At 59.1% G+C, this 113,667-nt stretch carries 106 protein-coding genes and 5 pseudogenes (1 of these 111 only partly in view); 49 read left to right on the top strand and 62 right to left on the bottom strand.

Going from position 1 to position 113,667, the window contains the following annotated elements; genetic code table 11:
• Positions 1-102: 102 nt before the first annotated feature.
• The 5 genes and pseudogenes from AC07RO_RS03215 to AC07RO_RS03195 all read right to left on the bottom strand — a co-directional run.
• Positions 103-339: pseudogene (locus AC07RO_RS03215) on the bottom strand (methyl-accepting chemotaxis protein); the annotation flags it as partial.
• A 48-nt stretch (positions 340-387) separates the two neighbouring features.
• Positions 388-1,107: pseudogene (locus AC07RO_RS03210) on the bottom strand (PAS domain-containing protein); the annotation flags it as partial.
• 568 nt (positions 1,108-1,675) lie between these two features.
• Positions 1,676-2,116 carry a DUF421 domain-containing protein gene (locus tag AC07RO_RS03205; protein ID WP_346630636.1) on the bottom strand — a complete coding sequence of 147 codons (441 nt, stop codon included), beginning with the start codon at positions 2,114-2,116 and terminating at the stop codon, positions 1,676-1,678.
• A gap of 7 nt (positions 2,117-2,123) precedes the next feature.
• Entirely contained in the window at positions 2,124-2,636 is a 513-nt protein-coding gene (locus AC07RO_RS03200) for a hypothetical protein (protein ID WP_495085260.1), read from the bottom strand.
• A gap of 292 nt (positions 2,637-2,928) precedes the next feature.
• Positions 2,929-3,888 (bottom strand): hypothetical protein, encoded by a 960-nt coding sequence (locus tag AC07RO_RS03195; protein WP_495085259.1) that lies wholly within the window; start codon positions 3,886-3,888, stop codon positions 2,929-2,931.
• A gap of 340 nt (positions 3,889-4,228) precedes the next feature.
• Between AC07RO_RS03195 and AC07RO_RS03190 the strand changes: the two genes are divergently transcribed.
• Both AC07RO_RS03190 and AC07RO_RS03185 read left to right on the top strand, forming a co-directional pair.
• A complete protein-coding gene (locus tag AC07RO_RS03190; RefSeq protein WP_423572906.1) occupies positions 4,229-4,645 on the top strand; it encodes a DUF4279 domain-containing protein in 417 nt (138 codons plus the stop codon).
• Positions 4,646-4,887: 242 nt separating this feature from the next.
• Complete coding sequence (locus tag AC07RO_RS03185) at positions 4,888-5,139, top strand: hypothetical protein (protein ID WP_423572908.1); 252 nt, start codon at positions 4,888-4,890, stop codon at positions 5,137-5,139.
• Positions 5,140-5,368: 229 nt separating this feature from the next.
• Here the strand turns inward: AC07RO_RS03185 and AC07RO_RS03180 are convergent, their stop codons facing one another.
• Both AC07RO_RS03180 and AC07RO_RS03175 read right to left on the bottom strand, forming a co-directional pair.
• Entirely contained in the window at positions 5,369-6,367 is a 999-nt protein-coding gene (locus tag AC07RO_RS03180; protein ID WP_495085258.1) for an NAD(P)H-quinone oxidoreductase, read from the bottom strand.
• Positions 6,368-6,463: 96 nt separating this feature from the next.
• Positions 6,464-7,639: a saccharopine dehydrogenase family protein gene (locus AC07RO_RS03175; RefSeq protein ID WP_495085257.1), complete on the bottom strand. Its 1,176-nt coding sequence runs from the start codon at positions 7,637-7,639 to the stop codon at positions 6,464-6,466.
• Between the two features lie 110 nt (positions 7,640-7,749).
• Here AC07RO_RS03175 and AC07RO_RS03170 point away from each other — a divergent pair, with 110 nt between their 5' ends.
• Positions 7,750-8,649: a LysR family transcriptional regulator gene (locus tag AC07RO_RS03170; protein WP_495085337.1), complete on the top strand. Its 900-nt coding sequence runs from the start codon at positions 7,750-7,752 to the stop codon at positions 8,647-8,649.
• Positions 8,650-8,827: 178 nt separating this feature from the next.
• Here AC07RO_RS03170 and AC07RO_RS03165 read toward each other — a convergent pair whose 3' ends face one another.
• The 6 genes from AC07RO_RS03165 to AC07RO_RS03140 form a co-directional block, all read right to left on the bottom strand.
• Positions 8,828-9,202, bottom strand: coding sequence for a hypothetical protein (locus tag AC07RO_RS03165; RefSeq protein ID WP_282371307.1), 375 nt, complete (start codon positions 9,200-9,202; stop codon positions 8,828-8,830).
• Between the two features lie 24 nt (positions 9,203-9,226).
• Positions 9,227-9,460, bottom strand: coding sequence for a hypothetical protein (locus AC07RO_RS03160; protein ID WP_197983860.1), 234 nt, complete (start codon positions 9,458-9,460; stop codon positions 9,227-9,229).
• Between the two features lie 56 nt (positions 9,461-9,516).
• Entirely contained in the window at positions 9,517-9,930 is a 414-nt protein-coding gene (locus tag AC07RO_RS03155; protein WP_133776318.1) for a nuclear transport factor 2 family protein, read from the bottom strand.
• An 82-nt stretch (positions 9,931-10,012) separates the two neighbouring features.
• Entirely contained in the window at positions 10,013-10,612 is a 600-nt protein-coding gene (locus AC07RO_RS03150; protein WP_192172891.1) for an NADPH-dependent F420 reductase, read from the bottom strand.
• A 93-nt stretch (positions 10,613-10,705) separates the two neighbouring features.
• Positions 10,706-11,473: an SDR family NAD(P)-dependent oxidoreductase gene (locus tag AC07RO_RS03145; protein ID WP_192172892.1), complete on the bottom strand. Its 768-nt coding sequence runs from the start codon at positions 11,471-11,473 to the stop codon at positions 10,706-10,708.
• An 82-nt stretch (positions 11,474-11,555) separates the two neighbouring features.
• Positions 11,556-12,290, bottom strand: a complete 735-nt coding sequence (locus tag AC07RO_RS03140) for an SDR family NAD(P)-dependent oxidoreductase (protein ID WP_192172893.1) — start codon at positions 12,288-12,290, stop codon at positions 11,556-11,558.
• A gap of 140 nt (positions 12,291-12,430) precedes the next feature.
• Here AC07RO_RS03140 and AC07RO_RS03135 point away from each other — a divergent pair, with 140 nt between their 5' ends.
• Entirely contained in the window at positions 12,431-13,417 is a 987-nt protein-coding gene (locus tag AC07RO_RS03135) for a LysR family transcriptional regulator (RefSeq protein ID WP_495085256.1), read from the top strand.
• A gap of 524 nt (positions 13,418-13,941) precedes the next feature.
• On the opposite strand, the gene AC07RO_RS03130 is transcribed toward AC07RO_RS03135, so the two are convergent.
• From AC07RO_RS03130 to AC07RO_RS03120, 3 genes are all read right to left on the bottom strand, one after another.
• Positions 13,942-14,961: a zinc-binding alcohol dehydrogenase family protein gene (locus tag AC07RO_RS03130; protein WP_065991706.1), complete on the bottom strand. Its 1,020-nt coding sequence runs from the start codon at positions 14,959-14,961 to the stop codon at positions 13,942-13,944.
• 10 nt (positions 14,962-14,971) lie between these two features.
• Complete coding sequence (locus AC07RO_RS03125) at positions 14,972-15,265, bottom strand: putative quinol monooxygenase (RefSeq protein WP_065991705.1); 294 nt, start codon at positions 15,263-15,265, stop codon at positions 14,972-14,974.
• Positions 15,266-15,494: 229 nt separating this feature from the next.
• Complete coding sequence (locus AC07RO_RS03120; RefSeq protein WP_495085255.1) at positions 15,495-16,493, bottom strand: zinc-dependent alcohol dehydrogenase family protein; 999 nt, start codon at positions 16,491-16,493, stop codon at positions 15,495-15,497.
• Positions 16,494-16,595: 102 nt separating this feature from the next.
• Here AC07RO_RS03120 and AC07RO_RS03115 point away from each other — a divergent pair, with 102 nt between their 5' ends.
• Positions 16,596-17,483 (top strand): LysR family transcriptional regulator, encoded by an 888-nt coding sequence (locus AC07RO_RS03115; RefSeq protein ID WP_495085254.1) that lies wholly within the window; start codon positions 16,596-16,598, stop codon positions 17,481-17,483.
• Between the two features lie 774 nt (positions 17,484-18,257).
• On the opposite strand, the gene gloA is transcribed toward AC07RO_RS03115, so the two are convergent.
• Entirely contained in the window at positions 18,258-18,653 is a 396-nt protein-coding gene (gene gloA, locus AC07RO_RS03110; RefSeq protein ID WP_282371301.1) for a lactoylglutathione lyase, read from the bottom strand.
• A 202-nt stretch (positions 18,654-18,855) separates the two neighbouring features.
• On the opposite strand from gloA, the gene AC07RO_RS03105 reads away from it, so the two are divergent.
• Complete coding sequence (locus AC07RO_RS03105) at positions 18,856-19,716, top strand: LysR family transcriptional regulator (protein WP_192172900.1); 861 nt, start codon at positions 18,856-18,858, stop codon at positions 19,714-19,716.
• Positions 19,717-19,812: 96 nt separating this feature from the next.
• On the opposite strand, the gene AC07RO_RS03100 is transcribed toward AC07RO_RS03105, so the two are convergent.
• Positions 19,813-20,304: a phosphate-starvation-inducible PsiE family protein gene (locus AC07RO_RS03100; RefSeq protein WP_495085253.1), complete on the bottom strand. Its 492-nt coding sequence runs from the start codon at positions 20,302-20,304 to the stop codon at positions 19,813-19,815.
• A 208-nt stretch (positions 20,305-20,512) separates the two neighbouring features.
• Positions 20,513-20,668, bottom strand: coding sequence for a hypothetical protein (locus AC07RO_RS03095; protein WP_192172902.1), 156 nt, complete (start codon positions 20,666-20,668; stop codon positions 20,513-20,515).
• Between the two features lie 283 nt (positions 20,669-20,951).
• On the opposite strand from AC07RO_RS03095, the gene AC07RO_RS03090 reads away from it, so the two are divergent.
• Positions 20,952-21,935: an LLM class oxidoreductase gene (locus tag AC07RO_RS03090; RefSeq protein ID WP_192172903.1), complete on the top strand. Its 984-nt coding sequence runs from the start codon at positions 20,952-20,954 to the stop codon at positions 21,933-21,935.
• Between the two features lie 625 nt (positions 21,936-22,560).
• On the opposite strand, the gene AC07RO_RS03085 is transcribed toward AC07RO_RS03090, so the two are convergent.
• The 5 genes from AC07RO_RS03085 to AC07RO_RS03065 all read right to left on the bottom strand — a co-directional run bounded on the left by AC07RO_RS03085 (position 22,561) and on the right by AC07RO_RS03065 (position 29,835).
• On the bottom strand, positions 22,561-25,320 hold the full coding sequence (locus AC07RO_RS03085) for an ATP-dependent Clp protease ATP-binding subunit (protein ID WP_495085336.1): 2,760 nt from the start codon (positions 25,318-25,320) through the stop codon (positions 22,561-22,563).
• Positions 25,321-25,598: 278 nt separating this feature from the next.
• Complete coding sequence (locus AC07RO_RS03080) at positions 25,599-26,138, bottom strand: DsbA family protein (RefSeq protein WP_495085252.1); 540 nt, start codon at positions 26,136-26,138, stop codon at positions 25,599-25,601.
• 8 nt (positions 26,139-26,146) lie between these two features.
• A complete protein-coding gene (locus AC07RO_RS03075) occupies positions 26,147-26,692 on the bottom strand; it encodes a redoxin domain-containing protein (RefSeq protein ID WP_192172905.1) in 546 nt (181 codons plus the stop codon).
• A gap of 365 nt (positions 26,693-27,057) precedes the next feature.
• On the bottom strand, positions 27,058-27,360 hold the full coding sequence (locus AC07RO_RS03070) for a putative quinol monooxygenase (protein ID WP_062383845.1): 303 nt from the start codon (positions 27,358-27,360) through the stop codon (positions 27,058-27,060).
• A 264-nt stretch (positions 27,361-27,624) separates the two neighbouring features.
• The gene (locus AC07RO_RS03065) at positions 27,625-29,835 is read right to left on the bottom strand and encodes an EAL domain-containing protein (protein WP_495085251.1); all 2,211 of its coding nucleotides are present in this window, start codon (positions 29,833-29,835) and stop codon (positions 27,625-27,627) included.
• 821 nt (positions 29,836-30,656) lie between these two features.
• Here AC07RO_RS03065 and AC07RO_RS03060 point away from each other — a divergent pair.
• Entirely contained in the window at positions 30,657-31,757 is a 1,101-nt protein-coding gene (locus AC07RO_RS03060) for a low temperature requirement protein A (protein WP_065991695.1), read from the top strand.
• Between the two features lie 453 nt (positions 31,758-32,210).
• Here the strand turns inward: AC07RO_RS03060 and AC07RO_RS03055 are convergent.
• From AC07RO_RS03055 to AC07RO_RS03040, 4 genes and pseudogenes are all read right to left on the bottom strand, one after another.
• A pseudogene (locus tag AC07RO_RS03055) lies at positions 32,211-33,350 on the bottom strand (glutathione-independent formaldehyde dehydrogenase).
• Between the two features lie 224 nt (positions 33,351-33,574).
• Positions 33,575-34,413 (bottom strand): annotated as a pseudogene (locus tag AC07RO_RS03050) (alcohol dehydrogenase catalytic domain-containing protein); the annotation flags it as partial.
• 647 nt (positions 34,414-35,060) lie between these two features.
• Positions 35,061-35,831 carry an alpha/beta hydrolase family protein gene (locus AC07RO_RS03045; protein WP_192172908.1) on the bottom strand — a complete coding sequence of 257 codons (771 nt, stop codon included), beginning with the start codon at positions 35,829-35,831 and terminating at the stop codon, positions 35,061-35,063.
• The gene (locus AC07RO_RS03040) at positions 35,815-36,924 is read right to left on the bottom strand and encodes a DUF3182 family protein (RefSeq protein ID WP_192172909.1); all 1,110 of its coding nucleotides are present in this window, start codon (positions 36,922-36,924) and stop codon (positions 35,815-35,817) included. The genes AC07RO_RS03045 and AC07RO_RS03040 overlap by 17 nt, the downstream gene beginning before the upstream one ends.
• Before the next feature lie 331 nt (positions 36,925-37,255).
• On the opposite strand from AC07RO_RS03040, the gene AC07RO_RS03035 reads away from it, so the two are divergent.
• Both AC07RO_RS03035 and AC07RO_RS03030 read left to right on the top strand, forming a co-directional pair.
• The gene (locus tag AC07RO_RS03035; protein ID WP_346630646.1) at positions 37,256-38,176 is read left to right on the top strand and encodes a hypothetical protein; all 921 of its coding nucleotides are present in this window, start codon (positions 37,256-37,258) and stop codon (positions 38,174-38,176) included.
• Positions 38,177-38,350: 174 nt separating this feature from the next.
• Complete coding sequence (locus AC07RO_RS03030; RefSeq protein ID WP_192172911.1) at positions 38,351-38,953, top strand: hypothetical protein; 603 nt, start codon at positions 38,351-38,353, stop codon at positions 38,951-38,953.
• Between the two features lie 636 nt (positions 38,954-39,589).
• On the opposite strand, the gene AC07RO_RS03025 is transcribed toward AC07RO_RS03030, so the two are convergent.
• On the bottom strand, positions 39,590-40,480 hold the full coding sequence (locus AC07RO_RS03025) for a TIR domain-containing protein (RefSeq protein ID WP_495085250.1): 891 nt from the start codon (positions 40,478-40,480) through the stop codon (positions 39,590-39,592).
• Between the two features lie 359 nt (positions 40,481-40,839).
• On the opposite strand from AC07RO_RS03025, the gene AC07RO_RS03020 reads away from it, so the two are divergent.
• Positions 40,840-41,352, top strand: coding sequence for a GNAT family N-acetyltransferase (locus AC07RO_RS03020; protein ID WP_192172913.1), 513 nt, complete (start codon positions 40,840-40,842; stop codon positions 41,350-41,352).
• Positions 41,353-41,402: 50 nt separating this feature from the next.
• On the opposite strand, the gene AC07RO_RS03015 is transcribed toward AC07RO_RS03020, so the two are convergent.
• A complete protein-coding gene (locus AC07RO_RS03015) occupies positions 41,403-41,870 on the bottom strand; it encodes a TlpA family protein disulfide reductase (protein WP_122622240.1) in 468 nt (155 codons plus the stop codon).
• A gap of 135 nt (positions 41,871-42,005) precedes the next feature.
• On the opposite strand from AC07RO_RS03015, the gene arsC reads away from it, so the two are divergent.
• The 16 genes from arsC (at position 42,006) to AC07RO_RS02935 (ending at position 57,233) form a co-directional block, all read left to right on the top strand.
• On the top strand, positions 42,006-42,359 hold the full coding sequence (gene arsC, locus AC07RO_RS03010) for an arsenate reductase (glutaredoxin) (RefSeq protein WP_192172914.1): 354 nt from the start codon (positions 42,006-42,008) through the stop codon (positions 42,357-42,359).
• Positions 42,356-42,961: an NAD(P)H:quinone oxidoreductase gene (gene wrbA, locus AC07RO_RS03005; protein WP_495085249.1), complete on the top strand. Its 606-nt coding sequence runs from the start codon at positions 42,356-42,358 to the stop codon at positions 42,959-42,961. Before arsC ends, wrbA begins: the two co-directional genes overlap by 4 nt.
• A gap of 144 nt (positions 42,962-43,105) precedes the next feature.
• A complete protein-coding gene (locus AC07RO_RS03000) occupies positions 43,106-43,777 on the top strand; it encodes a DNA-3-methyladenine glycosylase I (protein WP_495085248.1) in 672 nt (223 codons plus the stop codon).
• A 90-nt stretch (positions 43,778-43,867) separates the two neighbouring features.
• The gene (locus tag AC07RO_RS02995; RefSeq protein WP_463582903.1) at positions 43,868-44,551 is read left to right on the top strand and encodes a GntR family transcriptional regulator; all 684 of its coding nucleotides are present in this window, start codon (positions 43,868-43,870) and stop codon (positions 44,549-44,551) included.
• Between the two features lie 296 nt (positions 44,552-44,847).
• The gene (locus tag AC07RO_RS02990; protein WP_495085247.1) at positions 44,848-45,798 is read left to right on the top strand and encodes a 4-hydroxyproline epimerase; all 951 of its coding nucleotides are present in this window, start codon (positions 44,848-44,850) and stop codon (positions 45,796-45,798) included.
• Entirely contained in the window at positions 45,795-46,931 is a 1,137-nt protein-coding gene (locus AC07RO_RS02985) for an NAD(P)/FAD-dependent oxidoreductase (protein WP_495085246.1), read from the top strand. Before AC07RO_RS02990 ends, AC07RO_RS02985 begins: the two co-directional genes overlap by 4 nt.
• A complete protein-coding gene (locus tag AC07RO_RS02980; RefSeq protein WP_346630656.1) occupies positions 46,924-47,160 on the top strand; it encodes a (2Fe-2S)-binding protein in 237 nt (78 codons plus the stop codon). The genes AC07RO_RS02985 and AC07RO_RS02980 overlap by 8 nt, the downstream gene beginning before the upstream one ends.
• Entirely contained in the window at positions 47,157-48,437 is a 1,281-nt protein-coding gene (locus tag AC07RO_RS02975; protein WP_495085245.1) for an FAD-dependent oxidoreductase, read from the top strand. The genes AC07RO_RS02980 and AC07RO_RS02975 overlap by 4 nt, the downstream gene beginning before the upstream one ends.
• Positions 48,438-48,719: 282 nt before the next feature.
• Complete coding sequence (locus tag AC07RO_RS02970; RefSeq protein WP_495085335.1) at positions 48,720-49,469, top strand: PAS domain-containing protein; 750 nt, start codon at positions 48,720-48,722, stop codon at positions 49,467-49,469.
• A 379-nt stretch (positions 49,470-49,848) separates the two neighbouring features.
• Positions 49,849-50,661, top strand: a complete 813-nt coding sequence (locus AC07RO_RS02965; protein ID WP_192172921.1) for an ABC transporter substrate-binding protein — start codon at positions 49,849-49,851, stop codon at positions 50,659-50,661.
• Positions 50,662-50,890: 229 nt separating this feature from the next.
• Complete coding sequence (gene lhpI, locus AC07RO_RS02960) at positions 50,891-52,663, top strand: cis-3-hydroxy-L-proline dehydratase (RefSeq protein WP_495085244.1); 1,773 nt, start codon at positions 50,891-50,893, stop codon at positions 52,661-52,663.
• Positions 52,656-53,321, top strand: a complete 666-nt coding sequence (locus AC07RO_RS02955) for an amino acid ABC transporter permease (protein WP_065992814.1) — start codon at positions 52,656-52,658, stop codon at positions 53,319-53,321. The genes lhpI and AC07RO_RS02955 overlap by 8 nt, the downstream gene beginning before the upstream one ends.
• A gap of 10 nt (positions 53,322-53,331) precedes the next feature.
• Positions 53,332-53,982: an amino acid ABC transporter permease gene (locus tag AC07RO_RS02950; RefSeq protein WP_108120509.1), complete on the top strand. Its 651-nt coding sequence runs from the start codon at positions 53,332-53,334 to the stop codon at positions 53,980-53,982.
• Positions 53,975-54,697, top strand: a complete 723-nt coding sequence (locus tag AC07RO_RS02945; protein WP_495085243.1) for an amino acid ABC transporter ATP-binding protein — start codon at positions 53,975-53,977, stop codon at positions 54,695-54,697. The genes AC07RO_RS02950 and AC07RO_RS02945 overlap by 8 nt, the downstream gene beginning before the upstream one ends.
• 225 nt (positions 54,698-54,922) lie before the next feature.
• Positions 54,923-55,960, top strand: a complete 1,038-nt coding sequence (locus AC07RO_RS02940) for a trans-3-hydroxy-L-proline dehydratase (RefSeq protein WP_495085242.1) — start codon at positions 54,923-54,925, stop codon at positions 55,958-55,960.
• Positions 55,961-56,315: 355 nt separating this feature from the next.
• Positions 56,316-57,233: a dihydrodipicolinate synthase family protein gene (locus AC07RO_RS02935; protein ID WP_423575060.1), complete on the top strand. Its 918-nt coding sequence runs from the start codon at positions 56,316-56,318 to the stop codon at positions 57,231-57,233.
• 148 nt (positions 57,234-57,381) lie between these two features.
• On the opposite strand, the gene ttcA is transcribed toward AC07RO_RS02935, so the two are convergent.
• Positions 57,382-58,206: a tRNA 2-thiocytidine(32) synthetase TtcA gene (gene ttcA, locus AC07RO_RS02930; RefSeq protein WP_495085241.1), complete on the bottom strand. Its 825-nt coding sequence runs from the start codon at positions 58,204-58,206 to the stop codon at positions 57,382-57,384.
• A 316-nt stretch (positions 58,207-58,522) separates the two neighbouring features.
• Here ttcA and AC07RO_RS02925 point away from each other — a divergent pair, with 316 nt between their 5' ends.
• The gene (locus tag AC07RO_RS02925; RefSeq protein ID WP_282366716.1) at positions 58,523-59,125 is read left to right on the top strand and encodes a Yip1 family protein; all 603 of its coding nucleotides are present in this window, start codon (positions 58,523-58,525) and stop codon (positions 59,123-59,125) included.
• 83 nt (positions 59,126-59,208) lie between these two features.
• The gene (locus AC07RO_RS02920; RefSeq protein WP_495085240.1) at positions 59,209-59,703 is read left to right on the top strand and encodes a SprT family zinc-dependent metalloprotease; all 495 of its coding nucleotides are present in this window, start codon (positions 59,209-59,211) and stop codon (positions 59,701-59,703) included.
• A gap of 329 nt (positions 59,704-60,032) precedes the next feature.
• On the opposite strand, the gene AC07RO_RS02915 is transcribed toward AC07RO_RS02920, so the two are convergent.
• From AC07RO_RS02915 to AC07RO_RS02895, 5 genes are all read right to left on the bottom strand, one after another.
• A complete protein-coding gene (locus AC07RO_RS02915; RefSeq protein WP_495085239.1) occupies positions 60,033-61,214 on the bottom strand; it encodes a CaiB/BaiF CoA transferase family protein in 1,182 nt (393 codons plus the stop codon).
• A 121-nt stretch (positions 61,215-61,335) separates the two neighbouring features.
• Positions 61,336-62,673 (bottom strand): dicarboxylate/amino acid:cation symporter, encoded by a 1,338-nt coding sequence (locus tag AC07RO_RS02910; RefSeq protein WP_192172930.1) that lies wholly within the window; start codon positions 62,671-62,673, stop codon positions 61,336-61,338.
• Between the two features lie 301 nt (positions 62,674-62,974).
• Positions 62,975-64,318 (bottom strand): ATP-binding protein, encoded by a 1,344-nt coding sequence (locus AC07RO_RS02905; protein WP_423574663.1) that lies wholly within the window; start codon positions 64,316-64,318, stop codon positions 62,975-62,977.
• A complete protein-coding gene (locus AC07RO_RS02900) occupies positions 64,315-64,992 on the bottom strand; it encodes a response regulator transcription factor (RefSeq protein ID WP_133777011.1) in 678 nt (225 codons plus the stop codon). The genes AC07RO_RS02905 and AC07RO_RS02900 overlap by 4 nt, the downstream gene beginning before the upstream one ends.
• 139 nt (positions 64,993-65,131) lie before the next feature.
• Positions 65,132-65,560 (bottom strand): hypothetical protein, encoded by a 429-nt coding sequence (locus AC07RO_RS02895; RefSeq protein WP_495085238.1) that lies wholly within the window; start codon positions 65,558-65,560, stop codon positions 65,132-65,134.
• 1,160 nt (positions 65,561-66,720) lie between these two features.
• Here AC07RO_RS02895 and AC07RO_RS02890 point away from each other — a divergent pair.
• On the top strand, positions 66,721-67,446 hold the full coding sequence (locus AC07RO_RS02890) for a 4'-phosphopantetheinyl transferase family protein (RefSeq protein WP_495085237.1): 726 nt from the start codon (positions 66,721-66,723) through the stop codon (positions 67,444-67,446).
• Here the strand turns inward: AC07RO_RS02890 and fhuF are convergent.
• From fhuF to AC07RO_RS02875, 3 genes are read right to left on the bottom strand one after another with little or no spacing between them, the layout of a single operon-like run.
• Positions 67,397-68,170 (bottom strand): siderophore-iron reductase FhuF, encoded by a 774-nt coding sequence (gene fhuF / locus AC07RO_RS02885; protein ID WP_495085236.1) that lies wholly within the window; start codon positions 68,168-68,170, stop codon positions 67,397-67,399. The genes AC07RO_RS02890 and fhuF overlap by 50 nt on opposite strands.
• Entirely contained in the window at positions 68,128-69,768 is a 1,641-nt protein-coding gene (locus tag AC07RO_RS02880; RefSeq protein ID WP_495085235.1) for an ATP-binding protein, read from the bottom strand. Before AC07RO_RS02880 ends, fhuF begins: the two co-directional genes overlap by 43 nt.
• A 3-nt stretch (positions 69,769-69,771) precedes the next feature.
• Positions 69,772-70,509, bottom strand: a complete 738-nt coding sequence (locus AC07RO_RS02875) for a response regulator (RefSeq protein WP_495085234.1) — start codon at positions 70,507-70,509, stop codon at positions 69,772-69,774.
• A 630-nt stretch (positions 70,510-71,139) separates the two neighbouring features.
• Here AC07RO_RS02875 and AC07RO_RS02870 point away from each other — a divergent pair.
• From AC07RO_RS02870 to AC07RO_RS02845, 6 genes are all read left to right on the top strand, one after another.
• Positions 71,140-74,055: a ribonucleoside-diphosphate reductase subunit alpha gene (locus tag AC07RO_RS02870; protein ID WP_192172936.1), complete on the top strand. Its 2,916-nt coding sequence runs from the start codon at positions 71,140-71,142 to the stop codon at positions 74,053-74,055.
• A 113-nt stretch (positions 74,056-74,168) separates the two neighbouring features.
• Positions 74,169-74,339, top strand: coding sequence for a YhfG family protein (locus AC07RO_RS02865; protein WP_282366739.1), 171 nt, complete (start codon positions 74,169-74,171; stop codon positions 74,337-74,339).
• Positions 74,339-74,947, top strand: a complete 609-nt coding sequence (locus AC07RO_RS02860) for a putative adenosine monophosphate-protein transferase Fic (protein WP_495085233.1) — start codon at positions 74,339-74,341, stop codon at positions 74,945-74,947. Before AC07RO_RS02865 ends, AC07RO_RS02860 begins: the two co-directional genes overlap by 1 nt.
• A gap of 641 nt (positions 74,948-75,588) precedes the next feature.
• The gene (locus tag AC07RO_RS02855) at positions 75,589-76,836 is read left to right on the top strand and encodes a ribonucleotide-diphosphate reductase subunit beta (RefSeq protein ID WP_133777019.1); all 1,248 of its coding nucleotides are present in this window, start codon (positions 75,589-75,591) and stop codon (positions 76,834-76,836) included.
• Between the two features lie 269 nt (positions 76,837-77,105).
• Positions 77,106-77,639: an REP-associated tyrosine transposase gene (locus AC07RO_RS02850; protein ID WP_495085232.1), complete on the top strand. Its 534-nt coding sequence runs from the start codon at positions 77,106-77,108 to the stop codon at positions 77,637-77,639.
• A 157-nt stretch (positions 77,640-77,796) separates the two neighbouring features.
• On the top strand, positions 77,797-78,693 hold the full coding sequence (locus AC07RO_RS02845; protein WP_495085231.1) for an HNH endonuclease: 897 nt from the start codon (positions 77,797-77,799) through the stop codon (positions 78,691-78,693).
• Positions 78,694-78,758: 65 nt separating this feature from the next.
• Here the strand turns inward: AC07RO_RS02845 and AC07RO_RS02840 are convergent, their stop codons facing one another.
• Positions 78,759-79,049 (bottom strand): hypothetical protein, encoded by a 291-nt coding sequence (locus AC07RO_RS02840; RefSeq protein ID WP_192171491.1) that lies wholly within the window; start codon positions 79,047-79,049, stop codon positions 78,759-78,761.
• A 363-nt stretch (positions 79,050-79,412) separates the two neighbouring features.
• Here AC07RO_RS02840 and AC07RO_RS02835 point away from each other — a divergent pair, with 363 nt between their 5' ends.
• Positions 79,413-80,387, top strand: a complete 975-nt coding sequence (locus tag AC07RO_RS02835; protein ID WP_495085230.1) for a restriction endonuclease — start codon at positions 79,413-79,415, stop codon at positions 80,385-80,387.
• Positions 80,388-80,776: 389 nt separating this feature from the next.
• Here AC07RO_RS02835 and AC07RO_RS02830 read toward each other — a convergent pair whose 3' ends face one another.
• Both AC07RO_RS02830 and AC07RO_RS02825 read right to left on the bottom strand, forming a co-directional pair.
• Complete coding sequence (locus tag AC07RO_RS02830; protein ID WP_495085229.1) at positions 80,777-82,030, bottom strand: glycine hydroxymethyltransferase; 1,254 nt, start codon at positions 82,028-82,030, stop codon at positions 80,777-80,779.
• Between the two features lie 25 nt (positions 82,031-82,055).
• Positions 82,056-82,781: a GntR family transcriptional regulator gene (locus AC07RO_RS02825; RefSeq protein ID WP_495085228.1), complete on the bottom strand. Its 726-nt coding sequence runs from the start codon at positions 82,779-82,781 to the stop codon at positions 82,056-82,058.
• A gap of 164 nt (positions 82,782-82,945) precedes the next feature.
• Here AC07RO_RS02825 and AC07RO_RS02820 point away from each other — a divergent pair, with 164 nt between their 5' ends.
• The 3 genes from AC07RO_RS02820 (at position 82,946) to AC07RO_RS02810 (ending at position 86,414) form a co-directional block, all read left to right on the top strand.
• The gene (locus AC07RO_RS02820) at positions 82,946-84,157 is read left to right on the top strand and encodes a pyridoxal-phosphate-dependent aminotransferase family protein (protein ID WP_495085227.1); all 1,212 of its coding nucleotides are present in this window, start codon (positions 82,946-82,948) and stop codon (positions 84,155-84,157) included.
• Positions 84,158-84,258: 101 nt separating this feature from the next.
• Entirely contained in the window at positions 84,259-85,557 is a 1,299-nt protein-coding gene (locus AC07RO_RS02815) for an MFS transporter (RefSeq protein WP_495085226.1), read from the top strand.
• Positions 85,558-85,649: 92 nt separating this feature from the next.
• Positions 85,650-86,414 (top strand): 2-keto-4-pentenoate hydratase, encoded by a 765-nt coding sequence (locus tag AC07RO_RS02810; RefSeq protein ID WP_495085225.1) that lies wholly within the window; start codon positions 85,650-85,652, stop codon positions 86,412-86,414.
• Between the two features lie 63 nt (positions 86,415-86,477).
• Here AC07RO_RS02810 and AC07RO_RS02805 read toward each other — a convergent pair whose 3' ends face one another.
• Positions 86,478-88,154 (bottom strand): NAD-dependent malic enzyme, encoded by a 1,677-nt coding sequence (locus AC07RO_RS02805; RefSeq protein ID WP_495085224.1) that lies wholly within the window; start codon positions 88,152-88,154, stop codon positions 86,478-86,480.
• Between the two features lie 670 nt (positions 88,155-88,824).
• Between AC07RO_RS02805 and AC07RO_RS02800 the strand changes: the two genes are divergently transcribed.
• Positions 88,825-89,409, top strand: coding sequence for a DcrB/PsbP domain-containing protein (locus tag AC07RO_RS02800; RefSeq protein WP_282366751.1), 585 nt, complete (start codon positions 88,825-88,827; stop codon positions 89,407-89,409).
• A 78-nt stretch (positions 89,410-89,487) separates the two neighbouring features.
• Here AC07RO_RS02800 and AC07RO_RS02795 read toward each other — a convergent pair whose 3' ends face one another.
• Entirely contained in the window at positions 89,488-90,657 is a 1,170-nt protein-coding gene (locus AC07RO_RS02795; protein ID WP_495085223.1) for an RsiV family protein, read from the bottom strand.
• A gap of 105 nt (positions 90,658-90,762) precedes the next feature.
• Positions 90,763-91,398, bottom strand: a complete 636-nt coding sequence (locus tag AC07RO_RS02790) for a LysE family translocator (RefSeq protein ID WP_423574681.1) — start codon at positions 91,396-91,398, stop codon at positions 90,763-90,765.
• Positions 91,399-91,703: 305 nt separating this feature from the next.
• Between AC07RO_RS02790 and AC07RO_RS02785 the strand changes: the two genes are divergently transcribed.
• A complete protein-coding gene (locus tag AC07RO_RS02785; protein ID WP_495085222.1) occupies positions 91,704-92,783 on the top strand; it encodes a diguanylate cyclase in 1,080 nt (359 codons plus the stop codon).
• A 32-nt stretch (positions 92,784-92,815) separates the two neighbouring features.
• On the opposite strand, the gene AC07RO_RS02780 is transcribed toward AC07RO_RS02785, so the two are convergent.
• The 6 genes from AC07RO_RS02780 to AC07RO_RS02755 form a co-directional block, all read right to left on the bottom strand.
• On the bottom strand, positions 92,816-93,535 hold the full coding sequence (locus AC07RO_RS02780; RefSeq protein WP_495085221.1) for a hypothetical protein: 720 nt from the start codon (positions 93,533-93,535) through the stop codon (positions 92,816-92,818).
• A gap of 187 nt (positions 93,536-93,722) precedes the next feature.
• Positions 93,723-93,995, bottom strand: a complete 273-nt coding sequence (locus AC07RO_RS02775) for a LuxR C-terminal-related transcriptional regulator (RefSeq protein WP_346627547.1) — start codon at positions 93,993-93,995, stop codon at positions 93,723-93,725.
• Between the two features lie 392 nt (positions 93,996-94,387).
• Positions 94,388-95,707: an MFS transporter gene (locus AC07RO_RS02770; RefSeq protein ID WP_495085220.1), complete on the bottom strand. Its 1,320-nt coding sequence runs from the start codon at positions 95,705-95,707 to the stop codon at positions 94,388-94,390.
• Positions 95,708-95,822: 115 nt separating this feature from the next.
• A complete protein-coding gene (locus AC07RO_RS02765) occupies positions 95,823-97,994 on the bottom strand; it encodes a TonB-dependent siderophore receptor (RefSeq protein WP_495085219.1) in 2,172 nt (723 codons plus the stop codon).
• A 535-nt stretch (positions 97,995-98,529) separates the two neighbouring features.
• Complete coding sequence (locus AC07RO_RS02760; protein ID WP_495085218.1) at positions 98,530-99,696, bottom strand: PQQ-dependent sugar dehydrogenase; 1,167 nt, start codon at positions 99,694-99,696, stop codon at positions 98,530-98,532.
• Positions 99,697-99,736: 40 nt separating this feature from the next.
• On the bottom strand, positions 99,737-100,078 hold the full coding sequence (locus AC07RO_RS02755; RefSeq protein ID WP_192171882.1) for a hypothetical protein: 342 nt from the start codon (positions 100,076-100,078) through the stop codon (positions 99,737-99,739).
• 260 nt (positions 100,079-100,338) lie between these two features.
• On the opposite strand from AC07RO_RS02755, the gene AC07RO_RS02750 reads away from it, so the two are divergent.
• Together AC07RO_RS02750 and AC07RO_RS02745 are read left to right on the top strand one after the other, a co-directional pair.
• Positions 100,339-101,175: an AraC family ligand binding domain-containing protein gene (locus AC07RO_RS02750; protein ID WP_495085217.1), complete on the top strand. Its 837-nt coding sequence runs from the start codon at positions 100,339-100,341 to the stop codon at positions 101,173-101,175.
• 54 nt (positions 101,176-101,229) lie between these two features.
• On the top strand, positions 101,230-101,832 hold the full coding sequence (locus tag AC07RO_RS02745) for a LysE family translocator (RefSeq protein ID WP_495085216.1): 603 nt from the start codon (positions 101,230-101,232) through the stop codon (positions 101,830-101,832).
• A 480-nt stretch (positions 101,833-102,312) separates the two neighbouring features.
• On the opposite strand, the gene AC07RO_RS02740 is transcribed toward AC07RO_RS02745, so the two are convergent.
• Together AC07RO_RS02740 and AC07RO_RS02735 are read right to left on the bottom strand one after the other, a co-directional pair.
• Positions 102,313-102,750, bottom strand: a complete 438-nt coding sequence (locus AC07RO_RS02740; protein WP_192171511.1) for a nucleoside deaminase — start codon at positions 102,748-102,750, stop codon at positions 102,313-102,315.
• A gap of 61 nt (positions 102,751-102,811) precedes the next feature.
• A complete protein-coding gene (locus AC07RO_RS02735; RefSeq protein WP_495085215.1) occupies positions 102,812-103,270 on the bottom strand; it encodes a hypothetical protein in 459 nt (152 codons plus the stop codon).
• Between AC07RO_RS02735 and AC07RO_RS02730 the strand changes: the two genes are divergently transcribed.
• Positions 103,263-103,514, top strand: coding sequence for a hypothetical protein (locus AC07RO_RS02730; RefSeq protein WP_495085214.1), 252 nt, complete (start codon positions 103,263-103,265; stop codon positions 103,512-103,514). The two genes, AC07RO_RS02735 and AC07RO_RS02730, sit on opposite strands and share 8 nt — an antisense overlap.
• A 79-nt stretch (positions 103,515-103,593) precedes the next feature.
• Here AC07RO_RS02730 and AC07RO_RS02725 read toward each other — a convergent pair whose 3' ends face one another.
• The 5 genes and pseudogenes from AC07RO_RS02725 to AC07RO_RS02705 form a co-directional block, all read right to left on the bottom strand.
• Positions 103,594-104,145, bottom strand: a complete 552-nt coding sequence (locus AC07RO_RS02725) for a GNAT family N-acetyltransferase (RefSeq protein ID WP_495085213.1) — start codon at positions 104,143-104,145, stop codon at positions 103,594-103,596.
• 80 nt (positions 104,146-104,225) lie between these two features.
• Entirely contained in the window at positions 104,226-105,239 is a 1,014-nt protein-coding gene (locus AC07RO_RS02720) for an ABC transporter substrate-binding protein (RefSeq protein WP_346627539.1), read from the bottom strand.
• 73 nt (positions 105,240-105,312) lie between these two features.
• Positions 105,313-105,822, bottom strand: a complete 510-nt coding sequence (locus AC07RO_RS02715) for a sigma-70 family RNA polymerase sigma factor (protein WP_495085212.1) — start codon at positions 105,820-105,822, stop codon at positions 105,313-105,315.
• Positions 105,823-105,939: 117 nt separating this feature from the next.
• Positions 105,940-106,719, bottom strand: a complete 780-nt coding sequence (locus AC07RO_RS02710; RefSeq protein WP_495085211.1) for a phosphate/phosphite/phosphonate ABC transporter substrate-binding protein — start codon at positions 106,717-106,719, stop codon at positions 105,940-105,942.
• Between the two features lie 15 nt (positions 106,720-106,734).
• Positions 106,735-107,675 (bottom strand): annotated as a pseudogene (locus AC07RO_RS02705) (fatty acid desaturase).
• A 123-nt stretch (positions 107,676-107,798) separates the two neighbouring features.
• Between AC07RO_RS02705 and AC07RO_RS02700 the strand changes: the two are divergent.
• Positions 107,799-108,215, top strand: coding sequence for a GNAT family N-acetyltransferase (locus AC07RO_RS02700; RefSeq protein ID WP_495085210.1), 417 nt, complete (start codon positions 107,799-107,801; stop codon positions 108,213-108,215).
• A 111-nt stretch (positions 108,216-108,326) separates the two neighbouring features.
• Positions 108,327-109,157 (top strand): class I SAM-dependent methyltransferase, encoded by an 831-nt coding sequence (locus tag AC07RO_RS02695; RefSeq protein WP_495085209.1) that lies wholly within the window; start codon positions 108,327-108,329, stop codon positions 109,155-109,157.
• 230 nt (positions 109,158-109,387) lie between these two features.
• On the opposite strand, the gene def is transcribed toward AC07RO_RS02695, so the two are convergent.
• The 3 genes from def to AC07RO_RS02680 form a co-directional block, all read right to left on the bottom strand.
• A complete protein-coding gene (gene def / locus AC07RO_RS02690; RefSeq protein WP_346630685.1) occupies positions 109,388-109,927 on the bottom strand; it encodes a peptide deformylase in 540 nt (179 codons plus the stop codon).
• 60 nt (positions 109,928-109,987) lie between these two features.
• Positions 109,988-110,986, bottom strand: a complete 999-nt coding sequence (locus tag AC07RO_RS02685) for a YihY/virulence factor BrkB family protein (RefSeq protein ID WP_192171521.1) — start codon at positions 110,984-110,986, stop codon at positions 109,988-109,990.
• Between the two features lie 267 nt (positions 110,987-111,253).
• A complete protein-coding gene (locus AC07RO_RS02680; protein ID WP_192171522.1) occupies positions 111,254-111,445 on the bottom strand; it encodes a CsbD family protein in 192 nt (63 codons plus the stop codon).
• Between the two features lie 475 nt (positions 111,446-111,920).
• On the opposite strand from AC07RO_RS02680, the gene AC07RO_RS02675 reads away from it, so the two are divergent.
• Entirely contained in the window at positions 111,921-112,301 is a 381-nt protein-coding gene (locus tag AC07RO_RS02675) for a hypothetical protein (RefSeq protein WP_065992698.1), read from the top strand.
• 62 nt (positions 112,302-112,363) lie between these two features.
• On the opposite strand, the gene AC07RO_RS02670 is transcribed toward AC07RO_RS02675, so the two are convergent.
• Positions 112,364-113,200, bottom strand: coding sequence for a CvfB family protein (locus tag AC07RO_RS02670; protein ID WP_192171524.1), 837 nt, complete (start codon positions 113,198-113,200; stop codon positions 112,364-112,366).
• A 383-nt stretch (positions 113,201-113,583) separates the two neighbouring features.
• Here AC07RO_RS02670 and AC07RO_RS02665 point away from each other — a divergent pair, with 383 nt between their 5' ends.
• A protein-coding gene (locus tag AC07RO_RS02665; RefSeq protein ID WP_037012170.1) for a PFL_1563 family small protein crosses the window boundary here: on the top strand, positions 113,584-113,667 show its 5' end (the start). The gene runs 96 nt beyond the window's last position; only the first 84 of its 180 coding nucleotides appear in the window; the start codon lies at positions 113,584-113,586; its stop codon lies off the right edge, out of view.

Genomic DNA, 113,667 nt, shown 5'->3' with positions numbered 1-113,667 from the left:
CCCATGGCGGTTACGTTGGAGAGTCTTTTCCGAACCACTTCTTTTCAGACCTCAACCCGGTTCAAGGAACCAGGGGTTCGAAGAAAGTAAGGTCTAGCGGGCAATCATGCCGGCTGCCTGTTCAGTCGCTTCAGTGGTACGCGTCGCCAACTTGCGAACCTCGTCGGCAACCACTGCGAAGCCACGACCCGCCTCACCCGCACGTGCAGCCTCAATGGCCGCATTCAGGGCCAAAAGATTGGTCTGGCTCGCGATGCTCTGGATCGTCCCCACGATCTGGGACAATTGCGCGATATTGTGCTCAAGCGTCTGCTGATGCTTGACCTCTGTTTCCCTCAGCACGTCCTGCTCGTGTTGCAAGTTGACGTCCACAAGCGCACCGACTACTCGCAGCGGCAGGCCGGCGGGGTCACGCCTGGTCTGGCCTCGCGCACGGAACCACCGATATTCGCCGCTTTTCATCCTCAGCCGGTACTCGATATCAAAGGGTGTCTTGCCTGATCTATCATTCAGATGAGCCCCGAAAGCGCTGAGGCTTCTGTCCTTATCATCCGGGTGTAACCTGGATGCCCAGCTGTCCAACACATCTGGAAACTCCTCAACCGTTTCGAAACCCAGCAGCCGACGAAACTGAGGTGACCACCAGAACGGGTTTTTGGGGTTTACAGGGTCTCCGGCAATGACCTCCATATCCCAAAGCCCATCCGAGAGCATTTCCCGAGCCAGCTCGAATCTGGTGATGATGACGTCGTGCTCCTGATCCCGCTCCAGCTGGTCATGGATATCCCGGAGCGAGCCAGCGACCCGGATGGGCGTGCCTCGCTCGTCGCGGAGTGTCTCACCCTGTGCGTGGAACCAGCGATATGAACCGTCTTTCATGGCGAGCCGGTTATTGACTTTGTATGGGGTCATTCCGGACTTGTCGTTGAGATGGCGAGCGAAGGCGTCGAGTGTTGCCTGCTTGTCCTGCGGATGGAGCCGATCGGCCCAACTGGCGAGAACATTTGGAAAGTCTCTTTCGTCCTTGAAGCCCAGCAGGCTGCGGAATTGCTGCGACCACCAAAAGCGATTTCCGGGGTTGACCGGGTCGCCTGCCACGACCTCCATGTCCCAAAGACCTTCACTGGACGCGCGATTGACCAAATCGAATCTGATCTCGTGAGCTGACGCGGAGGCTGCTGATTCGCGAAGCAACTCGCGGGCATCCTCAAGCTCCTTTTCGAGTTGGGCTATGCGGGATTGGTATTGATCATTGGAGGACTGGATCAGGCGCCAGGCATCCAGCACTGCTGGACCTTCTTTGCACTGGGCGACCTCAGGATGTTCGCCGCTCATGATCGACGTCAGCAATTGCTTCAGGGCGCGACGATCGCGGCGAAGAAGGAAAAAATTGGGCATGGTGTACAGGCTCGAAATGCGTGACGGGCCTCCTCCATGGCACCTTGCCATTCTTATCGTCTTGAGCGACAGAAACTTTATCTGTCTGGCTGAATAAAGGGCCGTCAACCCGCTGAAATTCCTCAGTAATAGTGGATCTGCTTGCGAGGTGTGTGTCTAAAGCCAAGCGGAGGGAACCATGGTCAGATCTGTTTTCCTGGCTTTGGCATACCCCGCCTGACCAAGCCGTTCGCGATGCTGGATAGCGCTTCTTATCAGGCCGTAACGGGGCAGAGAGTCAGGCAGGAATGATCGAGATCTTGCCGTTCCGCTCCAGGATCGCGTACTTGATCTGCTCCACCCGCTCGAAACCCTGCTCTATTCGTGCGGCCTCCAGAATGTCGTCTTCCTGAATGCGGGCCTCGTGCATGCGATGTCGCAGGAAAGCGCCGTTTTCAACGATGATCGTCGGCCCCCCATCGATCAGCTTGGCCAAGCGTTTGGAGCGCCGCTTGACGAGGGAAAGCCCGATGTCGATCACCATCAACGTCACGATGACAAGAATCGCATTGGTCACAGAGAAGTCATCGCCCAGCAGCGCTTGCTGGGTGGCTTCGCCAATGACCATCAGCAGCACGAAATCAAACGACGTCAGCTCCCCCAATGATCGTCGGCCAGAAATCTTGAAGAGCACCATCAGTGCCAGATAAATCGCGCCCGCGCGTAGTACGGCATCCATTGAGCACCTAAGGGTAAATGAACTGAGTGACTGGAATGTGGCCGCCGCCCACGACACTGATCTGACTTTTGAAAAGCCCGATGCCGTCGCTGCGCCATGAGATAAAGAGCGTGACGTGCCCGCTCTTGTCGGCGGGGAAAGTAAGACTCAAACCCTCGGGACTGCCCACCGAGCTGACCGGCTGCGGCTGGATAGACTCGATGCTGAAGCCATCCAGCATAGGCTTGCTGATCGACAGTGTGACCTCTTTGCCCGGCTGCCCCGTGGCCTGAACGATCATTGGATTGGTCCCGCCCGCTCGGTGGAAACGCTCGTACTGCACCGTCAGATCACCCTGCTCACTCACCGATTCGAGCGTGCTGAGCGGGCCTCTGGAAAACAAGCCTAGCAATGTCAGGATGACCACCGCCGTCAGCACATACCAGCCAACCCTCTGGAACTTCCAGACTTTGCGCTGCAGCGCAATGTCCTCGGCCACGGGGTGTTCACGGTCCTGCATTTCCTGCTCTAAGAGGCTCATACGCATCACTCGTCGGGACTAGCGATGTGACTGCTTTGATCTGCGGGAAGTTCTGGTGGGGTAAGCGGGTGCTGCTGATTTCGTGGGGGCGTTTGAGACGCTGAGCTCGTCTTTGGATTTAGCGCTTCGATCAGGTTAGGGCTAGGGGCTGCTTGGGTCGGAAGCCGCCGGTGACAACCGGCCGCTATCGGCCAGAAGCGGCCGCTGCGTAAAGCCACTTTTCGACTTACGGTTAGATGCATTGTATCGACTCGTGGTACGTGGTGATGACTTTCTGAGATAAGAATACATATCACCCCGTACGAACTTTTAGGGGTACCGCACTGAGCACTTTCAGACGGCCTTCTCCGTCGTTGAAAAGTCTATCTTGTTCGAATATGTGCCCAGAAGCCACTTCGGTTGGGAGGTAGAAAACGATTCCGTCCCGATATCCAGAACTGGCGATCACGCTTTCAAGCTGAACTAGCATCGATTCGTATGTAAAAATATTTACTCTGTTCTTGATCTCCACAACCACTGACTGACCAGCGCTCTTGACTAGAACGTCTGCAACAATTTTCCGTTTTTCCCCGCCAATTTGAGCTTCAGACAACACTTCTGCACCAGGAAAGATAGCGGACAAAAAACCCGCTACCGAACCCAGCCACTGAGGGAACGAGTTACTTTCCAACTCTTCCGCGGAACGGAGAGTAAAATACGATTTAAGGGCTTCAGTAACGCGTCCCAAAAGATCCCCCTCCGCGAGCTTGAACTTGCTTTTTATCGTCATCACCAATAATTTTGTGGCTTCCTCCTCTCGGTCGCGTGCAAGCTGTAAGGCCATCTCGTCAACAAGAAGGCAGGAAAACGCTGTTACCGACACGATAGCGAGGAACGCTTCGCTCTCGCTGAAATCCAATTTGTGATCATGAGTAGATGGGTTTCTCCACTCCTGCCTGTAGTTCGTAAACTGATCAAGAACTCTCTTCTTGAAGACATTGGATTTGCCAAAGAACTGCTCGACATCAAACATTCTCGCCTTGTCAAGGCTCTTCTTGGCTAGAACCCCGTAAGCCTCTTTTAGGCCGCCTTCGAACGCTTGATTAGTTCTATACACTGCATCAGTGAATGCCGAATCATCTGAGTCCCTTTGCCCCCTCCTCAAATGTTTATATGCAACTTCTACGTGCGCAAGCATCGCCATCAGTCCAAGCGTATGATCACCTGCACCAGCTTGATTGATCTTTCTTCGAAGTGTCGCAATAATATCCATAACTGAAAAAGCTCTAATAATCAGTGAACGAAAAAAGGCGTAATGTCATCGGCCATTTGTGTCGCGTAATTTCACTTTACGGAACCTTTTGAGCCAATTGCGGCAACAGATAGAAACGCTGCATTAGCAGAGGAAGAAAAGCGACGTGAGCTTGCCTGAGACTACAAAATCAATAGCAGTGTGTCTATGACTGAAAATAGCTTAACACCCCCGTTCGTGGGATCTCCTAGCCCAGTCTTGCCATCTAAGTGAAGCTGCTTTGGGTCGAAAGCAGCCGGTCGCGCCTGACCGCTTTCGACCAACAGCAGCCGGTCATCTCTGACATGGAAACCTAGTGAATATGGCAACATTAGACCAGTGCAAGGCAGCTCTTCGTATATTTGGTGACGAACTGATACCCGAGGAGCTGAGCCGCTTGTTCGACCACTTTTATACACAAGGGTGGGTCAAGGGCTACGAATATTCAACCTCATCTGGCAAGGTCGTTGTGAAGAAAAGCGGGGCGTGGATACTTGACGCAGAGCCAAGCGACAGCGCCGATTTTGATGGCCAAATTTCTCAGCTTCTGGGCTTTATCGACGTGAGCCTAGATGACTGGGCTTTGCTTGCAAAACGATTCGAGATGGACATTTTCTGCGGTTGGTTCATGCGTGAATCAAACGAAGGCATTTCTGTTTCGTCGCAAACAATGCGGCTGCTCAGCGAGCGTAGTATTGCTCTATCCATAGACATCTATGCTTCGCCAGACGACGAGTGACGTCCGCACTCGGCCGATTTCTGCCGGTAGCAAACAGGAGCTTTGGGTCGATAGCAGCCCTCCCCGGCGATCCCCCATTCCGTTGCTGCTCATCTGATGTCGAAAGGGATCTTTTCGGACATTCCACGCAAGGCAGATGAGCAGGAGGGGGTATCGGTCAGAAGCCATCATTGCGACGATGCAAGAAAACTTGGTACAGGCCTTATAGCTGACCGGATACGTTCAAGCACGAGGATTGAGATATGGAATATCGGATTCAGATTGCTTCGGACGTGATCCGTGATGGCTTGGGACTAGAGCTTATTAACGCCACCAATAAAGTATGCGCGGAGGTCTTCAGGTGTGATTCTGATAACACATTAACAATTTCGCTATTCGCTGAGGATCTGCCATTCGTGCAGGTTGAAAATTTAGTGCTGATCGCCCGAAAAGAATTGGTTCGCTACGAGGACGGCACACCCTTGCCCTCGGCTATGCCTCTCCAAAGCTCATAGACAGAGCCTTCAGACAGTCCCTCCTCGACGAATACTCTCGACCATTGCTGGCCTTCAGGTGCCCATACCTGCCGTTCGCGACAGACCGCTTTCGACCCAAAGCAGCCTCTCAGCACGCGGGCAAACCCCAACAGAAGCAGCCGCTCGCCACCCACACAACCACGGCCCCCTCAAACAAAAATGAAAAGCGCCCGGCGGGCAGTCAATGGCACGCACCGGGCGATTCAATTCACACCACCTTCAGCACGATTTTGCCGATATGGTCGCCCTGCTCCATTCGCTGATGCGCTTGTGCTGCGTCGGCGAGAGGGAAAACACGGTCAATGATCGGCAGGCATTCGCCTTGACTGAGCAGCGGCCAGACATTGGCGAGTACGGCGCGAGCAATCTCGGCTTTTTCATCCGCGCTGCGCGAACGCATCATCGACCCTGTCACCGAGCCTTGCTTTTCCATCAACGCCAGCAGATTGAAGTCCTTGACGGAGTTGCCGCCCAGAAAGCCGATAACGACCAGTCGACCGCGTCGTGCGAGTGACGCTACGTTGGTCTCGAAATAGCTCCCGCCCATGATGTCGAGAATGACGTCCACGCCCTTCTCGTGGGTTTGCCGGGCGATCTCCTGAGCGAAGTCCACCTCGCGGTAATTGATCGCTTCGCCACCCAGTTCGCGGATTCGGTCGCACTTTTCCTGGCTGCCAGCCGTTGCGAAAGCCTTGATCCCCAGGGCCTTGCACAGCATCAGCGCGGTCGTGCCGATGCCGCTGGTGCCGCCATGGATCAATACGGTGCAGCCCTCTTGGGCACGGCCCAGCTCGAAAAGATTGGCCCACACGGTGAAGAATGTTTCCGGAATGGCAGCAGCCTGAATCATGTCCACGCCGTCGGGGACCGGTAATGATTGGGTGGCCGCCACAACGCAGTATTCGGCGTAACCGCCGCCATTGGTCAGCGCACATACCTTGTCGCCCAGCTTGAAGTCGGCCACTTTTGCGCCAACCCCAACGACCTCACCGGCCACTTCCAACCCCGGCACAGGGGTCATGCCGGGTTTCATCGGGTATTTGCCAGAACGCTGTATGACATCGGGACGATTGATGCCGGCGGCGTGAACCCGGATCAGCAGCTCGTGATCACCGGGCGTTGGGACATCAGCCTGCATTAGCTTTAAAACTTCGGGGCCACCGGGTTCGGTGATCTCGATGTAGTTCATACGGTTTGGCAGATTCATGGGACACCTTTTGTTGAGAGGGCTAATTGTTGAGAGGGCTGAAGACTCTGAAAGCTGAACGTCAAAGACATTCAGCTTTTTTAGCGGCCCATAGAATCAACCCTCGACTGTGAACCTCAGTCCGGCTTTTTCAGTCAGGCGTTTGAGCAACGCCTCATTCAACGCCGCCGCGGGCGTCCAGCAACCGCCCGGGGTCTCCTCACGTGTCACATCGAACGCCAGCGCCATCGCTGACTCGGCCAACATTTTGGAGGTCGACAGGTAGCCCGGATCCTCGTCGCAACTCACGGATGCCTTGAGCACCTGACCGTCTGCCAGTTCTGCGATGAACAACACATCATAAAAGCCTGCATCAAGCTCCTTCTGTGTCGGCCCTTGCCCCGGTTGCGGATGACCGCCCTCATTGAAAGAGAAGCCTGCCAGACCAAGCTCATCGTCTTCGCTCGGTTGCGAACTGAGCATGAGCATTTCGTCGTATTGAAACGACGTGCCCCACAGGTGCCCCTCCAGCAAGTTGGTGCGATGCACCGCCTTGGAATTGATGCCAGACATTATGAAAGGGCCGACCCAGCTCTGAGCCAGTTCATCCCGGTAGGGGGTCTGATCATCAGGTTGCTCGACGCCTCTGAATCCCGGTGTGTAGGCAAACGGATCGGCCACCAGTGCGCCAAGCGCAGGATTCTGCGCTGCCGCTGCAACCACAGCATCGACACTCAGGAACGTGCCACCGGACAGCACGCCTTGCATGCTGCGCACGCGGCCCCTGATCCGAGGCGCGTAGCGAGCGAACGTCTTCATGACCTGCTGCTGGGTGAACCATACGCCGAGGTCGAACGGCACCGAATCGAAACCACAGGAGAACACCAGTCGCGCGCCCGATGCCTGGGCTTGGGCCTGATGGCTGCCGATCATTTGGGCAATCCAGGGAATCTCCCCCGAGAGGTCGACGTAGTCCGTCCCCGACTCGGCGCAGGCTGCCACCAGGTCCGAACCATAGACCGAAAACGGCCCTGCGGTGGTAATCACGACCCTGGTTGCGGCAACCATGTCGCGTACGGACGCCCGGTCCTGGGCATCGGCCACGATCAGCGGCAGCGCTGCAGCATTTGCCCAACTGTCCCGAATGGCTTCCAGCTTGCTCAAGCTGCGACCGGCAATGGCCCATTTAACAGGGCCGTCGACGCCGTATTGAGTGAAGAAGTATTCAGCAACCAGCCGACCGGTGTACCCGGTGGCGCCAAAAATGATCACATCGAATGTTTGTTTATCCATGGGAAAGATGATTCCTGAAAGCGCCGCGAAGCAAAGGCGACACTCTAGCCATCCTGCCTACAAATGATTAGATGGTATGGTTGGAATAGACCTATAACCGCAGAGCATCAATCGTGCGCGACAATGTCACCGACCTCCTGGCCCTCCTGCGGGTCGCCCGTGAAGGCAGTTTTACCAAAGCGGCGGCGCAGCTTGGCGTTTCCCAGCCTGCGCTGAGCCGCACCATCACCAAACTGGAATCGCGCCTGGGTGTGCAATTGCTGACCCGCAGTACCCGCAGCGTCGCACCGACCGAAGCCGGAGCGCGCCTGATCGACAGCATCGGGCCGCATTTTGACGGGATCGAGTCAGGCCTCAACGAGCTGAGCGAACTGAGCGGCATGCCGGCGGGTAGCCTGCGCATCACCTCCATGGAGCACGCAACCCATCTCGTCCTTGCCCCGGCTGCGCTGCAATTGATGACCGACTATCCGGGCATCAAGGTCGAAATCAACGACAGCTACGCATTGGTCGACATCGTTGCAGAGCGCTTCGATGCCGGTATCCGCCTGGGGGCGCAGCTGGCTCAGGACATGATCAGCATGCCCATCGGCCGGGATTTTCGCCTGGCATTGGTGGCCGCCCCCGCCTATCTCGAACACCGCGCTGAACCACTGACGCCACAGGATCTGACCGAGCACGCCTGTATCAACCTGCGCCAGCCCACCTCGGGAGGATTGTGGGCTTGGCCTTTCGCAAAAAACGGGAGAGAAATCAAAGTACGCGCCGACGGGCATCTGGTGAGTAACAACATCTGGCTCATGCGTGATTTTGTCAGGGCGGGCGCCGGACTGAGCTACTTCCCGGAGCATCTGGTCGAGCAGGATCTGGCACAAGGTCGCCTGGTGCGGCTGATGGAGGACTGGACTGGCACCGTCACCGGGTATCACCTCTACTACCCAAGCCGGCGCCAACACAAACCGGCTTTTCGTCTGCTTCTCGATGCATTGCGTGATCAGTCAGGGCGCTGACTGTCTTCTTTTGGCCGCTAGCTGACCTCAACGAGCGGCCGATCTAGGTCGGAAGCGGTCAGCCACGACCGGCTGCTTTCGACCCAAAGCCGCCCCTCGTGAATGGCAGCATTCGGCCAACAAGAGACGTTCGTCGTGGCCGGAGTGTGCCCCGACAAGCGGCCGTCGCTGGCAGCCGTCACGGCCTCACAAACCGGTAGACGAAGCGATCGGTCTCGCCCTTGATCGCGGGATCGAACACCTTGACTGATCGCGGATCATCCTTGTTCGCGAGCATGTTGCTTTCCGCGTCCAGCAGGAAGCCGGCCGCCTCCACCTCCTTCCGAACGGAGGCGGGGTCGATCCGGTGCAGCGACTGGGCAACACTGGTGCCCGCTGTGCCAGCGGCGGCGTGGTCGACGATGACGTAGTACCCACCCGGCTTGACCCTATCGCACATGGCGCGATTGAAGTCGGCCGCCGTCGCGTCCTTGGACTGCACCAGCGCGGTGTGGAGATCGTGGTAGAACAGGTGCATCCACAGGACATCCGCGGGCTGCGTGACTTCCGGCATGGCCACGAGGTTCGCCGAAACCGCCTAGACGTTTGCCCGGCCCGGCTCCTTCGCCAACGTACGCATGTTGCCGACAGGATCGTTCTTGAAGTGGGCGACTTCGGCAGGCACGAAGCTATAGACCCGTCCGTTGGGTCCCACGGCGTCAGAGAATAGACGCGTCCAGTCGCCGTCGCCCGGGTAAACGTCGATGACGGTGGCGCCTGGATCAACGCGTGCGAAGCGGATCAACTCGGATAGCTTGGATGTGTCGTACATGGGGACCTCCTACAAAGTTTGGTATTCGAATGGCGAGGGGCCCCAAACGGTTTTTGCTACGTGAGCCCGGATGCGTCGATCTGCGAGGCTCGTGCCAGTGCCTGCGTGTCAATGTACTCGCGGATCTTCGTCAGTCTGCCGTCGCGGACCGTGATGGCGAAGATCCAGTCATCTTCGAACGTCTTATTGGTGGCTTTGATCTTCCCCTTGGCGAAACCGACGACCAGCACCCGGTCTCCCTGCGCGATGAACTCCCGGGGCTCGGTGGACGTCTCCATCGACCTGGATGCGGTCTCGAGCAAATCCGCAAGCCCCGCATGGCCGTGGCGCGTACCGGCCAGAGGCCAGTCTTCGCCCGGGATGATCCACTCGATGTCTTCGGCGACCAGCGCCAGCAGACCGTCCTTGTCGCCGCGGCCAATGGCCGCAAAGAAGTCCTTCACGGTCTGGACGTTTTTCTCGGTATTCATGGGGATTTCTCCGCGTCGATCGAGTCGACTTGCGCTCGACCCGAGCGCGTTCGTTGTGTTGTTATCGTTGGGTACGTCCTGCTCAACCGGCGAAAGTGACGAGGTCCTTGAAGATCAGTCGACCCCAGCTATTTCCGCGTGCGTGGACCAGCAGCCCGCCCTCGGAAAGCCTGCCAAGTTGGACCGGCGAGAAACCGAGATTTTCTGCAAGCGCGCCGATCTCGGCCGCGGCCTCGTCATCGTCGCTGGCCAGGAACACGACCCGCCTGCCGCCATGCACGGCCGGATCCTGGGCGAGGACGGATGCACCCAGATGGTTGAAGCCTTTGACCAGCCTGACACCCGTGAAGGACCGCGCAACGACCATGGAAGAAGGCTGTCCTCCCAGTTCCTCTGTGGGCACTTGGGTGTTGGTTACATCGACGATGGTCTTGCCTTTCCAGGTCGACAGCGCGTTGGCGACATCCTGGTGCGAGTCGAAACGGACGGCCAAAAAGATGATGTCCGCCTTGACCGCTTCCGCCAGTGTTTTGGGAAGGATGGTGGGACCGATGGCAGCGGCGACGGAGGCAAAGCTTTCCGGGTCGCGCGCGGTGGCCACGGATACGTCGATGCCCTTGCGGGCAAACGCCTTGGCCAGTGCCTGGCCGATAGGGCCGAAGCCGATAATTGAATAGGTCATAGGAGTTTTCTCTGAGTTGGGTTGGATCCTGCTTGGATAAGCGCGGCCCCACGGCTTGCCGCTAGGGTGGCCAGCCAAGGGGCCGCGCTGGGGTCAGACCTGCGCCAGGCCGCCATCGACGGGAAGATCGATACCCGTGACGAACGAACTTTCCTCGGAAGCGAGGAATACGACGGCAGCCGCGATTTCCTCCGGCTTGCCCCAGCGACCCATGGGAATCTGCAAGGCGTACTGGGCGGCCGCTTCCTTGGCCTGGTCGGCGGTAAGGCCCGCCGTCTTTTGCAAAGCGCCCGTCTCGGTGGGCCCGGGACTGATGCAATTCACGCGGATCTGGCGATCTTTCAGCTCCATCGTCCAGGCACGCACGAAGTTGCGCACAGCCGCTTTGCTTGCACCGTAAGCGCTGAATCCAGCCGTTCCCAAGACGTTGGTGACCGAAGAGGTCACTATGATCGAGCCGCCGTCTCTGAACAGCGGAAGGGCCTTCTGCACCGTGAAGAAGGTGCCCTTGACGTTCACGTCGAAGGTCTGGTCGAAATGAGCCTCGGTAGCGGCCTCCAGCAGCGCGACCGTACCCGCGCCCGCATTGGCAAAGAGCACATCAATGTGACCATGCTTCTCTTTCACGACAGCAAAGAGCCGGTCCAGATCTTCCAGGCGGGACACGTCGCCCACGACCGTCGTAACGTTTCCCTTCAAGGTGGCTGCCGCCTCCTTCAGTTCGTCCTCCCTTCGCCCAGTGATAACGACGTGCGCACCTTCTTCAAGGAAGCGCTTGGCCGTGGCCAGGCCAATCCCGCTGCTTCCACCGGTCACGACCGCAATTTTTCCCGCCAATTTTTGTGCACTATGGTTGTTCATATATTTTGCCTTTCTAATGTTCGTTATTGAGCAGACCCTGCGGTGCTCCGAACCATCGAACGGAGCGCCGACGCGTCGTGGGTCAGAGTTGCGCCAGGCCGCCGTCGACAGCGAGTTCGCTCGCGGTCATGAAGCTGCTGTCCGAGGAGGCGAGAAACACCGCTGCCGCCGCGATTTCCGAGGGCTCGGCCATGCGCAGCAGGGGCGTCATCGCGCCATAGGACTTCTGGCCTTCCTCGCCGAGCGCCGCCTTCGCGAGTTCGGTTGCCGTAGCGCCAGGCGACAGCACGTTGACCCGGATGCCGGTGCCCTTCAGATCCTCTGCCCAGGTCCTAGCGAAGTTGCGCACGGCCGCCTTGCTCGCGCTGTAGGCGGTAAATTCGGGAGCACCCGTGGTGCCGGCGCTCGATCCGGTCAGGATGATCGAACCGCCCTCGCCCATCAGCGGCAGCGCCTTCTGGACCGTGAAGATGGTGCCCTTCACGTTGGTTTCGAAGGTTTCGTCGATATGGGCGGCGGTGATCTCGCCCAGCTTGAGTGGGCTGCCGGTGCCGGCATTGGCGAAGAGGATGTCGAGGGTTCCGCGCTCGGCCTTCACTGCCACATAGAGTCGGTCTAGGTCGGCCTCATCGGAGACCGAGCCCGTTATGGCGCGGGCCTTTGGACCAAGCTCGGCCACGGCAGCGTCGAGCGCTTCCTGCCGACGGCCGTAGATGAAGACGAAGGCGCCTTCCTGGATGAAGCGCTTTGCCGCCGCGAGACCGATGCCGGTCGCGCCACCGGTGATTACCGCGGTCTTGCCAGTTAGTCTGTTCATGTTCGTATCCTTGGCTCAAGCGGTGGAGGCAGTGACCTCCGTTTGCTGTTGAGACCAATGTAGTGCAGCCGCTGCCAGTGTATTAGTCGGCCTTTTTGTGAATAATTGTTCCATCAATGGAATAATCGCTAGGATGCTCCATGAATCGAGATCTCAATGACACTTTGGTGTTCGTCAAGGTTGTGGAGTTGGGCAGCTTCACGGCTGCCGCGAACACGCTGCACATGCCCAAGGCGACCGTGAGTCGTAAGGTGCGGGAGCTGGAAGAGCGACTGGGTGCGCAGCTATTGCATCGCACAACCCGCAAGCTCGGCTTGACCGAGGCGGGCAACATCTATTTCGCGCATTGCCAGCGCATTGCGCGCGACCTGGACGAGGCGGAGAGCGCCGTCAGTGAGTTGCAGAGCGGGCCGCGAGGCTGGCTGCGCGTGACTGCATCTCATCCGGTGGGCAACACTTGGGTCGCGCCCTTACTCAGCGAATTCCACGCACGCCATCCGGACGTTCGCGTGGAACTGCTGCTGAGCAACGACCAGGTCGACATCATCGCCGGCGAAATCGACGTGGCGATGCGCGTTGGCACGCTGGCGGATTCCAACTTGGCGGCGCGCAAGCTCGCCGTGTTCCGTACCGCGATCTACGCCACCCCCGGTTACATCGAGCATTTCGGCGAGCCGCTGCATCCCGACGACTTGATTTACCACCGGGCAACCGCGCAGACCAATCACCGAAGCGCCCACGGCTTCGCCTGGACCCTCGATGATGGAAACGGAAAGCTGCGCGAGTTCCCGGTCGACCCCGTCGTGATCGCCAGCGATCCGAGCGCCCTTCGCACTGTGATGATGGATGGAGAAGGCCTGATGCTGACCAGTGACGTCTTTGTGCGGGCGTTCGTCGAGCAGGGTCTGGTGCAGCGCGTGCTCACCGGCTGGCGTGGCACGGACCTCGACCTGCATGCACTGTTCCCGCGCGGTCAGGTGCAGTCACCGAAAGTGCGTGCCTTCGTCGACTTTCTAGTCGAGCGGCTGAATATCGAGGAGGGCTACCTGGAGGTGTTAAACGGCAATACTGCGCATGGTCCGCCCTGCGGCTGCGATGGAAGCCCCAGCGACGGCAGCGGCAGATAGGCACCGGATGCAATCTCAGTCAGCGCCCGAGTCAGGGCCGGCAGCCGCACGCGGTCAGGGCGAGAGATCGCGCACGACCGTCTAGCTGTATGAGCCCAGCACGTTGTTCAGTCGTATCCGCGAGATAGCTAAGAGGTCGTGGAAGCTGGCGTGAGGCCGATTCCAGTTACCCTGCGCGAGGAACGCATTCGACGTCGCGTATGGGTTGCCTGCCGTGGGAGACCAGCGAATCTGATTCCTCAGCAAACGACACTGCTGGACAACGCCGCGACGAGGGTCGACGAATTGGTCATCGGAGTCTGCGACGCGGTGGGATCGAGAGGCCGCTATGGGTCGAAAGCTGTCTGTGAGGAGGGCCCCATGGCTCCGCTGTGTTTGGTCTTTATCGCGTTGCTTGAGGCCGATCGCGGCCCGGCAGTCTCGGGCTTCGATGCTTTCCGTGCGTGTCCAAGCGCCTGAAGCAACACGGTTTGCGCAATGGGTACCTGGAGCTGGAAATTACCCAGTCGTTTCTGTAGTACCTCTTAGAAGCCCTTCAGAACGATCTTGCCTTTCGCCTTGCCGCTTTCCAGTAGAGCATGGGCACGACGAAGATTTTCTGTGCTGAGGCGTCCGTAGTTATCGCCGAGAGTGGTGCGCAAGAGACCCGAATCAACGTGCCGCGCAATTTCGTTGAGGATGTTGTGCTGCTCCTGCATGTCCTCGGTTTCGTAAAGCGAGCGGGTATACATCAGCTCCCAGTGCAACGACAGGCTCTTACGCTTCAGCGGTACAGCGTCAAGCGTGGCCGGATCATCGATCAGGCCCAGCTTGCCCTGAGGCTTCAGTGATTCGATGATTTGCTCGTAGTGCCGATCAGTCTGGGTCAAGCTTGCGACATAGCTGACTTGTCCAATGCCAATGCGCTTGAGCTCTTCGCTGAGTGGCTTGGTATGGTCGATGACGTGATGCGCACCCAGCTCGGCGACCCAAGCCTGGGTTTCCGGGCGCGAAGCCGTGCCGATGATTGTTAGTCCGGTCAGTTGACGCGCCAACTGAGTCAGGATCGAACCCACCCCGCCCGCAGCGCCGACGATGAGCAGCGTTTCGCCCCGGTCGGTGGTATCACTTGCAACACCGAGGCGATCGAAGAGTAACTCCCAGGCGGTCAGGGAAGTCAGTGGCAATGCCGCAGCCTGGCTGAAATCCAGCGACTGGGGCATTGAACCGACGATACGCTCGTCCACCAGTTGCAGCTCACTGTTGCTGCCCGGGCGGATCAACGATCCGGCGTACCAGACCCTGTCACCAGGCTTGAACAGCGTCACGTCGCTGCCGACCGACTTGACCACACCGGTAGCGTCCCATCCGAGGATACGGGGCTGGCTTTCGTCTTCGTGCGGTACGTAGCCCTGTCGCACCTTGGTATCGACAGGATTGACCGATACGGCCTTTACCTCTACGAGCAGGTCGCGCGGCTTCGGCACTGGCTCGGGTATATCGATCTCCACCAAAGCGTTGGGATGTTCGATAGGCAGGCATTTGAAGTGTGCAATGGCTTTCATTCGAAGAACCTCAGGAGATGCGATACATTTTCGTGATGGTGAGTTTTTCAGCAGCACGCTCGATGAAAGGGAGCGCGGCCTGAAAATGCGGTGTCGCTTCGTGAGCAGTCAGCGCCGCTTCAGTGCGCCACTGTTCGATCATGTGGAAAGTGCGAGCCTGCTCGGCATCACGATGGAAATCGTACTGGATGCAATCCGCTTCGGCTCGGCTCGGGCCTTGCAGGCGCTGCAGCGTCTCCTCGAGTTCGGCTTCAAACCCGGCCTTGGCGGTCAAAGTGGCAATCAGTGTCAAAGGGGTGGTCATCAAACCTCCTGCTTGTGGGCGTTATAAAGAGAGAGCGCATTGGCTGGCACGGGTGTATCGAAGATATCCATGCCGTCGGCCGTGCGACCAACAATTTGAATCCGCGGTGCTGCGAGATGGCGGCCTGGTCGAGATCCAGGTTATCGGCACGACACACATGAACTCGTCGCAGGGGAAGACTGAGTCACTGTCTTCTAGGCCCGGTGCACACGATCCTGTGTCGGCGTGACTAAGCCTTTCGCTCAATGACGACTTTGCCAATGGCACGACCTGACTCTAGGCGATCATGTGCCGCACTGACGCCCGCAGCAGTGAAATCATGGCGCTCATCGATCAGTGGCTTGACCAAGCCGCGATCAACCAGGGCAGCCAGTCTTTGCAGGATCTCGCCATGGTGCTTGCGGTCTTGGTTATGAATGATCGAAACAGCCATAAATACCAGGTCGAGTCTCAATGCCTTGAAGTGCATTTCGGTCAGATCGTAGGTGTCGTAACCGATGATCGAGACGACGTGGCCCTTGAGCTTCGCGGCTTTCAGCGAGTTCTGTAAGACCTCGCCGCCCAAGGTATCGAAGACCGTATCGAATCCCTTTCCTCCAGTGATTCGCTGACTGTATTCCTCAGGCGTCTCGCCGTTATAAAAAATAATTTCATCGGCGCCCAACCGACGGGCAATTTCCGCTTTTTCCGGTGTGGAAACCGTCGTCGATACCTTGGCTCCCAGAACCTTGGCCAATTGAATCCCTATGTGCCCTACACCGCCGGTGCCACCATGTACAAGGACATTGTCATTGGGTTTGATCGAAGCACGGTCGATCAGCGCCTCCCATGCAGTAATCGCCACGAGCGGCAAGCTTGCTGCTTCGCCAAAAGAGAGTGACGTGGGTTTTAGCGCCAGCATATTGGCATCGACCTCCATCTGATCTGCCAGCGCACCGGGAATCCCCACGATGCCGCCGAAACAGCCATAGACTTCATCGCCTGGGTTGAAGCGACTCACGCCAGTACCGACGGAGCTGACCACCCCTGAAACATCAATGTGAAGAGTGGCCGGGAAAGTCAGACCAGCCGTACCTTCGCTGCCACGGCGAATTTTCGTGTCCACTGGATTCACGCTTGTCGCCCGCACATCGACAATCACATGACCTGCTCGCGCGCGGGGATTGTCCGTCTGAATTTCGACAAAAAGGTCTGAGCTACCATGCTGATTTATCACAATGGCTTTCAAGGGTTTAACTCCGAGGAACTATAGGCCACCAAATTATCATCAATAAAATTGGATAAGTACGTTAGAGTTGTTGAATCTTTCGGTCCTGTTGGTTGGTAATAAGTGCTGGATTCCATCGATGAATTGCGTTTGTTTGTTGCCGTTTTTGAAGAGGGATCCATCCGTGCGGCTTCCGAACGGCTGGGGATGACAGCTGCGGGTGGAAGTAAGCGTCTTCTGGCCCTTGAAGACAGCGTGGGCCGGAGACTTTTTAACCGAACCACCCGTAAACTCAGCCCCACTTCTGACGGTGAGAAGCTTTATCAGCATGCCCTGAGCATCCTCGAAAGCGTCGAGAAGGCCGAGGGAGGATTTTTCCAGAGGACCGAGATTACCGGTCATCTGCGCATAACCGCTTCCGCGACATTTGCCCAAGGTTATTTATCGAGCGTCGTAAGCAGTTATCTCAAACGCTACCCTGGCGTCATCGTCGATCTTCATCCAACGGATCAACTGGTTGATCTGGCCGCCCATGGTACCGATCTTGCGATTCGGCACGGCGTGATGGCCGATTCGTCCCTGATCGCGCAAAGAGTTGCTGCCTCTCGACGTCTGATATGCGCCGCCCCCCAGTATTGGGAAAAACAGGGCATGCCTATCTCTCCAAAAGAACTGGCCATGCTGGACGGGCTGATCGTTGGTAAGGATTCTAGCTGGGCCATGTCCCGGGGAGGCATCAAAAAAACCTGCAAAATACGCAAACGGTTTTCATCCAGTCTTGGGGAAGTGGTTCGCCAGATGGTGATAGATGGACATGGAATAGCGCTGCTCATGGACTGGCATGTACGAGATGATCTTGATTCAGGCGCTCTGGTGGAGGCATTGTCCGACTGGGCCATTGAGCCGCCGGTGGGAATTTATGCGGTCTACCCTTCAAGAGAAAACATTGCTCCGACTGTCCTGAGCTTTGTTGCTCATCTCAAAGAGTGGGTCGCGGCCCACCCCGTTTGAAGAAAGCGACAGTGCCGCCACGATAAATCCTGCCGGATGGAGTAAGAAGACCAGATGGACCCTCGCCCTCACTGTTCTGATTACGCTCGTCGGTATATGCCTAGCACTCATCGCTAGCAAAAAAACACCCAACCTCAATGGCACCTCTTTCGCACAGGGCCATTGTCGCTCATTACACTGCAACGCCATTGTTTGACATGCGCAAACGTGGTTCCTCCCGTTGGACACACTGCTCTCGCCACGTCCTTGATCGGCGTATGGATCATCGAGATAGCGATGAATACACCCAGCCGAAATCGCGCAACCAAAGCTATCAAGAACATGCAATTGTCAGTGGCGCGCAGAGAAAACAACTTCGTTGTCATCGGCCCGTACAAAAACGGGAGGGACGCAGTGCGCGTCGTAAGAGACCTGAATGACAGTTATAGCATTAGAGGTTGGATTATGAAGGGTAATTGATTTCTGACACTGACAAATTTGGGGATCAGAGATACGCGCGTGCATCAGAACATACAGGAGTTTCCGAACGACCCAGTGCATCCTGATTATTTGAGCCCATACGCCGCCATTTTAATGCGGCGTTTTCGGCGAAGTTGATATTTTTATCGGCAGTCAGGGTGCTGTTTTAAAGCGGTAGGATTCGTTACCGGCTTGAAGATGTGGCAGTGGAGGATCAGTTTATTCAATGATGCACCTAAAACTTCAAGCCTCATGCAAATGAGGTGTTGAGTGGATATATGGTAATGATCCTTATCGCGCGATCGCGGCGCTCGCTCAGTCGAATTGCGTACCTTTTTGAATCAGCTCAACCTTATATCCATTGGGGTCCTCAATGAACGCGATGACCGTACGCCCATGTTTCATAACACCTGCTGGTCGCGGAACGCGATATCCCATGATCGCAGCACGGCTGCATAATGCGTCTGCATCTTCAACCTCGATAGCGACATGCCCGTAAGCATCACCAAGCTCATAGCTGTTTTGTCCCCAATTATGCGTCAGCTCCAGGGCGACCGCCTCGGTCTCCGGACCATAACCAAGGAAAGCCAGTGTGAACTCGCCCTCTGGGTAGTCTTTGCGTCTTAAGAGGCTCATGCCAAGCAGCCTCGTGTAGAAGTGAATGGATTTGTCCAGGTTCACTACACGCAACATGGTATGCAGTATGCGCATCTACTTCTCCGCGGCAGCGTCGGCCATTGCATAGCCAACATCTCTAAAAATACTTTCATCGTAAGCCCGATTTCAGCTCTGGTGCTCAGCCAATAGCCAGTCTGTTTAAGGCTGGATGCATTTGACGGGACAATGTTAAGCTGCAAAGTCAATCACTAAAAGTGATCAGAAGTGAGCCAGGCCATCACAAAAGGAGATTCTCTTGAAACTTTCGCAGCTGGGCTTTTTTTGCGCTGTCGTCGACCACGGCACGATAGCCGCAGCAGCCGCATCGCTGCATTGTGTACCGTCGAACATCACGGCCAGACTGCGAGAGCTCGAAATTCAACTCGGCGTCGTTTTGTTCAATCGCGAAAATAACCGATTGCTGGTCACTCCCGAGGGCAGGTTGGTATACCGAAAAGCCAAACAGCTCATTGACCTGGCAGCTGAAACGCGCTCGTTGTTCTCAAACGATTCCATGCAGGGAGTGCTTCGCGTCGGAGCGCTAGATGTAGCGCTGGCCAATCATCTACCGGAGCGCCTCGTACGTTATCGCCTTGAGGCGCCGGGGGTAGAACTTCACATTCGCCCGGAGCACTCGCTATTCCTTGAGCGACTTTTGATGGATGGCGAGCTTGATTTGATTCTTACTGACGGCCCGATCCAGCATCCTTTGCTGGATAGCCGACTAGCGTTTCGTGAGCGCTTGATCAGAGTAGTGCCCAAAGCTCTTTCCTCGCCCACTCCCCAAGATTTGTCGGGGCTCGAACTATATGTATTCGGTCGCACGTGTCACTACAGACAACAGGTCGATAACTGGTTGGAAAGCAGCGGTATCCAGCCTCGGGCTATTCTGGAAATCGAATCGTATCCGAGTATCTTCGCCTGTATCGCGCAAGGGATAGGTTTCGCCTGCATACCAGAGAGTTACGTGGATCGTTTTGCCAGTCAGGCGCACACGTTTCAGGCTGACCAGGTGCCCAGTCTGGATTCAAGCGATATCTATTTCGTCTGGAGAAAGAACCAGCAATCACCCCTGATCAGAAACTTCATCGAGGTCATCGACAGTCTGGGTGTTTAATTGCAACCACGTCTAAACGATTCGAACTCGTCAAACCCCGACGGCGTCTCTTGGTGGGACGTGGTCGTAATCCCCAACGAAATAGGGCTGGGCCTTTTATTCCTCAGGCAATCTGCCGCGTTTTGTGAACAACCAATAGATGATCCCCAAGACCAGCGTTGCAAACCCCAATGCAGCGATAGTGGCGGCGGGCGTTGAAGCGGAATCAAGAATCACGAATTTGCGACTCAGGGCCAGGAGCGAGATAAGAATCACTGTTCGCAGCTGCACGATGCTCCCGTGCCTGAACGCCGGACGAATGATGGAGTGCTTGAACTCCAAGGCGATCAATACAGTGAAGATCGAACCGAACAGTAACTGGAAATCGCCGTGATCCAAGGGATCAATCGCGCCGCCTACCACCAGCGGCAGCACTCGTCTATAGAGCTGGAACAAAGCAATGACGATGACGCACGAGATCATCACGCCAAGCGCCAGCACGATGATCTGCTCGAATCGCTCATAGGCGTTCATCAGTGACCACTGGACACGAAGGCTTTTCAACGTCGATCTCGGAGGCAGTGGGGCTGAGGGGTCCGGATTCTTCATTAGGTTTTTGCTCCAGCACGTGTGGTTTCAGCTGTCGGCATGGCTCGCCTGTAGCCGCTGATCCAGCGCGCCAGATAGTTGAGTGAAGCAGAGTTTCGGGGTACGGCCGAATCATTCCCAGTGCTCTCGATGCGCTACCCGCATCGGAGTCTGCCCGACCGCCTCGGCAACAGTGAACCCAGGCTGTTGACGTGAGCTGGTCTGGGTTCTAGTTGCTGATAATGGAGATCTTGTCGTTGCGCTCGATGATTGCGAGCGTGATCTGTTCAACCCGCTCAATCCCCTGCGCCAGTATCGCCGCCAGCGATCGCGGCTGGTTCATCGACGCGTAGCAATCATCGTCACAACCCGCATGGCGATTCATTGCAAACCCGCCTACGCTTGTTGGATGACCCCACGCCTTTACTCAGTTGAGGCAAAGGCTGGGGCAATCAGATTCCCTTCTGACTGTCCGCTTGCCGCGATCTGGACCTGCCCGCGTGTATCACCAGCCACTGGCTCCTTAATACGTCCCGCCCGACCAACATTTACCGCACAACGGGTAAACGTTTTACGCACTCCCCCACCTGTCGTTCTCAAGCGACCGATGCCGCAGCACCTCTGGAAATGAGGCCGCTGTTCACGTTCTCCCATTGAGGAAAATCAGTATGTATCGGCCGAGCACCATTACTTATCAGCAGCATCGAGGGTTCAGCCGGACCTTCACTCAGGGTCATTTGAGCCTTGGATTGTTTTTCCCTTTGGAGGCTTTCGATGGGGACATGCCCAGCATGCTCAACCAGGTCGCTTTGGCCAAACGAGCGGAGGCGTTGGGTTTCTGCGCGCTCTGGTTTCGTGATGTGCCTCTTCGGGATCCCGGTTTCGGCGATGTTGGCCAACTGTTCGACCCTTGGGTTTATCTGGGCTACATGGCCGCGCATACGTCTGAGATTGCGCTTGGCACTGCGTCCATTGCCATACCGTTGCGCCATCCGCTGCATACCGCCAAGGCATCTGCCAGCGTCGATCAACTGAGCGCAGGTCGCTTGATTCTGGGGGTGGCTTCCGGCGATCGTCCGGTGGAGTTTTTAGCTTTCGGCGTCGATCCCGAAAGGCGTGGAGAGCTCTTTCGGGAGCACTACGAGGTTATTAGGAAAGCCCACAGCACCAGCTTCGAACCCATCCGCTGGAGCGGTGGTGAGATGCAGGGCGCTGACTTGATTCCCAAACCCACAACCCAATCCATTCCAATGCTGGTGACTGGAAACAGTCGCCAGTCGCTGGACTGGATCGCGCGCGAAAGCCTCGGATGGATCAACTATCCACGCATACCGAACATGCAGCGGCTGATCGTTGAAGACTGGCGACGTGAGGTCATGAAGCAATGTGGCGCCGTCTATAAGCCCTTCGCTCAGTCGCTTTATATCGACCTCGACGAGACTCCATCCACGCCGCCCACCCGCATTCATTTAGGGTTCAAACTGGGACGCTACCATCTGCGGTTTTTGCTGGAGTCGCTTGAGGAGATCGGGGTGGACCACGTTATCCTGAATCTCAAATACGGAAAGCGCCCTGCTGAGGATGTCATTGAGGAGCTGGGTACTCACATTGTTCCGGAATTCGCAGTACAGCCGCGTCCTGAAGTGGACTGATACACGCAACCATCGCCACGCCCGGCCGATGTGATCTACGGCTGGGTGACCATGAGTTGCTTTCACCCGAAAGCGAAGCCTGCCAGGCTGGCGCTGTTCCAGCGCCATGGATAGCACCACGGTAGCCGTCATGTTGGCGTTGACTTCGGTACTGATGACTCTGAGTTTGAGCGCTTCGCAATGGCACAAACGCAAATTCGCCGCCCTGTGCCATCAATGGAGGGATGCAGTGCGTCGCTGTGGCTGCTTTTATCGAAGCGCGACGCCATATACACAACGCCTTGACCGCCATCAGCGACAGCACGCCGGAGGTGATGAGCGTCCAGTTTCTGGCCATCACTTGCAGATCCAGCGTCATGTCGACGCCGAGAAAGAACAGCGCCAGCAGCAGGCCACGAAACGATTCTATGGCGGCCTCCAAATGGGGGCGGACACGTCAGGACCGGTAATGCAGAGAGGAAGATAAGTGGTCAGTCCCGAAAAAAGCTTCAGCATCAGGCACCTCCTGAGCCTGCATCAAGAACGCATCTTCGTCTGCCGGGCTCGTCCAGGCATCCGAGGATCCAGTGCTTCATTGCACGACGTCATCAACAGTCCTGCTACCCAATGACGGGAGCACGTTGAGCTAAGTCCCTGTCCCCGCGATAGACACGCGATCATCAGGCTGGTCGGGCGGACTCATGTTTGCCGAGGCGTTTGGCGCATCCAGCTTATTGAAGAGCACTTCGTTACGCGCTTTGTCGTAACCCAGCTCAACGCTGTCGCCGGCCTGTAGCTTGCCAGCGAGCATTTCCTTCGCAAGCCACGTTTCGACGGTCTGGCGAATCTGACGTTTCAACTCGCGCGCGCCAAACTCGGGCTGATAACCAACATCCGCCAGATGATCAATGAGGGTGTCAGCCACTTTCACCGTGATGTTCTGGGCAGCCGCAGTTCGAATGACCCGATCAAGCTGAATGCCTACAATCGATCTGATGTTGTCACGGGTAAGGGCATGGAACACGATGATGTCATCAATACGGTTCAGGAATTCGGGACGAAAATGCCCTTTCAAGACTCCCATTAATTCATCACGTAACGCTTTATCCGTAAGGCGTTCATCTTCCGGGCGCTCAAGATTCTCCATGATAACGGGTGAGCCCAGATTGCTGGTGGCGATGATGATCGTATTGCTGAAGTCGACAATACGTCCCTTGCCGTCCGTGAGACGACCATCGTCGAACACCTGCAGCAATACGTTGCTCACATCGGGATGCGCCTTCTCGATCTCGTCGAGCAGAATCACACTGTAGGGCTTGCGGCGGACACGCTCTGTCAACTGACCACCTTCTTCGTATCCCACATAACCGGGTGGCGCACCGATCAACCGGGCAACCGCATGACGCTCCATGTACTCCGACATATCGATGCGAATGATCGATTGATCGTCGCCAAACACCGTCTCTGCCAACGCTTTGGCCAATTCGGTTTTGCCCACGCCGGTTGGACCAAGAAAGAGAAACGTGGCAATAGGTCTGTTGGCCTGTCCAAGGCCGGCGCGGGACAAACGAACCGCATCGCTGACCGCAAGCACGGCGTCTTCCTGCCCGACCAGCCGATCACGCAAAGTGTCTTCCATGTTCAGCAGCTTCTGACGCTCTTCCTGGGTGAGTTCGGTTACCGGAATACCGGTCAGACGGGAGAGTACTTCGGCAATCGACTCAAGGGTCACCTCGAGGGTTTCGGAACCCGTCTTGCGCTCCCAGGCTTCTGTCTCCTCTCCCAACTGGGCTTGTTTTTGACCGATGCGCTCTTGGAAGCCTTTGGATTCATCAAAGCGTTTTCGCGACGATGAATAGTCCTGTTCGCGTTTGAGCTGGGTGATTTCTGCTTCCAGCTCCTGAATGCCAGCGGGCCTTGACGAGGCGCTGATGCGCACGCGGGCCGCAGCCTGGTCGATCAGGTCAATGGCCTTGTCCGGCAGAAAGCGCGAGGTAATGTAACGATCCGACAGCTCCGCCGCTGCCACGAATGCTTCGTCGGCGAACGTCACCTGATGGTGCGCCTCAAGCTTATCGCGCAGCCCACGCAGGATAATGATGGTCTGTTCTACAGTGGGCTCGGATATCAGGACGGGCTGAAAACGTCTTTCGAGCGCCGCATCCTTTTCGATGTGCTTTTGGTACTCATTGAGCGTCGTCGCACCGATCAGACTGAGCTCCCCGCGTGCCAGTGCGGGTTTCAATACGTTGGCAATGTCCAAGCCGCCCTCTTCACCTCCCTGCCCCGCGCCAACGATCGTATGCAGCTCATCGATGAACAGAATCAGCTCCGAGCTCTTTGCAGCCACTTCATCGAGCAGTCGCTTGGCGCGCTCCTCAAATTCACCACGGTATTTGGAGCCCGCGACCATTGAGTTCAGATTGACTTCAACTAGCCGTCTGCCACGCAGAATTTCCGGGACATCGCCCTTTACTATGCGCTGTGCAAGCCCCTCAACGATGGCTGTCTTGCCAACCCCGGGTTCGCCGATCAGGACCGGATTGTTCTTCCTCCGGCGGGCCAGCACCTCAATGGTGTTTTCGATTTCCAGCGCGCGGCCCAATACGGGATCCAGCTTGCCCTCACGAGCCAATGACGTCAGGTCGCGACCGAACTTGTCGAGTGTCGGTGTTCCCGTGGGGGTCTCGACTCTCCCGTCCTCAGCCCCCTTACCCACCACTTTGACCACCTTCTGCCGCAAAGCTTCAGGGGTCACGCCGTATTTTTTGAGCAGCGTTCCGGCAATGCTTTCGGGCACCGAGGAAAGCCCGATCAACAGATGCTCGGGGCCAACATACGAGTGCCCTAAATGACGAGATGCCTGGAACGCAAAATTGAACACTTTCTTCAGTCGAGGCGAGATGCTCATCTGATCCACCGGAGCCTGCGCCTCCGCTGCGCCCCTTTGAGCGTGTTGATCGATGTAGCCTTTGATGTCGTCCGCAGAAAGCTTCAATTCTTTGAGCAACGCTGTGCCTACGTCGGTATCGGCAAGCACATACAACAGATGCTCAGTATCGAGCTCGCTGCGGTTGAACTCATGGGCTTTATCTCCAGCGCGTTGCAGGATTTCCAGCGTCTGGGAGCTGAATGCATCAGTTGCATCGACAGATTCGCGAGGCACATGCGCAGAGAGCCTTAAGTCATCCCCCCCCTGTTCCGCCGCTCCGCCAATGCTGTCGAAAAAGCGGGACACGCCACCGCCCAGCAAAGAGTCGAAGGGGTTCAACATGCTTTGATGGCGTAAAAGTTGACGGTAATCGTGGTCGCAAACTGACATGGTTCTGGCCTGACCATTTTGCGACACGGTCACTCGCGCGACAGCGGGTCTGGCGTTACATATTTCACAGAGAGTAGCCATGATGAGTTGTCTCCAAAAATGGATAACACGAACTCATACAGATGGATCTACGTGCCCTCAACGATGCTCAGGAAACAGGGGCATGAGACCAGCAATACGCTGAGCTTGGTCGCCAAGACGATGAGGTGGGAGGGAATGGCAGCCTTGGGAAACGATGCCACCCGTTCAACATAGTCGCGATCTCATGAAAGCGCGCCACGGCTACTTGATTACCGACGAACGACGACCAGACATTTCGTGTAAATAAACAGCCTGTCGTTAGCTATCAACCCAGGCGCTAGCTAGCGATTGAGTCCACGCATCGAGGAAAGCTCAATCGCCTGACTCATCTCGGTGACCTCGGGAGGCCCGTCATAGCGAAGCCCTTCGATGTAGAACGCGGGCGTGCCGTTTACCCCGCTACGTACGCCGCCATTGAAATCGGATTGTATTTTGGGCAGATAGATATCGGTTTGCATGGCAACAACGAGTTCATCGCTGGAAAGGCCGTGTCTCAGTGCGATGGCGCCATACAGCGGCACGCCCAATCGATCCTGATTTTCATACAACTCGTCGTGGGCCTCCCAGAAGAATCCTCGACTCCCGGCATATTCAGCGGTGACAGCTGCACCCAGCGCATGCGGGTGAGCAGTGGTTAGTGGAAAGTTGCGGAAAACAAGCAACAGATCCTCGCCAAAATGCTGCTGCAGCTTCTTGACGACCCAGTACGCCAAACCGCAATAGGGGCATTCGTAGTCGCCATATTCCACCAGTGTGACCTTGGCATGCGCCCTTCCCTGGCGATGGTCGTTTGCAGTTACCGGGACTTTGAGAGTGGCCATGTGATCACCTACTGGTTTTTGGAGGGCGTGCTGTGTGGGGAATCCGCCAGAGCATCCAGCGCATCCAGAATGCCGTCCGCTCCAGGATTGATTGCCATCGGTGAAACGTAACTCCAGGCGACCACCCCCTCCTTGTCAATCACGAACAACGCCCGCTTACAAACTCCAAGGTGGGATTCGTACGCGCCATACTGTCGCGCCACCGCTCCTTTGGGCTCGAAATCGGCAAGCAGGCTGAAGTGAAAACCACGGTCTTTGACGAAGGCCTGATGACACCAAGCGCTGTCCACGGAAATACCCAGCAGCGTCGCGCCGTACTCTCTGAATGTGGGGAGCACCTGGTTGTACAAGGTCAGTTGGTCGCCACACACCGAGCTCCAGTCAGCGGGATAGAACGCCAATATTACGGGACTTCCCTTTAGCTCGTGCAGGGACAGCCGCTGATCGGGGGTCGCGTACAGGGAGAAATCGGGGGCGACAGTGCCGGCTGGAAGTGGTTCTTGAACCGGGCCGTCGGTCGTTTCTTTTGCATCATCCAATGCTGAAGTGTTCATTGCTTGAGCCCTGATAGATGGGGGTGGGTTCTGCTCAGCCGGATACAACTCGCCCGGCGGGATAACTCCATCCACCGTCAAGGGATTCAGAGTGGCGAAGAGGCCTCGATACAAGCCTGAGTGTCTTCGGCTGCGAGGGTTATGGTCCGCATCAACGAGCACGAGGCGATCCGCCGTGCTTTCCCGGAATGGGGTTGAGGCCAGGTTGGCAGCACAACGGCTGATTTGATCTGACGCACCAATGACTATAGTCGCTGTTGGCACCTCCCCCGCGAAAAGAGACCCGCGGTAACGTCCAGACTCAGCCGCGTCCCTGACGCGGCAAACGGCGGCAGGGACGGGTTGGAATGCCTCGTCGGGCTTGCCTAGCCGGGCAGCTTTGCCGCAAGGACGTCAACCTTCTCGATTGACGGCGGTTCGGCAAACAGCTCGGCAGCCTTTGCCATAAGCGCGGCGGCGACCTTGCCCGAAAGATGAGCCTGTCGGCCTGCTTCATCCGGGAAGGCGTCAAAGATGCCAAAGGTGGAAGGTCCCAAGCGGATGGCGAACCAGGCCGTGGTGGCTGGCTCCTCCGCCACGATTGCAAGACCACTCACTAAAAAGCTCTCAACCTCTTTCTCTTTCCCGGGTTTTGCTTCGAGACGAACGAACAACGCTACGTTGACCATGACGTGTGTCCTCTTGTTATGACCAGGTCATCATGCGCCATGCTTTCCAGTAAGCCCAACGGGATATTTGCCGACTTGGCAGCAAGCTCCAGCGTCGTGGGGATGGGAGATAGCGTCGAGTCATTCCGCCGGCAGAGCAAACGGCCAGAAGCAGACGCCGGACTGCCTCGCACCCGTCATTAGCTGCACCCAGCCCATTTACTCGACAGCGGCGCCCTTTCCCTCAGCATCCGATGTTCAAGACGCTGACAACCGAACGGCCGGTCAGCGATGAAACTCTGGATGGCTCAGGAACGCTTCGAGGGCGGCAAACGGCATCGGTCTGGCGAAGTGATAACCCTGAAAAATATCGCAGCGACTGCCTTTCAGGAATTCCATTTGGGACGCCGTTTCAACGCCTTCGGCGACTACAATGAGGCTGAGGTGGTGGGCCATGGAAATAATGCCCTGGGTGATCGCCGCATCGTGATGATCGGTAGCGATTTCCCGGATGAACGAACGGTCGATCTTGATTTTGTCGATCGGCAAACGCTTGAGGTAGCTGAGGCTGGAAAAACCGGTGCCGAAGTCATCGAGTGCAATCCGCACCCCCAATGCCTTGAGCCGGTGCAACGTCTCGATCGCCTGTTCAGCGTTGTGCAACAGCAGCGACTCGGTGATCTCCAGCTCCAGTTGTTCACCTCGCAGACCATGTTTGTCCAGCGTGGCCTGGACATACTGCACGAAATGGCCACGCTGAAAATGCATCGGTGAGATATTGACGGCCATCGAGATGCCCGTGATGCCCTGCTCGTCCAGCAGGCGCAACTGAGCGCAGGCCGTATCGAGCACCCAAAGGCTAAGCGCGATGATCTGACCGCTGTCCTCGGCCACCGGTACAAATACCGCTGGGGGGATAAATCCCTTTTCCGGATGCTCCCAGCGCAGCAACGCTTCGATCCCGACCACACGCCCGGTGCGTGCGTCGATCTGCGGTTGATAATGCAGCTGTAACGACTGAGTCTCGATAGCCTTTTGCAGGTCATTGCGCAGCGTGGCGTGCTCGCAAACTCGCTGATTCAGGTCGCTGGTGTACCACTGAAAGTTGTTACGCCCTTGTTGTTTGGCTTTGTACATAGCCATGTCAGCCTGCTGGATCAACTGCATCGGCTGCTCAAGGTGACCATCGCTCAGAGTGATGCCGACACTTGCGCTTACTTGCAGGTCGATGCCCTGGATGCAGTAGGGTCTGGCAATGCTGGCCATCAATCGCTCGGCCACCGGCACGACGTCTTCATCACGCAGCAGGTCCGGCAACAGAACGATGAATTCGTCACCGCCCATGCGCACGATCGTATCCCCGGGCCTAACCTGCTCGGCCATGCGTCGCGCTACCTCGACCAGCACCTGATCGCCAAAGTAGTGGCCGATCGAATCATTGATGGATTTGAAACCATCCAAATCTATGCACATCACCGCCAACAGCCGCTTACGCCGACGACTGAGGTGACAATCCAGAATAAGCTGGTCTTCAAGCGACACACGGTTAAGCAAGCCGGTCAGTTGGTCATGGCTGGCGTTGAAACTCAACTGGCGCTCGAAATGCTTCTGATCGCTGATGTCACGGGCAATGCCAAACACACCAACGATCTCGCCGTTGACCATGATGGGCAGGTTCGAAATGTCCATGGTCAACAGTTTTTCATTCTCGTCTCGAAGCCGTGCCTCGAAGCGTTGAGGGGCTCCGGCGCGCGCTGCGGAAAAATGCCGACTGACCCGCATCAGGTCTTCCTCAGGCACCAGACGGGAAAAGTGATGGCCAATGAACTGGGTTGCAGTCTGCGGCTTAAGCTTCAGGCCTGCGGGATTCACACTCTGGATGTTGCCGAGCAGATCGAGCGCGAACACCGGGTTGGGGTTATAGGTGAACAGTGAACGAAAGCGTTGCTCGCTCTCCTCCAGACGCTGACCGTCACGCTCATGGCGGATTGCGATGACTGCCAGTTGGGCCGCGCACGCAAGTTGTTGAATCTGTACTTCGTCTGGCGTATGGGTGCGATTCTGATACAGGGCAAATGTGCCCAGAACGCTGCCTTCATGGGAGAGCAAAGGAACCGACCAGCACGAATGCAAGTTATGCCCAAGCGCCAGGCTGCGGAAACGCTCCCAATTCGGATCTTGAGCGATGTCTTCAGTGACCACCATTTCGCGCCGGAAAGCTGCCGTGCCGCAGGTGCCTTCCGTTGGACCGATCGCCATTCCATGAATCGCCTCACTGTATTTGGCCGGCAGGCCGGGCGCTGCGCCGCTGAGCAAGTGCTTACCCTCGGCGTCAGTGAGGAGAATGGAACAGAACGTATCGGGGCTTAGGGCGTTTTGCATCTGGCAAATAGCGGAAAGTATTTCGTCCAGATGCTGGTCGCTTGCGATCATGCCGAGAATGTCACGTTGCGACTCGGGGAACGTATTGCTGTGAAAATCGGGACGAGTATTCATGGTGGTTCCTGAAGACTCTCGAGGTCGTCCGCTCTACAAAGAGCCAGAAATAATGGGCGGCCGATCAGTGTCCACTAGTGCGTCGGTCGCGCACTGTAGGCAGCGGCGCCCCGCTGAAGAAAGGCTCAGAGGTGACATAAAAAGCAGTGTCAGATTGACGCCGTTTGGCGGTGAACGGACCACGACCATTCGGCCGATGTGATCGCCCTCTGCCCGAACGATCATCATGAAGCGCACTATCGAATGAACAAGGCAGAGGTGCGCGAATTTCCTCACCTTGGCCCAGGGTTTTTACCTGATCGTCACACGTTCGAGACGTGGCTCTGGTCAATTTCTGGGTGCCGTAACGGGCAGCGATTGTCCTTCAGAATGCAGAAGTACCCTCGACTTAGGTAGCTAAACAGCTGCAAAAACCATCGACTGAAAAAAGTCGCCTAAAACTGCAGCGAGAAAAGTGCGCGAACTGCTGGTGGTATCGGATGCCGAAAATTCGTTCTACGGCTACGGTAGGTGCCAAACACGACTATAGTCACTGGTGAGTCAAGGGGCATCCAACCGTTCTGCTACACACTTGGCCCTCAATCCAATACCGCGAAGACACGGAGGATTACCTCATGCTTCTTCCCGCGAAACTTGAACGTCTGGCTGCCTAAAACACTCAGGCTCAGGCTGAGATTAGGGCCCGTTTCTTTTGTGAATCCACTGATAGTGGATTGAGTGATCCCGCCGGGCACGTTGTATCCCGCTAAGCATGCCCTAATCACCCATCTATCAAGGTTCAGGCAATGGACTCTTCTAGATGCACGCGGAGCCAGCAGCGAATGAAATCTTTAAAGTATTATGAACAAAATCGACACGCCACCTGGTTAGAGTTGTTTTTTGACCTGATTTTTGTCGTGACTATTGGCAAGGTGACTCATACGCTCGGGCATCTACATCAAGGCCACTTTGAACCTGAGCAGATATGGAGTTTCTTACTGCTTTTCGTTCCATTATGGTGGATCTGGTCAAGCCACACTATTTACTCCAACAGGTTTGACACGGACAGTAATCTTCACCGTCTGTCAACATTATTTATAATGCTGTTGCTCATTGTGCTGTCCGCACGGATTGGGGAAGAACTGGAAGTATACTACCCGCTTGTTATCGTCTGCTATGTGGGTATACGTGCCATCATCAGCATCATGTACATCTCGACCATCAATACGGTCGACGGCCGTAGCGAATACGCCTCCAGGCTTGGCTTCGCCCTTTTGGTAAGCTCAGCGATCAGTCTTTCATCCCTTATTTTTGACCCTCCGATTCGATACATTGTAGCTTACATTGGAATTTTTCTTGATATTCTGCTTCCTGTTTTCCCCTGGAGCAAACTAAAACCCCTGCCAGCGCATACAGACCATTTGGTTGAACGACTAGGCTTGCTTACCCTTATCTTATTGGGCGAGTCAGTGATCAGCCTTGCTGGAGGTTTATCTGACATTCAATGGAATCCTTATAATGTAATGGCGGCAATTACCGGATTTGTCATGACATGTAGTATATGGTGGATCTATTTTGATAGCTTTTACCTGCTGAGCAGAAATGAAAGCAGCATGAGTGGGCATTCCTTGATCTACTCGCACCTTTTCCTGTTTTTAGGGCTGGCCCTACTCGCTAACTTGATCAGACATGCGATCTTGAACGACATTGCGATACACGATTTTCAAATTATGTCAGTCATCGGCATGGTCTTATTTTTCGTAGGCAAGCAATATGGCTACTTCATAGCCGTGCCTAAGATCAGGAAATACATACTTCAAAACACGTTGATCGTATTTTCTTTAGGTGGCTCATTTATATGGCTGCCTCGTGTCGAATACATATTGATCGGTCTAACGTTAACCATGATCAGTTATGTTTTGCTGAATTTCAGGTATCGTTGAGTGATTCTTGTTGACCAGAGATTTGGGAGAGTTCCGCGACACCCCGCAGAGGGGATTGAACTTCCAAGCGGCTAAACTGATGTCTTTGGCGCGTTGTTCAATCCCTACTCCTGAACCCAGTTCACCCGCTGGCGATCGATTCCGTTGCCAGAAAGCGTTCTACCACACAGACCGAGCCTATTCGAACGAATCTAATCGGTTGCATCAGGGGACCACTGCCTGCCGAAAAGCTAGCGGCGATGAGCCCCGCCACCGTACCACCGAGATGCGCCATGAGGACAATCTGCACCGGCTTATCGAATAAATTTATCCAATGAGCGGTACCCGCAAAGGATCGTGAGTGGCAGCTGTATAGATTTCTGGGCCCGCAAGCAATAGGCGGCAATGCGGTGCGCATCATCTGACATCTCCACAATGCCGCTAAATTGTCGGCTCAAGCCATGAGGATGGCCATCACGCTGCCGGCTTCAGAATGACCTTAGTCCAACCCTCATCCCGCGCATCAAAATGCTTGTACGCATCAGGCCCTTCAGCCAGCTTCAGGCTGTGGGAAATGATTTGCGAAGGTTTGGCGCGGTCATGGTGAATAAGCTCCGCGAGCCGACGATTATAGGCCTTCACATTGGCTTGCCCGGTGCGAATCTGCTGACCCTTGAACCAGAACGCACCGAAGTCGAACGCCATCTTCCCTTCTTTGGCGAGTTCATTCTGTGCACCTGGATCCTGAGGCACGAACACCCCGACGACGCCAATACCACCAGTGGCCTTGGTCGAAGCCACCAAGTTGTTCATGGTCAGATGATTGGCTTCATGACCGTGTTTGTCACAGCATTGATACCCAACACATTCACAGCCCCGATCAGTACCTTTGCCGTGAGTCAGGTTGAGAATCTGGTCGACCGCTTCCCTTTCCAGCGAGTTGATCGGCGTGGCACCAATCTGCGCCGCCAGCTTCAATCGATCCGGATGATTATCGACTACGAACACCTGCGAAGCGCCTTTGATCATCGCGGCATGTGCAGCCATGAGTCCCACCGGCCCCGCGCCGTAAATAGCAATGCTTTCGCCCGGCATCAGGCCGGCCAGCTCCGTTGCATGCCAACCGGTAGGAAAAATGTCCGACAGCATCACGTAGTCGTTTTCTTTTTCCTGCGCATCTTCTGGCAGAACCAGACAGTTGAAGTCGGCATAGGGCACCCGGAGCAGCTCAGCCTGGCCGCCCTGATAAGAGCCCATGTCGGCAAAACCATAAGCAGCACCGGCAGTGCCGGGATTGGCCGTGAGGCAAAAACCGGTCAGTCCTTTTTCGCAGTTCTCGCAGAATCCGCAGCCGATGTTAAAAGGCAGGCAGACACGATCACCCACCTTGACGCGATCTACGCCGACACCGACCTCAATGACTTCTCCGAGATTCTAGTGACCAAAGACTCGACCGGTTTCCATGGAGGTGCGGCCCTCGTACATATGCAAGTCGGAGCCGCAGATATTGGTGGTGGTAACGCGCACTACTGCGTCGGTAGGCTTTTCGATCTTGGCGTCGGGGACGTTTTGCACGCTGACGTCGCGTGGCCCGTTGTACACGATGGCTTTCATTATATTCTCCCGTTCAAACTGAATTGGATTCGTCTGCTACGAGATATCTGGCTGGTCGGTACCTGCGTTCGATCAAAGATTCGGGTGACTACCGGACCGGCGGCGATCCGGACCACCGGCGATCACAAGCACTGCATCTACAGCTCCACGTTAAGTCAGAGCCTTCCATTTATACGATATATATAATGTGCAGTGCACCCACCCTGCGAAACGTTTTGCGATAGCCGCACGCGATCGTAGACGGAGTCAAACGAACGGGTAGCGTGGGACTCCATGCCTACCGCATCAATGCATTTCTCCAGCCCTTTACCGCCCGTAAGCTCGGCTAAGCGGTCTAGCACACTTTCTTCATCAAAATTTATTGCGATGGCGCCACCGGCCGTGGCCATTGCAAGGCGCTCGGGCACATTGTCGATGCACACCACCTGCTTAGCTCCGAGGATCACCGCGCTGCGCACCGTGAACTGGCCTACAGGGCCTGCACCCCAGATAGCCACGGTGTCGGTTGGTTGAATATCGCATTGCACGGCGGCCTGCCAGCCGGTGGGGAAAATATCTCCGAGGAAAAGTACTTGTTCATCGGTAAGGCCGTCCGGGATTAGAACCGGCGTGAAGTCCGCATAAGGCACGCGCACGTATTCGGCTTGGCCACCAGGATAGCCGCCGGTCAGATGGGTATATCCGAACAACCAGCAGTGGTGTGGCCGAAGGCCTTAGCGGCGAGGTCCTTATTTCGGTTGCTGCGCTCGCATACAGAAAAATTACCCCGGCGGCATTGATCGCATTCACCGCAGCAAATCGTAAAGGGCACGACCACGCGATCGCCAATCTTTAGCTTCTTGTTGGCAGACCCCACCTCGACCACTTCGCCCATGAACTCGTGGCCCATGATATCTCCATGCTTCATGCCGGGCATGAAACCGCCATAAAGATGCAGGTCCGAGCCGCAAATGGCGCATGACGTGACTTTGATAATTGCGTCACGTGGGTCCTCTATCGCAGGGTCAGGTAAATGGTCATCACATCGGATGTCTTTCTTTCCATGCCAGCGTAACGCTTTCATAGTAGCCCTCCTATGGGGCCGTGCAGCAATTAAGAGATAACCTCATTGCACGAGCCGTCCCCGCATAAAAATAGTCGTAACAGTTGCAAGTTCCAGTTGTATACGTGGTGATCTCCCAAAAACGTGACAAACGGCTGCGTGATTACTTTAGTTATTTCTCATCGTAATTAATAAGCGGAGTGCTTAGCTTCTTAATGGAATATGTGCAGCACATGCTGGCACATTATGCCGAGCCAATAACGGCTACGACACAATCTACTTTGCCCAAGTGGTTATCCAGGGCACGCATCCGCACCTAAACATAAGTACCCGTTATGCGTAACGCATCAACGGCTTAGTCCCTCGTTAGCCTTGGCCAGGGCGGCCGCTGAGATATTTGGGGCGGGCTTGGGCTTTTTGCGGCCAGCACATAGCAGGCCACCGGGCCATCATCGGCGGCATTAGGCATCACCTGGGACACCACCGCAACAATCTTCCAGCCCTTTGCCCAGGGTTCACGTCCTTGACCAAAAACACTTCCATGGGTGAAAGGGCCGTGATTGACTTCTTGCATACCTTTGGCGAGAGCCAATGCCACCCACGTTCTACACATCACGTTTAGAGTGTGCTGCCCGGCAAACGTATCGGCCGTCCATGGCCAATACCGCCTAAGAATACCGAGGCGAGTGATGGGGGTAATTAATCAGTCGGTCACCCACTACCATTTCTCCAACCCACGCGGTGAGGATCGAGCTATAGGCTTTTTGAGCGGCATCGGTGCTCAGCGCGTGGTCGGCGCCGTCGATGATGCGATGAGTTAACGAATGCGCGTTAACGAAGGCTGAGCGAAAGTTCATCAGGGTGGCGTGCGGCACGTAGTCATCTTGGTCGGATTCAACCAGCAACACATCTCCCGCAAACTCTGAACATGCGGCCAGCGCGCGGTTATCCGTGGGCGTCAGACTGGTGCGACGGTAGCGTGCCAAGCCCTCGCGATCGAGGGCATGCTTGGGCACGTTCCACTCGGCGTCCCAATACAGAGCAGGCACTCGCAACGCCAACCAGCGGATAGCACGCAGTCGCGTTAGCAGCGTGGCCAGATAACCTCCATAGCTGCTGCCAATCACGGCAATGGCGGCAGTGTCCACCAAAGGATGGCTGGCAAGGCGATCATAGGCCGCAAGCAGGTCGTTGAGGTTCTGCTCTCGCGTGACGCTCTGGCGCTGATTGAAGGTTTTTTCGTGGCCTCGCAAGTCGAATGTCAGGCACACGCAACCCAAACCGGTGATATTTCTAGCCCTCGCCAGGTCGCGTTCCTGACTGCCGCCCCAGCCATGTACAAAAAGGATGCCCGGCACGTGCGCGCTGGGGGTCAGAACGGTACCGGAAATGCTGACATCATCGACCTGAATGTCGATCGGTTCACTTTGAATACCCATTGTCATGGATCCGTGCGTATTTGCTGATCTGTCCAACTTCACGATCATCGCTCTGATAAAACAGCACCGCGTCGTCGGGAATCGGCAGGTTATCGAAAACTTCGTGGGTACTGGCGTACACCTGATGCAACGATGGGTCTTCCGCAAATGCCTGCAATGCCAGGACCTCGGCGCTGCTGGCGCCACCCACCCGCCAGGACTGCTCAAGCACACCCGTGCGCCATTGGCCCTGAACATCACGTCCGTGCACCACGTCATAATTGCGTCGGGATGCGATAAAACCAATGAATGCCTGGAAGGCGGCGGCCTCGTAGCGTTGTGCCAGATCAATCGCAGTACGGACCACTGGGTCGATGTCGATGGCGAGGAGATGCCTATAACCGCCGCGCACCACTGTCAGCTGCGAACCGCCATAGACCTCTTCGCCAGCGTGGTCGTGGGTCAGTTGCTGAGTCCCGAAGTAGCTGGCCGTAAGCCCTGCAATCGTTACCTGACCCACGCTATAAGTCGTGACCGAGCTCAGATTCTGTTCCAGCACGAGGCCCCACACGGCGAGCTCTCTGCTGTCGAGATTGTCCAATGCTTCTGCTAGTTGCGTTGGCGAACTCACCACGCGCTGGCCGCGGCCTGCCGTGGCGCGTACGGGTTTTATCCGAAGCGGACCGTCTTCCAGCAGCCGTCTGCCGGCGCGTAAGGCATCGTCAACGCTGAAGACAGTAAAACCCCTGAGCAGCGCATCGCGTGCCAGCCGAGCGAAATCGGCTGCCCAGCCTGGCGGGGCCGTTGCGCCATCAAGCAGCTGGTGGGAGATGGCTTTAGTGGCCATGTAGGGCTGACTCACCAGACCGCCAAAAAAGTCGTCGGGTGTGTAAATACCCAGCTCGCGCTGGCGGTCATCGCCGATAAGGGTGCGGGCAGGAAGGTAATAAAGCGCGAGGGGGTCAATCATGGCCGCTTCGTCGATTTCCAAGAAGCGAATCCCCATCAGCTGGGCAATCCGTTCCCCAAGCTTTCGATGAACTTGGCGCTCATGCTCAGGGGGAGCCTGTTCATCCTCAAGCAGGACTACGGCCGCTTTGCTGCATCGTGTCATCAGGATTCTCCGGTCGCTGGTCAGGCAAGCTGCCTGAGCAATGGCGGTTTGAGGTCACGTTGCACGTTGGAATGACCACCAAAGCAGTGGTTCAGTGCTGCTGATCAACGGCCGATACGTGAAGGTCACCAACGGTTACTTGGGCAGGTGCGCCTTCCTCGAACAAAAAGCTGATCCCTATGGCGGGCGACCAGCCGATTGTCTACCGACGATACGCCCACCGAAGGGCTGCTTTCGACCCTAAGCGGTCACTCAGGCGGTCAGCCCTCGGCCGATTTTGGTGCTACGGAGCCTGGTGGCTGGTGCCGAGGGCTATTAAAGCTGCGCAGAAATGGCGATGATGCCTGCTTCCGGTAAAACAGAGAACTTTGGTATGACGGACCGCTTTCTCCTTTATATAGATGTTTTGGGGTTTACCGATATGGTGCGCAAGGAACCAAGGAAGGTAGCGCGTATTTATTCGATTCTAGATAGTCTCAATGTACACACACATAACAGCTTCAAGACCATAGTCTTCTCAGACACAGTTCTGGTCTACAATATTAAGCCAGCCTCCAACGACGCCGACAGAGAGTATCTCGTCTGGTATCTCACCGAGTTCGCCGAGGACTTACATCACCGACTTACCGGTCAAAATATCTACTTCCGTGCGGCCCTTGTGGCCGGCGATTTCTCCCACTACGATCTGAAACACGTTGAGTGTTTTTATGGTACTGCCTTGATATCAGCATATCTCGCTGAAAAGGATATCCCATCACTTGGCTTGTTCATGGACCAGGAGTGCGCAAGGCACAATCGGTTTTTCCGGTTGGCGCCTTTCAACGCAGATTTCTCTTTTGTCTATCTCAACCGTTCATTAGAGAAACTGAATGAACATGCTGGCGGCCGCTTCCCTGTCGAAAATTACCAGATGCATATGGGGGATATTGCGCCCCATGTCACATGGGAGGTTCGTTTTCTCCAAGATATATACATCCAGATGCGCAATCATCCAGCGCCGCATGTCCGCACTAAGTTCTTATCTGCATGGGACTTCTACAAACAGCGCTATCCTGAAATGCTGGGATTGCTAGAGGAGAACGATTTCTCCGCGCGCTCATTAGGTAGTGCGCCTGACTGGGATGTTTTGGATAAACACATGAATCGGGATATCAGTTACTTCAAACGAATCGGTAGCGGCACGGAGCTGTCCAAAGCTATCACTAGTCCTAGCAAGTACAAAACTAAGTTTTTGAAAAGCTTTAAAGGATAATAACTTGGTGAGCTGAAGTTCTACCGATAAAAAACAGAATTGTGTATTGTCCTTAGCAATGTTCGCCACCGACTGTAAGCAACTACAAATGGATTTTCAAAGATTCAGCAGCGATCCTAGGATCGATTCTTCGGTAGATTGATGCTAAATTTCTAATATGATCTTGGGTGATGAATGGAAGGTGAGGAATTTAGTATCTGGAAGCCATACGAGGCGTTCTATATTCAGTCGATGCTCTTCAATACCACGTCTGCCTTCCAGTCGTGCAGTATCGCAGAAAAGATCATCGAAAAAATCTTGATTGAGGAGATTGACCCGCAAGAGAAGACGAACTTATTGCTGGACTGCTTGCAGAACCTCATCAATCAATCTGGAGCGATATCGCGATACTTTTCCCCTTCGCGTGATGGTGTCAAGGGAGCGGAAGGAAAGACCATTCACAGAGATCGCGGGCAGTATCTGTCAAAGATCTTTGGTGTGAAAGGCGATAGCCCCCTAATGAATAGGGCGTTAAGAAATTCGATTGAGCACTTTGACGAGCGGCTTGATCTTTATCTTCAAGAGGGGATAGTTGGATTCATCTTCCCTAGCCTCATTCTTGCTGAGCCTGAAGACTCAGGCGTGCCCCATCATATATTCAGGGCTTACTACTTGAAGGAAGGAATTTTTCAAGTGCTGGGTGAACGATACGAGATCCAGCCAATAGTTGATGAGTTAGCTAGAATTCATGATCTCTTAGTAAGATTCGATGGCAGTGGCGGAGTATTTCGCTCATAAAAGCCGGCTGTTCCGCACCTTTTTATTTTTCTGATGCAATAATAAATCATCCACCTGACGACTTCTGTAGGCCCTGACAAATGTCCACTTTTGGCCGTTAGCTGCCCTAACAGTAATCGTCCGGCCAAGTCACCTACCGAACCCCAGTATTAAGGGCGATGGTGTCCGCGTTTTTTTTAAGCGGACACCATTGCCCTTATCGCTAGGATTTTCATGCGCCAACGAAGCTATAACCCAAGGGCCGCAACCAATGCGCTAGAGCATGATGCCGATATCGCCAAGGTGACTGGGGCCACGCACAGACGTAGCAGGGTTATGAGCAGCGATCTGTCCCACCCCCCAGCCGGTCGAACAAATGCCGCATCGGGGCTAGGCGTTGTTTCACCGAAGGCGGAGCTAGCGCTTGCGTCTGCAGCTTGATCCAAGTCGCCACATGCAGCGGCGTCACAGCGCGCAGATCTAAACCCCCGCGCTTATGCACCAGCTTCGGAATTCGTTGGTTGCCCGCACATAGGCCCGCCGCGTATTGGGATTGCGGATGTTGGCCGTGAAAAACTCGACAAACCGGGTTTCTGCTGACTTACCTACTACTGCAATCAACGCGGGTAAATCAGCCTGGAACAGCAACGACCTTGTTCACTGCCAAAATCTGTTGGCATCAAAGTCCAGTTTCGCGGCCTTGAGCTCACCCACTAGTTTGGCTTTCCATCCATCCGCAGGGTCCATGTCGGAATAAATGACCCCATACAGGTCTGAAGGTATTTCCACATGACCTTTGCGCAACAGGCACACACGGCCTCGGCCGAGCTTTGCAGCAAAGTAGCCCAGCTCAAAGATGACGTTCTGCCGCGCTCGTGCGTCCGGGGTCTCAGCCTTCACTGACGCACCTAGATCGTCTGGCGTTAACAACACCACCGCAAAACCAATATCGTCAGCGATTCCCTCAAACTTCTCGATAATGGTGCGGCCCTGATCAGGTTGCTCCTTAAGAATAATGGCTTCCAATCCTAGCTTTTCGAGGAACCGCGCAAGGCCCTGGAGTGCAGCCTCATCATGGCCATGCACGACGAAAACGCGATTAGAGGGTAGTACCGCCGCTTTCTCGGCTGAGGAGCCGATTTCAATCGACTGCCCACGCTCAGCAAGATCTTCTTTCAATGCTCGCTGAGCTTGTTTGAGTAGCGCTACCGCCTCGGAAATGTTGCGACGCACGGGGGTTACATAATCCACTGGCGGAGCGTGCCCTCCTCCTATCGCCCAGACCATCGGGAAATGGCCCAGCACCGTAGCGCCCGAATACAGCTTGTAAGCCGACGTATCCTCACCAAAATAGCGAACCAAAGTGCTCTGGATACTGACCTCCAACGCCTTCAATTCAGGGCAGCTGCCGTTTCCCAAGGTTTGAATATCAAAAGCCTCTAGCTCGCTGATGCATTCATCCAGCCGAGTGATGCCCCGCTCTATGCCCTGCGGAGGGAGTTGTAATTTTGGGGCGCTTGTATTGGCTGGGGGCTTGGCTCGAGCCATTTCGGCAGATCCTTTTATATTTGATAAAGGACATTATCAGATATAGGAAAAGGCCACAGCTGGCATATCGCGGTCCTCGGCCTAGCTGAAGCAAAGCATTCGCCACACGGGCGCTTTCGAGCGATCAGAAACGTTGGGGAATATTTTTCATCGGTTACCACCGGCCGCTTTGGGTCGATGGCGGACGCTGGTGACAACCCACTATTGGCCGCCAGCGCACACCAACGCTCTAGCCTGGTTGGACTCAGTGCGGTTTCGTCTTCATCATGAAATCACAAGGTTCGCAGGACGCAGCCTCTTTGGAATGGGCGTTAGTGAGCCAGAGAAGCGGTCAGGAAAGTAGGAAACGAGGAGCTGTTATGGAAACATCAGACGTCAAGCTCGCCCGGGTAACGCGCACCGATCTCGACGAGCTCCTACACGCAAATCAAGAAAGCCGGGACTACCACGGCCGCTGGGTACAGCCGTTCACAACCGCCACAGGTTTCGAGGAGTGGTACTCCGCTCAAATCACAGGCGCGAGTGTTGGCCTACTGGCTCGCGATACAGAATCGGGTCAGATCGTTGGAGTGACCAACCTAAGCCAGATTTTCTATAAAGGATTTCAGAACGCGTATCTCAGCTATTGGGGCATGGTCTCGTTTGCCGGGACGGGAAGGATGTCACAGGCGGTGGAACTGACGACGAGGTATGCCTTTGAGGAGCTGGGTCTTCACCGTCTCGAGGCCAATATTCAACCTGAAAATGTGCGTTCAATCGCGCTGGTCAAGCGTCTCGGATTTCGGAAAGAGGGGTTCTCCCCGAAATACCTGCAGATCGCCGGGGTCTGGTGCGATCACGAGCGCTGGGCACTTCTGGCCGATGAGCGTTAATCAGCGAGCAGCGCCGTTTAACATCTAAGCTGACTGCCCAATGATCTGCTTCAGCCCTTCCCTTTCAACTCCGCCAACTTCTGCATCACGCCCGCAGCCGTCTGTTCGCCCATCAACTGCTCACGCACTTTGCCCTTGTCGTCAATGATGTAGGTCACCGGCAGGGCTTCGCTTTTCGGCAGGTCATATTGTTCGGCCGGGTCTTGGGCCAGCACGGTGAAGGTGATGCCCAGCGCTTTGCTGGCGCTCTTCAGGTCTTCGCCCTGGAGGTTGTCGAAATTGACGCCGAACACGCTGACGTTCTGCCCTTTCACCTGCTCGGACAGCGTGTTGAGTTCGGGGATTTCGGTCCGGCAAGGGCCGCACCATTCGGCCCAGTAATTGACCACCAGCCAGTGCTTGTCGACGCGGCTGCTGGCGACTTTCTCGCCATTCTGGTCGGTGCCGAGGTCCACGCCGCACCCGCTGAGCAACAGACTTCCAATCAGTGCTGCCGCCGCTGCCAATCGCCTTGCCATGATGCTGTTTCCTTCTAGGTGCTCTTTCTTTCCAGATGCACGCTGCGCCGATTGCGCATCGCTCGCCGCGTGTTACCGGTCGTTACCGTGACGCAGGTAGAATAGCCGCCACCTCAGGCAAGATGCGACCCGCAAATGACAGATCTCACGCTTTATCACAACCCGCGTTGCACCAAATCCCGCGGCACGCTGGCATTGCTTGAAGCCCGCGGCCTGACGCCGACCATCATTCATTACCTCGAGACCCCGCCCGACGCCGCGCAACTGCGCGACCTGCTGGGCAAGCTCGGCATCGGTGCTCGCGGGCTGCTGCGCACCGGTGAAGACGAGTACAAAACCCTGAACCTGGCTGACACCAGCCTGAGCGACGAGCAACTGATCGCCGCCATGGCGGCCCATCCCAAGTTGATCGAACGCCCCATTCTCGTCGTCGGCGACAAGGCCGTGATTGGCCGTCCGCCGGAAAACATTCTGGAGATCCTGCCGTGAGCGCGCCCTACATTCTGGTTCTGTTTTACAGCCGTAACGGCGCAACCGCGGAGATGGCGCGGCAGATCGCCCGTGGTGTCGAGATGACCGGCGTGGAAGCGCGTCTGCGCACGGTGCCGGCAGTGTCCACTGACTGCGAAGCGGTGGCGCCGAGCATTCCGGAGGCCGGCGCCTTGTACGCCACCCTCGACGACCTGAAAAACTGCGCAGGCCTGGCCCTCGGCAGCCCGACCCGCTTCGGCAACATGGCCGCGCCGCTCAAATACTTCCTCGACGGCACCAGCAACCTGTGGCTGACCGGCGCACTGGTGGGCAAACCGGCCAGCGTATTCACCTCCACCGCCAGCCTGCACGGCGGCCAGGAAACCACGTTGCTGTCGATGCTGTTGCCCCTGCTGCACCACGGCATGTTGATCAGCGGCCTGCCCTACAGCGAAGCGGCGCTGATCGAAACCCGTGGCGGCGGCACGCCTTATGGCGCCAGTCATCACGCCGGCGCCGACGGCAAGCGCGCGCTGGATGAGCACGAAACCACGCTGTGCCGTTCGCTGGGTCAGCGGCTGGCGAAAACCGCGCTGTTGCTCGATCCGCCCAAGGGCTAAAAACCAAGGCGTTGCTCGCGCACGATTGCTGGAACCCCTTGCTCAAACCGGGTCAAACACAGAGCCCCTGCCGGGGTTCTGCGTCGGCGCTCGGAAATGCGCTACGTCAGCGATCGCGCACATGAATTTTGTTTTGGAGAGGGCATGCAAGATTACAAATGGCTCCATGAATACTGTCTCAACCGCTTTGGTTCCGTCGCCGCCCTCGAGGCGCATCTGCCGCCCCCCGCCACGCCGAAAAAACTCAAGGCCCTCAGCGACGACCGTTACCTGTCGACCATGGCGCTGCGCGTGTTTCGTGCCGGCCTCAAGCACAGCCTGGTGGACGCCAAATGGCCGGCCTTCGAGCAAGCCTTCTTCGGCTTCGATCCGGAGAAAGTCACGCTGATGGGCGGCGATCACCTGGAACGCCTGATGCAGGACGCGCGGATCATCCGTCACCTGGGCAAGCTCAAGAGCGTGCCGCGCAACGCCCAGTTGATCCTCGACATCGCCCACGAACACGGCAGCTTCGGCAATTTCATCGCTGAATGGCCGGTGACCGATATCGTCGGGCTGTGGCGTTACCTGTTCAAGCACGGCAATCAGATGGGCGGGCTGTCATCGCCGCGCTTCCTGCGCATGGTCGGCAAGGACACCTTCATCCCCAGCCATGACGTGGTCGCTGCGCTCAACGCGCAGAAGATCGTCGACCGCGTGCCCAGCAGCCAGCGTGATCAGGCGGCGGTGCAAGCGGCGTTCAATCAGTGGCATGCCGAGAGTGGACGGCCGATGTGTCAGCTGTCGATGATGCTGTCTTACACCGCCAACCATTGATCGTTTCTCCGGCGGAGTGAAAAGACACAGCGCGTAACAAATCGGACGTCGTATACAATATTCGCCGTCCCCTACTGCTGAGTCATTCGCGTGCCCTTCCTTCTTCCTGACGCCCCCAACCTCGGTGTCGCGCCCTCCGCGTCCGAGGTGATTGCCAAGTACCTGCGCGAGTCAATCATCTCCGGCCAGTTCGCCGAGGACGAGCCGATTCGTCAGGACGACATCGCCCGCGTGTTCAACGTCAGCAAGATCCCCGTGCGTGAAGCGCTCAAACGTCTGGAAGCTGAAGGGCTGGTGCAGTTCCAGCGCAACAAGGGTGCCGTGGTCACGCGGATTTCCGAGCCGGAGCTGGCGCAGATTTTTGAAGTACGGGTGCTGCTGGAAGTGCAAGCCATCCGCCTCGCCGTGCCGCGAATGACCACCGCTCAGCTGGATCGGGCCCGGGCCATCTGTGACGAATTCATGCGCGATGACGACATCGGACGCTGGGCCGAGCTGAACTGGGCGTTCCACACCTGCCTGTATGAGGCGGCGCAACGGCCGTTTTTGCTGAACATGATTCGCTCGATCCACGACAAGGTTGAACGCTACCTCCGCGTGCAAATGAGTTTCGACGAAGGCAAAGCGCGCGCCGACCTGGAACACCGCGAGATCCTCAAGGCCTGTGCCGATCGTGACGTGGACAAAGCCGCCGAACTGATCGAGCACCACATCATCGGCGTCTGCCGAACCCTCTACGCCCACCTCCCCCACGCGGTGCTCAGCGAGATCTGATCGACTGGCGGCTGTGCCGATTTCGTCATTGCGGCGGGTGAAATCGGTCAAGACCTTGGCCGTCGTTCCCGGCACTCTTGCCTCAATAGTGAAGTTGCTCCGCGCCGCGATCTGTAGGACCGGCTTTAGCCGGGAAGAGGCCAGTGTGAACACCATAAATCTCCGATGTGGCGACCGACGCCTTCCCGGCTGAAGCCGGTCCTACAAGGGATCCTCGAAGCCAGTTCCATTGGGTGCACGCGGTCCCAGCAGGGATCGTCGTAGCCAGTTCCAGACTCAGTCCGACAGGGGAATACATGAAACGCATCCAGATCCTCGATTCTCACACCGGCGGCGAGCCGACGCGTTTGGTGCTCGACGGGTTCCCCGATCTTGGGCGGGGCAGCATGGCCGAGCGGCGGCAGCTTCTCGCGGATGAGTTCGATGACTGGAGGGCCGCCACCGTGCTCGAACCCCGCGGCAGCGATGTGCTGGTCGGGGCGCTGCTGTGTGAGCCGGTGGATCCCGAATCCTGCGCCGGGGTGATCTTTTTCAACAACAGCGGCTACCTGGGCATGTGCGGCCACGGCACCATCGGGCTGGTGGTGTCGCTGGCACATCTGGGCAAGATCGGCCCCGGCGTGCACCGCATCGAAACCCCGGTCGGCACGGTTCAGGCCACGCTGCACGACGACCGCTCCGTCAGCGTCGACAACGTGCCCTCCTACCGCTACCGCAAGGATTTCGTCGTCGAGGTGCCCGAACTGGGCAGCGTGACCGGTGACATCGCCTGGGGCGGCAACTGGTTTTTCCTGATCGCCGGCCACGGCCTGAGCGTCGCCGCCGACAACCTCGACGCCCTCACCGATTACACCTGGAAGGTCCGGCAGGCGCTGGAAAGCCAGGGCATTCGCGGCGAAGACGGCGGCGTCATCGACCACATCGAGCTGTTCGCCGATGACGACCACGCCGACAGCCGCAACTTCGTGCTCTGTCCCGGCAAAGCCTACGACCGCTCGCCCTGCGGCACCGGCACCAGCGCCAAACTGGCGTGCCTGGCGGCAGACGGCACACTTCAGCCCGGCACCCTTTGGCAGCAGGCCAGCGTGATCGGCAGTCAGTTCGAAGGCCATTTCGTCTGGGAGCACGGCGAGCGGCAGGCGGGCGACCGCATCGTGCCGACCATTCGTGGCCGCGCCTACATCAGCGCCGAGGCCACCTTGCTGCTGGACGACGAAGACCCGTTCGCCTGGGGCATTCGCTCGTGACCGATGCGCCCACGCTGCAGGGCCATGTTGCTGATGTGATCGTCATTGGCGGCGGCATCGTCGGCGCGGCGTGTGCGGATGAGCTGGCGTCTCAGGGTTTGCACGTGCTGGTGCTGGATTGTCAGCGCCCCGCCGCGACCGCTGCGGGGATGGGTCACTTGGTTGTTCTCGATCACAGTGCTGCCGAGCTGGCGCTGGGGGAATATTCCGTCAGGGCCTGGCGCGAACTGGCGCCGCAGATGCCGGACGACTGCGCGATGCGCACCAACGGCACCCTGTGGCTGGCCTGCAATGAAGAGGAAATGGAAGAAGCCGAGCGCAAGCATGCAGCGTTGAGCGAATACGGACTGGCGTGCAAGTTGCTGTCCGGCGCCGAACTGGCAGAAGCCGAGCCGTCGTTGCGATCCGGCCTGCTCGGCGCCTTGAAGGTCAGCGGCGACGGCATTCTGTACGCGCCTAATGCCGCGCGCTGGCTGTTGCAGCGCCAGTCTTCCCGAGTGGTTCAGCGTCAGGCCGAAGTCGTGGAAGTCCAGGGCAACCGTGTCCGGCTGGCGAATGGTGAATGGCTGCAAGCCCCCGCCGTTGTGCTTGCCAGCGGCATCTACGCCCGCGAGCTGTGCCCTGACCTGCCGCTGCAGGCGAAGAAAGGCCACCTGTTGATCACCGACCGTTACCCCGCGCAGATCACCCACACGCTGGTCGAGCTGGGCTACGTCACCAGCGCCCACAAGGGCAACGGCCCCTCGGTGGCGTTCAATGTGCAGCAGCGCCCGACCGGCCAATTGTTCATCGGCTCATCGCGGCAGTTCGACAACCATAATCCAGAGGTCGACGCGGCCATGCTCGGGCAGATGCTGCGCCGGGCGATGGATTTCCTCCCAGGCCTCGGCGACATGAACGGCCTTCGCAGCTGGACCGGCTTTCGTTCCGCCAGCCCCGACGGTCAGCCGCTGATCGGCCAGCACCCGCATCAACCCGGCCTGTGGCTGGCGGTCGGGCACGAAGGCCTCGGCGTCACCACGGCAACCGGCACCGCCCGCCTGCTCGCCGCGCAAATGCTGCGCACACCGCCGCCCCTCGCCGTTGAACCGTATTTGCCCCATCGTTTTATCGGAGCCCGCGCCCATGCCTGAGTTGAGCATCGACGGTCAGCCCTTTCGCTTCGTCCAAGGCACCACGGTGGCCGCCGCGCTGATGTCCAGCGGTGATCGTTGCAGCCGCACGTCGGTCAGCGGCCAGCGTCGCGCGCCCTTGTGTGGCATGGGGATTTGCCAGGAATGCCGGGTGAGCATCGACGGCCTGCGCCGATTGGCCTGCCAGACGATCTGCGGCGACGGCATGCGCGTCGAGACTCAGCCATGACCGTGGCCGTGAACGCGACAACGACCGAGCATGTCGATCTGCTGATCATCGGCGCAGGTCCGGCCGGCATGGCGGCGGCTCTGGCTGCGGCGCCTTACGGGCTGAGCATCGCCCTGCTCGACGACAACCCGCTGCCGGGCGGGCAAATCTGGCGCGACGGCCCGAACGCTGAGGTGCCGAAACAGGCTCACGATATGCGCGGGCAGTTGCAGGGTTTCAGCAACGTTCGCCTGCACAGCGGCTGCAAAGTGGTTGCGCTGGCGGGGCCGAAACGCTTGCTGCTGGAAGACGCCGAGCGCGGCTGGGTGTTGAGTTACGACAAACTGATTCTGTGCACCGGCGCACGGGAGCTGCTGCTGCCCTTCCCCGGCTGGACGCTGCCGGGCGTCACCGGCGCCGGCGGCTTGCAGGCGCTGATCAAAGGCGGCCTGCAGGTGAAAGACGAACGCATTGTGATTGCCGGGACTGGCCCGCTGTTGCTGGCATCGTCGGCAACCGCGCAAAAGCACGGCGCCGAGGTCGTGCGCGTTGCCGAGCAGGCGCCTTTGAGCGCCGTCGCCGGTTTCGGCGCCGGGCTGTGGCGCTGGCCGAACAAGGCGATTCAGGCGATTACGCTGGCCAGTGCCGCCTACCGAACGTCGGCCCATGTGCTGGCGGCGCTGGGCACGGATCGGCTGGAAGGCGTGCGCGTTCAGGTGGGTGCCAAAGTCGAAGAGCTGGCCTGCGAGCGTCTGGCCTGTGGCTTCGGTCTGGTGCCCAACGTCGAGATCGGCCGGGCGCTCGGCTGTACTGTTCAGAATCAGGCCATCGTGGTGGATGAGTGGCAGGCGACGCGTCTGCCCGATCACTTCGCAGCGGGGGAATGCACCGGTTTCGGTGGCAGTGAACTGGCATTGGTCGAAGGGCGGATTGCCGGGCTGGTGGCGGTCGGTGAACGGGGAAAGGCGCGAGGCTTGTGGGCTGAGCGGCAGCGCTGGCAGGGCTTTGCGGATCGGTTGAACACAGCGTTCCGCCTCAATCCTGCGCTGAAACACCTGGCGATGCCGGAAACGCTGGTCTGCCGCTGCGAAGACGTGCGTTACGCGGACCTGGCGGATCATGGCAGTTGGACCGGGGCCAAACTCGCCACCCGTTGCGGGATGGGCGCGTGTCAGGGGCGGATCTGTGGGACGGCGGCGCAGACGTTGTTCGGCTGGGAACCTCCGTTGTTGCGCCCGCCGTTCAGCCCGGCGCGGATCTCGACGCTGGCGTGTCTGGACGAGGGTGCCCCTGTTTAAAGCGCCTGATTTATTAAATTGCGTGAGTGAACGGGGTGGCGCTCCGCATTGCTCACAAAGACGGTGTTTCGAACGCGGAATATCCAGCGGATGTCTCGGCCCTTCGCGAGCAAGCTCGCTCCCACAGTTTCTTCGTCTGCAGGGATCTCGGCACTCAGAGGGCTGTTCCAAGAGGACTGATTTATTGATACGGCGGCTCCAGTCGCCCACCGACTAGCCGACGCACCCAACATCCCGCATCATCGATCCATCCTCCGCCCGGCCGTCCTGCCCGTGAACACGATTGACCTCATCCCCGCCGCGCCCTTGCACGATCTCGAACAACTGCTCGCCAGCCTGGCGTTGGTCGCGCCGTTGTTCGATGCGATTCCGGGTGTCGTGTTCTTCGTCAAGGACGCCCAGGCGCGCTATGCGCTGGTCAACCAGACGCTGGTGCAGCGCTGCGGTTTCAAGAATAAAAGCCAGATCGTCGGGCTGACCGCCGAAGAGGTATTCCCCGCCCGCTTCGGCCCGCTGTACACCGCCCAGGACCGCCGCGTGCTGGCCGATGGCAGGCAACTGAGCGATCAACTGGAGCTGCACTTGTATTACGGCAATCAGCCGATCTGGTGCCTGACCCACAAGATCGCACTGCGGGATCGTCAGGGCGCGATCATCGGGCTGGCGGGTATCTCCCGGGATCTTCAAATTCTGCAGACGACCCATCCGGCGTACCAGAAGCTGGTCGAGGTCGACGCGTACATTCGCGAGCACTTCGCGCGGCCCATCACCCTTGAGCAACTGACGGCCATTGCCGGGCTGTCCATTGCCCAGCTGGAGCGGCACTGCAAACGCATCTTCCAGCTGACGCCCCGGCAGATGATCCACAAGGCGCGGCTGGGTGAGGCGTCGCGGTTGTTGCAGGAAGACCTGTCGATCACCGAGATCGCCCTGCGCTGCGGGTATACGGATCACAGTGCGTTTAGTCGCCAGTTCAAGGCGATGACCGGGGCGTCGCCGAGTGAGTATCGGGGTTCGCAACGGCGCATATGAATCCACCGCCATCCTCCCTGGATGATCGCGGTGCTTCTGTAGGACTGGCTTTAGCCGGGAAGAGGCCGGGGTGTGCACCGTTGATTTTGCAGTGTTCCGAATGACGCGTTCCCGGCTAAAGCCGGTCCTACGGTGATTGCAGTGCGGCGCAATCTGCATCTTTGCCGCACGGCAACGTGCATCAATGAAGCACGCCGCGCTTTCCTGCTCCTTTATGTAACACCGCCCCGCGCTCTTGAAACACCCCTCTAAATCCCAGCCCGCTGATCCAGAGCCCTGCACGGCGTACTGGCAAAACAGGCACGCTGCGTGCATATCAAATATCGTATACGAAATTACTTATCCGGCCGTTTCCCCTTTTGCACGCACCGAGGCTTCTATGAAAAACCAAGCTGTCGCCGTCGCCCTCCTCGCCGTCATGAGCTCTTCTTTTATCAACACCGCGCTGGCCGACAAGCTCGATGACATCATCGACTCCGGCAAACTGCGCTGCGCCGTGACCCTGGACTTCCCGCCGATGGGGTCCCGTGATGACAAGAACAACCCGGTCGGGTTTGACGTCGATTACTGCAACGACCTTGCGAAGGTGCTGGGCGTGACTGCCGAGGTGGTGGAAACGCCGTTTCCGGACCGCATTCCTGCACTGGTTTCAGGGCGAGCTGACGTGATCGTGGCGTCGACTTCGGACACCCTGGAACGGGCGAAAACGGTGGCGATGACCATCCCGTATTTCGCCTTCCAGATGGTGGTGCTGACCCGCGACGACGCCGGCATCAACAGCTACGACGACCTCAAGGGCAAGGATGTCGGCAACACCAGCGGCACGTTCGAAGCGATCGCGCTGGAGAAGGATCAGAAGAAATGGGGCAGCGGCAGTTTCCGCGCGTACCAGACCCAGAACGACACCATCCTCGCCGTCGCCCAGGGCCACATCAAAGCGTCCGTGGTCACCAACACCGTCGCCGCCGCCTCGATCAAATCCGGCAAATACAAAGGCCTGAAGATTGCCGGTAACGCGCCCTACACCATCGACTACGTTTCTCTTGCGGCCAAGCGTAACGAGTACGGGCTGATTCATTACCTGAACCTGTTCGTGAACCAGCAAGTGCGCTCGGGACGCTATGCCGAGCTGTATGAAAAGTGGGTGGGCGGCAAGCCGGTCGACCTGACCGTGCCGGGCGTCTATTACTGAGATTGCTTGATCGTTAATACGCCTCACGATGATCGTTCCCTAGCTCCGCGCGGGAATGCAGCCCCAGACGCTGATCGTTCCCACGCTCTGCGTGGGAATGCATCCCCTGACGCTCTGCGTCAGAAAAGCGCAACGCGGAGCGTCGCAAGCGGCATTACCACGCGGAGCATGGGAACGATCACCGGAAACGATCGAATCCCGGAACTGGTTCATTACTCAGGAGCCCACGATGTCTGAAGTCTCGTTGAACGGGCGCTGTCTCGTCTCCGGCAGCGCTCAGGGCGAATTGTTGTATGCCGACGTGGGCCTGAGTTTCTGGGGCGGGGTCGAGCCGTTTACCGGTGAAGTGATCGACCGCCATCATCCCCTCAGCGGCCGGTTCATCAACGGTCGCGTGCTGGCCATTCCCAGCGGGCGCGGTTCGTGTACCGGCAGCAGCGTGTTGCTGGAACTGATCCTCAACGGCCACGCCCCCGCCGCACTGGTCTTCGAGCGTGTCGAAGACATCCTCACCCTCGGCGTGTTGATCGCCGAGCAGATGTTTGGCCATTCGATTCCGGTGATCAGCCTCGGCGAAGCGGGTTTTGCGGCACTGCGGGACGTCGCTTTCGTGCGGGTCGAGGATGACCGCGTGAGCGGCTTTTCCAGCCCACCCCCGCCACTTTTTCGCGATCACACACCTCAGGCGGACCGCCGCGCCATCAGCACCATCGCCCTGACCGAAACCGACCAGGGCTTTCTCGACGGCGCTTACGGCAAAGCCGCGCAGGTGGCGATGGGCATCATCCTGCGCATAGCCGAGCTGCAAGGCGCGACCGAACTGCTGGACATCACCCAGGCGCACATCGACGGCTGTATCTACACCGGCCCGGCCAGCCTGCGTTTCGCCCGGCAACTGGTGGCCTGGGGCGGCAAAGTCCGCGTGCCCACCACCCTCAATTCCATCTCCGTGGACAAGCGCCGCTGGCGCGAATTGGGCGTCGACCCGGCCCTCGGCGAGCCGGCCAGTCAGCTGGGCGATGCCTATCTGGAGATGGGCGCGCGGGTGAGTTTTACCTGCGCGCCGTACCTGCTGGACAGCGCCCCGGAGCTGGGCGAGCAGATCGTCTGGGCCGAGTCCAACGCCGTGGTCTACGCCAACAGCGTGATCGGCGCGCGCACCCTGAAATACCCGGATTACCTCGACATCTGTATCGCCCTCACCGGCCGCGCGCCGAAGATCGGCTGCCACCTGACCCAACAACGGTTGGCGACCCTGCGCATCGACGTCCCTGCACTGGACGGCCTCGACGACAGTTTCTACCCGCTGCTCGGCTATCACGTCGGGCTGCTGTGCGGCGCCACGATCCCGGTAGTCTGCGGCCTCGAACACAAGGCGCCCACGCTGGATGACCTCAAGGCCTTCGGCGCGGCGTTCGCCACCACGTCCGCTGCGCCGATGTTTCATATCGCCGGCGTGACACCCGAAGCCACCACCGCCGAACTGGCGCTGGACGGGCATGCGCCGGAGAAAACCCTGAGCGTCAGCCCGGCAGACCTGCTGCACAGCTGGCGCGAGTTGAACAGCGCGCCAACGCCGGAAGTGGACGCCGTGACGCTGGGCAATCCGCATTTTTCCCTGAGCGAATGCGCGACGCTGGCGTACCTGTGTGGCACGCAGCGCAAGCATGAGAATGTGGCGATCGTGATTACCTGCGGCCGCGCCACCCTGGAACGCGCGCAGCAGGCCGGCTATGTCGAGACGCTCGAAAACTTCGGCGTGCAGTTCGTCACCGACACCTGCTGGTGCATGCTCGGCGAGCCGGTGATACCGCCGACCGCGCGCAACCTGATGACCAACTCCGGCAAATACGCGCACTACGCTCCGGGGCTGGTGGGGCGTCGCGTGCATTTCGCCAGCCTGGCCGAGTGCGTCGACAGCGCGATCACCGGTGTCGCCAGCGGGCGCCTGCCAGCCTGGTTGATGGCGGCGCACCAGGCGGAGGTCAGCGCAGATGTTTGATTACAACTTCCACTGGCGCGCGGCGTTCAAGGCCCTGCCCGACATGCTCAACGGCGCGTGGGTCACCTTCGAGACCGCTGCGCTGTCGATGATCCTCGGCGTCACCATCGCGCTGTTTCTGGTGTTCATGCGCCAAGGCAAAAACCGCCTGTTCCGGGGCTTCGCCGCCACCTGGATTTCCATCGCGCGCAACACGCCGTCGCTGTTCCAGGTGTACATCCTGTATTTCGGCCTGGGCTCGTTCGGCCTGCACATCAGTTCGTGGGCCGCGTTGCTCGCCGGCATCACCATCAACAACGCGGGCTATCTGGCGGAGAACTTCCGTGGCGGTCTGAAGGCCGTGCCCGACACGCAATTGCGCGCCGCCCGTTCGCTGGGCATGAGCGCGCCCCAGGCCTACCGGCTGATCGTCATTCCGCAGTTGCTGCGCATCGTTTTCTATCCGCTGACCAACCAGATGGTGTGGGCCGTGCTGATGACCTCGATGGGGGTGATCGTCGGCCTGAACAACGACCTCACCGGCGTGACCCAGGACTACAACGTCAAGACCTTCCGCACTTTCGAATTCTTCGCCATTGCGGCGGTGCTCTATTACCTGATCGCCAAGCTGATCGTGGCCGTTGCCCGGCTGCTGTCCTGGCGGCTGTTCCGGTACTGAGGAGATGGGCATGTTCGAGAGCACGTTCACCTGGAACGACCTGCAATTCATGCTTCAGGGCGCCTGGGTCACGATTTTGCTGACCGTGGTGTCGATGTTCATCGGCACGCTGGCGGGGGTGGTCTGCGGCATGGCCCGCGCCCTCCTGCCGCGCAGCACGATTCCGCTGGCATGGGTGCTGGACGTGTTCCGCAGCGTGCCGTTGCTGATTCAGTTCGTGCTGTTCAACGCGCTGAAAAGCATCGTCGGCCTGAACTGGAGCGCCTTCGCCGTGGCCTGCGTGGTGCTGGGGCTGTATGTCACCGCTTATTGCACAGAGATCGTGCGCAGCGGCGTGCTGTCGGTGCCGCTTACGTTGCGCCGCGCCAGCCGCTCCCTGGGCCTGACGTACTGGCAGGACCTGCGCCAGATCGTCATGCCGATGGCCACCCGCGTGGCGTTTCCCGGCTGGATCAACCTGCTGCTCGGGGTGATGAAAGACACCGCGCTGGTGATGTGGATCGGCATCGTCGAACTGCTGCGCGCCTCGCAAACCATCGTCACGCGCATTCAGGAGCCGCTGCTGGTGCTGTGCATCGCCGGCCTGATTTATTACGTCATGAGTCTGGTGGTCGCCCGGTTGGGCGCCCGGCTGGAAACGAGGTGGCAGGAAAATGATTGAGATCGACAACGTGCACAAGTCATTCGGCGAGCTTGAGGTCATCAAGGGCGTGAGCCTGCAGGTGAACAAGGGTGAAGTGGTGTCGATCATCGGCGGTTCGGGCTCGGGCAAGTCGACGCTGCTGATGTGCATCAACGGGCTGGAATCGATCAAGAGCGGCAGCATTCGTGTCGACGGCACCGAGGTGCATGCCCGGGGCACGGACATCAACAAGCTGCGGCAGAAAATCGGCATCGTCTTTCAGCAGTGGAACGCGTTTCCCCATTTGACAGTGCTGGAAAACGTGATGCTGGCGCCGCGCACCGTGCTGGGCAAAAGCAAGGCCGAAGCCGAAGCGCTGGCGGTCAAGCAACTGACCCATGTGGGCCTGGGCGACAAGCTCAAGGTGTTTCCCGGCAAATTGTCGGGCGGTCAGCAACAGCGCATGGCGATTGCCCGGGCGCTGGCGATGTCGCCGGATTACATGCTGTTTGACGAGGCGACGTCGGCCCTCGATCCGCAACTGGTCGGCGAGGTGCTGGACACCATGCGCCTGCTGGCCGAGGACGGCATGACGATGATTCTGGTGACCCACGAAATCCGTTTTGCCCGGGATGTGTCCGACCGCGTGGCGTTTTTCCGAAACGGGCTGGTGCATGAGATCGGCACGCCGGATCAGGTGATCGGTAACCCGCAACGGCCGGAGACGGCGGATTTTTTGCGATCAATCAATTAGGGGGTTGGCTTGAACAGGGCGTCCATGGAAACCACCACCTGTAGGCGTCAGCTTGCTCGCGATGACTGCATTGCAGGCGCCAGAGAGGTTGCGACTGTACCGGCCCCTTCGTGAGCAAGCTCACTCCCACACGTCATCCAGCGTGAGTGAGATCGAAGGCTCGCCTCATTTTCTGATGAGCCCAAGCAAATCGATACGTATTTTTTTACAGGAGGGCCTTAGGTCATGCGCTCAACGAAAGTGATTCATGTGGTCAGTTGTCACGCCGAAGGTGAGGTGGGCGATGTGATTGTCGGCGGGGTTGCGCCGCCGCCGGGCGACACGATCTGGGAGCAGTCGCGCTGGATCGAGAAGGACAACGTGCTGCGCAATTTCATGCTCAACGAGCCCCGCGGCGGGGTGTTCCGTCACGTCAATCTGCTGGTGCCGCCCAAGCACCCGAAAGCGCAGATGGGCTGGATCATCATGGAACCGGCCGACGTGCCGCCGATGTCTGGCTCCAATTCCCTGTGCGTGGCGACGGTGCTGCTGGACAGCGGGATTCTGCCGATGACCGAGCCGGAAACCCGCCTGATCCTGGAGGCGCCGGGCGGTTTGATCGAAGCGATTGCCCAGTGCCGCGACGGCAAGGTGACGAGCGTCGAAGTGCACAACCACCCGTCGTTCGCCGATCAGCTGGACGTGTGGATCGAGGTGCCAGGATTGGGTTCGATTCAGGTGGATACCGCGTATGGCGGCGACAGTTTTGCCATCGTCGATTCGGTGAAGCTGGGCTTTGCGTTGACCGCTGATGAGGCGAAGGATCTGGTGGACACCGGCCTGAAAATCACCAAGGCCGCCAACGAGCAGCTGGGTTTCAGCCATCCGTTGAACAAGGACTGGAATCACATTTCGTTTTGCCAGATCGCAGCGCCGGTGAGTTTTGAAGGCGGCGTGGCCCATGCGGCCAACGCGGTGGTGATCCGTCCCGGCAAAATAGACCGCTCGCCGTGCGGCACCGGGTGTTCCGCGCGGCTGGCGGTGTTGCATGCGAAGGGTCAGCTGAAGGTGGGCGACCGGTTTATCGGGCGTTCGATCATTGGCTCGGAGTTTCACTGCAGGATTCAGAGCGAGACCGAGGTGGCCGGGCGCAAGGCGATCATCCCGAGCCTGTCCGGGCGGGCGTGGATCACCGGCACGCACCAACACATGCTCGACCCGAGCGATCCGTGGCCAGAGGGGTACAAGTTGAGTGATACCTGGCCAGTGGGTTTGAAGTTGTAACTGCTGCGGCTGCTTTCAATAAATGCGAAACCGATTTTTCTGAATGAATGCAAAACCGATTTTTTCTGGATGAATGCACAACCGATTTGGATGGACGCATGCAAAACCTGTGGGAGCGAGCTTGCTCGCGAATGCAGGGTGTCAGTCACCACATCCATCGCAGACACAACGCCTTCGTGAGCAAGCTCACTCCCACAAGGACTGTGTTTTCTGCGGGACAGCGCGGTGTCTGCACCAACAATGTCCCACATGAATCAGGAACTATCTGAAACACCGTTGGAACACCAAACGACCGGGCGTCATACGCCCAAACCAAACCGTATACGAAATACCTTTATTCAATCAGGAGTCAATCATGAGCCAGTCCGTGTCCTGGAGCGGGGTCTTCCCTGCCGTTACCACCCAATTCAACGACGATTTCTCCCTCAATCTGGAGGCCACCCATAAGGTCATTTCCAATTTGGTGCGCGATGGCGTATCGGGGCTGGTGATCTGCGGAACCGTGGGGGAAAACACCTCGTTGAGCGTCGCCGAAAAGATCAGCCTGGTGGAAGCCGCCAAAGACGCCTCGGCCGGGCGCGTGCCGGTGATTTCGGGCATCGCCGAGTTCACCAGCGCCAACGCCAGCGCCGTCGCCAAAGAAGTGCAAAAAGCCGGTGCCGACGGGATCATGCTGATGCCGGCGCTGGTGTACTCGGCCAAGCCTTTCGAAACCGCCACGCACTTCCGCACCGTGGCCGCCGCCACCGACCTGCCGATGATGGTTTACAACAACCCGCCGATCTACAAGAACGACGTGACCCCGGACATCCTCATCTCTCTGGCGGACTGCGACACCATCGTGTGTTTCAAGGATTCGTCGGGCAACACCAACCGCTTTATCGACGTGCGCAACGAAGTCGGCGATCGCTTCGTGCTGTTTGCCGGCCTGGATGATGTGTTGGTGGAGAGCGTTGCGGTGGGTGCAGTGGGCTGGGTGTCGGGGATGTCCAACGCCTTCCCGAAAGAGGGCGAAACGTTGTTCCGTCTGGCCAAGGCCGGGCGTTTTGCCGAGGCGATGGCGCTGTATGAGTGGTTCATGCCGCTGCTGCACCTGGATGCGCGTCCGGACCTGGTGCAGTGCATCAAGCTGTGCGAAGCGATCATGGAGCGCGGCAGCGCCCTCACCCGCCCACCGCGTCTGGCGCTGCCGGACAGTGATCGGGAATATGTGGAGAAACTGATGAAGACAGCGTTGGCGAACAGGCCGGTGTTGCCGGATGTGGGGCTTTGATGCGCTTGGTTTTGGGGTGAACCGATCCGCGTGTTTTGGCGTAGATCTGTGGTGTTCAAACCGGCCTCTTCCCGGCTGAAGCCGGTCCTACTGACGGAACTCGCGACCGTAGTAGGACCGGCTTCAGCCGGGAACCGGGATGTCGGCGTTACACATTCACCACATTCACAAACCGCGAGGCGGCGGTTTCGTCGATGCGCAGGTTGGTGAAGTCGAACAGGTTGCGGTCCGCCAGTTGCGAGGGCTGGACGTTCTGCAGGCTGCGGAAAATCATGTCGGAGCGGCCCGGGGTCTTGCGGTCCCAGTCCTGCAGCATCTCCTTGACCACCTGACGCTGCAGGTTTTCCTGGGAGCCGCACAGGTTGCACGGGATGATCGGGAATTGCTTGAAGTCCGAATACGCCTGAATGTCCTTCTCGGCGCAGTAGGCCAGCGGACGAATCACCACGTTGCGGCCATCGTCGGCGCGCAGCTTGGGCGGCATGGCCTTGATGCTGCCCTGGAAAAACATGTTCAGGAAAAACGTCTCGACGATGTCGTCACGGTGGTGACCGAGGGCCATCTTGGTCGCGCCGATTTCATCCGCAAACGTATACAGCGTGCCGCGACGCAGGCGCGAACACAGCGAGCACGTGGTCCGGCCCTCGGGCACCAGCTCCTTGACCACCGAATAGGTGTCTTTCTCGACGATGTGGTACTCGACGCCCAATTGCTCCAGGTACGCCGGCAGGATGTGCTCGGGGAAACCCGGCTGTTTCTGGTCCATGTTCACCGCGACGATGTCGAACTTGATCGGCGCGACTTTCTGCAAATGCAGCAGCACATCCAGCAGCGTGTAACTGTCCTTGCCGCCGGACAGGCAGACCATCACCTTGTCGCCCTCTTCAATCATGTTGTAGTCGGCCACCGCTTCGCCCGCGAGCCGACGCAGACGCTTCTGCAGTTTGTTCTGATTGACTGAAAGGGTGCCCATGGCGCTGGTATCCGCTCGCTGTGGTGGGAAGAGACGTGGGGAAAGGGTCGGCATTTTACGCAAAAAGACCGGCTCGGGTAATGGCTGTCGCGGGTGGAACGACCGTCGATTTGTAGGGCCCTTGATCGCCAACCGCTATTAACAGCGCCTTTGAACGCCTCAATCGCTCTAACGCCTCCGGTTTATGGGTGCTCAGCTTTCTATACTGACCTGAGAGGTCCCAGCCATTTCCCTTGCTCGACTGTGACCTTGTCCTGACGGCATCTGCAGTCGGGCTTCGTGGGAAGCGGCGGCACACATCACGGGAGTAACGGACATGATCCATCACGTCTTGGGGCTGTTCACCCACCCCGATCAGGAATGGCAACAGATACGCGGCGAAGGTGAAGAAAGCATCGGCCATATGTACTTCACCCACACGCTGATCCTGGCGGCGATCCCGGCGGTGTCGGCGTACATCGGCACGACCCAGGTGGGGTGGCAGATCGGCGACCGCGCGCCGGTCATGCTGACCAGCGATAGCGCGGTGTGGATGGCGCTGATGTCGTACATCGCCATGCTCGCCGGCGTCGGCGTCATGGGCGGCTTCATCCACTGGATGGCGCGCACCTATGACGCGACACCCAGCCTGGCGCGCTGCGTGGCCTTCGCGACCTACACGGCGACGCCGCTGTTCCTCGGCGGGCTGGCCGCGCTGTACCCGCACATGTGGCTGGGGATGATGGTCGGGCTGGCGGCGGTCTGCTACACGGTGTACCTGCTGTACGTCGGTTTGCCGGTGTTCATGGGCGTGCACCCGGACGAAGGCTTCATGTTCTCAAGCTCGGTGCTGGCGGTCGGGCTGGTGGTGTTGGTGGCGATCATGGCGTTTACCGTGGTGCTCTGGGGCGTGGGGATCGGTCCGGAATTCACCAGTTAGTACCCGGTGACCATTCGGCGCTTTGGGTTTTGGCGGCACAGAAGCTTTGCGGCATACTCGCCTCCTCTGGAGACCGATGAAGCATGCTCGAACCACTCAACACCCGCGTCGAATCCTGCTACCAGCAAGCCGAAGATTTCTTCAAACGCCCTTTCAAGCGCCCGGTCGTGAGCGTCAAACTGCGCGGCCAGAAGGCCGGTGTGGCACATCTGCACGAGAACATGCTGCGCTTCAATCCGCAGCTGTACCTGGAAAACAGCGAAGACTTCCTGCGCCAGACCGTCCCTCACGAGGTCGCGCACCTCGTTGCCCATCAACTGTTCGGCGACACCATTCAGCCCCATGGCGAGGAATGGCAGCTGATCATGCGCGGCGTCTACGAGCTGCCGCCCAACCGCTGCCACACCTACGAAATCCAGCGCCGCAGCGTGACCCGCTACATCTACCGATGCCCGTGCCCGGAAAGCGATTTCCCCTTCACCGCCCAGCGCCACAAGCTGGTGCGCAAAGGCCGGCGCTACCTGTGCAAACGCTGCCGGGAGATTCTGGTGTTCAGCGGCGAGATGCGGGTGGAGTGACTCCCCGCTTTCTCAAGTGGCTCCAAGTAAGTCATCGCGAGCAAGCTCGCTCCCACAGGATTGGAGTGGACTCGGGACCTTGTTAACGCCACTGAGGTTGCGCACGAGTGACCGGGGTGAACTCGGGACCTTGGTGACGCCGCTGGACTTGTGGGAGTGAGCTTGCTCACGAAGGGGCCAGGGCAGTCAGCAATTTTCTCAAGTGGCTGCAAGTAAGTCTTCGCGAGCAAGCTCGCTCCCACAGGATTGGAGTGTACTCAGGACCTTGTTAAAGCCGCTGAGGTTGCGCACGAGTGACCGGAGCATTCGATTGACCCTGCCTTCAGATTTCACCCAAACACACCCGCCTCACCCATCGACTGAATATCCTGCTCACTGAACCCTGCTTCGGCCAGCACCTGCGCAGAGTGCGCGCCGACGGCCACGCCGATGTGCCGGGGCACGGGCAGTCCTTCTGAGAACTTCAATGGGCAGGCCATCTGCACCTGAGCGCTGCCATCGCCACGGGGCACCTGCGCCAGCATCTGGCGCGCCTGAATGTGCGGGTGCTGCGTGGCTTCGGAGAAACTCAGCACCGGCTCGACACAGGCATCGATGCCGGCGAGCAGTTCTTGCAGCTCATCGGAACTGCGGCGCTCGAACTCGATTTCCAGCTCACGCTTGAGCACGGCCTGTTCGTCGGGCAAAAACGAGAGCCCAAGCCTCGCCAGTTCCGGTCGTCCCAGCGCGGCACACATCCCGTGGAGAAAACCGGGCTCCAGGCCCCCCACCGAAAACCACCTGCCGTCGCGGCTGCGGTAGTAATCGTAGAAGCTGCCGCCGTTGAGCATCTGCGTCTCCCGATCGGGCTCAACGCCGGCCGCCAGATACCCCGCGCCGGCCAGGGCATTCAGGCTGAACGCGCAATCGGTCATGCTGACGTCGACGTACTGGCCCTGCCCGGTTTGATGGCGCGCGACCACCGCCGCGAGCAAACCGATGACCCCATGCAACGAACCACCGGCGACATCCGCGACCTGCACGCCCAAGGGCAACGGCCCGCCGTCCTGGCGCCCGGTGTGGCTGGCCAGCCCTGCCACGGCCATGTAATTGATGTCGTGGCCGGCGCGATTACGGTAGGGCCCGGTCTGGCCGTAACCGGTGATGGCGACGTAGATCAGCCGCGGATTGATCGCCTTCAACGCCTCATACCCAATCCCCAGCCGGTCCATTACGCCCGGCCGAAACTGCTCCAGCACGATGTCGTAATCCGCCACCAGCCGCTTGACCACCTCGATGGCCTGAGGCTGTTTGAGGTCCAGCGCCAGGCTGCGTTTGTTGCGGTTGAGGTAGGCGTGGCTGGCTGAAACGCCGTGGTCATGGGGCGGCAATTCCCGCAGCAGATCCGGGCGGGTCGGTGATTCGATGCGCAACACCTCAGCGCCCATGTCCGCCAGCAGCAGCGAAGCGAATGGTCCGGGCAGCAATGTCGAGAAATCGAGGACTTTGAGCGATGACAGCGGACCGTGCATGGGGCGTTCTCTGATGGCCGGCAAGGGGCTCAGAGTAGGTGCGATTCGCCCATAAAAAAAGCCTGTCCGAAGACAGGCTTTTTCAACAACCCTTACCGCTGACGCGTGTTACGAACGCAGCTTACGAACGTACAACAGGGGTAGGCGCAGTTTCGGCCACACCCAGGTCGTCGGTAGGAGCGGTGTTGTCGATGGCACGACCGCCGGAGGCCAGCTCGGACTGCATCTGCGGAACGTCCAGCTCACCGACCCACTTGGCGACAACCAGGGTTGCCACAGCGTTACCGCACAGGTTGGTCAGGGCGCGGGCTTCGGACATGAAGCGGTCGATGCCCAGGATCAGCGCCAGACCGGCGACCGGCAGCGTGCCGACGGCAGACAGGGTGGCGGCCAGTACGATGAAGCCGGAACCGGTCACGCCTGCCGCACCTTTGGACGACAGCAGCAGCACCAGCAACAGGGTGATCTGATGGGTGATGTCCATGTGGGTGTTGGTGGCCTGAGCGATGAACACCGCAGCCATGGTCAGGTAGATCGAGGTACCGTCGAGGTTGAACGAGTAACCGGTCGGGATCACCAGACCCACAACGGATTTCTTCGCGCCCAGACGCTCCATCTTGATCAGCATGCGTGGCAGTGCCGACTCGGACGACGAGGTACCCAGCACGATCAGCAGTTCTTCGCGGATGTACTTGATCAGCTTGAGGATGCTGAAGCCGTGAGCGCGAGCGATGGCACCCAGCACCACCAGCACGAACAGCAGGCAGGTGATGTAGAAGCACAGCATCAGTTGGCCGAGCTGCACCAGCGAGCTGACGCCGTAGGCACCGATGGTGAACGCCATGGCACCCAGCGCGCCCAGCGGGGCGAGCTTCATGATCATGTTGATGATGTTGAACATGATGTGGGCGAAGCGATCGATGAAGTCCAGGATCGGCTTGCCGTAGGCGCCCAGGCGGTGCAGGGCGAAACCGAAGATCACCGAGAACATCAGCACTTGCAGGATGTCGCCGTTGGCGAACGCGCCGACGATGGTGTTCGGGATGACGTTGAGGATGAAGCCGACGATGCTCTGGTCTTTACCAGCGGTCACATAGGCCGCGACCTTGGAAGCGTCGAGGGTGGACACGTCGATGTTCATGCCGGCGCCCGGCTGGACGACGTTGACCACGATCAGGCCGATGATCAGCGAGATGGTCGAAACGATTTCGAAGTAGAGCAGCGCGTAGCCGCCGGTCTTGCCCACGGATTTCATGCTCTGCATGCCAGCGATGCCGCTGACGACGGTGCAGAAGATGATCGGTGCAATGACCATTTTGATCAGTTTGATGAACCCGTCACCCAGCGGTTTGAGCGTTACGGCAGTTTCGGGGTACCAGTGACCGAGGGCGATACCGACGATGATCGCGACGATCACCTGGGCGTACAGGGATTTATAGATGGGCTGACGAGTCGTCATTGCAGTTTCCTCAAGAGCATCGGTCTGCAACATTCCGGTTGCAGAGACGCCTAAAGTGCGAACCCTCCTGCTCGGAGGGATTTGTTTTTGTCGAGCTGCGCGCGGCAGACCTCTGCCCAGTGCATCGCAAGCACCGTGCCAGAGTTGTTAAATCGTGTGACAGGCCCGGATTCCGTGAACCGGCTGTTTAACGATAGACCCGTTGGCCGAAAGAGGGTGGCGGTTTTCCGCCGTTTGATGGCAAATCGTCCGCCACACTGGCGGGTATCCGCCTCGAGAGCCGTGCAAACCGCTTGAGCAGTTAGATGGCGAACTGGATGCGGAACGCCGCGCCGCCCAGTTCCGAATCGCCCAGGGTGAGCCGCGCGCCGTAGCTTTCGATGATGTCCTTGACCACCGCCAGACCGATGCCCTGCCCCGGGTTTTGCGTGTCCAGCCGCTCGCCGCGTTCGAGAATCCGTGCGCGCTGATCTTCCGGCACGCCGGGGCCGTCGTCTTCGATGCACAGCTCGTCGCCCATCATCGATGACCGCCAGCTCACGCGCACTTCGCCGAGACACAGGCGGTAGGCGTTTTCCAGCAGGTTGCCGAGCATCTCCAGCAAGGCGCCCTCTTCCATCTGCACCTGGCAATTGTCCGGCAGGTCGAGCACCACGTTGACGCGCTTGTCGCGGTAGACCTTTTCCAGCGTGTTGCACAGGCTCTGCACCACGGGTTTGAGGGCCACGTGATAGCGCACCAGCCCGCTTTTGCGCAGGCTGGCGCGCTGCAATTGGTAGCTGATTTGCTGGCTCATGCGCTCGATCTGCGATTGCAGAATCCGCGCCTGCTCCAGGTCTTCCGGCCGTTTGGCGATCTGCTCGCTGACGCCTTGCAGCACCGCGAGCGGGGTTTTCAGGCTGTGGGCGAGATCGTCGAGGGAGTCGCGGTAACGAATGCGTTGTTCACGTTCGCTGCGCAGCAGGCGGTTGAGGGAGTCGGTCAGGCGCAGCAGTTCGCTGGGGTGTTCTTCGCTGAGGCTTTCCCGCGAGCCCGCCTCGACCTGATCCAGTTCCTGACTCATGCCCCGCAGCGCACGCAGACCCCAGGTCAACCCGCCCCACAGCAGGATCAACAGGACCAGCAGCGCGCCGCCAAAACCCAAATAGAGTTTTTCGCGCAGGCCGGAGATGGTTTCCTGGTATTCGCGCACCGGTTGAAGGGCGACGATGCTGTAGGCGGCATTGCGCCCGCCGAGCAGCTTGATTTCGACGTCGTAGACGAAGAACTCTTCGCCGTTGGGTTGGCGGATCTTGGCGAATTCGTTACCGCGGCCGTCGTAGCGCGGCTGGTAGTCAATCGCTTCGTCTTCGGTGGCCCGGGAGCGCCACACCAGTTTGCCGGCGCGGTTATAGATGTAGCCGAGCAAGCGGCTGTCGGGCAGGGCGAACTGCTCGCCGGGCAGTAACGACGGCATCAGCAGGTGGTCGTCTTCGACACGGGCGGCGGAGATCAGCGTGGTGACGTCGGACGCCAGACGTTTTTCGATGGAGCTTTCCAGGGCCAGGCTGAAAGCGCTTTGCAGCGCCGGCAGCATGAGGAGCATGAAGATGACGGCCAAGGTCGCGGCGCCCAGCATCAGACGCAGGCGCAGCGAACGGATCATGTACAGCGCTCGGTAAACAGGTAGCCCAGGCCGCGCACGGTGTCGATCGGTTTAAAGCCGGCAGGCCCTTCGAGCTTGCGCCGCAGCCGGCCGACCAGCACTTCGATCACGTTCGGATCGCGCTCGTCGTCATCGGGGTACAGCTGTTCCATCAGGCGTTCCTTGGGCACCACTTGCTGGTGGTGACGCATGAGGTATTCGAGAATCCGGTATTCGTAGGCGGTCAGCGCCAGCGGCTGTTCGTCGAGCGACGCCTGCTTGCGGTTGAGGTCCAGGCTCAGCGGGCCGGCGACGATGGTCGAGTGGGTGAAACCGCTGGAACGGCGCAACAGGGCGTTCAGGCGCGCTTCGAGTTCTTCGAACTGGAACGGTTTGACCACGTAGTCGTCGGCGCCGGCGGCCAGGCCTTCGACTTTGTCTTGCCAGTTACCGCGCGCGGTCAGGATGAGGATCGGGAACGCCTTGTTCTGCACGCGCAGTTGACGGATCAGGTCGAGACCGCCAACGCCCGGCAGGCCCAGGTCGATGACCGCCAGATCGTGGTTGAACTGGCCCGCCTGATACAACGCTTCCTCGGCGTTGCCCACCGCTTCGACGACGTGACCGCTTTCGGTCAAACGGGTCTGCAGGTGGTGACGCAGCAGGGCTTCATCTTCGACAACCAGCAATTTCATGACGCTCTCCCAGGCAAAGGCAACCCTCTTTTTTCAAGAGTTTCAACGACGCTGCCGAGCGCGTGCAGTGTGACGAGCCCGGCAGCGATTGTGCAATCCAGACACCGCGAAAAACAGGCTGGCGGCTTATAAAATTGGCTTATAAAACGTGGTGGACGGGTAAATAGGTGTGCTGACTCTCGCTCAGACTCAGCGAAGGCGGTTGCTGTACGGTGCGGATCGGTAAGCGGGTGTCGAACAGTCTAGTCGTGCCTGGCAAGGACGCCTGTGGATCGTAAGCGGTCGGAAGATTGGCCGTTTGCAGGCTCACGCCGTTGACGCGGGCGGTGAGATTTCCGTAGCCGGTGGCGTAGGGATCATCCACAGGCTGCTGGCTGAAGGTCTGGCTCCAGCTGCCGACCTGGGTGCTGCTGGCAAGGCTGCGGCGCAGGCCGTTGATGCGGTCGGCGCGTTCGGTGTTTTTACCGAAATCGGTGCGGGACACGTCCGCGTTGCCATCAGCCGCTTGCGCCGCCGCGCTGCTGCCAAGAAACGCCAGCGCCAGAAAGAGCTTGTTGAACGTCAGCATGAGCAGGTCCTCCGGCGCCAGGCGCCTTGTTGGGTACGGTTTGGAGCATACGCAGCCAGCGCTGAACCCCTCCTGAACATGTACTGGACCAGAGCATTCGCCAGCAAGCTGACTCCCACAGGTTTTGTGCATGACGCTGAAGTCTCGGGGCAACTCACATCCCCTGTAGGAGTGAGCTTGCTCGCGAATGCGGTCTGCCTGTGCCATCAACGTCGCCTGACCCACCGCATTCGTCAGCAAGCTGACTCCCACAGGTTCTGTGCTCGCCTTGGATTTTGCATTCACTGGAATGCAGTTTTTTGCGTGACGCTGAAACCCGGCCAACGCCGATCCACTGTAGGAGTGAGCTTGCTCGCGAATGCTTTCTGCCTGTGCCATCACCTCGCCTGACCCACAGCATTCGTCAGCAGGCTGACTCCCACAGGTTCTGTGCATGACGCTGAAGTCTCGGGGCAACACACATCCCCTGTAGGAGTGAGCTTGCTCGCGAATGCGGTCTGCCTGTGCCATCCACTCCGCCTGACCCACCGCATTCGTCAGCAAGCTGACTCCCACAGGTTCTGTGCATGACGCTGAAGCCTCGGGCAACTCACATCCCCTGTAGGAGTGAGCTTGCTCGCGAATGCTTTCTGCCTGTGCCATCAACGTCGCCTGACCCACCGCATTCGTCAGCAAGCTGACTCCCACAGGTTCTGCGCATGACGCTGAAGTCTCGGGGCAACACATCTCCTGTAGGAGTGAGCTTGCTCGCGAATGCGGTCTGCCTGTGCCATCACCTCGCCTGAGCCACCGCATTCGTCAGCAAGCTGACTCCCACAGGTTTTGTGCTCGCCTTTGCTTTTGCATTCACTGGAATGCAGTTCTGTGCATGACGCTGAAGTCTCGGGGCAACACACATCTCCTGTAGGAGTGAGCTTGCTCGCGAATGCTTTCTGCCTGTGCCATCAACGTCGCCTGACCCACCGCATTCGTCAGCAAGCTGACTCCCACAGGTTTTGTCCTCGCCTTGGATTTTGCATTCGCTGGAATGCAGTTCTGCGCATGACGCTGAAATCCCGGGCAACGCAGGCCATTGTGGGAGCGAGCTTGCTCGCGAAGACGGTTTGCCTGCCCGCAACCGGTTTTGCGCCCAACACCGCGGTTCCGGCAGAATGCCGGGCATGACTCGATCCCCGACACTGCCCGACTGTTGCCCTGCCCTCACCGCTCACTGGCCCTTGCCCCATGGGCTGGCGGATGTGGTGTTGGTGAGCAGTCGGTTCGATCCGCAAAAGCTCATCGACGGCGATTTTCAGCGCTGTCTCATCGAACCGCCCGCCTCCATTCAGCGTTCGGTGGCCAAGCGGAAGACGGAATTCCTCGCCGGTCGTCTGTGCGCGCGGGAGGCGATGCGCCAGTTGGACGGCCGCACCCACGTCCCCCTGATTGGCGAAGACCGCGCGCCGATCTGGCCGCAGGACATCACCGGTTCGATCACCCACAGCACCGGCTGGGCCGCCGCGATCGTCGCGCGCAAAACGGACTGGCGCGGATTGGGCCTGGACGTCGAACAGCTGATGAGCAACGAGCGTGCCGTGCGTCTGGCCGGAGAGATTCTGACGCCTGCGGAAATGCAGCGCCTGAACGCCGGGCCCGAGCATGAAACAGCCAAGGTCGTCACCCTGACCTTTTCCCTGAAAGAAAGTCTGTTCAAGGCGCTCTACCCCATCGTGCTCAAGCGCTTCTATTTCGAGGACGCCGAGTTGCTGGATTGGTCAGACGACGGCAACGCGCGGCTGCGGTTGAAACTCGATCTGTCGGCGGAATGGCATAACGGCAAGGAGCTGGACGCGCAGTTCAGCGTTCAGGACGGGCAGCTGTTGAGTCTGGTGGCGATTCGGGGGTGACGGCCGCGCCCAATGGACAATGCTCACACCGCCCCACCCATTCCACCCGATAACTCCAGCAGCATGTGCGCCGCTGCCGAACCGTCTGCCCATCCCTTTCTATATAGCTAACGGATTGGAACAACGGATTGCGCCGCCCATCCGGCCTCAGCCGTTCACGCAACAAGCCATACCCCGCAACCACGGAAACGTCGCTCGCCGCGGACAACTGCCGCAAGCAGGTTTCCAGATAATCCCCGGCGTTGCCCCACAGCACCGCCGCCGGCACATCGCCGTAGGCGCTCAAGCGGTCGATCACCTCTTGAAGATTCCCCAACAGCGGCGCAAAACGCTCGAACGGGTTATCCGAAGACGGCACCTGCGTCACGGCCCCCTCGAACCTCACCCCATCCAGAAACCCCCGTTCATGCAGGGCGAAACTCAGCCGGTCCAGCCCCAGCGGCCACCCCATGCCATGGGCCAGACTCGCCACCATCACCGGCGGAATCAGCTGCATCGCGTAGTACTTCATCCACTGCGACACCAGCACCGGCAACTGCTCCCTCACCAACTCCGGCCCATACACCTTCAGCAGCAAGCGATCCAGAGCCTCATCCCGCAACAGCTCGGTCAACGGCAGCACAGCCCGAGTTTCATCGACCACCACCGTTCGGGCAAACCCGGCCAGCGCCCCGTCGAACATCACGCCTCCCCCTGCTGGCGGGGCCAGGTCAAGCTGAAACACGCGCCGCCGAGGGTTTGACTGCGCCCGATCAGCGCGCGCCCGCCGTGCCAATGAATGATGCGGCGCACAATCGACAACCCCAAACCGTGCCCGCCCGACGCCCGGGTGCGGCTGTCGTCCAGGCGCATGAACGGCGTGAAGATCCGCTCCCAGGCACTTTCCGGCACGCCGGGGCCGTCGTCTTCGACGTCGATGCGACAGCGCTCCTCACCCAGTTCATAACCAATCCGCACCTCCGACTCGGCATGGCGCATAGCGTTGCTCAGCAGATTCTGCAGCGCGCGATGCAAATAACGCGGCTCGGCCTCGACCCAATGCTCGCCGTCCGATCCGACACGATGCAGCGCATCAACGCACTCCCCACGCCTGACACTGATGTGCGGCCGCAGCGGCGCCAGTTCGGCAATCACCTGCTCGATCAGGGCGTCGAGGTCGATGCGCTGGAAATTCAGGGTCGGCGCGCCCTGCTCCAGGCGCGCGTAGGTGAGCATCTCGTCAACCAGCTTGTCGAGGTCCTGGATATCGCTGTCCATGCCGACCATGTATTTATGCCGCGCTTCGGGGGTCGTGGCGTCGTTGATCATTTCCAGCCCGAAACGCAACCGCGCCACCGGCGTGCGCAGCTCATGGGACACCGCGCGGACCAGTTCGCGCTGGATCATCAGCGAACGCTGCAGGTGTTCGGCCATGCCGTTAAACGCCAACGCCAGCCGTCCGACCGAATCCGCGCCCGCTGCGGGCACGCGGGTTTCCAGGCTGCCCTGGGCGATCTGCGTGGCCGCCGCTTCCAGCCCGCGCAGCCGATGTTCAAGCCGACGCACCAGCAAATAAACCACCAGGCCGATCAGGCACAGACCGAGAAAGGCGATGAGGATCAGCAGCTCCGGCGGATAGGGGTTCATCTGAAACAGCGGGCCGATCTCCAGCACCCACGGGGTCTCTCCGACGCCGGACAGTACGCGGATCGAATCGCCGCCCTTGCCCAGCGCCATCACCGTGTCACCCTCGTCGATGCGCCGACGCTGGTCATCGTCGACATCCAGCTTCTCCAGCCGGATCAGCTGCATGTCGAAGCCGAAACCCTTGCTCTGGCGCAACGCTTCCAGCCGCGCCGGCTGCTCATCGACAGGCAGACGCACCAGCTCGTCCAGCAACAGAAAGATCGTGGCGCGGGCCAGTTGCTCGCTGATCTGCCGCACCTCGCCCGTCAGCAGCAAGCCGCTGGACGGATTGCCCGACATCGCCGGCTCGACCTCCCGAAACACCTGCGCGGCATGGGGGCCGGTCTGCTCGACCACTACCTGCCCGCGACTCAGACGGCTGCGCGCGCTGCCGTCCAGATGCGCGTGCTCGGCGGTTTCCAGTGTCAGCGGAATGCCAAGCAGACGTTCCCACACCGCGAGGGCGCGAGTGCGTTCAATGTCATTCATGCCGCGCAGGTTGTCGGCCATCAACGTGAAGGTGCCGTGGGCCAACTGCTCGCGGTACTGCTCGGCGCGCACGGCGTTGACCAGGTGCAGGGTCAGCACACCCAGCAGCGCCACCAGCACCAGAACGCCGAGCATGCCGCCATAAATGCGCAGGAAGATGGAATTCATTGGTCAGCCGTCGCGCTTGAGGGAGGGCAGTTGCGCGGCGGCGTGGGGGACGAACAGGTAACCCTTGTTGCGCACGGTCTTGATCAGGCGCGGGTGATCGGGATCGTCGCCGATGCGCGGGCGGATTTTCGAGATGCGCACGTCGATGGAGCGGTCCTGGCCGTCATAACCGACGCCGCGCAGGGCCGTGAAAATTTCCTCGCGGGAGAGAATGCGCCCGGCATTGGCGACCAACAGCCACAACAGGTCGAATTCGGCGCTGGTCAGCTCGACGCTCTGGTCGTTGAGCCAGGCTTCGCGCAGTGTGTTGTCCACCACCAGCGCGCCGAATTCCAGCCGGTGCGGTTCCTCGGCGGGGCTTTCGGGTGCCTCGCTGCGCCGCAACAACGCATGAATGCGCGCAAGCAAAACCCGGGGATGCACCGGCTTACCCACGTAATCGTCGGCGCCCATGTCCAGGCCCTGGATCTGATCACTGTCGTCGGTGCGCGCGGTGAGCATCAGGATCGGGCCGTCGTAGTGGCTGCGCACTTTGCGGCAGATGCTCAGGCCGTCTTCGCCGGGGAGCATGAGGTCGAGGATCACCAGATCCGGCTGCTCGTCGATGATGCGCCGGGCCGCCCGCGCGCCGTCCCCTTCCAGGCTCACGCGCAGGCCGTTGTTTTCGAGGTAGTCGCGGGTGAGCTCGGCCAGCCGCTGGTCATCCTCGACGATCAGTACCTGCCAGGGTTGTGGCTGCACGGTGAGGCTCCTTGTTTTTTCTTATTGATAGTGCTTGCGCATCGGGCTTTTGCGACAGCGTTAACGCCCGCTGAAATCCGCAAAAAATGATTTTGGCCGCCGACAAAGCGCTCATGCCAGACGCCATGCGGCCTACACGGGATTTCCCTGTTTCACACACAAATTACACACAGCTTTATCCACAGGTCATGCGTTGCAGTAAGTGTCCGAAACGCATATCTTGTAGCCCTTCGACGGCGGAGACCCTACATGTAGCGTTTTCGCCGAAATCACAAACACAAGTCGTGGCGCGATTTCAAGGTTTTTTTCTCGCGCGTTACCTGTGTACGAAGGGCTGAATAACCCCCGAATCTACCGCTCTACCCCGCCAGCGCGAATGGCAGACCACCCAGCCTTGGGATCTGCGTGCAGCGGTACACGAGTTGCAACATCACATGCGCATTCTGCAACAGTTTTTCGGGTGACGGGCTCAAGTCCGGCACCCTTTTCGACTTCAACGCCAGGGAGGGTAAATCCACCTTCCCATTCGTCCTGAAGTCATGGCCTGACGTTTGTCAGTTCACTGCCGCAAGACGAAACGGTGGGCGTGCACTTGGCGCCCAAACAAACTTAGAGAACGTGGAGACACCCATGCAAACCGACACAACTCGCGAGAATCCGCAGGCCACCGCGCCGCAGACAGGTGCGACCCAGCAGGACCTGTCCGCCACCGCGCCGGGTCAGCTGCGTGTGATCAAGCGTAACGGCACCGTCGTTGCGTACACCGATGACAAGATCACCGTCGCCATCACCAAGGCCTTTCTCGCAGTTGAAGGCGGCACCGCTGCCGCTTCGTCGCGTATCCACGACACCGTTGCGCGCCTGACCGAACAGGTCTCCGCGACCTTCAAGCGCCGCATGCCGTCGGGCGGCACCATCCACATCGAAGAAATCCAGGATCAGGTCGAACTGGCGCTGATGCGCGCCGGCGAGCAGAAAGTTGCCCGCGACTACGTGATCTACCGCAACGAGCGCTCCAAGGAGCGTGCCGGTCGCACCGCTGGCGAAACCCCGGTGCAAGCGCACCCGTCGATTCGCATCACTGCCAAAGACGGCAGCCTCGCGCCGCTGGACATGGGCCGCCTGAACACCATCGTCACCGAAGCGTGCGAAGGCCTGGCCGAGGTCGATGCCGACCTGATCCAGAGCGAAACCCTGAAGAACCTGTACGACGGCGTTGCGTTGACCGACGTCAACACCGCACTGGTCATGACCGCGCGTACCTTGGTCGAGCGTGAGCCGAACTACTCGTTCGTCACCGCCCGCCTGTTGATGGACACCCTGCGCGCCGAAGGCCTGGGTTTCCTCGGTGTCGCCGAAAGCGCCACCCACCACGAAATGGTCGACATGTATGCCAAGGCGCTGCCGGCTTACATCGAGAAAGGCATCCAGTTCGAACTGCTGAACCCTGTGCTGGCCGAATTCGACCTGGAAAAACTGGGCAAGGCGATCAACCACGAGCGCGATCAGCAGTTCACCTACCTGGGCCTGCAGACCCTGTACGACCGTTACTTCATCCATAAAGACGGTATCCGTTTCGAACTGCCGCAAATTTTCTTCATGCGTGTGGCCATGGGCCTGGCGATCGAAGAAAAGGCACGCGAAGACCGCGCCATCGAGTTCTACAACCTGTTGTCGTCCTTCGACTACATGGCCTCGACTCCGACACTGTTCAACGCTGGCACCCTGCGTCCACAGCTGTCGAGCTGCTACCTGACCACCGTTCCGGATGACCTGTCGGGCATTTACCACGCTATCCACGACAACGCCATGCTGTCCAAATTCGCTGGCGGTCTGGGCAACGACTGGACCCCGGTTCGCGCGCTGGGCTCTTACATCAAGGGCACCAACGGCAAATCCCAGGGCGTCGTGCCGTTCCTGAAAGTCGTGAACGACACCGCCGTAGCGGTGAACCAGGGCGGCAAGCGCAAAGGCGCTGTCTGTGCGTACCTGGAAACCTGGCACATGGACATCGAAGAGTTCATCGAGCTGCGCAAGAACACCGGCGATGATCGTCGTCGTACCCACGACATGAACACCGCCAACTGGATCCCTGACCTGTTCATGAAGCGTGTCTTCGACGACGGCAAATGGACCCTGTTCTCGCCGTCCGAAGTCCCTGATCTGCACGACCTCACCGGTAAAGCCTTCGAAGAGCGCTACGAGTACTACGAAGCGCTGACCGAGTACCCGGGCAAGGTCAAGCTGTTCAAGACCATTCAGGCCAAAGACCTGTGGCGCAAAATGCTGTCCATGCTGTTCGAAACCGGCCACCCATGGCTGACGTTCAAGGACCCGTGCAACCTGCGCAGCCCGCAGCAGCACGTGGGCGTGGTTCACAGCTCGAACCTGTGCACCGAGATCACCCTGAACACCAACAAGGACGAGATCGCGGTCTGCAACCTGGGCTCGATCAACCTGCCGAACCACATCGTCGACGGCAAGCTGGACACCGACAAGCTCAAGCGCACCATCGACGTTGCCGTGCGCATGCTCGATAACGTGATCGACATCAACTACTACTCGGTGCCGCAAGCGAAGAACTCCAACTTCCGTCACCGTCCGGTCGGTCTGGGCATCATGGGCTTCCAGGACGCGCTGTACCTGCAGCACATTCCTTACGGTTCCGATGCGGCCGTGGAATTCGCCGACCGCTCGATGGAAGCCGTCAGCTACTACGCGATCCAGGCGTCCTGCGATCTGGCGGACGAGCGCGGTGCCTACGAGACGTTCCAAGGTTCGCTGTGGTCCAAGGGCATCCTGCCGCTGGATTCGCAACAGATCCTGATCGAGCAACGTGGCCAGAAGTACATCGACGTCGACCTAGAAGAAAGCCTGGACTGGGCGCCTGTGCGTGCTCGCGTTCAGAAAGGCATTCGTAACTCGAACATCATGGCCATCGCGCCGACCGCGACCATCGCCAACATCACCGGCGTGTCGCAGTCGATCGAACCGACTTACCAGAACCTGTACGTGAAATCGAACCTCTCGGGCGAATTCACCGTGATCAATCCGTACCTGGTTCGCGACCTGAAAGCCCGCGACCTGTGGGACTCGGTCATGATCAACGACCTGAAGTACTACGACGGTTCGGTGCAGCAGATCGAGCGCATCCCGCAGGAGTTGAAAGACCTCTACGCGACCGCCTTCGAAGTGGACACCAAGTGGATCGTTGACGCGGCCAGCCGTCGTCAGAAGTGGATCGACCAGGCGCAGTCGCTGAACCTGTACATCGCTGGCGCCTCGGGCAAGAAGCTGGACGTGACCTACCGCATGGCCTGGTACCGTGGTCTGAAAACCACTTACTACCTCCGTGCCCTGGCCGCGACCAGCACCGAGAAGTCGACCATCAACACCGGCAAGCTGAACGCCGTTTCCAGCGGTGGCCACGGCCCGGACGACTCGGCGATCACCGCCCCGCGTCCAGCCGAAGCTGCACCGGCCGGTCCAGCGCCAGTGCCAAAAGCCTGCGCGATCGACGAGCCGGACTGCGAAGCCTGCCAGTAAGCAACGCGTCAAGCGTCACCTTCGGGTGACGCCCTGATTGAAGGCTCCGCGTCCCCTAGGGCGCGGGGCCTTCTTGCGTTACACTCCCCTCATTCCCAGCCAGGAGAATGCCCATGCCAGCTGCCTCGCTAGAGTCCAAAAAAGCCTATTGCGCCAGAACGCGCCGCTCCAACTACGCCGCCAGCCTGCGTCTGGAAGGTTTCGAGAGCTCGCCCGCCGACTCCGAACGCCGCCTGCCCTCTCGGGAAGAGCTGCTCAACAGCTACCGCAAAAAACAGGCCTGATGGTCGACAAATACGGCGTCGGACAAGACCCTTACTGTCCGCCCGGCAGCACCGTGCTGCGCAACCGCCTCGACCTCACCGACGCAAAAACCCTGGCGCAAGCCGAGCGCGACCTGTCCGAAGTCGCCGCTGAATCCATCGACTTCTCCCCTCCTCCCTACGACCTGCTCTACCTTCAAGCCATCCACCGCCAACTGTTCGCTGATCTCTACGATTGGGCGGGCGAACTGCGCACCGTCGACATCTCCAAAGACCAGACCCACTTCTGCGTGACCCACCGCATCGAGCCCGAGGCCAACAAGCTGTTCAAGGTACTGGCCGACGCGAACTGGTTTCAGGAGCTGGATCGTGGAGCCTTGATTGCGGCGAGTGCGGAGCTGTTTGGGGATTTGAACGTGGTTCATCCGTTTCGCGAAGGGAACGGGCGTGCGCAGCGGATTTTGTTTGAACACATCATTGTGAATGCGGGGTTTGAGATCAGCTGGTGGCCGGTGGAGGCGGAGGAATGGATACGGGCGAATGTGGATGCGGTGGGGTGTGATTATGAGGGGATGGTGCGGGTGTTTGAGCGGTGTGTTGGGGGGGCGATTGGGGTTTCGGTTGAGTAACCTACAGGCATCTGCCGGCCATTGTTATGAACACCATTTGTCAGGTCGATAGTTATCAAACTAAGCAGTGACATGGGTGGTATTTCCCCGAGGCACACGTATCACGGGGCCTCATCAAGGCTGAGGGCGTTTGGCGCACGTTGACCTCCGTCACGAACACGCTCATATGTTGAAAAACTCGTTCCCTCTAACACCATATCGTGTGTATTCTTACGCCCGTGACCACAACATAGGCGATTCGCAATCAGCGAATCGTTGGTAGGTCAAGAAGAATTCAGCTCGCGTTCGTGATGTCGGACGACGACTGAAAGTGATGGATAGAAGGGCCTTCAGCCGAGACGTGCGGATCAAATTTCCGTATACTCGCGCCCCCCAATCAAGGACAACGCTATGACCACCTGCGCACCCAAAGCCGACCGGATTCCTATGGTCACCGTGCGTGTGCCGCGTCAGCGTTTTGCTCCGCTCCCGGGTGACAGGCCTAGCGCCTGACAACGTCAACCGGAACACCGAATACCTGGATGTTCAGAGAGCCCTCTCTCGACCGCTGTATGGCGTGACCCGTGTCACAACAGCAGCAAACCGATTACTCAAATCCACAGGCCGCGTAAAACCGGTCCTCTAGCAGGAGCCTCCTCACCATGCTGAGCTGGGACGAATTCGACAAGACCGACGAAGCTGAACCCGCCAAAGGCGCCAACGCCGGCCACGCTTCCGAAGCCGCGATGGACAAACTCGACAGCGCCGGTGGTGCTGCTGCGCTTGAAGCCCGCGCCGTCAGCGCAAACGACTCCGACGCCATTGCCCGCGCCAAAGCCGCGCTGGACAAGCTGGACGTCGCTGAAGGTCTTGCCGAACTCGAAGGCTCCGCCGCCCGCGTCGCGGTCGACGAAAAACGCATGATCAACTGCCGCGCCGACCTTAACCAACTCGTGCCTTTCAAGTACGACTGGGCCTGGCAGAAATACCTCGACGGCTGCGCCAACCACTGGATGCCGCAAGAGGTCAACATGACCACGGACATCGCTCTCTGGAAAGATCCGGAAGGCCTGACCGACGACGAGCGCCGCATCGTCCTGCGCAACCTCGGCTTCTTCTCCACCGCCGACTCCCTGGTTGCCAACAACCTCGTGCTGGCCGTGTATCGCCTGATCACCAACCCTGAATGCCGCCAGTACATCCTGCGCCAGGCCTTCGAGGAAGCGATCCACACCCACGCCTACCAATACTGCATCGAATCGCTGGGCATGGACGAAGGCGAGATCTTCAACATGTACCACGAGATCCCGTCGGTCGCCAAAAAGGCAGCCTGGGGTCTCAAATACACCCGTTCTATCTCCGATCCGAAGTTCGAAACCGGCACCGTCGAAACTGACAAAGAACTGCTGCGCAACCTGATCGCCTACTACTGCGTCCTGGAAGGAATCTTCTTCTACTGCGGCTTCACCCAGATCCTCTCCATGGGTCGCCGCAACAAAATGACCGGCGTCGCAGAACAGTTCCAGTACATCCTGCGTGACGAGTCCATGCACCTGAACTTTGGCATCGACGTGATCAACCAGATCAAAATCGAAAACCCACACCTGTGGGATGCCGAAATGAAGGAAGAAGCAACCCAGATGATCCTGCAAGGGACCCAACTGGAAATCGAATACGCCCGCGACACCATGCCCCGCGGCGTACTGGGCATGAACGCGGCGATGATGGAGGACTACCTCAAGTTCATCGCGAACCGTCGTCTGTCGCAGATTGGTCTGAAGGAAGAGTATCCAGGGACCACGAACCCGTTCCCATGGATGAGCGAGATCATGGACTTGAAGAAAGAGAAGAACTTCTTTGAAACGCGGGTTATTGAGTATCAGACCGGTGGGGCGTTGAGCTGGGATTGATTTGATCTCGACTTAGTGAGCTGCATACCAAAGGGCTGCCAGAAATGGTGGCCCTTTTTATTTGCTGAACGCCGAGCAGGCACTCGAGAATTCCTACCCGATCGTTCCCACGCTCCGCGTGGGAATGCAGCCCTCGACGCTCCGCGTCCATCGCGCTGGAGCTAACTAACCAATCTGAAGCACCCAGCAACACCAACCCGGTTCTACCAACCGCCCGCTTCCATTAGCCTCCGACGCTCCGCCCCCATCTCAGATTAAAGGACGAATCCATGGGCCGAAGCCGCTACACGATTACGGAAATCGACAAACCCCACTTCCTGACCTGCACAATCGTTGAATGGCTACCGCTCTTCACCCGCCCCGCCTTGGTCGATATCGTGCTTAACACGTGGCGCTTTCAACAAGCGAATCAAGGTCTACAGCTCTATGGTTATGTCGTTTTAGAAAATCACCTTCACTATCTCGCTCAGTCTCCAGACCTCGCAAAATCCGTGGCTGGCTTCAAGTCCTACACGGCGCGAAACATCATCGACTACCTCCAACTCACCCATGCTGAAAGCACCCTCCAACGCCTACGATTCGCAAAGCGCGCGCATAAGGTCGACCGTGTTTATCAGGTCTGGCAGGAAGGCGTTCATGCGGAAATGGTCTACAGCGAGAGTGTCATGCAGCAAAAGCTCGACTACATACATCAGAACCCGGTGAAGCGAGGGTATGTGGACTTGGGGGAGCAATGGCGATATTCGAGTGCGCGGGATTACCAAGGGGAGAAAGGGCTGATCGACGTGCAGCGTTGGTACTGATGGACGCGGAGCGTCCCGGGCTGCATTACCACGCGGAGCGTGGGAACGATCATGTTCACACTCGCTGGTAATTCCAGATGGTGTAAACCAGTTGTAACAAGACCCTTCATTGCCGCAACATTCCTTTCCTACAAAGGGCATGGAAAAGGACTACGTTGTGGCAAGAAAAAAACCGGCTGCGGTCTCCACCGGCGTCTATGCCTCGGAGCTTCTCCAAGAGGGGCACGTCTACACGCGAAATGACTTGCGAGACCTCTTCTCCATAACTGCCTCTAGTATCAACAACGGGATCTTCAAGCCTTCAGCGTTCGATTCAGTTTGGCTTTTCGTCACCGAGCAAAAAACGGCAGACCGTATTCAATATGATGATCTTCTTACTGGCGACATACTGCACATGGAAGGGCAGACGCAGGGAGGCACCGACCATCTTTTGGAAGAGCACGTCGAACGAGGGCTAGAACTACTCCTTTTTTATCGCAAGAATAAATTCGAGCACCCGGGTGCCGGCTTCACTTATAAGGGCAAATTTCTTTACCAAAGCCGGTCAGGGTCACTCCCTACGAGCTTCACCCTCATTCAAGCGAGCAGCCCAACGCTGACCAGCCCTTTCATCGAAGCGAAATTACAAACGGCAGGCGAATTCAACCCTAAAAACATCGTCGATGCCCGTACGAAAGTGCTTGCATCCATAGTTCGTCGCAAAGGACAGAGTAAATTTCGATCAACTTTGCTCAGAGCTTACAACTACAGATGCGCAGTGACGGGGTGCGAGATAGAGGCCCTGCTGGAAGCTGCCCACATCGTCTCTTATCAGGGAGCTGACACGAACGTCGTCAGCAATGGCCTGCTACTCCGCGCTGACATTCACACCCTATTTGATCTTGGCTTGTGTTGGGTAGATCCGACCAAGCTGGTCGTCAAGCTAGCCGAAGGTTTAGAGGGCAGCGAGTACGAGGCATTGCGAGATCAGCCGATCAGTCTTCCTGAAAACGTATTCGACCGGCCCAGTACGGATGCGCTAAGGTGGCATTTCAACGCTCTAAAATCGTATTGAGCGGGGTTTCAGGAAGTGACAAACAGCATTGAGAACATCCAGCTCAAGCTGCATTAACTAGCAATTCAACCCTTCATCCGCTGCCGATACTCCTGAACCATCCCCTTTGTTACATCTTCTTTGAAGCACAAAGGCGCATACCCTCCTGCACGGTTATAGGCGCTGCGTTTGCCGCAGCGGCTGCCGTTGCTAGCCGAGTTATAAGGGCATGGACAATTTTTGGGATAGGAAGAGATTGAGTCCTCAATGAGGATCTGCGCTATCGCGTCATCGGTGAGTCGGATTTCTTTGGCGGAGACGGTGAAAGCGGAGAGGAGCGCGAGCGCTGCAATGAAGCTGAGTCCTACATTTCTCATGGCCATTCCTTAGCTGTACGGACGAAGATTCCGTGCAGCCTTGTACCATGACATCATTGGGCCATCACAATGAGTTTTCTCTATGGATTTTCTGACTTTTCCGTAAACCGTTTACGGTAAGTTTCATAGACGACTTGCTTCATTCCGGTAGCCTCCTCCTAGGTGCATTTTCGAAACGCGAAGGGTGTGTGTGGAGCGCTCCAGATGTGAGGGATAGGCAAAAGAACCTAAGCCCTATTGCAACGAATCAACTCGCCGATACGCTGACATCTGCCACGCCGCATCGCGAGCAAGCTCACTCCTACAGGTCCAGCAGCGCTCACCAAACTTCCACCACAACGGACTCAATAAAAGACCACGGATATGGCCAAGAAAACCTCCAATCTAGAAGCCCTCATTTTTCTCGCCAGCAAGCTCCCTTGGTGGATCAGTGCTGTTCTCGCCGTGGCGTCTGCGGTCTGGCTGCATTCGGTGGCCATTGCTCCGCTCCCTACAAACCTAGATCCGCGCCATTTTGACAAGATGGTTTCCGCGTCGGCCTTCCGGGGCATGGCCACGTTCGGGCAATTCTTTGTTCCCCTGATACTCACCGCCGGCGCCATCGGCTCAATCATCGGCCGCCGCAAACGCCGCAATCTCCTGGAATCCGCCGCCACCACCAAAGGCAACCCACTGCTGAGCATCACCTGGCACGAGTTCGAATTACTGGTGGGCGAAGCCTTACGTCGGCGCGGCTACTCAGTACGAGAAACAGGCAAGAACGGCCCAGACGGCGGCATTGATTTGATTGCGCGCAAGGATGGCGAGACGTACGTGGTGCAGTGCAAGCAATGGCGTTCGGTACAGGTCGGTGTGCCGGTGGTGCGGGAGTTGTATGGCGCGATGGCGGCTGAAGGCGCTGTCGGCGGTTTCGTGGTCACCAGCGGGACGTTCACCAAACCGGCGAGGGATTTTGCGGCGGGGCGCAATGTGCAACTGGTCGATGGATCGGTGTTGAAGCAGTGGATCGCCGAGGCGAAGAAGCCTGGTCCAGGGCCAACGGTCGAGGTGGTGCCAGAGCGTGTTGAGCCAGCAATCGTTGAGCCAGAGGCGATCGTTCCGACGAGTCCCGCTCCAGCTCCAGCGCCAACTCCAACCGTGACGCAACCCGTCACACGCGAAGCCGAGCATGAACCTGCTGCTCTACCCCCGGCGCCTCTGTGCCCGCACTGCCGGAAAACCATGGTGATACGTGTCGCGAGAACCGGCGCCAACGCGGGCGGGAATTTCTGGGGTTGTGTGGCTTATCCAAAATGCCGTGGCATCCGGCCGATTTTCGCGCCGATGACGGTGAAGTAAAAACCGCTGAATAGGACGTCAGCCCAAGCCTGACGTCTTGCCCACAAAGCCTACGCCCACAGCCAACTGATCAACAACCAGCGCACCGCAGTGCCGCCGCACCAGCAAAAGAACAACGAATAACCCCGCCTGGCAAACCCAGAAAGTTCCCGCCTCATCCCCTCCCCGCACATAACATTTTCGCTAACAAATAGTTACCCGGGTTTCATTTGCCCCCGCCGCCCGTCGTTCCTAAAGTGGCTTCACCCCATCGAACCCGCCCAGCGCTGGAACGATGGAAGTCCACACCCAAGCCGGAGAACGTCAAACGCCTGACCAGCTTTTAGCATTTTGTTTCTGTCGTTTCGCTACGTCGTTGCTCCCGACGTGGTGCCTCCAAGCTCCAAACTTCAGCCGCTCCCCAGCGGCTTTTTTTTGCTCAGGATTTGCTGAATCCGATCTGCTATCTGCGCCGTATCAGCAACCGACCGAGCATGCAGCCGACCGCAAGCGCCAACGTGCAAAACATCACCCAGCAGTCGCGCCACATCCAGCATATCCAGCGCGTCCATGCCTTGCCGCGTGATGAATTGCGTGCCAAGCCGTAGCGCCTGATGCCCAGCGCGGGAAGGATCGACGCAGGTGCCGATGAGAATCCCCTGCGCCTCCAGCGCGTGCATCACAGCCCGCGGATCAGCATCAAGTGACAGCGGCAGTAAGAGTTGATGGGTGTGCACTTCGCCGTCGTTGGCCCCTATGACGGGCAACCCGGCATCGACCAGCGCGCGATGCAGCGCCGCGCTGTTGCTAACAATGCTGGCGGCATATTCGCGGCCGGTGGCCTGGGCTTCGGTGAGGGTGACCGCCAGGGAGGGCAGCCGGCCGGCGTCATAATTGGCGAGCATCCGGGTGTCGAGCAGTTCGCGCAGAGCGATTGCATCGTCCGGGTCGCGGCCGAGCACCAATCCTTGCGGGCGGCCGGGCAGGGTTTTGTAGGTGGAGCTGCTGATGAGGTCGACGCCAGCGTCAAAGGGGTTGGGGTACGTGCCACCGGCGATCAGGCCCAGCACGTGGGAGGCGTCGAACAGTGTTTTGGCGCCGACCGCGCGGGCGGCGCTGACCACCGGGGCGATGTCGTCGGCCTTGATCATGACGCTGCGGCCCAGCACGACGAGCTTGGGGCGGGTGTGGGTGATCATTTCCGCCGCGCGCGCTGCGTCCAGCTGGCAGTTGCGGCGGTCGAACGGCAGGTCTTCAACCACCAGACCTGCCAATTCTGCGGTGCCGCCACGGCGCTGGCTCAGGTGCCCGCCGTGCTCGGCAGCGGGTGCCAGCACTTTGTCGCCCGGCCGACAGTAGGCGTGGAAGATGGCCAGGTTGGCGAGGGTGCAGCTGGCCAGCCGGACTTCGGCCCATGCTGCGCCGAACAGGGTCATGGCGGCCTGACGGGTGAAAGTTTCAAGCTCGCTGACCAGCTCGGTGTCGGGCTGTTCTTTGTGACCGGTCGGGCCCATCGCCGGGTAGGCGCTGAGCGCGGGGGTGTAGGCGGCCATGGCGCGGGCGCTGGGGAGGTTGGCGCCGGCGTAGAGCATCAGGCGCTGGGTTTCCAGTTGCGGCAATCGGTCGGCGCAGGCGGCGAGCAATGCATCGAGATCACGGGGCATGGTCGGCAGCTTCCTTGATGATGAGTTAGCGGCGAATGGAGTCCGGGTGCTCGGACTCATCCCTGACCAGCAACATCAGGGCGTCGCGTTTTTCCAGCAGGTGGTGGCGCAGGATGCTGCTCAGGCGCTTGCCGTCCCGGGTTTGCAGGGCCTCGATCATTTCTTCGTGATCGTGCAACGCGCGGTCCCATTTCGGGGCCTGGTGGTTGGAGAGAAAGCGTAATGCGTGGATGCGCCGGTTCAGCGACAGGTAGACCTGACGCAGTGCCGAGTTGCGCGCGGCAAGGTTGATCAGGTCGTGGATCGCGCGGTTGCGCTGGTAGTAACCCGGCAGGTCGTTCTGGTTTTTGCTGACCACCATGGCGTAGTGCAGCGCTTTGATGTCGTCGATTTCCTGGGCGGTGATGCGCTCACAGGCCAGCTCTCCGGCGAAGGCTTCGATGCCGCTCATCAGTTCGAAGGTTTCGCGGATCTCCAGCTCCGACATGCGCGCGACGCTCGCGCCCCGGTTCGGGTTGATTTCGATCAGCCCTTCCACGGCCAGCACTTTCAGTGCTTCACGCAATGGCGTGCGGGAGATGCCGAGGGTTTCGCACAGCTCGCGCTCGTTGAGCTTGGTGCCTGGGGCGAGCACGCCTTCGGTGATAAAGCCGCGCAGGTGATCGATGACGATGTCGTGCAGGCGTTGGCGTTCGACTTTGGGCATTGGCCGGGCGTCGGGTTGAACGCTCATTTCTTCAGTATTTTGCATTCAATACATCCTTCCTGGACCCGCTCTAGCGCCGAGTCCTTATTCGAAAATGCTCCAGTTCGCTGGAAAGATTAGCGCAGTTAGGCCGTTTGACACAGCATCGCCGTGTGCTAGGTTAATTTTGAATTCAAAATACAAAATTATAAAAAGACAAGGAGACACCGATGCTGAAGCTCGATTTCCACCCTGCCGGTCGCCACTTCCTTCAGATTCCGGGGCCTAGCCCGGTGCCGGATCGCATCCTTCGCGCCATGAGTTACCCCACCATTGACCACCGCGGCCCGGAGTTCGGCGCGCTGGGGCTCAAGGTGCTGGAAGGCATCAAGCAGATCTTCAAGACCGCGCATCCCGTGGTGATTTATCCCGCGTCGGGCACCGGTGCCTGGGAAGCGGCGCTGTGCAACACCCTGAGTTCGGGCGACGAAGTGTTGATGTTCGAGACCGGCCACTTCGCGACGCTGTGGCAGAAGATGGCGTTGAGTCTCGGCCTCAAGCCGCAGTTCATTGGTCGGCCCGGCATTGAGGGCTGGCGCGGTGGCGTCGATGCGCAAATGATCGAAGACCACCTGCGTGCTGACGGCGGCCATCGCATCAAGGCCGTTTGCGTCGTGCACAACGAGACCAGCACCGGCGTCACCTCGGACATCGCTTCCGTGCGCAAGGCCATTGATGCGGCGGGCCACCCTGCCCTGCTGCTGGTCGACACCATCTCCGGCCTGGCCTCCGCCGAATATCGTCATGATGAGTGGGGCGTGGACGTGACCGTTTCCGGCTCGCAGAAGGGCCTGATGCTGCCACCCGGTATCAGCTTCAACGCCCTGTCGCCCACAGCCATCGAGGCCAGTAAAAGTGCCGGTCTGCCCCGCAGTTTCTGGGCGTGGGACGAGATCATCGAGATGAACAAAACCGGTTACTGGCCGTACACACCGAACACCAACTTGTTGTACGGATTGTCGGAAGCGCTGGACATGATCCTCGGCGAAGGCCTGGACAACGTGTTCATCCGTCACAACCGTCTGGCGAAGGCCTGTCGCACCGCCGTGACCGCCTGGGGCCTGGAAATCCAGTGCGCCGACCCGAGCGTTTACAGCCCTGTGCTCACCGGCGTGATGACGCCTGAAGGCATCGACGCCGACCAGGTGCGCAAGACCATTTACGAGCGTTTCGACATGTCCCTGGGCACCGGCCTGGGCAAGATGAAAGGCCGCATGTTCCGCATCGGCCACTTGGGCGACTGCAACGACCTGATGCTGATGGCCACTCTGACCGGCTGCGAAATGGGCCTGCAAATGGCCGGCGTAAAACTGCAGTCCAGCGGCGTTCTGGCCGCCATGGATTACCTGGGAGGGCAATCGGTGCCGCTGCGACGCGACTAACGCCACACCTGGCTGCGGCACACCCGCAGCTTTTTTGACACATCTCACTATCCCGAATCATCGCGTTGTCAGCGAACACAATAAGAAACTGGAGATAGCACATGAAGTTTTTACGTCTGCGCCCCACCACGGTGGTGCTATTCATGCTGTGCGCCATGTATTTCATTACGTACCTGGACCGCGTCAACGTCAGCACCGCCGCGGTCGGTTTCGGTAAAGAGTTCAACCTGAGCAAAACCGAGATCGGCATCGTCTTCTCGGCCTTCGCGTACCCCTACCTGATCTTCCAAATCATCGGCGGCTGGGTCAGCGACCGCTTCGGCGCCAAGCGAACGCTGGTGGTGTGCGGGCTGATCTGGGCCAGCGCCACGGTGCTGACCGGCCTGGCCGGTGGCTTCGTCTCGCTGATCGTCGCGCGGATACTCCTCGGCCTCGGTGAAGGCGCCACCTTCCCCGCAGCAACGGCGGCGATGTCCCGCTGGATCCCCAAGGAAAAACGCGGCTTCGCCCAAGGCATCACCCACGCCTTCGCCCGCCTCGGTAATGCGCTGGCGCCAGCAGCGATGATCGCGGTGATGGCTACATACGGCTGGCGCGAATCGTTCTACGTCTGTGCGGCCACCAGCTTCGTCTGGGTCATCTTGTGGATGGCGGTGTTCACGGAGCATCCGAAAGACCACCCGCGCATCTCCAAGCAGGAACTGGACACCCTGCCGCCGCCGAAAGTGAAGTCCAACATCGTGCTGCCATGGGGTCGCCTGTTCAAGCGTATGGCCCCGGTCACGATCGTTTACTTCTGCTACGGCTGGACGCTGTGGCTGCTGCTCAGCTGGGTGCCGATGTACTTCATGAACATGGGCCTGGATTTGAAGGGCACGGCGATTTTTGCCTCAACTGTGTTCTTCGGCGGCGTGGTTGGCGACACCCTGGGCGGTATCGTCAGCGACCGCATTTATACGCGGACCAAGGACCTGAACAAGGCGCGCAGCCTGATGGTCGCCGTGTGCCTTGGCCTGACGCTGCTGTCGCTGGTGCCGTTGATGTTCACCAAGGACATGCACATTTCCCTGGCCTGCCTGGCCATCGGGTTTTTCTTCTCGGAGATGACGATCGGCCCGATGTGGGCAATTCCGATGGACATCGCGCCGGACCATTGCGGCACCGCGAGCGGCATGATGAACACCGGGTCGGCCATGGCCGCCATCGTCAGCCCGGTGGCCGCCGGTCTGTTGATCGACAAGTTTGGCAACTGGCAGCTGCCCTTTCTGGTCAGCATTGTTCTGCTGGCGATTGGCGTCGTGCTGTCGTTCCGCATCAAGCCGCAGAACCGGTTTGAATATGGGCAGCCGGCCGCGCCTCTGACACCGAGTGCGGAACCGGCGCCGGTGGTCAGTAAATAAAGCCACAACGGAAGCCGCCTTCGGGCGGCGATCTGATCCATAAAGCTTCAGCCCGGCACGCTGCAATCGAACCCCTTCACTGGAGAACCCTTTTGGACACTGACACCCAACCTTCGCGCCTGGCGCAGCTGATCGTCGATGCGCAGAACAAGCGCAGCCTGTTAGGCGAGCTGGAATTCGACCTGAACCCGACAGACCGCGACGCGGCGTACCTCACGCAACAGAAAATCCTGCGCTTGCGTGGCGTTGAAGCGGGCGGCTGGAAGATTGGTTCGAAGTCCACGGACGGGCCGATTCAGGGCTCGCCCCTGCCCCGCGACTGCCTGTTCCCGTCGACCGGCACGCTGGACCGCAGCGTCTATCCGCCGGTGGGGCTGGAGCTGGAAATCGCCTTCCGCTTCAACCGCACCTTCAGCCCTCGGGATGAGGCGTACAGCGACGAGGAGGTCATGGCCGGCATTGCCGAGATGGCGGCGTCCATCGAGGTGGTGTCCAGTCGGTTTGCGGCGTGGCCGAAGATCGAGCCGCTGACGCAATTGGCCGATCTGCTTAACCACGGCGCCTTGGTGGTGGGTGATTTCGTACCCTACGACGCGTCCTTTCCCTTCGTTGAACCGACGCTTTCATTCACGCTGAATGGCGAGAGCGTTGTGCCGTCGAAAGTCGCCAATCCGGCAGGCGATCCACGCCGGCTGCTGCCGTGGCTGGTCAACCATCACACCCTCAATGGTCTGCCGTTGCCCGAGGATTTCGTCGTCACCACGGGTTCTTATACCGGCATGCATTTCGCCCAGGGCATGGCTGAGGTGCTGGGGCAGATCGACGGGTTGCCACCGGTTTCATTGACGCTGGCCTGACGCTTTACCTCGATGCGATAAAAAAACCCGCCGATGTGGCGGGTTCTTTTTGCTGTGCAGCTTTTAGTCAGGGCGGCGAACATACGACCGGTAAACCGGCTGCCAGAAGTCCTTCTCGATGGCCGCTGACAATTCATCTTCCGATTGAGGCGGCGCCACACTGTCGCGCTGGGCCGCCATGCCGACGGCAAAGGCGATGCGCTTGCTGACCGACTGAACATCCCGCAACGGCGGCAACATCTGTCCTGCCGCTGCGCACTCAGCCAGCGCCTGGGCCGACGCCATCAGCATGCCGTCGGTGACGCGGGTTGCTTTGCTGGCGATGGCGCCGAGGCCAATTCCGGGGAAGATGTAGGAGTTGTTGCACTGCGCGATAGGAAAGGTTTTGCCCAGCACCTCAATGGGCAGAAACGGACTGCCTGTGGCCACCAGCGCCTGGCCGTCGGTCCATTGCAGAATGTCCTTGGGGTGCGCTTCGATCTGCGAAGTCGGGTTGGACAGCGGCATGATGATCGGCTGCGGGCAGTGGCTGTGCATCGTCTCGACGATCTGCTGGGTGAACAGTCCGGCCTTGCCCGACACGCCAATCAGCACGGTGGGTTTGGCGTTGCTGACCACCTCAAGCAGCGAGGGCCAGTCGGCGCTGAAATCCCAGTCGCTGAGTGAATCGCTGGAGTGGGCCAGTCGCTGTTGGAAGTCGTAGAGGTCCGGCTGGCGATCGGTCAGCAGCCCTTTGCTGTTAAGCAGAAAGACCTGACTGCGGGACTGGGCTTCGGACAAGCCTTCGAGCTGCATGGCGGCGATGATCTGCTCGGCGATCCCACAACCCGCTGACCCGGCGCCTACAAAGGCGACGGTCTGATCGGACAAGCGCTGGCCCTTCATCTTGCAGGCGGCCAGCAAGGTGCCGACGGTGACGGCGGCTGTGCCCTGGATGTCATCGTTGAAGCAGCAGAGTTGATCGCGAAAGCGCGCGAGCAACGGCATGGCATTGGTCAGCGCGAAGTCTTCGAACTGCAGAATGGCTTCCGGCCAACGACGCTGGACGCCTTCGACGAATGCCTGCACGAACGCATCATATTCGGCGCCGCGAACACGCTCCTGGCCACGGCCGAAATACAGGGGATCCGCCAGCAGCGCAGGATTGTTGGTGCCCACGTCGAGCACCACCGGCAGCGTATAGGCCGGGCTGATGCCGCCGCACGCCGTGTACAACGACAGCTTGCCGATGGGGATGCCCATGCCGCCGACGCCCTGATCGCCGAGGCCAAGAATGCGCTCGCAATCACTGACGACGATGACTTTGACGTTGTCTTTGGTGACGTTGTTGAGGATCTCGTCGATGCGGTCCTTGTCGGCGATGCTGATGAACAGGCCGCGATGGCTGCGGTAGATGCGGGAAAATTCCTGGCAGACCTTGCCTACGGTGGGGGTGTAGATGATCGGCAGCATCTCGTCGAGATGGTCGTCGACGACGCGGTAGAAGAGTGTTTCGTTGGAATCCTGGATCGAGCGCAGGAGGATGTGTTTGTCCAGATCGGTCGTGCAGGCCTGATATTGATGATAGGCGCGGCTCGCCTGTTGTTCGATGGTTTCGACGCGTTCGGGGAGCAGACCCTGAAGGGCCAGGGCTTCACGCTCGTCGAGGCTGAACGCGGTGCCTTTGTTGAGAAGTGGAGTGCCCAACAACGTGGGACCGGCGAAAGGGACTTGCAAGGTGCGATCAGCGGCATGGGTCATGTATGTCTCCTGTGCTTATTGTATTTTGAATTCAATGTACACCTTTGGCCTCGAAAGCCAATGGACGAATGGAAATTTGCGGTGCTTGAACTGGCCTCTTCCCGGCTGAAGCCGGTCCCACTAAACACCGCGTACACCCAGGGAATTGGCTCATGCCGCATACCCTGTGGGACCGGCTTTAGCCGGGAAGGCGTCGGGTGTCTCGCTGCAAATCGTGTGTTTTACATACCGGCCTCTTCCCGGCTGAAGCCGGTCCCACTAAACACCGCGTACACCCAAGGAGTTGGGTCATGCCGCATATCCCGTAGGACTGGCTTTAGCCGGTAACGCGTCAGGCGTCACGCTGCACATCTTGTGTTGTACATCCCGGCCTCTTCCCGGCTGAAGCCGGTCCCACTGAACACCGGGTACACCCAGGGAATTGGCTTATGCCGCATACCCTGTGGGACCGGCTTTAGCCGGGAAGGCGTCAGTCGTCACGCTGCACATCTTGTGTTGTACATAACGGCCTCTTCCCGGCTGAACCCAGTCCTACGTAGATACCCGTTCGCCCCATCGGACCGGCATTAACGATTGCCGCTGACACCCTCACCCTCACGACTATCAACCTGCCATCACCCTCAGGCAAAATGCCGGACCTATGTAGGAATCATCCCCAGGAGTGGTCGGAATGCGCTTGTTCAGTTTAAGAACCCTGCTGGTCTGCACCGCGTTGGCCTCATGCCTGGGCATGGTCGGCGCGCAGGCCGCGACCAAAGCCAAACCCGCGCCGAAACCTTCCGGGCAAAAAGTCGCGATGCTCGGCGGCAAATTTGCCTTCACCCTGCCGAAGGACTACGTGAAAGGCCCCATGGAAGAAATCGATGCCAAGGCCAGGGCTGCAGGCGTCACCGGCTCGCTGTACATGAACAAGCCGGCCAAGCGCGTGGTGATCATCACCGAAGCGCCGCTGCCCAATGACCAGAAGGTCGGCGCCAACGACAAGCCAACCCTCGACGGCATCATCGCCGACACGCTGCAACAGCAGCAGTCCAGCTACAAGGACTTCAAGAAGCTGGGCGAGAAGAAGATCGTACGAAAAGGCCTCGGCATGCGTCAGCTGGATATTTCAGGCAGCGTAGACGGCGGTCGGGTGCTGAGCACGACGATTACCGCGGCCTACGGCAAACGCACGGCGATGGTGAACGTGATCTCCCTGGCGAAGGATGCCAAGGCCCACGCCGAGGTGGTCAAGGGTGTGACCGGCGGGAAGTGAGGGTTGCTGCTTTTCCGGCAGCGGTTGCAGCCGAAAAAGCAGCGATGTCAGATCATCAATCTGATCACGTGGGCCTGATCATTCCGGCAACGTCAGTTTGGTCCCGCCCGGATGCGCCTTGATCACGCTGTAAGGCACGGTCGACCATTCGGGACTTTCACACGCGCGCATGACGCGAGCGAAAGAGGGGCCGAACACGATGCCTTTTTCAGTGAAATACCACGACGGAAACTCCCAGACCGACGGGTCTGTGTAGTCGCAGTCGTCTTCGGTAGCAGGCTTCACCATGTCTGCAGGGTGCGCCGCTTTTAACTGCTCAACGAGCCAGGGGGCGAAGGCTTTGCCGCGGTAGTCCGAATACGTGTCGAAACTCACACCACCTTCTTCATCACGTTCGTAATGAAACGGCGCGCCTTTGCCGACCCACACCACATCTTCCAGCGTCAACTCCTTCCCCGTGCTGGCATCCAGATTCAGCGGCGAGTCGCCGAAGTCCGGGTGCGCGCCGCCGCAATCATAATCGGTGAAGACGCTTAGGCTCACGATGCCAGGCGTCAGCAAGCGCGGCGTGACCGTCTGCGCAAAATCACCACCGTTGCGACTGGCATTGAGCATGCACTGGTTGTAGCTGACAACCTCCTGCCACAAGCGCGAGCGCAACTGCTGATTGATTCCTGCGGCCTGCTCCGGCGCGTAACCCGACGTGATTTCAAACATCGAGACGCCCGACTCCGGCTCGACCCACCATTGCAGCCCGTGGCCCATGAACGTGGCTTTTTTGTCTGCCTTGAGCGGCAGGTGTGTGAGCCGCAGGTAGTCATAGGTCGACTGTTTGTAAATGTCCTGCCAACCCGGTTCGGCGGAAGCATCCGGCGCGGTGACGGCGCGCTCGGCCAGTTGCACCTTGTATGACTTGCCCTTGCTGCTCCAGTCCCCGTTCCAGGTCGCGTCCGGATTTTTATGAAGGACCAGCTTCGGCAACTTGGCTTCGTCGTCGTAGCTCAAGCCCTCAGTGAGCGTCAGATCATTGCCTTTGGAAGTGCCGGAAAGCGGCAGGTCCTTGTGGTACTTCTCGTAGAAATAGCGGCCCGTCACGTCTTCAGCGCTGGTGAGGTCCAGCTCGACGACGATGGGCGATTGACCCAAGGTGCCTGTCAGCACATGGACCGCATTCTCGGCGTGCAGGGTAAATGGCGCGATCAGCGCGGCGAGGCAGGTGATACGCAAAACGGGGAGAGAAACAGGCATCAGACGTCCCTTGTGATGATGCTAACGAGTCGGGCCAGTAATCTCCCGAATCGCGGAGCGTCTGGCAAGGGCCAGCCGTGATTTCCTCGAAGCGTGACAGCGCGGTTACCGCCTGCCCTCCGCCGCCATCCGCACCGCGAACCCGAATAACACCGTGCCCATCAGCCAACGCTGCACGGTCGCCCAACCGGGCTTCTGGGTCAGAAAAACGGCGATGGAGCCCGCCGCCATGGCGACCGTCGCATTCACACTCAGGCTCACCAGAATCTGCGCGCTGCCCAAGATCAGCGACTGGCTGAGCACGCTGGTGCCGTTGTCGACGGTGATGAACTGCGGCAGCAGCGACAGGTAAAGCACCGCCACTTTGGGGTTGAACAGGTTGGTCATCAGGCCCATCAGGAACAGCTGTCGGTTACTGTCCTGAGGCAAATCCCTCACCTGAAACGGCGAGCGACCGCCCGGTTTCACAGCCTGCCAGGCGAGGTACAGCAAATACACGACACCCGCCATGCGCAGTGTGTCGTAGGCATACGGGACCGCCATGACCAGGCCGGTGATGCCAAATGCCGCGCAGAGCATGTAGAAGATAAAGCCGACTGCCACGCCGCCGAGGGAGATCAGCCCCGCCTTGCGCCCTTGTGAGATGGATCGCGAAATGACGTAAATCATGTTCGGCCCTGGCGTCAGCACCATACCGAGGGCTATCAGGGAAAAAGCGATGAGGTTCGAGAGTTCGGGCATCGTGGGCTCCTGCCGGCGTGACGGAATACGCATCCGGACCGCGCCGAATTGCCGCCCTATTTCAGCCAACCTTTGTAGAACGGTCTATACACAGATGGCCGGAAAACACGCCATGACAGACGACACCCAACGCTGAGCCAAACGACACATGCATCACCTCACCCTGTGGCGACAGCCGGCGTGAATTATTTGCTCAATAGTGGCCAAGGGCTCTTCCCAGCGTCCCGTTGGCGAGGGACACTCGGAGTCGTTGGTCGTGACCGATGTGGCAGTCGGGATGCAGCGTCACAACCCGGTGAAGCGCTATGAACACTTCGGTCCCAAAAGGTCTCTCCTTCGCCAGACGCATGTACCTGCCGCGCAGTATCGGTCTGGGTATTGGGTTCTTCGCGGTGGCTGCAGCGCTGTACCCTTCCCATCCGCCGGCCTGGGTGTGGATCGCCATGATCGCCCACGGTTACGGCTGGCCGCACCTGGCTTACCTGCTCGCCAAGCGTTCACGTCACCCGTACGCCGCCGAACGCCGCAACATGATTTATGACTCGCTGGGCGGCGGCTTCTGGGCGGGGGCGATGGGGATCAGTCCGTTGCCCACCGTGACGGTGCTGTCGATGATGGCGATGAACAACATCGCGTCCGGTGGTTTGCGTCTGTTTGTATTGGGTTCGCTGGCGCAGGTAGCAGGCGCACTGGTGGCGTACAAGATATTCCTGCCGGCGTTGTTTCCGCATGTTACTCAGCTGCAAGTCTTCGCCTGCCTGCCCATGCTGGTGATCTACCCGATGGCCATCGGGCTGGTCTGTTATCGCGTGGCCGTGCAGCTGTCCAGAAGCAAGAAAGCGCTGGAAAAGCTCAGCACCACCGACAGCCTCACAGGCCTCATGAACCACGGCGCGTGGAAGGATCGACTGGCGCTGGAGTTCGATAAATGCCAGACGCTCAATCGCCAGCACAGCGTGGCACTGATCGACATCGACCACTTCAAGACCATCAACGACACCTACGGCCATATCACCGGCGACAACGTGCTCAAGCAACTGAGCAACGCGCTGTCCGCCAGCCTGCGGCAGACCGATCTGGCCGGCCGTTACGGCGGCGACGAGTTCTGCGTCATCCTGCCCGACACCACCCTGACCCAGGCGATCGAGATACTCGAACGCCTGCGCCGCACGGTCCATGAGCACGCCCACTCGGCCCTGCCCGATCTCAAGCTGAGCCTGAGTATCGGCGTCGCGGCGTACGGCGCGCACCAGACCGACGCCGGCATGTGGCTCCACGAAGCCGACATGGCGCTGTACGACGCAAAAAGCGCCGGGCGCAATCGGGTCACGCCAGCGCAGCCGTCCAGCAAAGCGGCTGCGCGCGAGGGTGCTGCGCTGGGGTGAGTCAGCGACGTAATTGAGGTCCGAAAGATTCGCTATTCACTGCAGGCCATGGCATCGGTCGGTGCCTTGACCTGCTTGAGCAGCTCAAGCGGTGTCATGCGTGACAGCAGATTGTGCAGGCTGTCGCCCAATATCAACGGCCCATACAGCCCTTCTTCCCGATCCAGATGCGTTTGCTGCACGTCGCGGTAGGCCTCGGGGTAGATGCTTTTTTCGATCGGCAGCAGGCGGTCGTAATGTTCGAGCAAGCCGCGAAAGACGATGCGCCGCTCGGTGACGCCGCGGGTGGTGGCGATGAGTTTGATGAAGAAATCCGAGTCGCTCTGGCGCATGGCTTCGTACGCGGCGTATCGCTCCGCCAAGGTGTACGCGTTGGTCTCGTTGAACACCACGCAGCACAGTTCCTGACGCGAGCGTGAGCCGAACGGGTTATTCACCGCGCGCCGGCGATTGCTCTGCGCCAGCGCGAAGGCCACCGCCCGTTCGGCCTCGTTCATACGCTCTGCGCTGCCAAGGCTGGAGAGATCATCCAGCGCAGGAGCCTGACGCCCCAGTCGCTCGACCTCTGCGCTGAAGGTGGCAAACACGCCATGGGGCCCGAGCCATTGCTTGTGCAGCTCACTCAACTGGTCTCTGGACAGCCGGCTTTGCTCATCGACCAATTGTTGAAACGCGGTTGAGGCGTCGACATTAAAGTCTGCATCGATGCACGGTTGCTTCAAGGGCTCAGAGGTTGCGATTTGAAGGGTCATCGATTCCATCCTTATTATTGGTTGTTATTTTGGGTGAGCCATGCCGAGCACTTTTATTTAAAAAATCAAAGCACTGGCAGCGAAGTAGTTACGCAGAAAACCGCGCTTCGCGAAATAAACTTCACCGTAGCAAATCACGCCGCCGACAGTTTGGAAGTCTGGCTATCAAATTGGGTTAATTATGCACTTACCGTTCAACGGAACAATCCGTCAGATGTAGGGGTGGGAGCAGTTTTTTCTTTCGCGGCGCCGTGATATGCAGTGCAATGAGCTGTGCGCGGTTCTTCACCTCGTTCTTTCGCAGCAACGCTGAAACGTGGTCGCGGGCCGTGTAATCACTGATCCCCAGCCGCTGCGCGATGTCCTTGTTGGTATGCCCCTGCAGCAATAGAAGCAGGACTTCCTGCTCTCGGGGAGTGGCTTTATTCAACCGTTTGCGCTTGCGTTCTTCTTCCAACATTGGCCCTCAACCGTCTCCGCGACTTGCCGGCCATGGCATTACATCTGCCAGGGCCGTGACATTGTTTTTATTGATATTCAGGTTTTTAACGCTTTAATCATTTACACGGTCAAGCCCGGTTAATAACCGAACAATAACAAGTAAATTTTCCTACAGATATTTGCGAAGCATCCCTACTTAAACACGCAGACAAGGTATTCGAACACGCCCCAAGTGCAGGCCGTGTGGATATATAAAAGCGGGTCAGTTGTATAGACGGGGACAATAAACGCTGCAAATGATAATTACAATCATCTGTTACAAATCAGCGGGTCAATCTGAGTTGTAATGGCACGGATTTGAAATCCGCACCATCGAGTCGACACGGGCGCCATTGCGACGCCCTCGCCCTTTCAGTTTCCAGCCTGCGCCACCCGTGGGTCATCGACCTGCATGCCCTTGCGCAGGCCGAAGAACATGGCCGTCACCAGACCGACCGCGCCCATGATCACGCAATAGCCCACGCACACCCACGGGCTCCACGGCATCAAGGCGATCAGCGCCAGCGGCGTGGTGCTTGCCCACAGCGCGTAGCTGATGTTGTAGGTCAGCGAGATGCCGGAGACGCGAATATTCGCAGGGAACAGTCCGACCATGACCGAAGGGACGACGCCGACAATGCCGCAGGCCAGACCGGCCACTGCGTAGGCGAGACTCAACGGCAGCCAGTGACTGACCAGACTGGCGTAGAGCACGCCAACACCGATGGGCAGCAACAGGTTGTACAGCACCACGCCGCGCCAGGCGCCAATGCGATCGACCAGCATGCCGGCCAACACGCAGCCGATGTTGAGGAAGACGATGCCGACGCTGCTCAGGGCGAAGGTGTCGCTGGGGCTCATGCCGAAGCGCTGCTGCATCACCGTAGGCGTGATGACCACCAGCGTTACGACGGCGGAGGTCAGCACGCAGGTCAGCAACGCAGCCGGCAACAGAGATTGCCGGTGCTGGCGTAGGACGGCGCGCAGCGGCAGTTCAGTCATGCCCTCGCGCTGGGCGTGCATCGCCATGAACACCGGCGTCTCGCTGAGCCAGCGTCGCAGCCACACACCAATGACGCCGAAGACGCCGCCCAGCAGAAACGGGATGCGCCAGGCGTAATCGAGGATTTCCGCGTGGCTGAACACTTTCGCCAGCCAGGTCGCCGTCAGCGCACCGATCAGGTAACCGAAAGTCAAACCGGCTTGCAGAACACCCAGCGCATAACCGCGATGACCTTTCGGCGCGTGCTCGGCGACGAACACCCAGGCACTTGGCACTTCGCCGCCAACGGCCGCGCCCTGAAGGATGCGCAGCGCCAGCAGGATCAGCGGTGCCCAGTAGCCGATTTCAGCGTACGTCGGCATCACGCCGATCAGCAGACAGGGCAGCGCCATCATCAGAATGCTGAGGCTGAACACGCGCTTGCGACCCAGTTTGTCGGCGAAGTGCGCCATCAGAATGCCGCCCAGCGGCCGCGCCAGGTAGCCGGTGACGAAGATGCCAAAGCTTTGCAGCAGGCGCAGCCACTCGGGCATTTCCGGCGGGAAGAACAGCTGACTGAGCGTCAGGGCGAAAAACACGAAGATGATGAAATCGTAGATTTCCAGCGCCCCGCCCAGTGCCGCCAGGCCAAGAGTTTTGTAGTCTCCCCGGCTGATGGGTTGTGGGCGCGGTCGAAGAATGGCTGTCATGAAAGACCCCAAATCACAGGTTGAAACGCACTTGGGTGCGACAAAGGCGCGCAGGATAACAAAGCTGACGGCTTGCGGGCGGATCGCTGACGGCTGACGCGTTTCAGCGGCTGATTTAAAAATTCACCGTCGCCGAAACCCGCGCCGTACGCGGCGCGCCGAGGAACAGGTAATCGTCCCCCAGGTATTCGCCCGCGTCGCGCCAGTAGCGCTTGTCGAACAGGTTGTCGACGGTCAGGCGCAAGACCGTGTTGTAGCCCTCGATTTTCGTGGTGTAGCGGCTGCCCGCGTTGAACACCGCGTAGTCATCCACTTTTACCGAGCCTTCGCGGTTGGCGAACTTGCTGGCGCTGTATTGCACGCCGCCCAGCAGCGCCAAGCCTTGAATCGGCAGTGCGTAATCCGCTGACACACTGCTGCGGAATTTCGGCACGTTGATCGCCTGATGATCTTCGTAAGCCGCTGTTCCGCTGTCTTCAACCCGCGCGCGAATGGCCGCGACGCTGGCCGACATCTGCAGCTGGGAGGTCACGTAGCCGTTGGCGCTCAGCTCGACGCCGGTGTTCTTCTGCTGGCCCTGCTGGACGAAAGTCAGGCTGCCGTCGTCCTGGGGTTTCGAATACTGATAGGCCTGACGGGTTTGAAACACCGCTGCGGTGAAGCTCATGCGGCGCCAGTCGTATTTGACCCCGGCTTCCAGCTGGCGAGAGATCGTCGGCGCGAGGATTTCCCCGACATTGCTGTCGAACACCGACGCCGTGCCGCCCAAGGACAACCCTTTGCTGTAGCGGGTGTACAGCGAAACGTTGTCGATCGGTTTGTAGATCAGCGCAGCCTGGGGCAGGAAGATCGAGCGCTCGGTGTGACGGTTCTCGCTGCCGTCCTCGTTGTGGGCTTTTTCGTCGAGCTTCACTTCACGCCCGCCGATCACCGTTTGCCAATGCTCGTTGAAGCTGATGCGGTCGGTGGCGAAAAGCCCGTACTGACGGCTGTCCAGGCGCCGTTCGGTGTGGCCCACGGATAGCTCCGACGGCGCGAAGGTGTCCGGCGTCTCGTTGATATTGCCGGAGCCGACGTATTCGCTGAAATACGGCCGAGTGTCGACCGTGCGCCGGAACGCGCTGCTGCCGAAGGTCAGCTCATGCTTGAGCCAGCCGGTGTCGAACAGGCCGGTCATTGACGCTTCGACTTCATCGTTGCGCCGCGTGTCGTCCGGGCTGCGGAAATCGTAGATGTCGTAGCCGCCGCTCGGCGTAAAGTGCCCGGTCAGCGGCTCGGCAGGGCAGTCGCTCTGGTAATAGCAGCCGTAGGCGAAAGCGCTGTAGTCGTCGATGACCACGCGGCTGCGAGATGCGCTGAGGCTGGCTTTCCAGTCGTCGCTGAGGCGGTATTCGTAGCGGCCGGTCATGTTCAGCGAGTCGATGCCCACCGGATTCGAGCCGCTTTGATAGCCCAACAGTTTGCGCGGTGAGGCGTCGTGGGGCAGCTCGGTGCCGCCCAGCAGCTGATAGCCCGGCACCGAGCGCTGTTCTTTGGTCTGGTATTCGACGTCGAGCTGCAGGGTGGACTGGTCGTTGATGTTCCAGTCGAAGGCCAGCGAGGCGAAATCCCGTTGGCCATTGGCGTGCTCGACGTAAGAGCGAATGTCCTCGTGGGCGACGTTGGCGCGCAGGCCGAATTGTTTCTCGCTGCCGAACCAGCCGCCGACGTCTGTGGCGATGTAGCGCTCGCCGTGCTCGTTGGTCGAGACCGTGACGGACCGCACGTCTTCCGGGCGTTTGGTCTTGTAATTGATCACACCCGCAGGCTCCGACACGCCACTCTGCAGGCCCGACAGCCCCTTGAGCAGCTCGACCCGTTCCTTGTTTTCCAGTGCCACGTTCTGCTCACCGGTGATGCTGCGCCCGTTGATGCGGTAGCTGTTGGCCGCATTGAGCGAGAAACCGCGCACGACGAAATTCTCGTAGTAACCCACCGGCGCATAGCTGTCGCCCACCGACGCGTCGTTGCGCAGGACATCGCTGAGCAGCTTGGCCTGCTGGTCCTTCAGCCGCTCGGCGGTGAACACCGATATCGAGGCCGGCGTATCGCGCAGCGGCGCTTCGCTGAACCCGCCAACCGACGCGCTGCTCGCCTGATAGCTCGACTCCTGCTCCCCTGTCACCCGCAGCGCATCCAGCGTTACCGGCTCGGCTTCCTGAGCCGCCAGCCACGGCGAAGCGAAGGCGATACTCAGCGGCAACAGCCGACGGGTGAAACCGGCAGCGGGACGGGACGAGGTGATCATCGGCGGGTGAGTTCCTGGTGATGGACAGTCGGGCAGGGAGAAACGCAAGCCAGTTCGGCGGCGCCTCTTTTACGTTCTGCGCGGCGTTTTTACAACCGGGATTGGTGTGGAATTCGGTGTGCAGGTGATTTTGCAGGACCCGCTTCAGCCTGGAGGGCTGCGGTACTGATGAGAGAGATATGTCGAATGTACCGGACCCTTCCCGGCTAAAGCCGGTCCCACAGTCCATTCTGGCCGACATAGCGATGTTGAAGGAACGAGCTTTTGTAGGACCGGCTTCAGCCGGGAAGACTGCGGCATTGGCGAAACAAATGCGTTGAATGTACCGGCCCCTTCCCGGCTAAAGCCGGTCCCACAGTCCACTTGTGGCCGACATCGCGATGTTGAAGAACGAGCTTTTGTAGGACCTGGTTCAGCCGGGAAGACTGCGGCATTGGCGGAAAAAATGCGTCGAATGTACTGGCCCCTTCCCGGCTTAAGGGGGTCCTACTAGATGCAGTTAATCAGGCGCTTGGGCGATAGTTTCAAGGTAGGGCTATTGCTCCACCTTCAACCCAACCTTCAGCAACTTTCCGTCATCCTCGTCCGTCAGCACATACACATACCCGTCCGGCCCTTGCCGCACGTCGCGGATGCGCGACTTAAGTTCGCCCAGGAGACGCTCTTCGTGCACCACCTTGTCGTCCTTGAGCTCCAGACGAATCAGCTCCTCGGACGCCAGCGCGCCAATGAAGACGTTGTGGTCCCATGCTTTGAACGTGCTTGAGTCGTAGAACGCCATGCCGCTGACGCCCGGGGATTTCTCCCACACGTGGAAGGGATTTTTCACGCCCTCGACGATCTTGCCTTTGGACTCGGCAATCGGCTGGCCGCTGTAGTCGATGCCGAAGGTCGAGATCGGCCAGCCGTAGTTGGCGGCGCGTTCGATGATGTTGATTTCGTCGCCGCCACGGGGGCCGTGCTCGTTGGTCCACAGCGTGCCGGTCCAGGGGTTGAGCGCGGCCCCCTGCTGGTTGCGATGGCCGTAGCTCCAGATTTCCGGACGCACGTTTTTCTGGCCGACAAAGGGGTTGTCCTTGGGCACGGTGCCGTCGGGGTACAGACGCACGACCTTGCCCTGAAGCTTGTCGAGATCCTGAGCCGTGGCTTTGTCGTTGTTTTCGCCCAGAGCGATGAACATGTAACCGTCGCGATCAAAGACGATGCGCGAACCGAAGTGGTTGCCCACGGACAGCTTTGGTTGCTGCTGGAAGATACGCGTGAAGCCTTCCAGTTGAGTCATGTCTTCCGAGAGTCTTGCGCGCCCCGCCGCCGTGCCGCCGGTTTTACCATCGCTCGCGGCCTCGGAGTAGGTCAGGTATACCATGCGGTCCTTGGCAAAATCCGGCGACAGCTCGACGTCCAGCAGGCCGCCCTGCCCTTGCACCCAGACCTTCGGCACGCCAGAGATCGGCGCTGAGAGTTTGCCGTCAGGCGTTACCCGACGCAGGTTGCCCGTACGCTCGGTGACCAACATGCCCTGGGCGTTCGGCAAAAACGCCACCGCCCACGGATGCTGCAACCCGCCGACGACCTCATCGACGGTCAGCGTGCCAGTCTCGCTCTGGTAGGTCGCGGCAGTGGCCTGCACGGAGAGGCCCAGTAACGCGGAGGCGCATAAGGTCGCTAGCAAGGTTTTGCGGAGAGATGTGGTACGCAACATAGGCGATTCCTTCGAAATGGAAGAGATGCTGGCAGTGGTTTCAGTTGCTGCGGCGTTCGGTATCGCTGGAAGGTCGAGCAGGTTGTTGCCGGGTCGGATAACCGTTGCCGATGCCACCGTTTTCAAGGGTGGGCGGACGGGTTTGAGTGGGCCCTATATTAGGCCCACCGACACGTGGTGCGATGGATTCGGTGCCCTGACGGCTGTTGGGGTTGGCGCGGCGGACGGCGCCGTTGTCGGGAACATTGATCGAGCGGCTCGGATATCCTGCGGCCGCCAGAAGCGGCGGCGAGTGCGCGGTGTGATCATCAGCCTGCGCCAGGCCAGCGGATAACAGCCCGCCGAGCAAGACGACGGCGAGGCGTCGCGGAAAAGGGTTCATCATTTACCTTCTGTGGGATGGGTAACGATTCCGGTCTTTGATGGCGATCGAGGGCGTAGGTTCGCGCTGTCACAGTGGATGAGCAACGTGTAGGACGATTCGCTTTGTAACAAGAATAGTCGCCGCCCTGCCGGAACCGTCCGATGCGCCGACACTTCGTCGCCCGCTGCACAATTCTTCCAGACCTGCCGTAAGCGGCGCGGTAACGTGTCCAAGAATGATTGAATGCCCTAACCAGCCACCCCTCCCGAGGCCCCGCAATGTCCGACCGCAACTGGATCGAGCTCAAGCAGGACGCCGCGTCCGGCATCGAGACAGTGCGCGCGCATTTCGAGGGCCATGCCTACGATCCGCACTGGCACGACAGTTATCTGGTGGGCATCACCGAACAGGGCCTGCAGCAATTCAATTGTCGTCGACAGCAGCACAACAGCACGCCGGGCAAGGTGTTCCTGCTCGAGCCGGGCGACATCCACGACGGCACAGCACCGGAAGCGGGCGGCTTCACTTACCGCACGTTGTACCTGGACCCGCGCTGGCTGGACCGGGAGTTGCGCGCGCAGTTTGAAGAAACGCCGGACAACGCCCAACTGAGCTTCGCAGCGACGCTGGCAGAAGACCCGCGTCTCGCCATCGCCACCGCCGACGCCTTCGAAGCGATGCACCATGATGAACTGCGCATCGTTCGCCAGACCGCGCTGGATCACCTGCTCGCCAACCTGACCAGCCACTTGCGCTGGCGCACCCTGATCGACCCCGATCCGCGCCTGCCATTGGTAGCCCAGCGAGCCCGTGATTATCTGCACAGCCACTTGCATCAGGACATCGGCCTGGACGATCTGGCGCAGGTGACAGGCGTTGACCGCTTCCGCCTGAGTCGCGCGTTCAAGGCCGCGTTCGGCCTGGCGCCCCACGCCTACCTGATCCAGCTGCGCCTGACCCGCGCCCGCCATCTGCTGGCGCGGGGCGAGGCGCCTGTCAGCGTCGCGGCTGCGTTGGGTTTCGCGGATCAAAGCCATCTGGGCCGCTGGTTCCAGCGCGCCTATCGCATGACCCCGGCAGACTACCGCCGACGCTGCTCAATTGTTCCAGACTGACCGCCGACTGCGCGCCGATCATTGCTCCACGATCAATGACCGCCGAGCTATCCCATGCAAACCCTTCTGCCCTTTCTGCTGTTCGCCTTCGTCGCTTCCATCACGCCCGGCCCGACGAACATTCTGGTGCTGACCAACAGCTCGCGCTATGGCCTATTGCGCACGCTACCCATTGTCCTCGGGGCCTGCGCCGGCGCGGCATTACTGGTGCTGATGGTCGGCACCGGGCTGGGGGATGTGCTGGCCCGTCATCGACAGGTGCAAACGCTGATGTCATGGCTCGGCATTGGCTGGCTGACCTGGCTGGCGTGGCAGATCTTCAGCGCACCCGCCGAAGCGGTCGACCCGACGCAAACCCGCAGCGGTCCGACCCTGGGCCTGTGGGGCGCGGCGAGCCTGCAACTGGTCAACCCGAAAACCTGGATGATGGCGCTGGCCGTGGTCAGCGTCTTTGCGGGCACCGACGCCGACCGCATGCTGCGGGTGATGTGGCTGTCGCTGGCGTTCTTCCTGGTGTCGATCCCATGCATGAGCGCCTGGGCCTACCTGGGCGTCAGCGCCGCCAAATTCTGCCGCTCGGCGCAGAGCATGAAGCGCTTCAATCAGGTAATGGCGGTGTTGTTGCTAGTGTCGGCGTGGTTGACGTTGGTGGTGTGAAGCACGGGCGGGGCCCAGAGGCATTCGATGGATCTGCCTACGCACAAACCATGGGAGTGACCGCGGTGGCATTCCACCTTGCTCACGAAAGCGGTCTGCCTGGGCTATCCCTTCTCGCCTGACCCACCGCATTCGTGAGCAAGCTCACTCCCACAAGTTTTCTGCACGAGTCGAGATCTGATGTCAGCCACAGTCTTGTGGGAGCGAGCTTGCTCGCGAAGGCATTCTGTCAGCCGGGCTGAATGGTGCTGACCCACCGCATTCGTCAGCAAGCTGACTCCCACAGGTGCTGTGCCTGACGCTGAAATAACGGGCAGCGCAGATCTCCAGTGGGAGCGAGCTTGCTCGCGAAGGCTTACTTGCAGCCGCCAGAGGACAAGGCCAAATGACCCGCCCTATCTTTGAGCAAGGTGAGGGCCACCCCGGTCACTCCCACATGGACGGTGTTTGTCGCCTGATCCAAATCAGGCCTGACGCTGACTACTCGCCAATGTCCTCATTCCACAGCTCAGGCTTGTCGGCAATGAACTGCTTCATCAGTCCGACGCAGGTCTCGTCGTGCAGCACATTCACTTCCACGCCACGTGACTTGAGCAATTCTTCCTCACCCATGAACGTCTCATGTTCGCCGACGATGATTTTGCGGATGCCGTACAGCAGGATCGCGCCGCTGCACATCGCGCAGGGCGACAGGGTGGTGTAGAGCGTGGCTTCGCGGTAGACGCGGGCGGGCTGGCGGCCGGCGTTTTCGAAAGCGTCCATTTCGCCGTGCTTGATGGCGCTGCCTTCCTGGACGCGACGATTGTGGCCACGGCCGATGATCTTGCCGTCGTGGACGATGACCGAGCCGATCGGAATACCACCTTCGTCCAGGCCCTTCTGCGCTTCATCAATGGCCGCTTGCATGAACGGGTCCATGGTCTCTCCTTTCCTTCGTGACGGGGGATGATCGAAAAAACGCTTTAGAACAAGCGCGCGCTCAAGGCTTGGCTTTTTTCAGCGCGTTGTCCAGCGCGGTGGACACGTAAACCTTGAGCAGCTCGCTGGAACGGTCCTTCATGTCAGCGCCAACGTCGCGCTGCTTGTTGCGGAATTTGTTGGCGACGTCTGGCGCGGGGTCTGCGGCGTCCAGTGCTTGCAGCTCTTCGGGGCTGAACGATGCGGCGTAGGCGGCCGCAAGGTTGCGGTCCCATTCCTGCTGATACTGCGGCTGCAGGCTTTGCAGTTCGTCCTGCACGATTTCCTGCGCCTTGGTGCGGCCGACGGTCTCGACGATCGTGGCGAAGGTCACCGTGTGGGAAGCGACTTGGTAACCCAGCCAGCCCAGGCTTTCGCCCAGATGCTTATCCTGCACGAAGCTCAGCGCGGAATCTGCGGCCACGGGGGCAGGTGCGGTTTCGCCGGCCAGCGTCACGTTCTGCAGGGCCATCATGCTCATCAACGTCAGTCCGAGTGACGCGTTCATCATCGTCAACGCTGTCGATCTGCAATATCCCATGTCCTCTCCCGGCGACTTTTTATCGGTGATCAACGCTTTGATTGTCAGCTGGACGCTAACAGTTGAGGGGCGAGATATCCATCCCGGCTGCGCAGGGAAACGTGTAGGACGGGCTTTAGCCGGGAAGGCGCCGGATGTCACGCCACACAATCAAGAGTGCCTGCGCTGGCCTCTTCCCGGCTAAAGTCGGTCCTGCGGGGTCTTGAAAAAGCCGGCCCTACGGGGATCGCGTACTTTGTGGGACCGGCTTTAGCCGGGAAGGCTCAAGCCAATTCTGCTGAGCCACCCAGCGCCCACTGCTGTGCGGTCATGCGGTAAATCCTCACGCCCTGGCGATGATACTGGCTGTGGACGAACCCACCGAACCCGAGTTTTTTGATCACATTGACCGATGCAAAATTAGTCGGCTGGACGATGGCGATCAGCGATGACAAGCCCAGCTGTTCAAAGCCATAAGCCAGAGCACCGCGCGCCGCTTCGGTGCCCAAACCCCTCCCCCAAAACCCGGTTGCGAGCCGGTAGCCAATCTCGATCTCGTGCTGCTCATCCACCAGTTCGGCGTTGAGACCGCAGAAACCCGCCAGGGTTGAGGTGGATTTCTCCACCACCGCCCATGGACCAAAGCCACGTTCAAGGTAGGAAAACTGACACCAGTCGATGAACTCGCCGGTAGCCTTTTCCGACAAAGCGCCTGCCACCGAATGCCGCATCACTTCGGCATCGCCCAGAATCTGCGCCAACGCCGGGGTGTCGTCAGGGGTGAGTTCACGCAGGATCAGGCGTTCGGTATGCAGAGGAATGAATGAGGGGTTCAAGAAGTGTCACTCGTGCATGGACGGGATTGCCTGTGGGACAAGCGGCGGCCCGCTTGTCCCACAGTTTGAAGAGAAAGCGCTTACAGGCCCGCCTTCACCTTGGTGGCAACTTCAGCCGGCACCCAGGCGGTCCAGACTTCCGGGTGATCCTTCAGGAAACTCTTCGCTACGACACTCGGTTCCTGGCGCTTCTCGCTCATCTCGCCCAGGGTTTTGTTCAGCTGGTCGATGGGCAGGTCCACCTTCTCGAAGAAGCTCACCAGATCCGGGTACTGCTGACGGAACGGTTCAGACACGCCAATCGCCAGGTGTGCAGCGAGGGAGCTGGAGCCGATCGGGTTGGGATTGCTGGCGTCGGCGAGGGTTTTCCAGGCGGCTTCGTTGAACGGTGGCTCTTCCAGCTTGATCAGCTTGAAGCGACCCAGCAGCGGCGTCGGCGACCAGTAGTAGAACAACACCGGCTTGCCACGGCGGATGGACGATGCGACCTCTGCATCCAGCGCCGCGCCGGAGCCGGTGCGGAAGTTCACGTAGGTGTCGTTGAGCTTGTAGGCCTTGAGCTTCTGGGTGTTGACGATCTCAGACGTCCAGCCGGTCGGGCTGTTGAGGAAGCGGCCCTTGTCCGGGGATTCCGGGTCCTTGAAGACGTCTTTGTATTTGGGCAGGTCCGACACCGATTTCAGGTCCGGCGCCAGCGGTTTGATGCCGCGTTCCGGGTCGCCCTTGATGACAAACTCCGGCACCCACCAGCCTTCGGTTGCGCCTTTGACGATGTTGCCGAGGCCGTGGACCTTGCCTTCAGCCTCCGCCTTGACCCACGCAGGGCTGCGACCCGCCCATTCTTCGCCGATCACCTGAATGTCGTTCTTCGCCAGCGCCGCTTCCAGACTCACCGTGCTGCCGGGCAGTTTGTCGGTGGGATAGCCGTAGCCTTTTTCCACGATGGTGCGCAGGATTTCGGTGATCAGGCTGCCGCTCTCCCAAGTGATGTCACCGAAATGAATCGGCGCGGTTTTTTCCGCGCCGTACGCCGAGCCCGTCAGGGCAGCCAGTGCCAGCAGCGAGCCGCCCAGCAGTTTTTTGATTGGTGTCATGGATGTCTCTCGTCGCTCGGGGATGGGAGGAGCTCAATCGGTTTGGCACAGTTGGCCGGGCACAGCACACGCTTTATTCCAGACAAGCGCGGCGGCAACAGGTTTCAGCCTTATCCATGTAGTCGCTCACCGAACGCTGCGAAATGCCCAGCCGCGCGGCGATTTCAGGATAGGTCAGACCGCCGCGGCGGGAGAGCACAAAGGTTGATTTGATCTTTGCAGGCAGGCGGTCAAGGCGGCGATCCAGACGGTCAAGGATTTGCAGCGTAGCGGCGTGGCTTTCGGCGGACGCAAAAGGAACAGCGTCTTCCAGGGCCAATCCCTCCAGATAATCGCGCTCCTGATCACGCCGCCGCCAGCGCTCATACACCAGTCGCTGGCCGATGGTAGTCAGCAACGCCCGCGGGTCGCGAATCGGCACAACGTTGGGCGAGGCCAGCAATTGCAGGAAGGTTTCGGACGCGACGTCTTCGGCGCTCTGCTCGGAGTCGAGCAGCCGACGTAAGCGCAGGCATAGCCACGCATGGTGTTGCACAAAGAGTTCGCTGAGGTAGTGGCGATGCATAACGTCGGCGCCAGCCATAAGACATCCCCCGCCCTGAAATTTTTATCATCGGGACTTTCCGAGAGGCCATGCTAGCAAGCGCGGTTATGCAGTAAAAATACTTAAAAGTGATTCTTATAGATCATCACGGAATAACTACAGCAACGGCAAACCCAGGGATACAGCCTGCTGCTGGTAGTCGAGCAGCACCTGGTAATCCGCCTCGCTTGCCGGTAACACGTCGCTGATCGCCAACACGTGGGCGACATCGGGAAGTTCGTTCAGCGCCTGATTCATGGCCGCGCGGATGGCATCAGCATCAGCGCCGAGGCGGGTGATGTAGGGCAGGCACGGCCCCTCCGCCGTGCGCGCAATCACCTTTACCCCGGCGACCTCCTCGCTGGCATCGCGGGCCAAGTAGTCGAAGGTCACGCTGTCGATGGCCGCCAGATCACCATTACCCGCTTTGATCGCAGCGAGGCTGGCGCGATGACCGCCGGTGAGCGTGATGTCGGCGAAGAACCTGCCATCCTGTTGAAGTGGGGCTAACGCGTGGCGGAACAGGTTCATGCCCGAATTGGAATCCCGCGAATTCAGCAGGCCATGACTGCCCCTGAACTCGACCAGCGCCTGACGCGGGTCGTCCTCACGGGCGACCAACAGGCTGCAGTGATTGCCGTTGGCGCTGTGGGGCAATTGGTACACAGGACGCCCGACCACCTGAACCTTGCCCCGCAATTCCGTCATCAACGGATAACCGCAGGTTTGCGTCAGCAGCAAGTGCGGCGACAGCCACAGCGCTTTCAGGTCCAGATCCGCAGCATCGAGACGCTGCACGCCAAGGATTTCCATTGTTCGTTTCAGCCACTGCCCTTGCGCCTGCTGAATGCGCGGCGGCGCGACGTACATCAACAGTTCGGCGAAGCCTTGGGGCATGTTCGATATTCCTGATCAGACATAGGGATGTTGCGGGCTGTCGATAGGATTGAAGCTGTGCCGGCGAAAGAGTTCCGCGTAACCGGCCACCAGAAATCCGCCGCTGCGCGTCAGCCACGCCTCGCGCCGCGCCCGATACACGACGGGCATGTGATACCACGACAAGCCGGGCAAATCGTGGTGCACGAGGTGCAGATTCAGATTCAGGAACAGCCAGGCCCACGGCCATGAGGCTTCGTTGATCACCGTGCGCTCCTGGGTTGCTCGCCCGGACGATGCTCGTAATAGGAGCGAACCATCGACACCGCCAGCGCCGGGACGCTGCAGAAGAGCACGTAATGCACGGCCGAGATCGCGCTGTAATGCTCGATGAACAAAAACATCAGCACCAACAATCCACCATGGGTCGACCACATCGCCCAGGCCTGACGCTCGCCACGCAGCAATCGGCGGGTTTCGCCAATGATCAGACTGCTCAGCGCCAACGGCACGCCAAACACCAGACGCCCCGGCGGGGTCTTGTCGAGCCAGCGCAAGAAACGCATCACTTTTCCAGTCTGCTTCCAGTGCGACTGGCTCAGGTAGCGGCTCTCAGGGTCACGACCGGGCACGGTCAGGTCTTCGTCGCAGTGGTGCTGCATATGGGTGTCGCGATACAGGGTGTACGGGTACCACACCGCAAATGGCGCGTAACCGAGCACCTTGTTCAATCGCAACGAACGGGTCGGATGGCCATGGAGCACCTCGTGTTGCACGGACATCCACAGCACCAGCAGCGGGATCATCAACAGCGTCGTCGGCCACACGCCCAAGTGCGGACTGGCAAGCAACAACGTCGGCCAGCCTGTGTACAGACCGATCAGCAGCAACCAGGTCGGCCATTCCGTGCGGCCCGTAAAGCTTGCGCGCAAACGCTTGATCTCTTCGCGCTGCGCGTCGTCCAGGTAGTGGGGCATTGCCGGTTCCTGCATTCGGGCTGATAACCGGTTGTGCAACAACGCAGGAAAAACTTGTAGATCGATTGGTTATGACGGTAGAACCATGCGCCCAATCGATCCTTTATCCGACGCCCGCAGCCCATGCCCTACATCCAGTTTTTGCCCCTTCCCGACGTGCAGCGCCCGTTGCTGGAGAAGTTCTACCGCGCCCATCGCTCACCCATGCGCGCCAGGGGCGAGGCGCAGGTGTGGGTGGCGCGCAGGTCGGAGGTTATTGGCGGTATGTGCTTGACGCCTGTTGCGGGTGGGCACTGGTTGACCGGGCTGTTCGTTGCGCCCACCGAGCGCGGGCGGGGTGTCGCGGCGGGGCTGATCGCCGCAGCGCTGACGTCGGTTGAAGGAAACGTCTGGTTGTTCTGTGAACCTGAGCTGAGCGGGTTTTATCAGCGACTCGGTTTCGTAGAAACATTGCAGCTGCCCCAGGAACTGGCCTCACGCCTGGAGCGTTATCGCCAGACCAAGCGATTGGTGTCACTGGCTCATTTGACTGGCCCGTAACCCAATAGCGGCTTAGAACCTTTCCTGCGGTGGACCAAACCAAACGTGCCATCGGAGGCCCGGCCTCACGTGCTAGCCTCGCCGATCATTTCTTGGTCAGGCAGGACGCATATGAAGCCGGCGCTTATGGTTTTCTCTCTCGCGGCACTTTCGGCGACGGGCTTGGCAATGGCGGCGAGTGCTGCGCCTGAATCCACCGTCAGCCATGAGCAATTCGCGACCCTGCTGGGTGGCGACTGGCGAGTGCCGCAAAATGCGGCCCGCGATCAATACCGTCACCCTGAGCAGACGCTAACGTTTTTTGGCCTGCGCCCTGATCAGACGGTCATCGAAATCACGCCGGGCAATGGCTGGTACAGCGAACTGCTGGCGCCGCTGCTCAAAGACAAGGGGCATTACGTTGCTGCAGTCGTCGACCCTGCCACCAGCGACTACGCGAAGAAATCCGCCGACGGCCTGAAGCACAAATACGCGGCCGACCCAGCGCATTACGGCAAGGTCGAGGTCGTGACCTATTCGCCCCAGGCGCCGGTGTTCGGCACGCCAGGCTCGGCCGACACGGTGCTGACCTTCCGCAACGTGCACAACTGGGTCGACGCCGGCAACGAAGCGGCAACATTCAAAGCGTTTTACGAGGTATTGAAACCGGGCGGGACGCTGGGCGTGGTCGATCACCGGGCCAAACCCGGCACCACCGCCAAGGACAACGAAAAGAACGGCTACCTGCCGAGGGACTACGTCGTGAAACTGGCGCAGCAGGCAGGTTTCAAGCTGGCGGCCGAGAGCGAAATCAACGCCAACCCCAAAGACACCAAGGACTACCCCGACGGCGTCTGGACACTGCCGCCGGCGCTGGTCAAGGGTGAGCAGGACAAGGCGAAGTATCTGGCAATCGGCGAGTCCGACCGCATGACCCTGCGGTTCATCAAGCCAGATAAATAATATGAGCTGCAGATAGTCCCGGCGGAATGTGTTCGCCCTTGATAACGCTGAAAAGCCTGTGGGAGCGAAGTTGTTTACGATGCCGCTGCAAAACTTGTGGGAGTGAGCTTGCTCACGAAAGCGGTGGCTCAGCCGCCGAATGTTTAGCGGATGTACCTGCCTCTTCGCGAGCAAGCTCACTCCCACAGGGTTACTCATATGCCGACAAGTTTCGTTGCACAACGAAGCCGTTATTCGTCCGCGTTCGGGTCCATCCCCGGGAACAGCACTTCGATGAAGCCGAAGCGGCTGAAGTCAGTAATGCGTGACGGGTACAGACGGCCGATCAGGTGATCGCATTCATGCTGGACGACCCGCGCATGAAAACCGCGGGCTTCACGCTGGATAAGCTTGCCGTCCGGGTCGAAACCCTCGTAGCGGATGTGCTCGTAGCGATCAACCACACCGCGCAGGCCCGGCACGGACAGACAGCCTTCCCAGCCCTCTTCCAGGGTCTGCTCAAGCGGCGTAATCAACGGATTGAGCAGGATGGTCTGGGGAACGGCCTCCGCATCAGGATAACGATCGCTGCTCTCGAAACCGAAGATCACCAGTTGCAGATCAATGCCAATCTGCGGCGCAGCCAGGCCGACACCGCCGACGCTTTCCATGGTCTCGAACATGTCCTGGATGAGAGTCTTCAGCTCTTGCGAACCGAACATCGACTCGGGGACAGGTGGCGCGATGCGCAGCAAGCGCTCGTCGCCCATTTTCAGAATTTCGCGAATCATTGCGGGCCCTCTGCAACGGGCAGAGGCGCCACAAGCGGGCGCCGTCTACCTAGAGCGTGATCAGAATTTGTCGGTCTTCAGCACCGGCGGCGTTGGGGTGTAATCGTGGTCATGGCTGTGATCGCGGCCGAGACCCGAGACGTGCTGCTTGAGGTGCACCGTATTGAAATCGGCCGTGCCATCGCGCTCACCTTCTTCCTTCTCGCCTTTCTCTTTGCCCTCGGCTGACATGTGCTCGATCACCGCGTTCATCTCGGCGCCCAGCAACAACACCGCTGCCGAGATGTAGAAATACAGCAACAGTACGATGATCGCGCCGATGCTGCCGTACATGGCGTTGTAGTCAGCGAAGGTTTTCACGTAGTAGGCAAAGCCCAGCGAAGCGACGATCCACACCACAACCGCAAGCACTGAGCCTGGGGTAATGAAGCGGAAGCTCTGTTTAACGTCGGGCATGACGTAGTACATGATTGCCACCGCGACCATCAGCAGGATGATGATCAGCGGCCAGCGCAGAACCGTCCACAAGGTGACGATGAAATCTTCCATGCCAATCTGCGCGGCGAGCCAGTTCATGACCACCGGGCCGGTGACCATCAGCGCGGCAACCGTAAGCAACATGCCGGCGATACCGATGGTGTAGAACACCGACAGCGGAATGCGTTTCCAGGCCGGGCGCGCTTCGACTACGTCGTACGCGGCGTTCATGGCGCTCATCATCAGGCGCACGCCAGCCGAGGCGGTCCAGAGTGCGATGACGATACCGATCGACAGCAAGCCGCCTTTGGATTGTTGCAACTGGTCGATCACCGGGTTGACCTGGTCGAGGGCCTGGGGCGGCAGGACCAGTTCGGATTGCAGCCGCAACCAGCTGAAAAAGTCCGGCAGGTGCAGGAAGCCGATGAGGGCAATGAGGAAGAGCAGGAACGGGAACAGCGAAAACAGCATCTGGTAGGCCAGTGCCGAGGCGTAGGTCGACATCTCGTCATCGAGAAACTCTTTGACCGTTCTGACCAACACTGTCTTGATGCTGAGCTGGCGCAAGTCCGGGAATATCATGGCGTCTCCTTCGCGACACAGATGTAGCCGAAGCACGGTTATTGATTAAGGCGTTTCTACAAGCGGTATGCATACGAGCGGGCAATTGCGTTGAAATTCCGTCAGTTGCCCGAACGGGCTGGCTTTTTACAGGGTGCCCGGGGTATTGGCTACATTTGATGTGTTTCAGGCGGTCGGCGACGCAAATGATAACGGCCATCAGAGGATGGCCGTTACGGTGTCGCGAATCTGGTCGCCGGGAGCATGCGGGCTCCGGGCGCAAGGGATTCAGACCTTGTCGACGCCTTTTTTCACAGCGTCTTTTGCGTCGCCAACGGTTTGTTGCGCTTCGCCTTTGATTTCCTGCGCTTTGCCTTCGGCACGCAGTTTGTCGTTGTCGGTCACTTTGCCGACGCCCTGCTTGACGTTGCCTACCGCTTCGTTGGCCAAGCCTTTGACTTTATCGCCGGTGCTGCTCATAGGGTTAACTCCAGGGTGAGAATAGGTTGTCATTACCTCGACACTAGAACTGACCGGAGCGGTGAATCAGAGGTTCAATTATTTCGCGAATGGATTGAAATGGCGCCTTGAGCCTGGGTTTTCCATGCGCCTGGAGGGATCGGAATCCATCCTAATAACCAGCGGCAGGCACATCAAAAGCTTCCCGGCTGAAGCCGGTCCTACGCGAGGCGCCTCCGGTCGCACTGACGGCACGCGCTGCGTCTAGTGGGACCGGCTTTAGCCGGGAAGAGGCCAGTCCAGGCGCTGATGTTCGATCGTTCCACGCTCTGCGTGGGAACGCATTTCGGGACGCTCCGCTTCCCCATGAAAGCCCGCGAATCGCGCCGGCCAATTTTGCCTTTATGTTTCCCCGAGAACCCCGGAGAATGCGCGACCGAACCGGCGGCGCTCAGGGCGTCGGGCCAGGTTGACGAGACCGTGATCCAGGAATGTTATGAAACTCGATAAGCAGCAAGCCATTGCGCGCCGTAATGAACAGCTCGGCGGCGCCGTGCTCGGCACCAATAACACGCACTTCGCCGTGCTCGACCCCAAGCGCAATATCTGGTGGTTTGATTTGCCCATGAGCCGTCTGGCGGTGGGTCAGTACGAGTGGCTGCATCTGCTGTTGCACACGCCGAGCACGGATGAGTTGATTCACCTGAAGGTGACCACCAAGTTCCTGCGCGATCAGAAAGACGCGGTGGTGGTTCGCAACGAAGGCAAGCGCAAGTCCACCGTGAGCCTGGAGCTCTCGGCTGACAAGGATTCGTATTTGAAGGACATGCGCCCGAACGGCGCAAACCTGAGCTTCGCCAGTTTCGTACAGAAGTGATCTGGCAAGACTAATCAGACGACCGCAGCGCAGGCCATCCCGCGCTGCAGCCGAGTGTCACGTCAGACCAGTTCGATACGGTCGGCGTGGATGACGATCTGGCCCTGTTTGTACAGTGCGCCGATCGCTTTCTTGAAGTTGCCTTTGCTGACGCCGAACAGGTTGCTGATGACCTGCGGATCGCTCTTGTCGCTGACGGGCAATACGCCGTTGTTGTCACGCAACTTGCCGAGGATCTGCGCGTTGAGGCTGCTGGCAAGCTGCTCGCCCACCGGTTGCAGGCTCAGGCTGATGTTGCCGTCGCTGCGCACTTCCTTGATGAAGCCTTTTTCCTGTTTGCCCGAACGCAGGAACTTGAACACCTCGTTCTTGTGAATCAGGCCCCAGTGCTTGTTGTTGATGATCGCCTTGAAACCCATCGCGGTTTCTTCCGCCACCAGCAAGTCCACTTCCTGCCCGACGGTGTAGTTGGCCGGCACCTTGTCCAGATAACGATCCAGACGCGTGGTCGCGGTGATGCGGCGGGTGTGCTTGTCGAGGTAGACATGCACCACGCAGTAGTCACCGGCTTTCAGCGGCTGCTTTTCTTCCGAGTACGGCAGCAGCAAATCCTTGGGCAGACCCCAATCCAGAAAGATGCCAATGCTGTTGACTTCAACCACTTTGAGGCTGGCAAATTCACCCACTTGAACCTTGGGTTTCTCGGTGGTGGCGATTAACTTGTCATCGCTGTCCAGATAAATAAAGACGTTGAGCCAGTCTTCATCTTCGCTGGGAATATCTTTGGGAATATATCGATTGGGCAGCAAAATTTCGCCGTCTTGTGCCCCGTCCAGATATAAACCGAAGTTAGTGTGTTTAACCACTTGCAAACTGTTGTAGCGCCCGACTAAAGCCATGTCCAGATACCCTCGTTACGTGGGCGGCATTCTACCCGAATTCGGGCGGGCATTCCGGTGGCCATTTCGGATCGACATCTGCCGTCGGCATCGCCGCCCTGGAAATCAACGCCTTGATGAACGACGCAGCGCAGGCGGTGCCGAGCTAAAGCCATTCGTCAGGTCGTCGAGCCGGTCCGCCGCCTTGAACACCGGCCGTAATCGACGGAACGCCAGATTAAACATCGCAATTAAAACAGTCATTTAGCCGCTGCTTTCGGAAAATAATTGCGCTCATCCTTGCGACCGTGACGCCTCCCCCCGTCCGATAATACCCGAGCAATTTCCGGTCAATTCCGATAGGATGGCCGGCCGTATTAAATTTATATAGGTCAATAGCAGCCATGCGTGTAAAAGCATCCAATTCGAAAGCCAAGCCAGCTCCTGCCGTTGAGACCAGCGATTCGATCAACGCACAAATTGCAGCT

The sequence above is a fragment of the Pseudomonas sp. GW821-FHT07F05 genome (assembly GCF_059418765.1).
The sequence above is the reverse complement of the archived record's forward strand: the minus strand, read 5'-3'. Positions and strand labels throughout refer to the sequence as shown.

What these genes read in the sequence shown, in the direction of transcription:
- AC07RO_RS03205 (WP_346630636.1), bottom strand. Translation starts at nt 2,116, where the DNA reads ATGGATGCCGTACTACGCGCGGGCGCGATTTATCTGGCACTGATGGTG.
- AC07RO_RS03200 (WP_495085260.1), bottom strand. Translation starts at nt 2,636, where the DNA reads ATGAGCCTCTTAGAGCAGGAAATGCAGGACCGTGAACACCCCGTGGCC.
- AC07RO_RS03195 (WP_495085259.1), bottom strand. Translation starts at nt 3,888, where the DNA reads ATGGATATTATTGCGACACTTCGAAGAAAGATCAATCAAGCTGGTGCA.
- AC07RO_RS03190 (WP_423572906.1), top strand. Translation starts at nt 4,229, where the DNA reads ATGGCAACATTAGACCAGTGCAAGGCAGCTCTTCGTATATTTGGTGAC.
- AC07RO_RS03185 (WP_423572908.1), top strand. Translation starts at nt 4,888, where the DNA reads ATGGAATATCGGATTCAGATTGCTTCGGACGTGATCCGTGATGGCTTG.
- AC07RO_RS03180 (WP_495085258.1), bottom strand. Translation starts at nt 6,367, where the DNA reads ATGAATCTGCCAAACCGTATGAACTACATCGAGATCACCGAACCCGGT.
- AC07RO_RS03175 (WP_495085257.1), bottom strand. Translation starts at nt 7,639, where the DNA reads ATGGATAAACAAACATTCGATGTGATCATTTTTGGCGCCACCGGGTAC.
- AC07RO_RS03165 (WP_282371307.1), bottom strand. Translation starts at nt 9,202, where the DNA reads ATGCCGGAAGTCACGCAGCCCGCGGATGTCCTGTGGATGCACCTGTTC.
- AC07RO_RS03160 (WP_197983860.1), bottom strand. Translation starts at nt 9,460, where the DNA reads ATGTACGACACATCCAAGCTATCCGAGTTGATCCGCTTCGCACGCGTT.
- AC07RO_RS03155 (WP_133776318.1), bottom strand. Translation starts at nt 9,930, where the DNA reads ATGAATACCGAGAAAAACGTCCAGACCGTGAAGGACTTCTTTGCGGCC.
- AC07RO_RS03150 (WP_192172891.1), bottom strand. Translation starts at nt 10,612, where the DNA reads ATGACCTATTCAATTATCGGCTTCGGCCCTATCGGCCAGGCACTGGCC.
- AC07RO_RS03145 (WP_192172892.1), bottom strand. Translation starts at nt 11,473, where the DNA reads ATGAACAACCATAGTGCACAAAAATTGGCGGGAAAAATTGCGGTCGTG.
- AC07RO_RS03140 (WP_192172893.1), bottom strand. Translation starts at nt 12,290, where the DNA reads ATGAACAGACTAACTGGCAAGACCGCGGTAATCACCGGTGGCGCGACC.
- AC07RO_RS03135 (WP_495085256.1), top strand. Translation starts at nt 12,431, where the DNA reads ATGAATCGAGATCTCAATGACACTTTGGTGTTCGTCAAGGTTGTGGAG.
- AC07RO_RS03130 (WP_065991706.1), bottom strand. Translation starts at nt 14,961, where the DNA reads ATGAAAGCCATTGCACACTTCAAATGCCTGCCTATCGAACATCCCAAC.
- AC07RO_RS03125 (WP_065991705.1), bottom strand. Translation starts at nt 15,265, where the DNA reads ATGACCACCCCTTTGACACTGATTGCCACTTTGACCGCCAAGGCCGGG.
- gloA (WP_282371301.1), bottom strand. Translation starts at nt 18,653, where the DNA reads ATGCGCATACTGCATACCATGTTGCGTGTAGTGAACCTGGACAAATCC.
- AC07RO_RS03100 (WP_495085253.1), bottom strand. Translation starts at nt 20,304, where the DNA reads ATGAAGAATCCGGACCCCTCAGCCCCACTGCCTCCGAGATCGACGTTG.
- AC07RO_RS03095 (WP_192172902.1), bottom strand. Translation starts at nt 20,668, where the DNA reads ATGAATCGCCATGCGGGTTGTGACGATGATTGCTACGCGTCGATGAAC.
- AC07RO_RS03090 (WP_192172903.1), top strand. Translation starts at nt 20,952, where the DNA reads ATGTATCGGCCGAGCACCATTACTTATCAGCAGCATCGAGGGTTCAGC.
- AC07RO_RS03080 (WP_495085252.1), bottom strand. Translation starts at nt 26,138, where the DNA reads ATGGCCACTCTCAAAGTCCCGGTAACTGCAAACGACCATCGCCAGGGA.
- AC07RO_RS03075 (WP_192172905.1), bottom strand. Translation starts at nt 26,692, where the DNA reads ATGAACACTTCAGCATTGGATGATGCAAAAGAAACGACCGACGGCCCG.
- AC07RO_RS03070 (WP_062383845.1), bottom strand. Translation starts at nt 27,360, where the DNA reads ATGGTCAACGTAGCGTTGTTCGTTCGTCTCGAAGCAAAACCCGGGAAA.
- AC07RO_RS03065 (WP_495085251.1), bottom strand. Translation starts at nt 29,835, where the DNA reads ATGAATACTCGTCCCGATTTTCACAGCAATACGTTCCCCGAGTCGCAA.
- AC07RO_RS03060 (WP_065991695.1), top strand. Translation starts at nt 30,657, where the DNA reads ATGAAATCTTTAAAGTATTATGAACAAAATCGACACGCCACCTGGTTA.
- AC07RO_RS03045 (WP_192172908.1), bottom strand. Translation starts at nt 35,831, where the DNA reads ATGGGTATTCAAAGTGAACCGATCGACATTCAGGTCGATGATGTCAGC.
- AC07RO_RS03040 (WP_192172909.1), bottom strand. Translation starts at nt 36,924, where the DNA reads ATGACACGATGCAGCAAAGCGGCCGTAGTCCTGCTTGAGGATGAACAG.
- AC07RO_RS03035 (WP_346630646.1), top strand. Translation starts at nt 37,256, where the DNA reads ATGGCGATGATGCCTGCTTCCGGTAAAACAGAGAACTTTGGTATGACG.
- AC07RO_RS03030 (WP_192172911.1), top strand. Translation starts at nt 38,351, where the DNA reads ATGGAAGGTGAGGAATTTAGTATCTGGAAGCCATACGAGGCGTTCTAT.
- AC07RO_RS03025 (WP_495085250.1), bottom strand. Translation starts at nt 40,480, where the DNA reads ATGGCTCGAGCCAAGCCCCCAGCCAATACAAGCGCCCCAAAATTACAA.
- AC07RO_RS03020 (WP_192172913.1), top strand. Translation starts at nt 40,840, where the DNA reads ATGGAAACATCAGACGTCAAGCTCGCCCGGGTAACGCGCACCGATCTC.
- AC07RO_RS03015 (WP_122622240.1), bottom strand. Translation starts at nt 41,870, where the DNA reads ATGGCAAGGCGATTGGCAGCGGCGGCAGCACTGATTGGAAGTCTGTTG.
- arsC (WP_192172914.1), top strand. Translation starts at nt 42,006, where the DNA reads ATGACAGATCTCACGCTTTATCACAACCCGCGTTGCACCAAATCCCGC.
- AC07RO_RS03000 (WP_495085248.1), top strand. Translation starts at nt 43,106, where the DNA reads ATGCAAGATTACAAATGGCTCCATGAATACTGTCTCAACCGCTTTGGT.
- AC07RO_RS02990 (WP_495085247.1), top strand. Translation starts at nt 44,848, where the DNA reads ATGAAACGCATCCAGATCCTCGATTCTCACACCGGCGGCGAGCCGACG.
- AC07RO_RS02980 (WP_346630656.1), top strand. Translation starts at nt 46,924, where the DNA reads ATGCCTGAGTTGAGCATCGACGGTCAGCCCTTTCGCTTCGTCCAAGGC.
- AC07RO_RS02975 (WP_495085245.1), top strand. Translation starts at nt 47,157, where the DNA reads ATGACCGTGGCCGTGAACGCGACAACGACCGAGCATGTCGATCTGCTG.
- AC07RO_RS02965 (WP_192172921.1), top strand. Translation starts at nt 49,849, where the DNA reads ATGAAAAACCAAGCTGTCGCCGTCGCCCTCCTCGCCGTCATGAGCTCT.
- lhpI (WP_495085244.1), top strand. Translation starts at nt 50,891, where the DNA reads ATGTCTGAAGTCTCGTTGAACGGGCGCTGTCTCGTCTCCGGCAGCGCT.
- AC07RO_RS02955 (WP_065992814.1), top strand. Translation starts at nt 52,656, where the DNA reads ATGTTTGATTACAACTTCCACTGGCGCGCGGCGTTCAAGGCCCTGCCC.
- AC07RO_RS02950 (WP_108120509.1), top strand. Translation starts at nt 53,332, where the DNA reads ATGTTCGAGAGCACGTTCACCTGGAACGACCTGCAATTCATGCTTCAG.
- AC07RO_RS02945 (WP_495085243.1), top strand. Translation starts at nt 53,975, where the DNA reads ATGATTGAGATCGACAACGTGCACAAGTCATTCGGCGAGCTTGAGGTC.
- AC07RO_RS02940 (WP_495085242.1), top strand. Translation starts at nt 54,923, where the DNA reads ATGCGCTCAACGAAAGTGATTCATGTGGTCAGTTGTCACGCCGAAGGT.
- AC07RO_RS02935 (WP_423575060.1), top strand. Translation starts at nt 56,316, where the DNA reads ATGAGCCAGTCCGTGTCCTGGAGCGGGGTCTTCCCTGCCGTTACCACC.
- ttcA (WP_495085241.1), bottom strand. Translation starts at nt 58,206, where the DNA reads ATGGGCACCCTTTCAGTCAATCAGAACAAACTGCAGAAGCGTCTGCGT.
- AC07RO_RS02925 (WP_282366716.1), top strand. Translation starts at nt 58,523, where the DNA reads ATGATCCATCACGTCTTGGGGCTGTTCACCCACCCCGATCAGGAATGG.
- AC07RO_RS02920 (WP_495085240.1), top strand. Translation starts at nt 59,209, where the DNA reads ATGCTCGAACCACTCAACACCCGCGTCGAATCCTGCTACCAGCAAGCC.
- AC07RO_RS02915 (WP_495085239.1), bottom strand. Translation starts at nt 61,214, where the DNA reads ATGCACGGTCCGCTGTCATCGCTCAAAGTCCTCGATTTCTCGACATTG.
- AC07RO_RS02910 (WP_192172930.1), bottom strand. Translation starts at nt 62,673, where the DNA reads ATGACGACTCGTCAGCCCATCTATAAATCCCTGTACGCCCAGGTGATC.
- AC07RO_RS02905 (WP_423574663.1), bottom strand. Translation starts at nt 64,318, where the DNA reads ATGATCCGTTCGCTGCGCCTGCGTCTGATGCTGGGCGCCGCGACCTTG.
- AC07RO_RS02900 (WP_133777011.1), bottom strand. Translation starts at nt 64,992, where the DNA reads ATGAAATTGCTGGTTGTCGAAGATGAAGCCCTGCTGCGTCACCACCTG.
- AC07RO_RS02895 (WP_495085238.1), bottom strand. Translation starts at nt 65,560, where the DNA reads ATGCTGACGTTCAACAAGCTCTTTCTGGCGCTGGCGTTTCTTGGCAGC.
- AC07RO_RS02890 (WP_495085237.1), top strand. Translation starts at nt 66,721, where the DNA reads ATGACTCGATCCCCGACACTGCCCGACTGTTGCCCTGCCCTCACCGCT.
- AC07RO_RS02880 (WP_495085235.1), bottom strand. Translation starts at nt 69,768, where the DNA reads ATGAATTCCATCTTCCTGCGCATTTATGGCGGCATGCTCGGCGTTCTG.
- AC07RO_RS02870 (WP_192172936.1), top strand. Translation starts at nt 71,140, where the DNA reads ATGCAAACCGACACAACTCGCGAGAATCCGCAGGCCACCGCGCCGCAG.
- AC07RO_RS02865 (WP_282366739.1), top strand. Translation starts at nt 74,169, where the DNA reads ATGCCAGCTGCCTCGCTAGAGTCCAAAAAAGCCTATTGCGCCAGAACG.
- AC07RO_RS02860 (WP_495085233.1), top strand. Translation starts at nt 74,339, where the DNA reads ATGGTCGACAAATACGGCGTCGGACAAGACCCTTACTGTCCGCCCGGC.
- AC07RO_RS02855 (WP_133777019.1), top strand. Translation starts at nt 75,589, where the DNA reads ATGCTGAGCTGGGACGAATTCGACAAGACCGACGAAGCTGAACCCGCC.
- AC07RO_RS02850 (WP_495085232.1), top strand. Translation starts at nt 77,106, where the DNA reads ATGGGCCGAAGCCGCTACACGATTACGGAAATCGACAAACCCCACTTC.
- AC07RO_RS02840 (WP_192171491.1), bottom strand. Translation starts at nt 79,049, where the DNA reads ATGAGAAATGTAGGACTCAGCTTCATTGCAGCGCTCGCGCTCCTCTCC.
- AC07RO_RS02835 (WP_495085230.1), top strand. Translation starts at nt 79,413, where the DNA reads ATGGCCAAGAAAACCTCCAATCTAGAAGCCCTCATTTTTCTCGCCAGC.
- AC07RO_RS02830 (WP_495085229.1), bottom strand. Translation starts at nt 82,030, where the DNA reads ATGCCCCGTGATCTCGATGCATTGCTCGCCGCCTGCGCCGACCGATTG.
- AC07RO_RS02825 (WP_495085228.1), bottom strand. Translation starts at nt 82,781, where the DNA reads ATGCAAAATACTGAAGAAATGAGCGTTCAACCCGACGCCCGGCCAATG.
- AC07RO_RS02820 (WP_495085227.1), top strand. Translation starts at nt 82,946, where the DNA reads ATGCTGAAGCTCGATTTCCACCCTGCCGGTCGCCACTTCCTTCAGATT.
- AC07RO_RS02815 (WP_495085226.1), top strand. Translation starts at nt 84,259, where the DNA reads ATGAAGTTTTTACGTCTGCGCCCCACCACGGTGGTGCTATTCATGCTG.
- AC07RO_RS02805 (WP_495085224.1), bottom strand. Translation starts at nt 88,154, where the DNA reads ATGACCCATGCCGCTGATCGCACCTTGCAAGTCCCTTTCGCCGGTCCC.
- AC07RO_RS02800 (WP_282366751.1), top strand. Translation starts at nt 88,825, where the DNA reads ATGCGCTTGTTCAGTTTAAGAACCCTGCTGGTCTGCACCGCGTTGGCC.
- AC07RO_RS02795 (WP_495085223.1), bottom strand. Translation starts at nt 90,657, where the DNA reads ATGCCTGTTTCTCTCCCCGTTTTGCGTATCACCTGCCTCGCCGCGCTG.
- AC07RO_RS02790 (WP_423574681.1), bottom strand. Translation starts at nt 91,398, where the DNA reads ATGCCCGAACTCTCGAACCTCATCGCTTTTTCCCTGATAGCCCTCGGT.
- AC07RO_RS02785 (WP_495085222.1), top strand. Translation starts at nt 91,704, where the DNA reads ATGAACACTTCGGTCCCAAAAGGTCTCTCCTTCGCCAGACGCATGTAC.
- AC07RO_RS02780 (WP_495085221.1), bottom strand. Translation starts at nt 93,535, where the DNA reads ATGACCCTTCAAATCGCAACCTCTGAGCCCTTGAAGCAACCGTGCATC.
- AC07RO_RS02775 (WP_346627547.1), bottom strand. Translation starts at nt 93,995, where the DNA reads ATGTTGGAAGAAGAACGCAAGCGCAAACGGTTGAATAAAGCCACTCCC.
- AC07RO_RS02770 (WP_495085220.1), bottom strand. Translation starts at nt 95,707, where the DNA reads ATGACAGCCATTCTTCGACCGCGCCCACAACCCATCAGCCGGGGAGAC.
- AC07RO_RS02765 (WP_495085219.1), bottom strand. Translation starts at nt 97,994, where the DNA reads ATGATCACCTCGTCCCGTCCCGCTGCCGGTTTCACCCGTCGGCTGTTG.
- AC07RO_RS02760 (WP_495085218.1), bottom strand. Translation starts at nt 99,696, where the DNA reads ATGTTGCGTACCACATCTCTCCGCAAAACCTTGCTAGCGACCTTATGC.
- AC07RO_RS02755 (WP_192171882.1), bottom strand. Translation starts at nt 100,078, where the DNA reads ATGAACCCTTTTCCGCGACGCCTCGCCGTCGTCTTGCTCGGCGGGCTG.
- AC07RO_RS02750 (WP_495085217.1), top strand. Translation starts at nt 100,339, where the DNA reads ATGTCCGACCGCAACTGGATCGAGCTCAAGCAGGACGCCGCGTCCGGC.
- AC07RO_RS02745 (WP_495085216.1), top strand. Translation starts at nt 101,230, where the DNA reads ATGCAAACCCTTCTGCCCTTTCTGCTGTTCGCCTTCGTCGCTTCCATC.
- AC07RO_RS02740 (WP_192171511.1), bottom strand. Translation starts at nt 102,750, where the DNA reads ATGGACCCGTTCATGCAAGCGGCCATTGATGAAGCGCAGAAGGGCCTG.
- AC07RO_RS02730 (WP_495085214.1), top strand. Translation starts at nt 103,263, where the DNA reads ATGCTCATCAACGTCAGTCCGAGTGACGCGTTCATCATCGTCAACGCT.
- AC07RO_RS02735 (WP_495085215.1), bottom strand. Translation starts at nt 103,270, where the DNA reads ATGAGCATGATGGCCCTGCAGAACGTGACGCTGGCCGGCGAAACCGCA.
- AC07RO_RS02720 (WP_346627539.1), bottom strand. Translation starts at nt 105,239, where the DNA reads ATGACACCAATCAAAAAACTGCTGGGCGGCTCGCTGCTGGCACTGGCT.
- AC07RO_RS02715 (WP_495085212.1), bottom strand. Translation starts at nt 105,822, where the DNA reads ATGGCTGGCGCCGACGTTATGCATCGCCACTACCTCAGCGAACTCTTT.
- AC07RO_RS02710 (WP_495085211.1), bottom strand. Translation starts at nt 106,719, where the DNA reads ATGCCCCAAGGCTTCGCCGAACTGTTGATGTACGTCGCGCCGCCGCGC.
- AC07RO_RS02700 (WP_495085210.1), top strand. Translation starts at nt 107,799, where the DNA reads ATGCCCTACATCCAGTTTTTGCCCCTTCCCGACGTGCAGCGCCCGTTG.
- AC07RO_RS02695 (WP_495085209.1), top strand. Translation starts at nt 108,327, where the DNA reads ATGAAGCCGGCGCTTATGGTTTTCTCTCTCGCGGCACTTTCGGCGACG.
- def (WP_346630685.1), bottom strand. Translation starts at nt 109,927, where the DNA reads ATGATTCGCGAAATTCTGAAAATGGGCGACGAGCGCTTGCTGCGCATC.
- AC07RO_RS02685 (WP_192171521.1), bottom strand. Translation starts at nt 110,986, where the DNA reads ATGATATTCCCGGACTTGCGCCAGCTCAGCATCAAGACAGTGTTGGTC.
- AC07RO_RS02680 (WP_192171522.1), bottom strand. Translation starts at nt 111,445, where the DNA reads ATGAGCAGCACCGGCGATAAAGTCAAAGGCTTGGCCAACGAAGCGGTA.
- AC07RO_RS02675 (WP_065992698.1), top strand. Translation starts at nt 111,921, where the DNA reads ATGAAACTCGATAAGCAGCAAGCCATTGCGCGCCGTAATGAACAGCTC.
- AC07RO_RS02670 (WP_192171524.1), bottom strand. Translation starts at nt 113,200, where the DNA reads ATGGCTTTAGTCGGGCGCTACAACAGTTTGCAAGTGGTTAAACACACT.